At 45.5% G+C, this 90,596-nt stretch carries 93 protein-coding genes and 1 pseudogene; 52 read left to right on the top strand and 42 right to left on the bottom strand.

The window, feature by feature from the left end; genetic code table 11:
- Positions 1 to 195 precede the first annotated feature (195 nt).
- Positions 196 to 684, top strand: a complete 489-nt coding sequence (locus tag DRW07_RS18190) for a DUF4920 domain-containing protein (RefSeq protein ID WP_240630738.1) — start codon at positions 196 to 198, stop codon at positions 682 to 684.
- 6 nt (positions 685 to 690) lie between these two features.
- Here DRW07_RS18190 and DRW07_RS18185 read toward each other — a convergent pair whose 3' ends face one another.
- Positions 691 to 1,305, bottom strand: coding sequence for a Crp/Fnr family transcriptional regulator (locus tag DRW07_RS18185; RefSeq protein WP_165870550.1), 615 nt, complete (start codon positions 1,303 to 1,305; stop codon positions 691 to 693).
- A 126-nt stretch (positions 1,306 to 1,431) separates the two neighbouring features.
- Here DRW07_RS18185 and DRW07_RS18180 point away from each other — a divergent pair, with 126 nt between their 5' ends.
- Positions 1,432 to 2,250: a sterol desaturase family protein gene (locus DRW07_RS18180; RefSeq protein ID WP_124029377.1), complete on the top strand. Its 819-nt coding sequence runs from the start codon at positions 1,432 to 1,434 to the stop codon at positions 2,248 to 2,250.
- A gap of 2 nt (positions 2,251 to 2,252) precedes the next feature.
- Here DRW07_RS18180 and DRW07_RS18175 read toward each other — a convergent pair whose 3' ends face one another.
- The gene (locus DRW07_RS18175) at positions 2,253 to 5,309 is read right to left on the bottom strand and encodes an efflux RND transporter permease subunit (protein ID WP_124029376.1); all 3,057 of its coding nucleotides are present in this window, start codon (positions 5,307 to 5,309) and stop codon (positions 2,253 to 2,255) included.
- Positions 5,310 to 5,314: 5 nt separating this feature from the next.
- Positions 5,315 to 6,382 (bottom strand): efflux RND transporter periplasmic adaptor subunit, encoded by a 1,068-nt coding sequence (locus DRW07_RS18170; RefSeq protein ID WP_165870549.1) that lies wholly within the window; start codon positions 6,380 to 6,382, stop codon positions 5,315 to 5,317.
- Between the two features lie 183 nt (positions 6,383 to 6,565).
- On the opposite strand from DRW07_RS18170, the gene DRW07_RS18165 reads away from it, so the two are divergent.
- Together DRW07_RS18165 and phbB are read left to right on the top strand one after the other, a co-directional pair.
- On the top strand, positions 6,566 to 7,990 hold the full coding sequence (locus DRW07_RS18165; protein WP_124029374.1) for a YfcC family protein: 1,425 nt from the start codon (positions 6,566 to 6,568) through the stop codon (positions 7,988 to 7,990).
- Positions 7,991 to 8,387: 397 nt separating this feature from the next.
- Positions 8,388 to 9,110, top strand: a complete 723-nt coding sequence (phbB, locus tag DRW07_RS18160; protein ID WP_124029373.1) for an acetoacetyl-CoA reductase — start codon at positions 8,388 to 8,390, stop codon at positions 9,108 to 9,110.
- A gap of 36 nt (positions 9,111 to 9,146) precedes the next feature.
- Here the strand turns inward: phbB and DRW07_RS18155 are convergent, their stop codons facing one another.
- From DRW07_RS18155 to DRW07_RS18125, 7 genes are all read right to left on the bottom strand, one after another.
- The gene (locus DRW07_RS18155; protein WP_240630736.1) at positions 9,147 to 10,370 is read right to left on the bottom strand and encodes a polyhydroxyalkanoate depolymerase; all 1,224 of its coding nucleotides are present in this window, start codon (positions 10,368 to 10,370) and stop codon (positions 9,147 to 9,149) included.
- A gap of 74 nt (positions 10,371 to 10,444) precedes the next feature.
- A complete protein-coding gene (locus DRW07_RS18150) occupies positions 10,445 to 10,789 on the bottom strand; it encodes a phasin family protein (protein ID WP_124029372.1) in 345 nt (114 codons plus the stop codon).
- Between the two features lie 23 nt (positions 10,790 to 10,812).
- Positions 10,813 to 11,292 carry a phasin family protein gene (locus tag DRW07_RS18145; protein ID WP_124029371.1) on the bottom strand — a complete coding sequence of 160 codons (480 nt, stop codon included), beginning with the start codon at positions 11,290 to 11,292 and terminating at the stop codon, positions 10,813 to 10,815.
- Between the two features lie 169 nt (positions 11,293 to 11,461).
- Complete coding sequence (gene phaR, locus DRW07_RS18140; RefSeq protein WP_124029370.1) at positions 11,462 to 11,896, bottom strand: polyhydroxyalkanoate synthesis repressor PhaR; 435 nt, start codon at positions 11,894 to 11,896, stop codon at positions 11,462 to 11,464.
- A 43-nt stretch (positions 11,897 to 11,939) separates the two neighbouring features.
- On the bottom strand, positions 11,940 to 13,715 hold the full coding sequence (locus tag DRW07_RS18135) for a PHA/PHB synthase family protein (RefSeq protein ID WP_124029369.1): 1,776 nt from the start codon (positions 13,713 to 13,715) through the stop codon (positions 11,940 to 11,942).
- Positions 13,716 to 13,814: 99 nt separating this feature from the next.
- Positions 13,815 to 15,026 (bottom strand): hypothetical protein, encoded by a 1,212-nt coding sequence (locus tag DRW07_RS18130; protein ID WP_124029368.1) that lies wholly within the window; start codon positions 15,024 to 15,026, stop codon positions 13,815 to 13,817.
- 20 nt (positions 15,027 to 15,046) lie between these two features.
- Positions 15,047 to 15,682 carry a methylamine utilization protein gene (locus DRW07_RS18125; RefSeq protein ID WP_124029367.1) on the bottom strand — a complete coding sequence of 212 codons (636 nt, stop codon included), beginning with the start codon at positions 15,680 to 15,682 and terminating at the stop codon, positions 15,047 to 15,049.
- Between the two features lie 124 nt (positions 15,683 to 15,806).
- Here DRW07_RS18125 and DRW07_RS18120 point away from each other — a divergent pair, with 124 nt between their 5' ends.
- The 5 genes from DRW07_RS18120 (at position 15,807) to panP (ending at position 20,937) form a co-directional block, all read left to right on the top strand.
- A complete protein-coding gene (locus DRW07_RS18120; RefSeq protein WP_124029366.1) occupies positions 15,807 to 16,859 on the top strand; it encodes a CNNM domain-containing protein in 1,053 nt (350 codons plus the stop codon).
- Positions 16,860 to 16,955: 96 nt separating this feature from the next.
- The gene (locus tag DRW07_RS18115; protein WP_124029365.1) at positions 16,956 to 17,879 is read left to right on the top strand and encodes an ABC transporter ATP-binding protein; all 924 of its coding nucleotides are present in this window, start codon (positions 16,956 to 16,958) and stop codon (positions 17,877 to 17,879) included.
- A 2-nt stretch (positions 17,880 to 17,881) separates the two neighbouring features.
- The gene (locus tag DRW07_RS18110) at positions 17,882 to 18,655 is read left to right on the top strand and encodes an ABC transporter permease (protein WP_124029364.1); all 774 of its coding nucleotides are present in this window, start codon (positions 17,882 to 17,884) and stop codon (positions 18,653 to 18,655) included.
- Positions 18,656 to 18,664: 9 nt separating this feature from the next.
- Positions 18,665 to 19,324, top strand: coding sequence for a tRNA (guanine(46)-N(7))-methyltransferase TrmB (trmB, locus tag DRW07_RS18105; RefSeq protein ID WP_124029363.1), 660 nt, complete (start codon positions 18,665 to 18,667; stop codon positions 19,322 to 19,324).
- A complete protein-coding gene (panP, locus tag DRW07_RS18100; protein ID WP_124029362.1) occupies positions 19,321 to 20,937 on the top strand; it encodes a pyridoxal-dependent aspartate 1-decarboxylase PanP in 1,617 nt (538 codons plus the stop codon). Before trmB ends, panP begins: the two co-directional genes overlap by 4 nt.
- Here the strand turns inward: panP and panC are convergent.
- The 7 genes from panC to sfsA form a co-directional block, all read right to left on the bottom strand.
- Positions 20,912 to 21,775, bottom strand: a complete 864-nt coding sequence (gene panC, locus DRW07_RS18095) for a pantoate--beta-alanine ligase (RefSeq protein ID WP_124029361.1) — start codon at positions 21,773 to 21,775, stop codon at positions 20,912 to 20,914. The genes panP and panC overlap by 26 nt on opposite strands.
- A gap of 5 nt (positions 21,776 to 21,780) precedes the next feature.
- Entirely contained in the window at positions 21,781 to 22,575 is a 795-nt protein-coding gene (gene panB, locus DRW07_RS18090; protein WP_124029360.1) for a 3-methyl-2-oxobutanoate hydroxymethyltransferase, read from the bottom strand.
- A gap of 16 nt (positions 22,576 to 22,591) precedes the next feature.
- Positions 22,592 to 23,083 carry a 2-amino-4-hydroxy-6-hydroxymethyldihydropteridine diphosphokinase gene (gene folK / locus DRW07_RS18085; protein WP_124029359.1) on the bottom strand — a complete coding sequence of 164 codons (492 nt, stop codon included), beginning with the start codon at positions 23,081 to 23,083 and terminating at the stop codon, positions 22,592 to 22,594.
- On the bottom strand, positions 23,073 to 24,419 hold the full coding sequence (gene pcnB / locus DRW07_RS18080) for a polynucleotide adenylyltransferase PcnB (RefSeq protein WP_276310727.1): 1,347 nt from the start codon (positions 24,417 to 24,419) through the stop codon (positions 23,073 to 23,075). The genes folK and pcnB overlap by 11 nt, the downstream gene beginning before the upstream one ends.
- Before the next feature lie 84 nt (positions 24,420 to 24,503).
- Positions 24,504 to 25,349, bottom strand: coding sequence for a tRNA glutamyl-Q(34) synthetase GluQRS (gene gluQRS / locus DRW07_RS18075; protein ID WP_124029358.1), 846 nt, complete (start codon positions 25,347 to 25,349; stop codon positions 24,504 to 24,506).
- A 13-nt stretch (positions 25,350 to 25,362) separates the two neighbouring features.
- The gene (dksA, locus tag DRW07_RS18070) at positions 25,363 to 25,812 is read right to left on the bottom strand and encodes an RNA polymerase-binding protein DksA (RefSeq protein ID WP_124029357.1); all 450 of its coding nucleotides are present in this window, start codon (positions 25,810 to 25,812) and stop codon (positions 25,363 to 25,365) included.
- A 146-nt stretch (positions 25,813 to 25,958) separates the two neighbouring features.
- Positions 25,959 to 26,666, bottom strand: coding sequence for a DNA/RNA nuclease SfsA (gene sfsA, locus DRW07_RS18065; protein ID WP_124029356.1), 708 nt, complete (start codon positions 26,664 to 26,666; stop codon positions 25,959 to 25,961).
- A gap of 36 nt (positions 26,667 to 26,702) precedes the next feature.
- On the opposite strand from sfsA, the gene pepB reads away from it, so the two are divergent.
- Positions 26,703 to 27,980, top strand: a complete 1,278-nt coding sequence (pepB, locus tag DRW07_RS18060) for an aminopeptidase PepB (RefSeq protein WP_124029355.1) — start codon at positions 26,703 to 26,705, stop codon at positions 27,978 to 27,980.
- Here the strand turns inward: pepB and DRW07_RS18055 are convergent.
- Positions 27,966 to 28,148: a helix-turn-helix domain-containing protein gene (locus tag DRW07_RS18055; protein WP_124029354.1), complete on the bottom strand. Its 183-nt coding sequence runs from the start codon at positions 28,146 to 28,148 to the stop codon at positions 27,966 to 27,968. The two genes, pepB and DRW07_RS18055, sit on opposite strands and share 15 nt — an antisense overlap.
- Positions 28,149 to 28,255: 107 nt before the next feature.
- Here DRW07_RS18055 and DRW07_RS18050 point away from each other — a divergent pair, with 107 nt between their 5' ends.
- Positions 28,256 to 28,855, top strand: coding sequence for a YhgN family NAAT transporter (locus tag DRW07_RS18050; RefSeq protein WP_124029353.1), 600 nt, complete (start codon positions 28,256 to 28,258; stop codon positions 28,853 to 28,855).
- Between the two features lie 16 nt (positions 28,856 to 28,871).
- Positions 28,872 to 29,453: a YjaG family protein gene (locus DRW07_RS18045; protein ID WP_124029352.1), complete on the top strand. Its 582-nt coding sequence runs from the start codon at positions 28,872 to 28,874 to the stop codon at positions 29,451 to 29,453.
- Between the two features lie 9 nt (positions 29,454 to 29,462).
- On the opposite strand, the gene rsmD is transcribed toward DRW07_RS18045, so the two are convergent.
- Positions 29,463 to 30,044 carry a 16S rRNA (guanine(966)-N(2))-methyltransferase RsmD gene (rsmD, locus tag DRW07_RS18040; protein WP_124029351.1) on the bottom strand — a complete coding sequence of 194 codons (582 nt, stop codon included), beginning with the start codon at positions 30,042 to 30,044 and terminating at the stop codon, positions 29,463 to 29,465.
- Positions 30,045 to 30,347: 303 nt separating this feature from the next.
- Between rsmD and ftsY the strand changes: the two are divergent.
- The 3 genes and pseudogenes from ftsY to ftsX form a co-directional block, all read left to right on the top strand.
- A pseudogene (gene ftsY / locus DRW07_RS18035) lies at positions 30,348 to 31,289 on the top strand (signal recognition particle-docking protein FtsY); the annotation flags it as partial.
- A 5-nt stretch (positions 31,290 to 31,294) separates the two neighbouring features.
- Positions 31,295 to 31,981: a cell division ATP-binding protein FtsE gene (gene ftsE, locus DRW07_RS18030; protein ID WP_124029349.1), complete on the top strand. Its 687-nt coding sequence runs from the start codon at positions 31,295 to 31,297 to the stop codon at positions 31,979 to 31,981.
- Positions 31,978 to 32,958 (top strand): permease-like cell division protein FtsX, encoded by a 981-nt coding sequence (gene ftsX, locus DRW07_RS18025; RefSeq protein ID WP_124029348.1) that lies wholly within the window; start codon positions 31,978 to 31,980, stop codon positions 32,956 to 32,958. The genes ftsE and ftsX overlap by 4 nt, the downstream gene beginning before the upstream one ends.
- A 13-nt stretch (positions 32,959 to 32,971) precedes the next feature.
- On the opposite strand, the gene DRW07_RS18020 is transcribed toward ftsX, so the two are convergent.
- Together DRW07_RS18020 and DRW07_RS18015 are read right to left on the bottom strand one after the other, a co-directional pair.
- Positions 32,972 to 34,213, bottom strand: coding sequence for an EAL and HDOD domain-containing protein (locus DRW07_RS18020; protein ID WP_124029347.1), 1,242 nt, complete (start codon positions 34,211 to 34,213; stop codon positions 32,972 to 32,974).
- A 77-nt stretch (positions 34,214 to 34,290) separates the two neighbouring features.
- The gene (locus DRW07_RS18015) at positions 34,291 to 35,505 is read right to left on the bottom strand and encodes an EAL and HDOD domain-containing protein (protein ID WP_124029346.1); all 1,215 of its coding nucleotides are present in this window, start codon (positions 35,503 to 35,505) and stop codon (positions 34,291 to 34,293) included.
- Positions 35,506 to 35,721: 216 nt separating this feature from the next.
- On the opposite strand from DRW07_RS18015, the gene rpoH reads away from it, so the two are divergent.
- Positions 35,722 to 36,567 (top strand): RNA polymerase sigma factor RpoH, encoded by an 846-nt coding sequence (rpoH, locus tag DRW07_RS18010; RefSeq protein ID WP_124029345.1) that lies wholly within the window; start codon positions 35,722 to 35,724, stop codon positions 36,565 to 36,567.
- A 34-nt stretch (positions 36,568 to 36,601) separates the two neighbouring features.
- Here rpoH and DRW07_RS18005 read toward each other — a convergent pair whose 3' ends face one another.
- The 3 genes from DRW07_RS18005 to pip are packed head-to-tail and all read right to left on the bottom strand — an operon-like array spanning position 36,602 to position 38,953.
- Complete coding sequence (locus DRW07_RS18005; protein WP_124029344.1) at positions 36,602 to 37,522, bottom strand: bifunctional GNAT family N-acetyltransferase/hotdog fold thioesterase; 921 nt, start codon at positions 37,520 to 37,522, stop codon at positions 36,602 to 36,604.
- Between the two features lie 31 nt (positions 37,523 to 37,553).
- Positions 37,554 to 37,991 (bottom strand): D-aminoacyl-tRNA deacylase, encoded by a 438-nt coding sequence (dtd, locus tag DRW07_RS18000; protein ID WP_124029343.1) that lies wholly within the window; start codon positions 37,989 to 37,991, stop codon positions 37,554 to 37,556.
- Positions 37,988 to 38,953, bottom strand: a complete 966-nt coding sequence (gene pip, locus DRW07_RS17995; RefSeq protein WP_124029342.1) for a prolyl aminopeptidase — start codon at positions 38,951 to 38,953, stop codon at positions 37,988 to 37,990. The genes dtd and pip overlap by 4 nt, the downstream gene beginning before the upstream one ends.
- 66 nt (positions 38,954 to 39,019) lie before the next feature.
- Between pip and DRW07_RS17990 the strand changes: the two genes are divergently transcribed.
- Complete coding sequence (locus tag DRW07_RS17990) at positions 39,020 to 39,265, top strand: hypothetical protein (protein ID WP_124029341.1); 246 nt, start codon at positions 39,020 to 39,022, stop codon at positions 39,263 to 39,265.
- Positions 39,265 to 39,906, top strand: a complete 642-nt coding sequence (locus DRW07_RS17985) for a DUF2959 domain-containing protein (protein WP_124029340.1) — start codon at positions 39,265 to 39,267, stop codon at positions 39,904 to 39,906. Before DRW07_RS17990 ends, DRW07_RS17985 begins: the two co-directional genes overlap by 1 nt.
- Positions 39,907 to 39,927: 21 nt before the next feature.
- Here DRW07_RS17985 and DRW07_RS17980 read toward each other — a convergent pair whose 3' ends face one another.
- Positions 39,928 to 41,097, bottom strand: a complete 1,170-nt coding sequence (locus tag DRW07_RS17980) for a WD40/YVTN/BNR-like repeat-containing protein (protein ID WP_124029339.1) — start codon at positions 41,095 to 41,097, stop codon at positions 39,928 to 39,930.
- Positions 41,098 to 41,262: 165 nt separating this feature from the next.
- On the opposite strand from DRW07_RS17980, the gene DRW07_RS17975 reads away from it, so the two are divergent.
- Complete coding sequence (locus DRW07_RS17975; RefSeq protein WP_240630734.1) at positions 41,263 to 42,276, top strand: phospholipase A; 1,014 nt, start codon at positions 41,263 to 41,265, stop codon at positions 42,274 to 42,276.
- Positions 42,277 to 42,285: 9 nt separating this feature from the next.
- On the opposite strand, the gene DRW07_RS17970 is transcribed toward DRW07_RS17975, so the two are convergent.
- Positions 42,286 to 43,152 carry a virulence factor BrkB family protein gene (locus DRW07_RS17970; protein WP_124029337.1) on the bottom strand — a complete coding sequence of 289 codons (867 nt, stop codon included), beginning with the start codon at positions 43,150 to 43,152 and terminating at the stop codon, positions 42,286 to 42,288.
- A 54-nt stretch (positions 43,153 to 43,206) separates the two neighbouring features.
- Positions 43,207 to 44,097 (bottom strand): methylenetetrahydrofolate reductase, encoded by an 891-nt coding sequence (gene metF, locus DRW07_RS17965; protein WP_124029336.1) that lies wholly within the window; start codon positions 44,095 to 44,097, stop codon positions 43,207 to 43,209.
- Between the two features lie 160 nt (positions 44,098 to 44,257).
- On the opposite strand from metF, the gene metJ reads away from it, so the two are divergent.
- A complete protein-coding gene (gene metJ / locus DRW07_RS17960) occupies positions 44,258 to 44,581 on the top strand; it encodes a met regulon transcriptional regulator MetJ (RefSeq protein WP_124029335.1) in 324 nt (107 codons plus the stop codon).
- A 14-nt stretch (positions 44,582 to 44,595) separates the two neighbouring features.
- On the opposite strand, the gene DRW07_RS17955 is transcribed toward metJ, so the two are convergent.
- Both DRW07_RS17955 and rpmE read right to left on the bottom strand, forming a co-directional pair.
- Positions 44,596 to 45,834 carry a malic enzyme-like NAD(P)-binding protein gene (locus tag DRW07_RS17955; RefSeq protein WP_124029334.1) on the bottom strand — a complete coding sequence of 413 codons (1,239 nt, stop codon included), beginning with the start codon at positions 45,832 to 45,834 and terminating at the stop codon, positions 44,596 to 44,598.
- Positions 45,835 to 46,060: 226 nt separating this feature from the next.
- Entirely contained in the window at positions 46,061 to 46,273 is a 213-nt protein-coding gene (gene rpmE, locus DRW07_RS17950) for a 50S ribosomal protein L31 (protein ID WP_124029333.1), read from the bottom strand.
- Between the two features lie 182 nt (positions 46,274 to 46,455).
- Here rpmE and priA point away from each other — a divergent pair, with 182 nt between their 5' ends.
- The gene (priA, locus tag DRW07_RS17945) at positions 46,456 to 48,660 is read left to right on the top strand and encodes a primosomal protein N' (RefSeq protein WP_124029332.1); all 2,205 of its coding nucleotides are present in this window, start codon (positions 46,456 to 46,458) and stop codon (positions 48,658 to 48,660) included.
- A gap of 44 nt (positions 48,661 to 48,704) precedes the next feature.
- The gene (locus tag DRW07_RS17940) at positions 48,705 to 49,289 is read left to right on the top strand and encodes an SPOR domain-containing protein (protein ID WP_124029331.1); all 585 of its coding nucleotides are present in this window, start codon (positions 48,705 to 48,707) and stop codon (positions 49,287 to 49,289) included.
- A gap of 21 nt (positions 49,290 to 49,310) precedes the next feature.
- Here DRW07_RS17940 and DRW07_RS17935 read toward each other — a convergent pair whose 3' ends face one another.
- Positions 49,311 to 50,444 carry a GGDEF domain-containing protein gene (locus tag DRW07_RS17935; protein ID WP_124029330.1) on the bottom strand — a complete coding sequence of 378 codons (1,134 nt, stop codon included), beginning with the start codon at positions 50,442 to 50,444 and terminating at the stop codon, positions 49,311 to 49,313.
- A gap of 236 nt (positions 50,445 to 50,680) precedes the next feature.
- Here DRW07_RS17935 and hslV point away from each other — a divergent pair, with 236 nt between their 5' ends.
- The gene (gene hslV, locus DRW07_RS17930) at positions 50,681 to 51,205 is read left to right on the top strand and encodes an ATP-dependent protease subunit HslV (RefSeq protein WP_124029329.1); all 525 of its coding nucleotides are present in this window, start codon (positions 50,681 to 50,683) and stop codon (positions 51,203 to 51,205) included.
- Between the two features lie 46 nt (positions 51,206 to 51,251).
- On the top strand, positions 51,252 to 52,580 hold the full coding sequence (hslU, locus tag DRW07_RS17925; RefSeq protein ID WP_124029328.1) for an HslU--HslV peptidase ATPase subunit: 1,329 nt from the start codon (positions 51,252 to 51,254) through the stop codon (positions 52,578 to 52,580).
- A gap of 37 nt (positions 52,581 to 52,617) precedes the next feature.
- Here hslU and DRW07_RS17920 read toward each other — a convergent pair whose 3' ends face one another.
- From DRW07_RS17920 to DRW07_RS17900, 5 genes are all read right to left on the bottom strand, one after another.
- The gene (locus DRW07_RS17920; RefSeq protein WP_124029327.1) at positions 52,618 to 53,514 is read right to left on the bottom strand and encodes an ATP-grasp domain-containing protein; all 897 of its coding nucleotides are present in this window, start codon (positions 53,512 to 53,514) and stop codon (positions 52,618 to 52,620) included.
- A gap of 81 nt (positions 53,515 to 53,595) precedes the next feature.
- Complete coding sequence (locus tag DRW07_RS17915) at positions 53,596 to 53,784, bottom strand: hypothetical protein (protein ID WP_124029326.1); 189 nt, start codon at positions 53,782 to 53,784, stop codon at positions 53,596 to 53,598.
- Positions 53,785 to 53,860: 76 nt separating this feature from the next.
- A complete protein-coding gene (locus DRW07_RS17910) occupies positions 53,861 to 54,109 on the bottom strand; it encodes a helix-turn-helix domain-containing protein (RefSeq protein WP_124029325.1) in 249 nt (82 codons plus the stop codon).
- Positions 54,106 to 56,256 (bottom strand): peptidase domain-containing ABC transporter, encoded by a 2,151-nt coding sequence (locus DRW07_RS17905; protein WP_124029324.1) that lies wholly within the window; start codon positions 56,254 to 56,256, stop codon positions 54,106 to 54,108. The genes DRW07_RS17910 and DRW07_RS17905 overlap by 4 nt, the downstream gene beginning before the upstream one ends.
- Before the next feature lie 4 nt (positions 56,257 to 56,260).
- Complete coding sequence (locus DRW07_RS17900) at positions 56,261 to 57,526, bottom strand: HlyD family secretion protein (protein ID WP_165870548.1); 1,266 nt, start codon at positions 57,524 to 57,526, stop codon at positions 56,261 to 56,263.
- Positions 57,527 to 57,885: 359 nt separating this feature from the next.
- Here DRW07_RS17900 and DRW07_RS17895 point away from each other — a divergent pair, with 359 nt between their 5' ends.
- The gene (locus tag DRW07_RS17895; RefSeq protein WP_240630732.1) at positions 57,886 to 59,433 is read left to right on the top strand and encodes a hydroxymethylglutaryl-CoA reductase; all 1,548 of its coding nucleotides are present in this window, start codon (positions 57,886 to 57,888) and stop codon (positions 59,431 to 59,433) included.
- A 48-nt stretch (positions 59,434 to 59,481) separates the two neighbouring features.
- Here the strand turns inward: DRW07_RS17895 and DRW07_RS17890 are convergent, their stop codons facing one another.
- Complete coding sequence (locus DRW07_RS17890; protein ID WP_240630742.1) at positions 59,482 to 62,745, bottom strand: amidohydrolase family protein; 3,264 nt, start codon at positions 62,743 to 62,745, stop codon at positions 59,482 to 59,484.
- Between the two features lie 161 nt (positions 62,746 to 62,906).
- On the bottom strand, positions 62,907 to 64,256 hold the full coding sequence (gene gorA / locus DRW07_RS17885) for a glutathione-disulfide reductase (RefSeq protein ID WP_124029321.1): 1,350 nt from the start codon (positions 64,254 to 64,256) through the stop codon (positions 62,907 to 62,909).
- Between the two features lie 158 nt (positions 64,257 to 64,414).
- Between gorA and prlC the strand changes: the two genes are divergently transcribed.
- The 6 genes from prlC (at position 64,415) to cspE (ending at position 70,745) form a co-directional block, all read left to right on the top strand.
- Positions 64,415 to 66,424 carry an oligopeptidase A gene (gene prlC / locus DRW07_RS17880; RefSeq protein ID WP_124029320.1) on the top strand — a complete coding sequence of 670 codons (2,010 nt, stop codon included), beginning with the start codon at positions 64,415 to 64,417 and terminating at the stop codon, positions 66,422 to 66,424.
- Positions 66,421 to 67,116 carry a DNA-3-methyladenine glycosylase I gene (locus DRW07_RS17875; protein ID WP_240630730.1) on the top strand — a complete coding sequence of 232 codons (696 nt, stop codon included), beginning with the start codon at positions 66,421 to 66,423 and terminating at the stop codon, positions 67,114 to 67,116. The genes prlC and DRW07_RS17875 overlap by 4 nt, the downstream gene beginning before the upstream one ends.
- Before the next feature lie 107 nt (positions 67,117 to 67,223).
- Positions 67,224 to 67,991: a bifunctional demethylmenaquinone methyltransferase/2-methoxy-6-polyprenyl-1,4-benzoquinol methylase UbiE gene (ubiE, locus tag DRW07_RS17870; protein ID WP_124029319.1), complete on the top strand. Its 768-nt coding sequence runs from the start codon at positions 67,224 to 67,226 to the stop codon at positions 67,989 to 67,991.
- Positions 67,992 to 68,008: 17 nt separating this feature from the next.
- Entirely contained in the window at positions 68,009 to 68,626 is a 618-nt protein-coding gene (locus DRW07_RS17865; protein WP_165870547.1) for a ubiquinone biosynthesis accessory factor UbiJ, read from the top strand.
- Entirely contained in the window at positions 68,617 to 70,245 is a 1,629-nt protein-coding gene (gene ubiB / locus DRW07_RS17860) for a ubiquinone biosynthesis regulatory protein kinase UbiB (protein WP_124029317.1), read from the top strand. Before DRW07_RS17865 ends, ubiB begins: the two co-directional genes overlap by 10 nt.
- A gap of 290 nt (positions 70,246 to 70,535) precedes the next feature.
- Positions 70,536 to 70,745: a transcription antiterminator/RNA stability regulator CspE gene (cspE, locus tag DRW07_RS17855; protein WP_124029316.1), complete on the top strand. Its 210-nt coding sequence runs from the start codon at positions 70,536 to 70,538 to the stop codon at positions 70,743 to 70,745.
- Between the two features lie 55 nt (positions 70,746 to 70,800).
- Here cspE and DRW07_RS17850 read toward each other — a convergent pair whose 3' ends face one another.
- The 3 genes from DRW07_RS17850 to ubiD all read right to left on the bottom strand — a co-directional run bounded on the left by DRW07_RS17850 (position 70,801) and on the right by ubiD (position 74,079).
- Positions 70,801 to 71,790, bottom strand: coding sequence for a hypothetical protein (locus DRW07_RS17850; protein WP_124029315.1), 990 nt, complete (start codon positions 71,788 to 71,790; stop codon positions 70,801 to 70,803).
- An 88-nt stretch (positions 71,791 to 71,878) separates the two neighbouring features.
- On the bottom strand, positions 71,879 to 72,574 hold the full coding sequence (gene fre / locus DRW07_RS17845) for an NAD(P)H-flavin reductase (RefSeq protein ID WP_124029314.1): 696 nt from the start codon (positions 72,572 to 72,574) through the stop codon (positions 71,879 to 71,881).
- 23 nt (positions 72,575 to 72,597) lie between these two features.
- A complete protein-coding gene (ubiD, locus tag DRW07_RS17840; protein ID WP_124029313.1) occupies positions 72,598 to 74,079 on the bottom strand; it encodes a 4-hydroxy-3-polyprenylbenzoate decarboxylase in 1,482 nt (493 codons plus the stop codon).
- 196 nt (positions 74,080 to 74,275) lie between these two features.
- Between ubiD and DRW07_RS17835 the strand changes: the two genes are divergently transcribed.
- From DRW07_RS17835 to rlmB, 4 genes are all read left to right on the top strand, one after another.
- Entirely contained in the window at positions 74,276 to 74,518 is a 243-nt protein-coding gene (locus DRW07_RS17835; RefSeq protein WP_124029312.1) for a TIGR02647 family protein, read from the top strand.
- Positions 74,519 to 74,611: 93 nt separating this feature from the next.
- The gene (locus tag DRW07_RS17830) at positions 74,612 to 75,229 is read left to right on the top strand and encodes a tetratricopeptide repeat protein (protein ID WP_240630740.1); all 618 of its coding nucleotides are present in this window, start codon (positions 74,612 to 74,614) and stop codon (positions 75,227 to 75,229) included.
- A 77-nt stretch (positions 75,230 to 75,306) separates the two neighbouring features.
- Complete coding sequence (rnr, locus tag DRW07_RS17825) at positions 75,307 to 77,601, top strand: ribonuclease R (RefSeq protein ID WP_124029311.1); 2,295 nt, start codon at positions 75,307 to 75,309, stop codon at positions 77,599 to 77,601.
- On the top strand, positions 77,601 to 78,338 hold the full coding sequence (gene rlmB / locus DRW07_RS17820) for a 23S rRNA (guanosine(2251)-2'-O)-methyltransferase RlmB (RefSeq protein WP_124029310.1): 738 nt from the start codon (positions 77,601 to 77,603) through the stop codon (positions 78,336 to 78,338). Before rnr ends, rlmB begins: the two co-directional genes overlap by 1 nt.
- A 6-nt stretch (positions 78,339 to 78,344) precedes the next feature.
- Here rlmB and DRW07_RS17815 read toward each other — a convergent pair whose 3' ends face one another.
- On the bottom strand, positions 78,345 to 80,435 hold the full coding sequence (locus tag DRW07_RS17815; RefSeq protein ID WP_240630728.1) for a TonB-dependent receptor: 2,091 nt from the start codon (positions 80,433 to 80,435) through the stop codon (positions 78,345 to 78,347).
- 338 nt (positions 80,436 to 80,773) lie between these two features.
- Between DRW07_RS17815 and rplN the strand changes: the two genes are divergently transcribed.
- From rplN to rplQ, 17 genes are all read left to right on the top strand, one after another.
- Positions 80,774 to 81,142, top strand: a complete 369-nt coding sequence (gene rplN / locus DRW07_RS17810) for a 50S ribosomal protein L14 (RefSeq protein WP_124029309.1) — start codon at positions 80,774 to 80,776, stop codon at positions 81,140 to 81,142.
- Between the two features lie 12 nt (positions 81,143 to 81,154).
- Entirely contained in the window at positions 81,155 to 81,469 is a 315-nt protein-coding gene (gene rplX / locus DRW07_RS17805; RefSeq protein WP_124029308.1) for a 50S ribosomal protein L24, read from the top strand.
- Between the two features lie 14 nt (positions 81,470 to 81,483).
- Positions 81,484 to 82,023 (top strand): 50S ribosomal protein L5, encoded by a 540-nt coding sequence (rplE, locus tag DRW07_RS17800; RefSeq protein ID WP_124029307.1) that lies wholly within the window; start codon positions 81,484 to 81,486, stop codon positions 82,021 to 82,023.
- 11 nt (positions 82,024 to 82,034) lie between these two features.
- On the top strand, positions 82,035 to 82,340 hold the full coding sequence (gene rpsN / locus DRW07_RS17795; RefSeq protein WP_124029306.1) for a 30S ribosomal protein S14: 306 nt from the start codon (positions 82,035 to 82,037) through the stop codon (positions 82,338 to 82,340).
- 12 nt (positions 82,341 to 82,352) lie between these two features.
- The gene (gene rpsH / locus DRW07_RS17790) at positions 82,353 to 82,745 is read left to right on the top strand and encodes a 30S ribosomal protein S8 (protein ID WP_124029305.1); all 393 of its coding nucleotides are present in this window, start codon (positions 82,353 to 82,355) and stop codon (positions 82,743 to 82,745) included.
- Between the two features lie 13 nt (positions 82,746 to 82,758).
- Complete coding sequence (gene rplF / locus DRW07_RS17785) at positions 82,759 to 83,292, top strand: 50S ribosomal protein L6 (RefSeq protein WP_124029304.1); 534 nt, start codon at positions 82,759 to 82,761, stop codon at positions 83,290 to 83,292.
- A gap of 12 nt (positions 83,293 to 83,304) precedes the next feature.
- The gene (rplR, locus tag DRW07_RS17780; protein ID WP_124029303.1) at positions 83,305 to 83,658 is read left to right on the top strand and encodes a 50S ribosomal protein L18; all 354 of its coding nucleotides are present in this window, start codon (positions 83,305 to 83,307) and stop codon (positions 83,656 to 83,658) included.
- Between the two features lie 9 nt (positions 83,659 to 83,667).
- Positions 83,668 to 84,171, top strand: a complete 504-nt coding sequence (rpsE, locus tag DRW07_RS17775) for a 30S ribosomal protein S5 (protein ID WP_124029302.1) — start codon at positions 83,668 to 83,670, stop codon at positions 84,169 to 84,171.
- 6 nt (positions 84,172 to 84,177) lie between these two features.
- The gene (gene rpmD, locus DRW07_RS17770) at positions 84,178 to 84,357 is read left to right on the top strand and encodes a 50S ribosomal protein L30 (protein WP_124029301.1); all 180 of its coding nucleotides are present in this window, start codon (positions 84,178 to 84,180) and stop codon (positions 84,355 to 84,357) included.
- Positions 84,358 to 84,361: 4 nt separating this feature from the next.
- Positions 84,362 to 84,796: a 50S ribosomal protein L15 gene (gene rplO / locus DRW07_RS17765; protein ID WP_124029300.1), complete on the top strand. Its 435-nt coding sequence runs from the start codon at positions 84,362 to 84,364 to the stop codon at positions 84,794 to 84,796.
- A gap of 5 nt (positions 84,797 to 84,801) precedes the next feature.
- Positions 84,802 to 86,121 (top strand): preprotein translocase subunit SecY, encoded by a 1,320-nt coding sequence (gene secY, locus DRW07_RS17760; protein ID WP_124029299.1) that lies wholly within the window; start codon positions 84,802 to 84,804, stop codon positions 86,119 to 86,121.
- 23 nt (positions 86,122 to 86,144) lie between these two features.
- Entirely contained in the window at positions 86,145 to 86,261 is a 117-nt protein-coding gene (gene rpmJ / locus DRW07_RS17755) for a 50S ribosomal protein L36 (protein ID WP_124029298.1), read from the top strand.
- Positions 86,262 to 86,418: 157 nt separating this feature from the next.
- Positions 86,419 to 86,775 carry a 30S ribosomal protein S13 gene (gene rpsM, locus DRW07_RS17750; protein WP_124029297.1) on the top strand — a complete coding sequence of 119 codons (357 nt, stop codon included), beginning with the start codon at positions 86,419 to 86,421 and terminating at the stop codon, positions 86,773 to 86,775.
- A 16-nt stretch (positions 86,776 to 86,791) separates the two neighbouring features.
- Complete coding sequence (rpsK, locus tag DRW07_RS17745; protein WP_013786215.1) at positions 86,792 to 87,184, top strand: 30S ribosomal protein S11; 393 nt, start codon at positions 86,792 to 86,794, stop codon at positions 87,182 to 87,184.
- A 24-nt stretch (positions 87,185 to 87,208) separates the two neighbouring features.
- Positions 87,209 to 87,829, top strand: coding sequence for a 30S ribosomal protein S4 (rpsD, locus tag DRW07_RS17740; RefSeq protein WP_124029296.1), 621 nt, complete (start codon positions 87,209 to 87,211; stop codon positions 87,827 to 87,829).
- Positions 87,830 to 87,859: 30 nt separating this feature from the next.
- Positions 87,860 to 88,849 (top strand): DNA-directed RNA polymerase subunit alpha, encoded by a 990-nt coding sequence (locus DRW07_RS17735; RefSeq protein WP_124029295.1) that lies wholly within the window; start codon positions 87,860 to 87,862, stop codon positions 88,847 to 88,849.
- 19 nt (positions 88,850 to 88,868) lie between these two features.
- On the top strand, positions 88,869 to 89,270 hold the full coding sequence (gene rplQ / locus DRW07_RS17730; RefSeq protein WP_124029294.1) for a 50S ribosomal protein L17: 402 nt from the start codon (positions 88,869 to 88,871) through the stop codon (positions 89,268 to 89,270).
- A gap of 57 nt (positions 89,271 to 89,327) precedes the next feature.
- Here the strand turns inward: rplQ and DRW07_RS17725 are convergent, their stop codons facing one another.
- The gene (locus tag DRW07_RS17725) at positions 89,328 to 90,101 is read right to left on the bottom strand and encodes a hypothetical protein (RefSeq protein WP_165870546.1); all 774 of its coding nucleotides are present in this window, start codon (positions 90,099 to 90,101) and stop codon (positions 89,328 to 89,330) included.
- Positions 90,102 to 90,596: the final 495 nt, after the last annotated feature.

The following is a 90,596-nucleotide window of genomic DNA, read 5'->3' as shown; positions in this document are numbered from 1 at the left end:
GCTATCCGTGAAGGTGGCCGTACCGTAGGTGCGGGTGTTGTATCTAAAATCTTGGACTAAGATTTAGACACAGCTGCAAAGCATAAGAAAAACCCCGCTCTTTAGCGGGGTTTTTTGTTTGGGCTTGAAGCTTGCTTCATGTTGATGAATCATCTAGTGTGTTGGAAAACGTTTCATAACTATGGATGTATACAAGTGAAATTTCTTATTCATGTGCTTTTTATTAGTATCTCTCTCTTTATTCTGCCCGTCGCTAATGCTGATGTGAAACGGCTGTCTGACCCTGTCGCATCAGACGCGCAAACAGAAACCTTTGGAGAACTTTTTGATACTAATATCACAAGTACTTCACTCTCAGCATTAATGACGGAACCTGAAAAGAAAGAAGGTGAAGACGTAAGGATCACTACTCGGATTGCGAAAGTTTGCCAGAAAAAAGGGTGTTTTTTTATTGCTCAAGAAGGTGAGCACATTATTAGGGTGTCATTTAAAGACTATGGCTTTTTCATTCCCACTGATACGAGCGGAAAAACCGTAGAATTAATCGGGAAACTTGTAAAAAAGACCCTTTCTAATGAACAAGCCACACACTTTAATGAAGATTTAGGCGGAAACAACGTCATGAAGCCTGGTGATGTATTTGAATTGGTTGCATCAAGTGTCAAAATTCCAAAATCAGCCTAAGCATAGTTAAACAGCAGTAATTGAGGCTTGCTCTTCAGTCCAAGTCTCAATAGTTTCCAGAGACACGATATCAATATAGCCATAGCCAATGGTAATCAGGCCAATAGAAGTCAGTTTCTTCAAACTCTGATGAGCTGACAAAACTGTCACTCCTAATACATCAGATAACTCATTTTGTTTAATGATTACCCGCGTCATGTTGCTCTGTCTAGCTAAGGATAAAAGGGTTTTGGCGGCCCTTACATGAAGAGGTAAGCGTCGCACGTCATCGAGCATTTCCAAGCTGTCATGGAGCTTTACAGCAAGTGAACGTAACATCCACGCGGTTAACTCGGGGTGCTCCTTACAAAAAACGTCAAACAACGTTTTATCTAACTGAATGACTTCACTGTTTGAAGCAGCTTCCGCGTTGTGTGTTCTGGGGAGAGTAGCGAAAAGCGTGAATTCACCAAAGGTTTCGCCCGCATGTAGTAACCTGGTCATGCAATAACGTCCGTCTTTACCATAATTGCCCACTCGCACAGTACCGCTTTTGACAATCGACAAACCTGGTTTATGTTCTCCACGCACATGAATTACTTCGCCAGTTAAATAGTGAACGGTTGGCGCAAAAGTTTCCATAGCGTTTATTAAAGGCTGAGGAAGTCGATAAAGTGCAGAATGATGCATAAAACTATAAAAACATATTTTTCAGCATTAGAACAATTGGTAGATTAAAAATCAATCAGTGAACAGTGTGGATTACTTATGCATGAATATGTGGTGGTAACGCTAGTGTTAGTTGCCTTTGCGTTAGCCGAGGCGATCCGCGGCGGACTCCTTAACAAACGGGCGGAGGTTTCGGATGATATTAAGGTTGAGGCCGTTAGCACACTGGTCCTGTTTATTTTTACGCAGCCTGGTATTTTGTTGGCTACTTATGTCTTACTTCATCTTGCACTACCCGCTTATGAAGGAGCATTTGCGCACGTTCCCGTATATCTTCAAGTTCTTTGCTTTCTAGTATTTGATGATATGACACAGTACTGGTGGCATCGTCTCTCGCATAGTGTTCCTGCACTCTACAATCTTCATCGAGCACATCACAATGCAGGTTATATGAGTGTGAGAATAGTGTACCGCAATAACCTGTTTTACTACCTCATGATGCCCTCAATTTGGTGCTCAGGTGCCCTTATATATTTTGGTTTTGGAGACGTTTATGCTGGCTATCTCATTGTTAAACTCTCAGTGATAATCGGCGCGCATTCAGAATGGAAATGGGACAGCGCTTTATACAAATATCGCTGGTTACACATATCCGCTTGGATTATCGAACGCACCATATCAACACCCTCTACTCACTCCGCACATCACGGATTACGCAGTGATGATGACGTTACTCACTACAAAGGCAATTACGGAAACCTGCTCTTCCTTTGGGATGTGTTGTTTGGAACTGCGAAAATAACTCGACGTTATCCGAAAGAATATGGCGTATGGGGCATGCGTTATTCAAATTGGAAAGAGCAGCTTATCTGGCCTATTTATACTACGCCAAAAGATTCGCAAAAAGAGCCAGAATAATGCTATGAAGGAGCGGTTACTCGGTAAAAAATTGCGTACATCGCGGGAATAACAAGTAAAGTCATCACGGTTGAAAATAGTAGCCCAGCCATTATAGCGATTGCCATTGGCTCCCACATAGCACCGCCACCAAGATAGAGTGGTAACATGCCGAGTACTGTTGTCGCAGTCGTCAGAAGTATGGGACGCGCTCGCTGCTTTGCTGCGTGCACGATTGCGTCGCAGTGTTCAGCGCCTTGCTCAATTTCGAGCTCAATACGTTCAAGCAACACAATAGCATTATTGATGACGATCCCAGCTAAAGAAACTATGCCTAAAAAGGTCATGAAGCCAAAATATGACTGGCCTACCAATAGACCGAGAATAACGCCAATAAGCCCTAGAGGGATTGTGGCAAGCACAATACCTGCTTTGCGGAATGAATTAAACTGACCCACAAGTAGCACCAGGATAATCAGTCCTGCGATACCCAGTTTATCCCTGATGGATTGGTTTGCATCGCCGGAACTCTCACTCTCTCCACCTAACTCAAATCGCACCAAGCCCTCTGTTTGAACAACCATATCTTCGAGCCACGGCATAAGTTGATCGAACTTCTCTGCAGCAGTAACACTGCCCATCAATTGTGCACCAACCGCAACGGTTTTTAAGCCGTCCCGTCGTAAAATCTTCGCGTCATCCCACACAATATTAATATCGGCTACTTGCCTCAATGGAACTGATTTTCCTGAAGATTGTGCGTACACAGAGAGTGATTCAAGCTTACTTATTTCCCGCTCTGTGGCAACATTAGAGCGAAGTACAACGGGTATGATGTCTTCGTCTTGTCTAAACTCAGTGAGCTCCATCCCACTTAAGCTGGCCTGTAGTGAGATTGCGATGTCCTGGCTTGTTACACCAGCACGAAGTGCGCGAGCTTGGTCGATACGAATATCCAATTTTTTAATCCGTTGTCCCCAATTGTCAGAGATATTTTGCAACTGACCGATATCGAGCATTTTCGTTTTTAACTCACCGACTTGGTTAAACAACAGGGCCTTATCTTTGCTCATTAATCGCACTTCAACGGGGTTTTCTACAGCCGGCCCATTTTCAATCAGTCTAAGTTTAAGGTCTACATCGGGGTGCATTTCGAACGTGTAGCGTCTGAGACTCGTCATGAGTTCGCCAATAACTTGGTAGTCAGACACATTGATGATCATTGCAGCATAGTTGCTGTTATTGGGTTTAGGATTGTGAGACAACAAAAAGCGTGGCCCGGCATTGCCGATATAGCTTACCCAATTTGTCACGCCATCATCTTGCCGGGCCTCTTTTGTCAATTCATCTTCAATGTAAGCTTCGAGATCAGACACTATGCCTTGTGTCTTGTCTATGCTAGTGCCGCTAGGCAGCTCAATGATGGCCTTAAAGTACGGACGGTCAGAGGGTGGAAAAAATAGATTGGGCAAAAATTGCGATAAATTCATCACGCCAATAAACATTGCGATTGTTGCTAGTATTACAAGGTACTTATGCCGAATGAAGGTGGTAAGGACGTGGCCGTATTTATTGTATAAACTGGAGTTTAGCGGTGTGTTTGCTTCTTTTTTAACCTTCAAAAACGTAATGCAGAATAGAGGGATGAGGGTCATCGATAGTATCCATGAGCACAACAGTGTGATAGTGACGACGGTAAACAGGGCCGAGGTAAATTCGCCTACTGCAGATTCTGCGAGGTAAATAGGTAAAAACGCCGCAGATGTGGTGAGTGAGGCAACGAGCAGGGGAATTTTCATTTCATTTGCCGAACCGAGTGCTGCTGCCAGTGCATCTTCACCTTTTTCCATGCGCACCAAAATATTCTCAGACATAACAATGCCATTGTCGACCAGCATGCCCAGCGCAATAATCAGAGCGGCAAGAGAAATTTGATCAAGCCCAATGTGGAAAAACTGCATAACGATAAGTGAAAATAAAATAGCGGTAGGTATAAGTGCGGACACCACTAACCCAGTTCGGATACCGAGTGTCAGTAACATGACTGCTGTTACAATGGATACCGCTTGCACCAAACTGATCACGAAGTCTTTCACTTTGTTATCAACTTCTTTGGGGATAAAGTTCACAACATCAAATTCGATGCCATAAGGATAGGTTCGTGTAAACTCAACTAGCGCCTCACTCACTTGCGCGCCAAGGAGAATGTTATTACCGCCATCGCGCATAGAAACGGCAAATGCCAATGCAGGTGTGCCGCTGCTGTGAACAATTGATTCTATAGGGTCTACGTAGCCATAGGTAACCTTCGCAATGTCACGTAAATAGAGCGAATGTCCGTTGATTTGAATAATGGTTTTGCCAATATCTTCGAGGTTTTCAAAGTTACCACTGGGCTCCAGCGCAATACGTTCTTGTCCCAGTGTGAATTCACCGCCGGAAATAACGATATTACGGGACTGCAATATGTTGGCCAGTTGGTTGGGGGATATGCCTAGTTCAGCCAGCCGGGCATTATTATACTCAACAAATACACGTTGCTCCTGCTCACCAAAAATTTCGACTTTAGACGCTTCTGGCAACCGTAATAAGTCAGATTTTATCTCATCGGCAATGTCTTCCAATTCAGCAAAAGAAAACCCTTCACCAGTCATCGTCAGCACAATGCCATAAACATCCCCAAATTCGTCGTTCACGAAGGGCCCAATAACGCCGTCGGGTAAGTCGCCCTGCACATCCTCTATTTTTCGACGTAAGTCGTCCCAGATAGGACGCATTTCTTTATAACTTTCTTTGATATTGACGTTAACAATAGAGATGCCGGTTCTGGATTCGCTGGTGACAAAATCAAGCTCAGCGATGTCTTTCACTTTGTCTTCAATTTGGGATGACACAAGCTCTTCTATTCGTTCTGGACTCGCTCCTGGCAAGTGAGTAATTACTTGCGCTGTTCGTATTATAAATCCAGGATCGTATGCCCTTGGCATAGTGGTGAATGACAGATAGCCAAACACGATTATGGCGATAAAGAGTGCGACAGTAATTCGATTATTATCAATCGCTAACTTTGTCAGGTTCACTGTACTTACTCCTGTACCAAGCGAACTTCAAGCCCGTCATACATCTTGCTCATACCGGCAACAATAAGCCGTTCACCCGTTTCCAGTCCTGATACAATTTCCAGTCCCAGACTGTTAAGTGAACCGGTCACTACACTGCGACGTTCAACGTTTGCTTTACCTGGTGTAGTCGCTCTCGCAATAAATACATAACGGCCGTCGGTATCTTCCAATACAGCATGGGCGGGAACAAATATTGAGCTTGATGCAGTATTTCCCTGACCTACTTGCTGTGTTGCCCTTGCAGTCACAGACATGCCAGGCAATATGTTATACCCCTCTACTTTTGGCATACTCATAGTGACCTCATAAGTATTGGTCTCTTTATCTGCCTGCGTGGCGATTTCCTTCATAGTAAGCGGAAACATTTTATCGGGGATAGCGTCGAACATGGCCACAACATCTGGTCGTGTATCTTCACTGGTGAGGATCATGATGCTCTCTGGTATATCCACTTTTATGTCGATACTGGAGACATCCTGCAGTACAAAGATACTTTGCTTGGCCTGAACTTCTTCGAAGTTGTCGATATTACGTTTGGCAATGATGCCATCGAATGGGGCTTTGAGGGTTGTGTAGAGTATGTTTTGTTTGGTCGATTCTAACGTTGCTTCAGCGGCTGCCAGGGCAGACTCTAATTGATTGTATTCGGCTTGAGAAATCGTGCCATTCCCCACTAATGCCTGTCCGCGCGTAAAGTCTGCTTGTGCTTTGTTAAACGCCGCCTGCGCACTTTTCAGCTGAATGTTAATGTCCGCATCGTCTAGGCTTGCCAACAATTGCCCTTTGGTTACTGAATCGCCTTCCTTAACAGACAACTCAACCACTTTCCCTGCAATGCGAAATGACAGCTCAGCCTCTCTATTGGCCGCAACTACACCCGGCAATTCACGAAACAGGTTATTGCCTGCCTGGTTTACTTCGAGTGTACGAACATAGCGAAGTGGCGCTTCCTGGGAGGGTTGGTCAACCTGCTCGGTACAGCCAAGTAGGACACTAAAACTTGCCATACCGAGTAGAATTAACTGTCTCATTGTTCTCTCCATGACGATTGGGATGAGGTCAAAAAGAGTCTAGCGCATCAGCTGACAATAGCCCATGTAAAGCAGAAATTTATTCATCAGGTCATCAAAGGAAAGTAAAAAACTCCAGCAAAAAAAGTAAAGCCCTTGTAAAATTGCGCGGTATTTTGAAACAAGGCTGTTTATATCTTTATTATGAAATCTCTCTTAAAAGTACCTCATACGCTTATATTACTCTTGTCCATGATGCTGTTGGCGTTTGTCGCGACCTGGCTTGTGCCTCAAGGCTTTTTTGAAACGGTCACGCTTGAAAACGGTCGTCAAGCGGTAGTTCCAGGCACATTTGCATTAGCTGACGCACAAATCCGGTTAACACCTATGGACTTTTTTGTTGCTATCCCAAGGGCATTGGCAGCAGCGCAGGACGTTATATTCTTCGTGTTTATTGTTGGTGGCGTACTCGCGATAGCTCGGGCAACGGGCACGATTGATGCGCTTATTGGGCGGTTATTGGAGCGTTTTGGCAACAAGCCTCACATGCTCATATTTATGGTGGTGTTTACCTTTGCGATGGCGTCCGGTGCGATAGGTACAGCAGGAGAGTATATTCCTTTTGTGCTCATACTCGTTGGCTTATGTAAGGCAATGAAATTGGATGCTATGACAGCAGTCGGCATGGTAGTAGTGGGTTACGGCATTGGTTATGGGGTATCTGCGTTCAACCCTTTTACTGTAATGATTGCGCAGCAGGTAGCTGATGTTCCCTTGTATTCGGGCATTGAACTGCGCCTAGCAATCTTCTTGCCCTTTGTACTTATCGGTTTTCATCATGTATGGCGTTACGCAAAAAAGGTCGAGGCCGAACCCGGAAGCTCGCTTACCGTCGGTATCCCATGCCCCTTACAGGGCACAGAGCAGGCAGACTACCCCACGTTAAACATGCGCCATAAATCAATATTATTTGGGTTGGTCGCTACTGTTGTTATCGCAGTGTGGGGCATTTCTCAACAAGGCTGGTACTTGTATGAGCTAGGGGCCATGTTCATCATTTGGGGAATTTTTACTGCGGTAGTTGGACAACTCAATGCCAGTGACGCTGCAGAAAAGTTTATTGAAGGTGTAAAAGACTTAGCAACCACCGCGATGCTGGTGGGTGTGGCAAGAGGTATCGCGCTGATCATGGAAGACGGACAAATTTTACATACGTTAGTCTATGCCATGTCGTACCCTCTCTCCTACCTAGGGGCTGAAATTGCGTCTGTTGGCATGTTTATTATGCAAACCATTTTAAACTTGTTTATTCCTTCCGGCAGCGGGCAAGCATACGTGACCATGCCTCTCATGGCACCTGTAGGAGACATTATTGGCGTTAACAGGCAAATCGCGGTACTGGCTTATCAATTCGGTGATGGATTCTCAAATATGATAGTGCCAACTAATGCTGTACTCATGGGCATTATTGGCATGGCCGGTGTGCCTTATCATTTGTGGTTTCGGTTCTGCTTACCACTCATGTTGAAGCTTATGGCGGCGGCGTCTTTAGTATTAGTGCTGGCTGTGGTGTTTGACTATGGTGCTGAACACCAGCCTCAAGTAGCGATAGAAGCCGCACAGAATTAGCCTTAAAAATGCGCGTCGATTAGGTGTCTTCTGCGCGCATATACTCCAACGTGTAGGCTTCTTGTCTGACATCGAATCCCGTGTTGGCCTTTAAACGGTCAAGTACATAAACCTCGTCTACAGCATGCACATCTTCTTATATCAGGCCAAAATCAGATAGATAACTTTGTAACATAGATCGCTTCCTCCTGCTGCCAACGTTTTGATTACACAAAAACGTCATCGGTGATTCATATTTGTGCAATTGATCCAGGTCAACATACTTCACGCAACTGGTTGACCTCATACCAAGGTCTTATTTTTCTATTGCTTTGCATACTTTATAAACAAACTGTACGAATGTTAATCGCCGTTCTCATTCGAAGAAAATCTTTTAACGCAAATTTGGAGAAGACCAATGAGCAGATTGGCATTAGTGACGGGCGGGACCCGTGGGATTGGTGAGGCAATTAGTGTCAACCTGAAAGAAAAAGGCTATCAAGTTGTCGCGAACTACGGTGGTAATGACGCTGCGGCTCAGGCCTTTACAGAACGAACGGGGATCACTGCGTTAAAGTTTGACGTTTCTGATTATGACGCAGTCCAAAGCGCGGTTGCCCAGATAGAATCAGATTTTGGTGATATTGATGTGTTAGTGAACAATGCCGGTATCACACGTGATACCACTATGCATCGAATGAGTTTTGAGCAATGGGATCAAGTTATTCAAACAAACTTGGCATCTTGTTTTAATACCTGCAAAGCCGTGATTGAGAAGATGCGCCAAAATGGTTTTGGTCGCATTGTGAATGTGGGCTCAGTAAATGGACAGGCCGGTCAGTATGGCCAAGTGAATTACGCAGCTGCAAAATCTGGTATCCACGGTTTTACCAAAGCGTTGGCACTAGAAGGAGCGGGTAAAGGCATAACCGTCAATGCCATAGCCCCTGGGTATGTCGACACTGACATGGTACGCGCTGTGCCAGAAGACGTGTTGAAGAAAATTATCGCAACCATCCCGGTAGGGCGGCTTGGCAACCCCAATGATATCGCGCGTAGCGTCCTCTTTTTGGTCAGTGATGACGCGGGGTTTATTACTGGTTCAACCTTGTCCATAAATGGTGGGCAACACATGTATTAATGATGAATTTATTAAAAAGGCCCGTATAGGGCCTTTTTAAGATTCATGTTTATGTATGAAGTCGGTAATTAGTGGCCGAATGTGCTTTCTGAATTTTGACCCGCTAAAGATGCCATAATGTCCCGCACCTTGTTGAACATGATGTACACGCTTTGACTTAGGGATACTTTTACATATTGTGTGTGCGGCTTCAGTTTGGCCCAAACCACATATATCATCATTTGCGCCCTCTACGGTCAGTAGAGCCATATCGACAATCGAAGAAAAATCTACCGGTTCACCCTGGTAAGTGATCAGGCCTTTAGCAATCTCATTGCGCTTAAAGACTCGCTCAATGGTTTCTAGATAGAATTCAGCGGGCATGTCTAATACCGCCATATATTCATCGTAGAAGGCGCGAAATCTATCGGCATCTTCCTCTTCACCGTACAGTAAGTTCATGAAGAAATTAGAATATTTTTTTAAATGTGTTTCTTGGTTCATAGAAATGAAACCACCCAATTGCATAAAGCCGGGATACACTTCTCTGCCTGCCCCAGGGTAACCTAAGGGAACTTTTTGAATGGCAAAGCGTTTAAACCAAGACATAGGGTGCTTTTGCGAAAACTCATTCACTCGGGTTGGATTCTGGGATGGGTCTATTGGACCTGCCATTAATGTGAGTGAAGTAGGTGCACAAGGGTTCTTTTGCTGAGCCATGACTGCACTGGCAATCAGTGCTTGTACTGTAGGCTGGCAAATGGCGATAACACTGGTGTCAGGGCCTAAAAACTCCAGCATCTCAATTAGGTAAGACACATAGCAGTCGAAAGAGAATGGGCCCGCTTCAAGAGGCACTTCCCGGGCATCGAGCCAGTCGGTAATGTACACTTCATGGTCGGGTAACAGCGCTTCGACTGTGCCTTTAAGCAAGGTAGCGTGATGGCCAGACAGTGGGGCAACCAGAAGTACCTTGTGTTCGACTTCGTGACCTACTCTGTCAAAGTGAATCAAATCACAAAACGGCTTACTTAATGCCACTCTTTCCTGAACGACAAACTTTTTATTGCCCAGTGTAATTTCATTAATATTAAAGCCAAGCTTGTCATAGCGACGAGTAAGGCGCATGGCAGTTTCCAGGCTAGCTGAGGTGACTTTGCCAAACCAAGTATAGGAAAGCGGGTTTCCAGGATGCATGAGCATATCATTTAATAAGCTATAGCCATCATGCATTACATGACCACCGCGGGCCATAAAGTCATAGGCTTGATAGTTCATCATACCCATCTCCCCAAAGAAATTTTAAGAAAAATAAGATAGCGAAAACCGTCCATGGTTGCCTGTAAGAAGGGATATTACTTGTTCATGCTGGCGAATTTTTCGCTAACTTCTTCGCTCATTCCTTTGAAGATAACACCGGCACTTTTCTGTGTTTCTGAAATAACCGCGTAGGCATCCTGAGCAGCTGACGTGACTGTAGACTGCAATCCTTCAACGTAACTCTTTTGCATATCCATCAGGCCCATTACATCTTTTTGACCAGAGGCACTTTGCACGAATTCTACGCCGTCATTAAGAAGGGTTGTAAAAAGTGTATTCTGCTGTGTGGCCAAATCCTGCAGGGCCTTCATGTTCAAAGTAGCCAGTTCCGCTACTGGTTTCATACTTGCTTGTAGTTGCTCATTCATTTGATCAATCATGATGATCCTCCAGTTAGTAAAAATTACTCGTTCTCTGACTTCGTTTTGCTCGCCGCCGTTTTTCGCGGTGTCGCAGGTGTTGCCTTTGCCTTACCTGCTTCAGTTTTTGGCGCCACCTTTTTTACTGGTGTCGATTTTTTAGTTGGAGCTGCCTTCTTTGTTGGCGTCACTGCTGGTGCTGCTGGCTTAGCGTTTGCTTTGTTCGCCATGTCAGCCGTTAGCAGCTCCGTTGTTTTTTCTTTGGTCGAAGATAAGGTTGCATAGGACGCCTTCGCGGTCTTTAGCATTCTTGTGCGCACAGATTCAGTGTAGGCATGGCTTGCGTTCAACCAGCCTTTGTATTCGTTTTGCTTTGATAGAGAAGCTGCATAGCTTATGCTGTCGCTAATCAATCCGGTGAAAAGTTCAGTTTGTTGTTGTGAGAACTGCTCTAACGCGCCCGCGTTAATACTCAAAAGATCTTTCATCGACTTTTGCATGTTGTCTGAATATTGTTTCAGCATAGCTGGCTCCTGTTAAACTGATTGCTGCAGTGCAGCAAGATGGTTAAATAGTAGTCAGTATTTATATGGCTGTCAACAAGAAATGTTGCGATGCAGCAAATGTTTTTGTCAAGGTTAGAAATAAGTTTAGAAGTGCTAGTTGCGATTAATGTTGCAAAGCAGCAAAGTCTTAAGGTTTCTTTTTATCTTTGTCTGTCCAGGATGAGAAATTTTTCAGGCTGTCTTCCATCATTGCGCTGAACATATTGACCGGGTTGGCCTGTGTCATGTTGTTTAACATGCTCTGCATCTTCTCCTGTTGTTGCAAGAATGACAGTATGCTCTGTTCTAGGTACTGTCTGACAAAAACTTGCATGTCACTGTCATAGAATCGAATTAATTGTTTTAGCAAGACATCAGTCAACAACGACTGTTGATGATTAGATTCAGACTCTGTGATTATCTGTAAAAGTATGCTTTTAGTGAGGTCTTCACCACTTTTGGAATCAACAACTTCAAACTCTTTATGCCCTTTAATCAGTTCCCGTATATAGTCCAAGTTGACATATTTACTCTGAGACGTGTCGTATAAACGGCGATTGGGGTACTTTTTAATTGAGATCAAAATAACGGCCTAGTTGAATCTTAGTACCCCGAGTATAACAAGCTTACAAACGTTTTTTCACATACTCACCCGGAGCAGGATAAAGCGCAGGGTAGTCAGGGTGCTCGCCCACTTGCCAGGCGGCGCGTTTGCGACCGGATTGCCTCGACATCCACTGGTGCCAGTCAGGCCACCAGGAGCCTTCCACTTTTTGTGCGCCTTCAAACCACTCTTCGGCGTGTTCTGGTAATTCATCATTGATCCAATGCGGGTATTTACCGTCTTTGACCGGATTGATGACCCCAGCGAGATGGCCTGACCCGGCAAGAACAAACCTAGCCGGACCCGAAATGAGTTTAGTTCCGGTATATGCGCCGTCCCAAAGAACAATATGATCTGCAAGGGTTGTTAAGAAATAACAAGGCATATCCATATTCGCTAAATCTATTGCAATGTTATCAATCACGACTTTGCCGGGCTCTTGCAACTGATTTTCGATGTAAGTGAATTCCAGGTATTGTTTAAAACACGCGGCGGTTAGGTTAGTTGCATCACTATTCCAGTATAAAATATCAAAGGCAGCAGGATCTTCTCCCTTGAGGTAGTTCCTAATGAAAAATGACCAGAACAGGTTGTTCTCTCTGAGAAGACTGAAACTAAGGCCCAAAATTCGGCCGTCAAATATCCCTTTGATTGAAGCGCTTTGCTCAAGTAGCGGGAAGGTTTGTGCTGACATGTAGTTGCCGAGCTCTCCCGGCTTTGAAAAATCTAAAAGGGTTGTCAGTAAAGTAACAGAGTTAATCCTTTCGTCGCCCTTTGAGCGTAAGTAAGCACTTGCTAATGAAAGCAATGTTCCACCTACGCACCATCCAACCATATTTACCTTTTTGGCTTTGGTAATGCCTGTCACAACATCTAGGGCAGTCAGTGGACCGCCTTTCATGTAATCAACAAAATCTTTGTCGCGAAGACTGACATCAGGATTGACCCATGAAATGATGAAAACAGCGTAGCCTTCACTGAGCAACCACCGCACCATGGACTTACGCTCGTCCATATCGAGAATGTAGTATTTGTTGATAAACGGGGGAGTAATGAGTACAGGCGTTGCAAATTGCTTCTCGGTTACCGGCGTATAGTGAATTAATTCTATGAACGCATTCTTAAATATCACCTGACCAGGCGTGGCTGCCAAGTCTTTGCCTATTTCAAACGCATTGGCATCGGTTTGCGTAATTTTAAAGGCCTCAACGGGGCTTTTTTCAAGGTCGTCTATGAAGTTTTGCATACCCTTGAGTAAGTTTTGGCCATTGCTTTCCAGTATGGCTTCGCAGACTTCGGGGTTGGTAAATGCACTATTGGTGGGGGATACTGAATTTACATATTGTCGGGTGTAAAATCGTGCCTGCTCAGCTGCTTTAGCATCGGCAAACGTGAGTGCTTCCACGGTGTTTTTCATCAGTTCAGAATTGAGCAGATAAGACTGTTTGACGTAATTGAAGACGGGATTCTTCTGCCAGTCTTCATGCGAAAAACGTTTGTCGCCTCTCTCTTCTTCAACCACTGCGTGCATCTTTTCGCCCATCATGGCTTTACTGGCTTGCTCCCACAACGCAGTTTGCTTTTGCATGAATTGCATTTGGTTTTGCATGAGTTTGTTGGCGTCCACCTGAACCGCACTGGCTAAGAGCTGTTCATAGCCTTTAGGATCAAACATCAAGTCAGCAACGTTCAGTGCGCCTCTATTTTCCGCACTCAGTGTTTGATGAACCAATTCAGAAAAGGTTTTCGCATAGTGTTCGAGCATCGCTTCGAACCGTTCTTTGTCTTGCTGCTCCATGAATACACCGCCAGTATTTATCTGTGTGACTCGGCTAGTCTAGATCTATTCTGACAATGCTGGTGGGCTTTACTACCAAAGTCTAGTGAACTTTTTGCGTCAAAACCGATAGGTCATGGCAAGTTGACCCTGATAATCCCTCTGCTTGTCAGCAATTGCTAATGACGGTCTGTTTTCAAATCTGTGTTTTGTGTAGATGCCTTCGGCAGTAACTTGCCAGTTGTTGGAAAGTCTGTAGGTCCAGTTGATGGTCAGTGCATGTCCATGGCTATCATTGTAGTCTTTTGGGACTAGGTCATCTTCTTTAACGTCAAAAAGGTCAAGTCTCACTGAATATTTATGCGCCCCCTGGGTATAGCTAAATGCGCCATAGGCGGCGCGGAAATCAGCATAAACCAAACGGCTTCCCATTTCAGTTGCGCCGTCCATGAGGTGCAGTGAAAGCGTTAAATTGGGAGTCATCAGGTACCGCGTGGCAAGGGAATGAAATTTAGTGTGCCATGCATAAAGGCGCTGTTCATTGACTTTTAGCGGATTAGCTCGGTTGTCATAAATGAAATAGCGAATGTCCAATTTGCGCACATACTGGGCCTGAGCGCCCACATAAAAGCCAACTTTACCGTCTACTTCTGTAAATGGCTCAGTCCAACTTGGGGCATTAAAATAGTCGGGACTAATCACACTGGGTAGTGGGGCAAATTCTACCCTCTCGTGATGCAGTGTTTGACGGTCGTGAATGGCAAAACCACGCCAGGTGAGTAGCGTGCCCGTGGTGTCATTGCCTTTATAGGCACCCAAGTCAAACCGAAAAGACCAAGGACTTTTGGCTTTTCTTCCCGAACGATGAAGACTCAATTCGAGACCTGGCACCCGCAGCTCTTCGCCAATCCAGCTATTTAAGGCTGAAGAAGTAATAAAATGGTTGGCTAGCCAACCCACATCCGTGTTTTCTACCGATAAGCGAGGATAAAATAATCCGGCCCTAGAAGACCATCGAAAAACACCTGGAGACAACGGGCGATACTCAAGATAGGCCTGGGTTAGCCCCAACTGCTTGTCTCCGTCGCTGTAGGCATTGGCTACGCTGTGTAAAACCAGACTTTTGCCTACATCGACTTGTGTGGAGAGTATAGCCTGACTTAACAGAAGGTCGTTCCCGTCAGAGCGAAAAATGCCATTACCCTTATCAAAAAAGCTGGGTTGCGCATTGTTACTCACTGAACTTAAGCGAATAACACCTTCAACAGAAAAAGCAAACGAGACAGTGCTCTTGATTAAAAGTAAAAGGCCAATACTAAAGCGTAGAAACATGGGTATACCTTCCGAGAGCATTAATAGTCAGAAAAGCCAGATGAAAAATCAAACCCCTCTAGAAGTGGGTAAGATAATGCCAATGACACGGTTGTGTTGCCTTTTACCATGACTCTGTAATCTTTATTTCCCTCACGACGATCTAAATTTGGATGCCATATTCGAGCATTGTACTGTCCGTCGGGGAGTGTTAATGAAGCCATACCGTCTTCTTTTGTGGCGCCATAGAAGGGCGCGTCAGTAACGTAAATATAAGCAAGCATCCAGTCGTGAATGTTACAGCCAACTTCGACAATGCCCGTATTTTCAAATGTGACGGGGGTGCCATCAAAATCGTCATAGAGTTCTAGCTCAAATGTCTTGGCTTCAGAGAACGAGTAAACGTGATGTTTGATGTTGTCTCGGTTTGGAAATTCCACTTTGGTTCCCGGCGAGATGACGAGCACGTAGGGCATAAACTGCTCGTTGATTTGTGCCATCGTTTCTACGCTGTCTTTACTATGATGGCGGGTAGCAGGGGTATTTTCATCAGCTGGTGTGAGAGTAATTGCCGCGAAGGCCACTTTATTACCCGAATCGTCAACAACGTTTACACTCAGCTGCGACGCAGTAACAGAATGGCAAAACAACAGAAAGAGCAGACAATATCTAATCACGATAAGACAACATTAATCTTTTTACTAAAGACCAGCGTAGCAGACAAAAACGTTCACGCAATGCGGTAAAATTATATATCCTATGGTCTTTGCAACGGACAACGCCTTTCTTTTGGACTAATTTGTGACATTACTTTTCATTTATGTATTCATTGCTCTTGGATTTTCGTTTTTATGTTCTATTGCAGAGGCGGTTATCTTGAGTGTGTCACCGGCTTACATTTCGGTATTAGAAAAAGAGAATAAGCCCAGCGGAGCTTTACTTGCGTCCTTGAGCAAAGATATCAACAAACCTCTGGCCGCCATTCTCACCCTAAACACGATTGCACATACCATGGGGGCGGCTGGTGCGGGCGCACAAGCTGCCACTGTTTTTGGTGATGCTTACTTGGGGGTAATATCCGCCGTACTTACCCTTTTGATCCTGGTTTTTTCTGAAATTATTCCAAAAACATTGGGGGCAACGTATTGGCGTGCACTGGCTCCCTTAACGGCCTATTTTCTTAAGTATTTAGTGCTGATCCTTTATCCATTTGTACTCATGTCACAAAAGTTAACAAGTCGTATGACAGAAGAGAGTCCGCTAAGAGGTCTAAGTCGTCACGAGTTTCACGCAATCGCTGAGCTGTCAGCGCAAGAAGGGCAGCTCGCCGAGCATGAACACCGATTCTTACAAAGCCTGTTATCACTACATGATTTAAAAGTGCGTGATGCCATGACGCACAGAACCAAAGTGTTCTCAATCCCCGAAGATATGACGGTCGCTACATTTTTCAATGAGCATGCAGATATTCATTATTCGCGCATCCCTGTGTTTGAGAAAGATAACACTGAACACGTAAACGGCTTCGTGCTTCGTTCGGACCTTTTGGTTGCACAGGCCAGAGGCAATGGTGATGCACCGGTTTCCACTTTCCGTAAATCCATGGTGACCTTGTTAAACAGTATGCCTTTATCAGCGACTTTCGATCATTTTTTAAGTCGTCAAATCCATATGTTACTCGTCGTCGATGAATATGGTGGCTTGGAGGGCATACTCACTCTTGAAGATCTGTTAGAACGTCTGTTAGGTATCGATATTGTTGATGAAACAGATAACACGGTGGGAATGAAGCGCTTTGCCCGTCTGCTTGCTAATCGCAGAAAGCGAAATTGGTTGTCCAGACAAAAGAAATAACCCGGCCAGTGTGTCACGCAGAGTAACTTGTGGCAAAATACGCGATTACGCTTTTTCGAGCAGATAACTTATTCATAGAAGGTGCAAATAGACGTTATGCATGCGCTTAATATCAGTGGCCTGAAAAAGGTTTACAAAGGTGGCGTAGAGGCGCTTAAGGGCGTTGACCTGCAGGTGGAACAGGGCGATTTTTTTGCCTTATTGGGCCCCAATGGGGCAGGCAAATCTACCACAATCGGTATTATTAGTTCGTTGGTCAATGCAACACAGGGCAAGGTTAATGTATTTGATTTTGACCTCGACTCACAAAAAGCCGCAGCAAAAGCCTGTATTGGCCTGGTGCCACAAGAGTTTAACTTCAATCAATTCGAAACACTTCAGCAAATAGTGATTAATCAGGCCGGCTACTATGGTGTACCCCGAAGTGAAGCGAAACAGCGCGCCGAGAAGTATTTAAAACAACTTGAGCTTTGGGATAAACGCAATGCCAGAGCAAGAGAGTTGTCTGGAGGAATGAAGCGCAGGCTGATGATTGCCAGGGCATTAATGCATGAGCCGAAAATGCTTATCTTAGACGAACCCACCGCAGGTGTAGACATCGAGATTCGGCGTGCAATGTGGACATTTCTGCGTGAGATCAACGAGCAGGGGATCACCATTATACTCACTACGCATTACCTAGAAGAAGCAGAGATGCTATGCCGTCACATTGCCATTATTGATAAAGGGCGCATTGTTGAAAACACCAGTATGAAATCTTTGTTGGCGAAATTGAATGTAGAAACCTTTGTCCTCGACGTAAAGTGCTCTGGAGAGCCTGTGTTGGAAGGGTTTACTACTCGAATGACAGATGCCAATACACTGGAAGTTGATGTACCTAAAACGACCGGTTTGAATCCTGTCTTTTCACAATTGGATCAACAGGGTGTTCAGGTAATGAGCATGAGAAATAAGTCTAATCGACTGGAAGAGCTGTTTGTTCGTCTAGTTGAGTCAGGACGAGAAGAGGGGGCTGAATAACGATGGACTCGGGTTCTAATTTTACTGCATTGACAACCTTGTGGATAAAAGAGTGCACACGTTTTTTACGCATCTGGATTCAGACACTGGTGCCCCCTGCAATTACCATGACTTTGTATTTTGTCATTTTTGGAAGCCTGATCGGTGAGCGCATTGGTCAAATGGGTGGCTTTACGTACATGGAGTTTATTGTTCCCGGCCTTATTATGATGGCGATCATTACGAATTCTTATGCCAATGTTTCATCGTCATTCTTTAGTGCTAAATTTCAGCGCAATGTTGAAGAGTTATTGGTATCCCCCGTTCCTACATGGGCTATTATTCTCGGGTTTGTTGGCGGTGGTGTTGCTAGAGCCAGTCTCATTGGTATTATCGTTACCGCTGTCTCGTTATTCTTCGTTGATGTAAACATTCACAGTGTTGCGATTATTGTTGTGACGCTATTACTGACTTCTATTCTGTTCGCCACTGCCGGCCTAATAAACGGTATTTTCGCTAAAACATTCGATGATATCAGTGTTGTACCTACCTTTGTGCTGACACCTCTCACCTATCTCGGCGGCGTATTTTATTCATTAACATTACTCCCAGAGTTTTGGCAGTGGGTAAGCAAAGCGAATCCAATCGTGTATATGGTCAACGGCTTTCGCTATGGCTTTTTGGGTGTGAGTGATGTCAACGTTTTTGTCTCACTTGGGCTCTTGGTGGTTTTTAATCTTGTGTTGTTCAGCCTTGCCTATGTTCTTCTGCAGCGCGGCACGGGTATTCGCTCTTAAGCGCTCGGTATGCAGCAAGCCAGAACCATCACTACCCGCCAGACAGGGTTACACGATAAGCTTATCGAACGGGTAAATCGTTATCGCCTGTCTCGTAGTCGACGTCCTATAGCTGCGCATACGCAGCGTGCCTTTGAAGACGCACTTGCGTGGTTGGGGGACGGGGCTGGGGAAATTATTCTTGATTCTTGCTGTGGTGTGGGTGAGAGCACCGCTAAACTCGCTGAACGCTTTCCCGCGGCAAAAGTCATCGGCTTGGACAAGTCAGTTGCACGGTTAGACAAGCATCACGCTTATCAACACGAGGGGAGCAATTACCGCGTTATTCGCGCAGATGTGAATGATTTTTGGCGCCTTGCACACGACAATGCACTAACGTTTAACCGGCATTATCTATTGTACCCTAACCCTTATCCAAAACCCTCTCAATTGCAAAAGCGCTGGTATGCAAGTGATGTAATGCCTTCACTCATGGCCATTTCCAACACCTTAGAGGTGCGCAGCAACTGGTTACTTTACCTGCAGGAATTCGAACAGGCTGCAATGTGCTATGGTGTTAAGGGAAATATTCGCAACCTGGACGGTAGTAGCCCCATGACACCTTTTGAGCGGAAATACCGGCAAAGCGGGCAGCAATGCTTTGCATTACAGTTTGAGAATATGCAATGAAAGCACAAGTCAGTTTAAAACATCTTTTTCGCGTATTCACCAAGCCTGAGGACGAAGATTCTGCACTGACGCAGATTGAAAAACACTTGTCTGATGACATTCTCGACTTCCTTTCCCAGCATGTGGTTACTAGGCCTATATCACTGGAGGACATTGAAAAGGTATTCAGTGCCACTTCGGTACCCGAGTCACCAGAATTTGTATCAGACCTCGCTGAGCATTTAAGGGAAGACCTGGTTGCACATTCGGTCAATACGTACTCGCCAAAATTTATTGGACATATGACGTCGGCGTTACCGTATTTTCATTTATCGCTAGCTAAATTATTGGTTGGGTTGAACCAAAACCCAGTAAAAATAGAAACCTCTAAAGCTTTTACACCCTTGGAACGGCAAGTGTTGGGCATGCTTCATCATCTAATTTTTGACCAGCAGGATGCCTTTTACGATACTTATCTTCACAGCGCGAACCATGCATTAGGAGCGTTTTGCTCAGGCGGTACAGTCGCTAATATCACCGCTTTGTGGGTTGCCAGAAACCGTCGGCTAGGCCCCTCAGAAGGCTTCTCAGGCGTGGGTAGAGCGGGTTTGCATGCGGCATACCGTCATTACGGTATTCAAAATCTGGGGCTGCTAAGTTCAAGGCGTGGTCACTATTCATTAGGTAAAGCTATTGACTTGCTTGGTATTGGCCGTGAGCAAATGCTCACTCTGCCTTGCCCAGGACAAACGCTCGACCCAGAGATGGCGTTAAAAGCAGGAAAAGCCTATCAGGATGCAGGCAATGACCTGCTCGCGCTTGTTGGCGTGGCTGGTACGACAGAAACGGGACACATAGATCCACTCGACGAACTAGCAGATGTGGCAAAAGAACTTGGGTGTTGGTTTCATGTCGATGCTGCCTGGGGCGGCGCTACACTATTTTCAACGTCTTATCGCGATAAGCTTTCAGGTATTGAAAAGGCAGACTCAGTCACCATGGATGCACACAAGCAGATGTATGTTCCCATGGGGGCAGGCATGGTCTTATTTAAACAACCTGAATCTGCTAATGCAGTAAGGCATCATGCGCAATACATTCTTAGGCAAGGCTCGAAAGATTTAGGCTCTACCACACTTGAAGGTTCTCGTAACGGTATGGCCATGATGGTATACGCTTCTTTGCGCATATTCGGACGGCAAGGCTATCAGCTTCTCATTGATCAATGCATAGAAAAAGCGCAGCTATTTGCTGACATGATACAGCGCCACCCTGACTTTGAGCTAATCACGCAGCCTACCTTGTCTATTCTAACTTACCGGGTGATACCTGAAGCCGCTCAACAACGGATTGAAACGCTTTGTGAAGAAAGAAAAGTAAGAGCCAACGCACTGACTGATGTCTTGGTTCGTAAAGTGCAAAAAGCGCAACGTGAAGCGGGGCAATCATTTGTATCAAGAACCCGGCTAGAGGTAGCAAAATACGGCGATACGCCTATCACCGTATTTCGTGTCGTATTAGCCAATCCCATGACCAGTAATGCTGATCTGGCAGCAATTTTAGCTGAGCAGCGTCAGATTGCCGTGGCATTTGAGGAATGGGACGCTCTCAATACTCAGGATCAGGCAGACTAACTTGCAAGTTATCGATTAGCCGCGTTTTGCCCATGAAAGCTGCAGCCAAAATAACCAACTTGGTATCTTCATGACTGGGATGTAGTAGGTTTTCAGCGTCTCTGATTTCGAGGTAGTCAGTTTTAAACCCTGCCTCCATGAGCTGCTTTTTGTGCTCACCAATGAGTCGCCCAAAGTCTCGTCTTCCACCTTGAATTTCTGACGCAAGCGATTGTAGCGTGGAATACAACAAACTGGCCTGTTCCTGCTGACTTTCGCTGAGGTATCCATTGCGCGAACTCATTGCCAAACCATTGCTTTCTCGTTTTGTAGGGACACCAAAGATTTCTACATTCATAGACAAATCTTGCACCATGGCGCGAATGACCTGCAATTGTTGAAAGTCTTTTTCGCCAAAGTACGCTTTATTTGGCTGCACCATATTAAATAGTTTACAGACTATGGTTGCTACACCTCTAAAATGACCAGGACGGCTCGCACCGCAAATCATGTATGAAATACCCGGCACTTCTACAAATGTTTGTTGCTCAAGACCTCGGGGATAAATATCTGAAACAGAGGGTAAAAACAATACATCCACACCAAGGTTGTCTAGTTTTTGTTTATCCGCTTCTATGGTTCTGGGGTAAGCATCCAGGTCTTCATCTGGGCCAAATTGAAGCGGATTAACGAAGATAGACGCGACAACGACATCGGCATTCGCTTTTGCCGCGCGCACGAGGTCAAGATGACCTTCATGCAAGTTGCCCATAGTAGGCACAAAAGCGATACTCTGGCCGTTGATTTGCCATTTGCGGCGATGCTCTCTTAGCGTCATTATATTTTCGATGGTCTGCATTGAATCTACTCAAAGCTGTGTTCTGGACCGGGAAACTGCCCCTTGTGAACATCTTCGATGTATTGCATCACTGCTTTGCGAAGATCACCGGTTTCCACTAAGTAATTTTTAGAAAATTTCGGCATATAGTTGGCACTGACGCCAAACATATCGTGCATTACCAATATCTGACCATCCGTGTGAACGCCCGCGCCAATTCCAATAACGGGAATAGAAAGTGCCTGAGTAACCCGCTTGCCCAATTCTGTTGGTACGCATTCCAGCACCAACATTTGGATACCTGCTTGCTCGAGTGCTTTCGCCGACGCTAACAGTTTCTCAGCAGCACTGTCACTTCTGCCCTGCACCTTAAAACCGCCAAACACATGTACTGACTGAGGCGTTAAACCAAGATGCCCGCACACAGGAACGCCGCGCTGACGAAGCCCTGCGATTGTGTCAGCCAACCACTCATCACCCTCGACTTTCACCATGCTTGCACCGGCAGCCATGAGCTTTGCCGCATTTTGGTAGCTCGTCTGTGGTGTTGAATAGCTCATAAACGGCATGTCAGCAATAACAAAAGCCCTGTTAGTACCGCTTCTTACGCTTTTTGTGTGATAGGCAATATCATCAGTGGTGACCGCTAGTGTGTCATCTTGCCCATTAAGCACCATGCCAAGCGAATCACCTATTAGCATCACGTCTATGCCTTGCTCATCAAACAGTTTGGCAAAGCTGGCATCATATGCCGTTAACGCAGTGATTTTTTCTTGAGACTGCTTCTTTTTAAGTAGTGTCGACAAGGTCACTTTTTTCACATTCGCCTCCTGTTTGTTATCTCAACCGTCTCAGCCCATCTAGTGAGCATGCAGACACCCACTTCGCCAAAGGTTGACCGTTCGGCATGATAAGGCTAGGAACTAGTTCGAACAAGGGAACCAGTACAAATTCTCTGTCTGCTAAGCCTGCATGGGGAATTGTCAGATCAGGCGTATTCACGGCCTCTTCTCCAAATAACAAGATATCGACATCTAGAGTTCTGGGTCCCCAACGCTCATCAGGGTGCCGTTCTCTACCATATTGATTCTCTATGCGCTGACAAAGTGATAGCAATGCCTCTGGAGAATGGGTGGTGCTAATTTGGCAAACTGCATTTATATAATCGGGCTGATCTTGAGGGCCCATAGGAGCGCTTTGGTAAAATGAAGACAAGGCGACCAGATGTGTTTGCTCATCTGCGGTGAGTGAATCAACGGCTTCTTGTAGAGTGCGGACACTATTACCCATATTACTGCCAAGACCCAAAAATACGTGCTCATGCATCATGTTGTTGTCTCTTTGGCTTTCGTCTTCTGTGGTGACTTTTGCTGCCTTGATTTTTTAGTCCACTCAGCAGCTTCTTTTGCTTGGCAGGCGCGGCAGTTTGAAATTGCGTCCACCACTGTGCGAGTTCATATAGATCACCGCCCTCAATTTCTCCCCTGAATAGCAAAAAGTCGTATCCTGCACGGAACTTCGGATGTTCAAGTAACTGATAAGCACGCTTACCAAAACGTTTAGGTAAACGACGTTGCAGATGCCAAATGTCACGTATCACAGTGCTAAAGCGCTTAGGGATCATAATGCGTTGACATTGTCTGTGTAGTACCTCTCCCATTGCAATATTAAACGCATCATGCGCACTCAGACCGGCTTCCTGCATGAGTTTGTTGGAATGAGACTCTAATGGATACCAGAGAATCGCGGCGTAAAGAAACGCTGGTGTGACCCGTTGATTGTTATTAATTCGGGTGTCGGTATTGTGCAGTACCTTTTGCACAAACTGGCTTTCTCGCGACGTTTCATCGACTAAAAAAGGCTGCACCTGTGGAAACAATACCGCAAATAAACCATATTCTTGCAGCATGGCATAGGTGGCTTGTGCAGACCCGGCAAGCAACAGTTTGAGTACTTCTTCGTACAGGCGCGCAGGTGGAATGTTACTTAGCAGCCCGGCCATCTCATGGATAGGCCTGGCCGCCTCTTCAGCTATCTGCATATTTAATTTGGCAGCAAACCTGACGGCTCTTAACATGCGCACAGGGTCTTCCCGATAGCGCTTTTCAGCATCGCCAATCAATGAAAATGTGCCAGACTCGATAGCGGCTATGCCACCGGCAAAATCAATGACGTCGCCGCTATGAGGGTCGTAATACATGGCATTGATATTGAAATCACGGCGCTCAGCATCTTCTTCGATAGTGCCGTATACATTGTCGCGTAGAAGTTGCCCCTGTTCGTCTTGTTTGCTGCGGGCCAGCTTGCCTTGCGTTGACTCATCGTCGCCGTGGTGACCACGATAAGTGGCGACTTCGATGATCTCCCGACCGAATACTACATGGGCAAGTTTAAACCTTCGCCCAATCACGCGGCAATTGCGAAACGTTTCTTTTACCTGTTCAGGGGTAGCATTAGTGACAACATCAAAATCCTTTGGCGTAACGCCAAGGAATACGTCGCGCACGCAACCGCCGACAAGATAGGCATCAAACCCTGCTTTCTGCAGGCCTTGTGTGACTTTCAGCGCATTGGGGCTCATCATATTGTTGCGCACAGGGTGCATAGAAGAGGTGTAGACTTTTGCCGCTACACTCGATTGCGCCTCTTTATTGTCTGCAGACAACGCCCCTGCAATGCGTTTGAAAACCCGTTTAATGATGGTTACAGCCTCCTAAATTGACGCGATAGTTTATACGCAAAAGGCAGTTTAGCCTAGCAAATCGCACTTTTTACGCCACTCTTTCACTGCAATGTCTAAAATCTTTCCGGGTGAAGTGCACTGCTTCATGAACGTAGTAGACAATCCAAGAAAAGCACAGGCCTCTCGTAAATTCTGGTTTGCTGATTCAGTGCGCAGTGCTGGCGCGTGATTCTGTTTGCTTAGTTTATTCCCATTGGTGTCTTTTACTATCGGAATATGCAGGTACGTTGGCGGCGTGGCATTTAATGTGCGATATAGTGTCAGGTGTGCGGATGTGGTGTCGAGTAAATCTTCACCTCTGACGACATGTGTTACGTTTTGCGCGATGTCATCCACAACCACTGCGAGATTGTAGGAATATAAGCCGTCCCTGCGCCGAAGTACGGTATCCTCTAATGCATGTAGGTCTGATATAACGGTCTCACCTAAAAAGCGATCAGTAAACCGCTGCACCGGGGAGTCGTTGAGTAAACGAACAGCACCAGACCCAGTGCACAAATCCCGGCAATCTTTATTGTGCACGCCACCTTGCGCTTTTATTTGCTTTCTTGTGCACTCGCAAAAGTAGGCCATTTGATGAGATAACAGCCGTGAAACGCAATCATGGTAATCGGTTTGTCTGGCTGATTGTGCTGGCGTTTCAGTGTGCCACTGCATACCATGTGCATGCAATGTGTCGCGAATTAATGAGGGAGCGTCTTCCTGGCAACGCGGCATATCGACGTCTTCCATACGCAACAGCCACTGACCATTGTGAGCCCTAGCGTCTAGGTAGCTGGCAAGTGCCGCCACGAGTGAACCGAAGTGCAAGGGCCCAGTAGGTGACGGCGCAAATCGGCCAATGTATTCCATTTGCCCGTAGTGATTAGCCTAGCATTTGCTTTTCTTTAATTTCGGCAAGGGTTTTACAGTCAATGCAAAGATCAGCTGTTGGCCTTGCCTCAAGACGTCTAATTCCAATTTCGATGCCACAAGAGTCGCAGAAACCAAAATCATCTTCTTCAATGCGTTTGAGTGTTTTTTCGATCTTTTTAATCAACTTCCGCTCGCGATCTCGTGTACGTAGCTCAAGACTGAATTCTTCTTCTTGGGCTGCTCTGTCTACGGGGTCAGGAAAGTTGGCCGCTTCGTCTTTCATGTGACTTACGGTGCGGTCGACTTCTTCACGCAATTGATTACGCCAGGTTTTAAGCAACAAACGGAAGTGTTCCATTTGCGCTTCATTCATATACTCTTCGCCATCTTTCGGCTGGTAAGGGGATAACCCTGCTTGCGCGAGAAGGCCTTGTGATTTTTGTTCTTTTCCTGTTGGCATGTGCCACATCTCCTACACAACGACACGCTGTATTCAGTCGGGAATCGAATATCTATAGCAGAATAGACTCGTTCAGGCAATTCAGCGTGACTGCGAATCAGCGGCAAACAAATATGGAGACACTAGCGAAAAAATCAACTGATTTTTTAAACGATTACTGGTAGTGATTGATTTATAGTCATTTTTTCTTTGCTAATGGCACATCCCAATGCGTGAATACTCACCCCGCTTTCATAGGCATGAACCAATGCATTGGCATATTCTGGGTCAATATGAGCGGCGGGGCTAACACGTTTTATCCCAGTGTGTTGCACACAAAAAACCAGGCTGCATTTTATGCCTTGCTTAACCAGCTCAGTCATTTCAATACAATGGCGGGTTCCACGTGTGGTCTTGGCATCGGGGAAATAACCTTGGTCTTTTTCGAGCAGGGTGACTGATTTAACCTCTACAACGTGATATTCGTCAGATGATTCATTATGCAGAACAAAATCGAATCGCGAAGCACTCCCATTGAGGTGACGTTCGGACTTTATGGTATCAAAGTGGAAGGGAAACAGCGCTTTCTGATATGCCAGTGCCTCATTGACTAACTTGTTAGCATTGTGCGTATTAATTCCAATCCAGTGTCCTTGGTCGGTCACACAGAGTTCCCACGTATAGGCAAGTTTGCGTTTTGGGTTGGGGTCAAATCTGACATATACAGTCCAACCAGGCGTTGCACAATGCGTCATGGCGCCAGTGTTGGGGCAATGCGCAGTGATAACTTCACCTGACTCGAGTTCAATATCCGCCAGAAATCGTTTGTATCTTTTGATTAATTTGCCCTTGAGTAGTGGACAACTAAACTCCATATCGTTTACACCGGTAATTTTAAAAAAAGAAATCTTATGACTACCCTAACGATCAGTTTATCGACCCAGCCCTCTGACGGCGTATGGGGCAAAAAAACATCACTGTCTTTTTCTCACGACAGCGCAGTCATTCATATCGACCCTGACAACGAGCCGTTAAGAACGATTCAACAGGCTGCACGCAAGTTAGACGGCATGAGTATACCTCATGTGACATTGTCAGGTGAGTGGACTTGGCAGCAGCAGTGGGCATTTGCACTTAGCTTCACTCGCGCCAACCATACCAGTACCATTGTTTGGTGTGATAATGAGGATAAAGTCAAACTAACCAATGCTTATGCGTCTTTGGTGTTTACCCGTAGCCTGGTAAATGATACGCCGGAAAACATGTCGCCCGTTGTATTGGCATCCAAGGCGGCTGAGTGGCTGACCTCCCTGGCACCAGACAAAGTCAGCAGTGAAATTATTCAGGGTGAAGCCTTGATCGAAAACGGATGGCAGGGAATTTGGGAAGTTGGCCGCGGTAGTGAACGTCCACCAGCAATGTTGGTATTAGATTATAACCCTACCGCAAATAACGATGCGCCGATCGAAGCCGTTCTAGTGGGCAAAGGTATTACGTTTGACAGTGGCGGATACAGCATTAAATCATCTGAAGGTATGCTTGATATGAAAGCTGATATGGCGGGCGCGGCGACCGTGACAGGGTCTTTAGGCCTGGCCATAATGCAAGGGTTGAGTAAACGTGTGCAATTAATTTTGTGTTGTGCAGAAAACTTGATAAGCGGGCATGCCTACAAATTGGGCGACATTATTACCTACAAAAATGGTGTGACAGTAGAAGTCGTCAACACCGACGCAGAGGGTAGATTGGTATTAGCCGATGGTCTCATGGCGGCGTCAGAAACAGGCGCTCCTTTGGTCATTGATGCTGCAACGTTAACAGGTGCAGCAGTCAATGCAGTCGGTACAGACTACCACGCCGTCTTTACCAATGATCAGCCCGTTGCCAACAGGCTATTTTCTGTTGCCAATGAGCAGGCAGAACTGTTTTGGCAATTACCCCTTGCCAGCTGGCATACAGACAAGTGCCCATCGCACTTTGCGGACACGGCGAACAGTCGTCCAGTAAAAGGAGGCGGCGCGGGTGGCGCATCAAACGCTGCAGGTTTCCTTGCTCGGTTTGCGCCAGCTTCGGGATGGCTACATTTAGATTTGGCAGCGGCATATCACGGTAACCCAACCAGTGAAATGCCTGCTGGGGCAACAGGCAAAGGTATATTAACCCTTGCTGCTCTGCTAAATGCCGCCTAGGCGTTCTGCCAGAACTTTGTATTTTTCAACATCTTCACGGGCAAACAAAGGTTTGCCCTCTACATCCTTGTCTTTTGCTATCAACAAGCTTTCACGCTCTAATCGCTCTACGCGTATTTCTTGAACATCAAGGAAAGACGCCACTTCGCTTACCGTCATTAAACTCATCTTAGATTCCTCAGAGACCTAAAAGTAAAACTTATCTGTTAAAACTTAAGCGACAATGAGAGAATTTGCTACTGTTTTTGCAAACAAGTTACTAGGTTTTGGGCACTATGGATATTTGGTCGGCGGCTGTGATGTTGATTTTGATCATGGATCCACTGGGTAATTTGCCCATATTTATGTCGGTTCTCAAAAGTATTGAGCCGCGCAGACGACGGTTCATTTTGGTCAGGGAATTACTGCTGGCTCTGATCATTTTATTTATATTTTTGTACAGCGGACAAGCCGTGTTGGATTTCCTTAACGTGCGTCAGGAAAGTGTTAGCATCGCGGGTGGTATTATACTGTTTCTGATTGCGATCAGGATGATTTTCCCACAAGCTGGAAACCCGTCAGGCGTCGCTGTGGGTGAAGAGCCATTTATTGTGCCCTTGGCAATTCCTTTGATAGCGGGGCCATCAACATTGGCGGCCTTAATTCTGCTTTCAAATCAACACCCTGACAGAATGACTGACTGGGCAATTGCCCTAGGTGCGGCATGGGCAGTGAGTGCAGTTATATTGTTTTTCTCAGGGGCATTTCACCGGTTACTGGGAGAAAAAGGCTTGGCAGCGGTGGAAAGACTTATGGGTATGATACTCATTATGATAGCAATACAAATGCTGCTCGATGGTGTCGGCAATTACATAGCCACGACGACAGCCGGATAAATTAGACGTCAATGGGATAATAATGACAAAACTCACAACCTTTGCCCAAGTTCGGGAGTTGAAAGGCTGGCATGCTGAATGTTTTTGTGCGGCTTTGCTTAGTCGCATGGTACCAAATTATACCTTATTTGCAGAGCTCACAGAGCAAGAAAGCCCAACCCTCTTAAGCAATGTTCTGTCACTTATTTGGGAACGCTTGTCTTCGCCAAAGAGCAAAATAAACTTTTCACTACAACGTGAGAAAGTTGAGGAGGCTGCTCCCGATATCGCCGCGTTTGATATGTTTGGTGTGTATCCGGCGAATGACGCCTGTATGGCAATGGTGGCAGCGCTTAATTTAATTGCAGGAGACGATGATCAAGGTGCGGTAGTTGTTAGCAAGCTCTCTCAGGGCGGTGTCGAAGCCAGTTTGCTAATGAGTGAAAACCTTACGGAGGAAGAAATTAAAACGCATGCGTTGATGCAGTTTGAAATTGAGGTGCAGCAAGCTCTGCTCGCGTTGATTAAAGATGCTCCACCTAACAAAGATACGGCCAGAAAAGCGAGGGAGCTTGCTGGTGAAGCACAGATAACAAATATAGGTGTTGAGCTGGAATAATAGAAGCACTCACTGACTAGTTAAGTAATACAGCGCGTAGGTAAACTGTCCGGCTGTCTTTTCTCGGTGTTTGATCAATTCCGGCCAGTCAGGCACAGAAAGGCTGGACTCGTGCTCAATATATAGCCAGCCACCTTGTGCCAGTTTTCTCTCTGACAACACTTTTTCGACAAATGGAATAAGCAAACCCTTTCCAAAAGGCGGGTCAGCAAAAATGACGTCGAATTGCTCGTTAAAATTGCTTAGCAAGCTAAGCGCATCGCCTTGGAGCACCTTACTTGATATCGCGAGTGTTTGACAATTGTGCTTAATTTGTTTTGCTGTATTTTTATCAAACTCAATGAAGGTCAAACTCGCTGCACCACGTGATAAGGCCTCAAAACCAAGGCTCGCGCTACCAGCAAAAGCGTCCAGACATTGGGTTCCTCTAATATCATTCATGAGCCAGTTAAACAGGGTTTCTCTTGTGCGATCAGTTGTGGGGCGAAGGCCTTCGCTGTCTAAAACGGGCAATTTCCTACCGCGCCATTGACCACCGATAATACGTACTTGACCTGAGGCTCGATTCCTTGGACGGGACAATGTTATCATTCACTTTTGCATTAATTACTATTGCCTACTATATCAAGGTTCCCTGCGACTATGTCGAAACTTTTTAAATGGTTTAACAAAGAAAAATCTACCCAAACCACTGCCACTGAAGAACAGGCTGTTGAGCAACATACAGAAGACGCTGTCGAAACACAGGCTGAACACATGCCTGCCCCGAGTGAGGGGGAAGCTGGAACAGCTGAAGCGTCTCAAGAGGCCATTGTTGAGCCTGCAAAGGCAAAGGAGGCTGTGACCACGGGTGAGTCTTTATCACAAGAGGGTGAGGAGACAGGAAAGACATCATTCTTTGGGCGTTTAAAGGCTTCTTTGTCGCGCACTAAAACCTCAATCGGGAGCGGGTTTTCGTCCTTATTTCGTGGCAAAAAAATTGATGACGACCTGTATGAAGAGCTTGAAACGCAACTGCTCATTGCCGACGTAGGTATGGATACCACGCAAAAGATTATTCAACAGTTGATCGACAGCGTCAAAAGGGCCCAGCTGAAAGACGGTGATGCGCTGTTTACAGAGTTAAAACAGCAAATGGGAGATATGCTACACGAGGTGGAAAAGCCTTTGTGGACCCAAATTGAACAACACGACAGTCGCGCGAATGGGCCTTTTGTTATTCTTATGGTAGGCGTGAATGGCGTAGGGAAAACCACCACAATAGGCAAAATGGCGAAGCAATTTCAGGCTAGGGGCAAAAAAGTCATGCTGGCAGCGGGTGATACTTTCAGAGCGGCTGCGGTAGAACAACTGCAAGTGTGGGGCGAAAGAAATGATATACCTGTTATTGCCCAACACACTGGTGCAGACAGTGCGTCAGTACTGTTTGATGCGGTGGAAGCAGCCAAAGCTAGGCAGGCAGACATCCTTATTGCCGATACGGCAGGACGTTTGCAAAATAAGGAGCATTTAATGGAAGAATTACGCAAGGTCGTTCGCGTGATGAAGAAAATCCATCCTGATGCCCCCCATGAAATTATGTTAACAGTCGATGCAGGAACAGGCCAAAATGCAATTAGTCAGGCGAGTCTATTCAATGAGGCTGTTGGATTAACAGGCATTACCCTAACTAAATTAGACGGCACTGCGAAGGGGGGTGTTATTTTCGCAGTTGCTGATAAGATGCAGTTACCCATTCGATATATTGGTGTTGGTGAAGGGATTGATGACCTGCAAACCTTTAATAGTGAAGATTTTATTCACGCATTATTTAGCGAAAGTACCCAAGCTGAGTAGCACACGTGATCAGCTTTGAAGAGGTCAGTAAAACTTATCCTGGGGGCCAGCAGGCCCTGGTGAAAGTAAACTTTCACATCGCACCGGGAGAAATGGCCTTTTTGACAGGGCACTCGGGAGCAGGAAAAAGCACATTACTCAAGCTAATCAGTATTATGGAACGCCCCAGTGTTGGCAAAGTACTTATTAACGGCCACGACCTTAATACGATTACTCGTCGACAAATCGCCTATATTAGGCGAGATATCGGTATGATTTTTCAATCCCATCAGTTGTTGATGGATAAAACCGCATTCGACAATGTGGCGTTGCCTTTAGTGATAGAAGGCTATACACATAAAGAGATAAACAAACGCGTCATGGCCGCACTTGAAATGGTTGGGCTGCATGACAAAGCCAAGTATTTTCCTATGATGTTGTCTGGCGGTGAACAACAGCGAATTGGTATTGCCAGAGCTGTCGTCAATAAGCCCCCTATTTTACTGGCCGATGAGCCGACCGGTAATTTAGACCCCAAGCTTTCAATGGAAATAATTAAGCTATTTGAAGAGTTTAATCGAGCTGGTGTGTCTGTACTTATTGCAACCCACGACCTAGGGCTCATTGCCAGAATGCGCTATCGTACTCTTACGCTGCGCAGAGGCAGGATGATTACAGACGGACTGACCGAGTCTGAGGGCGATATGCTATGAGCATTCTTTTCTCACAGCGCAAACAGGCATCAGGTAGCCGCAAAGTCGGTTTAGTGCAGCGTGTGTTTATGTTTTTTGTGAGTCACGTTCGTCAGGCCGTGGGCAGCCTAGGTGAACTGTGGCGTCAACCTACAGCCAGTTTGATGACAGTGGCCGTGCTTGGGTTGAGTATCACGCTCCCAGGTACCCTGTATATCATGGTTAAAAATATCGAAAAGATGACGACAGGCTGGGACCAGGCGGCAGAGATCTCGCTATTCTTGAAGGATACAACCTCGGCTGTTGCTGCGCAGCAACTGGTTGCTCGTTTGAGTGCCTGGCCGGAGATAGACAGCGTGGTCTTTATTCCTGCTGATGATGCGCTAACGGAATTCAAAAGTTTGTCAGGTCTGGGTGATGCGTTGGCCTATTTACCTGATAACCCTCTACCAGACGTAGTGCTGGTGTCGCCTTCAGTTGAAGCCAGTGCTCCGGCACCTGCTAGAGAACTGTTAAATAAACTGACTTCGCAACGTGAAGTAGATGTTGGAAAGCTCGACGTAGAGTGGCTGGAGCGATTATATGCGGTGGTCAATATCGCCAGAGATCTGGTCATGCTTATCGGTGCACTATTGTTTGTTTCGGTTGTGTTGATTATTGGTAATACCATTCGGCTTAACATATTGAGCAAACGGGATGAGATTTTGGTCATGAAGCTGGTAGGGGCAACCGATGCTTTTATTCACCGTCCCTTTTTGTACACCGGGTTCTGGTATGGCTTTCTCGGTGGCATGTTAGCTTGGGTGGCCATTATTCTCATTTTGTGGTGGATGGACAACAGCATTCAACAATTTGCCAATTTGTATGAGAAGCAATTTCATATTACCGGTTTAACCAGCACGGCATTGTTTGTCTTATTGGGATTGTCGATACTGCTGGGCGTGATCGGCTCAGCAATATCTGTTCAAAGACATGTAAGAGAGATAGAGCCTAGTTAAAGGTAAGGCTCTCTCAGTCTTCTGTTTTACGTCGAGGGAAGTAAGCAGAGATGCTTTGTCGCACACCATTACCCCATACAATGGCCTGGTTGTACAGGCTGTGCAGCTCTTTTTGGTCAATCCCCAGCGCACGAGACTGCTTGATAATAGTTAGCCAAATTGCACTTTCAAAAGCTTTAGCCACAGATAAGTACGCATTGAACTCTTCATTTTTACCTTCTAAGGCATCTTTTACTTCGTCAATGAGTGGTATTTGCGCGAGAATATCTGTCATAGACTGGTCAAGCAGGGCCTCTAAAAGAGAAAACAGTCCAACCAGAAAACCCATAGGCGGATTTTGCGATTGCTTGCGTGTTTGTGATAGCAAATCAAAAAACTTCGCTCGGACCAATGACATGTGAATAAGCTCTATGGGCTTGTCATCACTTAAATTGGCCAAGGACAATAACGCAATAAACTTCTTAATTTCGACCTCACCCATGTAATTTAGGGCGTGTCTCAGTGATGTGATTTTATAGCGTTTATTAATCGTTGGGTTATTTATAAACTTAAGCAGTAAAAAGGACAGCGCTGCGTCGCGTTCAATAATTTGATTAATACGCTCAAGATTGAAGGTGGCATTCGAGCTTTCGCCCATCAGATCAACCAAATTCATTTTGGAAGCAGGAAGATGACGTTGTACGCGCTCTGTTGGTTCTGCGAAAAAATAGCCTTGGAAGAAATCAAACCCCAAATCGCGGCAGGTGACAAAGTCATCGTGAGAGCGAACATGCTCCGCAACCAGTTGCACTTTTGCGTCTAGGAATCGCGGTAGTGACTTATGAATTTGCTCGTAATTCGTTTTTGTAACATCCACTTTCACAATGTCGATGAGTGGAAAGATGGCATGTTGTGAGCTCATCAAAAGGGGATCATCGACAGCAATTTTGAAACCCAAATTTTTGATGTGCTTACAGGCGTCCATCAAACCAGAATCTGTCGCAGGGTTATCGGCCAATTCAATGATGACGGATTCAGGGTTAAGCGTACTAGGCAGCCCTTCAATCAAAGTCTTTGGGCTAAAGTTGATAAAGGAGGCTTTTTCACCACTAATATCATCCAGGCCAAGAGCATAGAACTTTTCGGCTATTTGTTGGCTGCGTTTAGGATTGTGCTCAGGGTAAGCACCACCATTACCGTCTCGGAAAAGAAGCTCGTAGGCAAAAACATCCTTTTCGCGATCTAAAATTGGCTCTCGAGCGATAAAAGCAAACATAAGTACAATAAATCAATTGAATCTACAATTAACCTTAGACTCTACGCTAATCAAACCCTTTGGTCCATGAATTCAGGTTAATCAGTTTGGCTCAGTGCGTTGGCCCATTTTACAGACTCTATATAAATAGCGTGCAGTTGTGTTTGTTTTATGGGGTAGGGTGACGCGATAGACTTCACTGAATTCCAGTGTGCGTTCTCAAAGGCTTTTACAAACATCAGGCAGTCCTTGAGTTCCCCATCTTCTCCGCATAGCGCATTTTTTACCGATTGGTCGATGGGAATTTTGCCGATAATTGTTGTCATTTCCTGGCCGGTAAGCGTGTCCATAAGAGACAACAAGCCAGTCAGAAAGCCCGCGATGGTATCTTCGCCCTGACTGACAAACTTCATAGTAATCTCACAAAACTTGGCTCTGACTAATGACATTACCATCAGCTCCTGAGGCTCCGATTCGCTTAAGTTAGCTAAAGCCAGTAATGCGATGAATTTTTTTAACTCAATTTCGCCCATGTAGTTAAAGGCGTGTCTTAATGACGTGATTTTATGGCTTTTATCAAATATGGGGTTATTGATGAAACGCAGTAATTTGTAAGTTAACGCAGCGTCTCTTTCAAAAATCCCATTTATTTTTTCAAAATTCAACGGTGAGACAGCGGTTTCCGACAATAAATCCATCATGGCTAATGTCGACGCGCCAATCTTCTTGTGCCTGATAATTTCAGGCCGAGCAAGAAAATACCCTTGGAAATAGTCAAAACCCATGGCTTTGTAACGTTCAAACTGTTCCATGGTTTCTACGCGTTCAATAACAAGTTGTGTGCGTTTGCTCTTAAGATCGCTAACCATGGATTCCATGAGTACATCGTCAAAAGCATCGACTTCAAATTTTATGATACTGGTAAACGGTAAGAAGGCGTCCCACTGGCCGCTACCGTCATAGTCATCCAGTGCTAATTTATAGCCCAAGCCTCTGATATGCTTACAGGCTTTTATCAATTCAGGGTCAACGTTGACAGTTTCAACGATTTCCACGATGGTGGTTTTAGGGTCAAGAGAGGTGGGGAATCGATAAAGTAACGTATTTTGGTGAAAATTAATAAACGCCAATTTTCCATTCGTTATTTCTTCTATGCCAAAAGACAAATGGCTATCAGCGATGATTTTTGAGGTAGCCTCATCGGGTTCAATATCCGGAAAACAATTGCTTTTCCCATCTCTGAACAGCAATTCGTAGGCGAACACTTCTTTATTTACATCAAAAATAGGCTGCCGCGCCACGTATGCGAACATTCGCTGAATATCTCCAGATTAGAAAACTACTTCATACTCTAAAACGTAGAAAGAGTTAATCGTTGTGTCAAACGAAAGTTTTTTTTCGTTGAGACGGTCTTGAAATAAGATAGGTGAATACCCATATCAACTCGATGTGAGCTATTCTAGTTTGAAATTCTCGAACTTTTAAAAGCAGTTTGCTATATTAAGCGACTTGCAATTTTGAGGTAAATTATGAGCAACACAGCAATGGCCCTTGCGGTACCACAAAGCGGAAGCTTGGAAACGTATATTCAAGCCGTCAGTGGTATCGAGATGTTGTCAGCCGAGGAAGAAAAGGCCTTGGCGGAGAAGCTTCGTGCCGAAGATGATATCGAGTCAGCACGAAAGCTGGTTATGTCGCATTTGCGATTCGTTGTCCATATAGCAAAGTCTTACAGCGGATATGGGCTACCCCAAGCAGACCTTATTCAAGAAGGTAACATTGGTCTGATGAAAGCCGTGAAGCGTTTCGACCCAACCGTAGGTGTACGTTTGGTCAGTTTTGCCGTGCATTGGATTAAAGCCGAAATACACGAATTCGTTCTTAAGAACTGGCGTATCGTTAAAGTGGCCACAACCAAAGCTCAACGCAAGCTGTTTTTTAATCTGCGCAAGGCGAAAAAGCGCCTTGGTTGGTTTACTCATGCTGAAGTACAAACGGTGGCCGAAGAACTGGGTGTAAGCACGAAAGAAGTGCTGCAAATGGAAGCGAGAATGAGTTCTCAGGATCAGGCTTTCGACCTGAGTGCCGATGATGACGAAAACGGAAGTTTTGCACCTGTTCAGTATTTAGAAGACAAATCAACAGACGTTGAGGCTGAAGTCATCAATAACGATTGGGACGCTGATGCGTCAAGACGTTTGTATTCAGCACTTAAAACATTAGACGAGAGAAGTCAGCACATTATCGAGACGCGTTGGTTAGCTGATGACAAAACCACGCTTCAGGATTTGGCTGATAAGTACAATGTCTCCGCTGAGCGCGTTCGTCAAATTGAAAAGAACGCCATGAAAAAGTTACAGGCTGCAATGCTGTAACAATGAAAGCAAATCACGAAAAGCCTAGGACTTCCTAGGCTTTTTTGTTTGTGTTCCGCTTGGGCGGTAAGATCCAGTATTGGCCGACAAATTCAGCCACAGGTTTCGTATCGTCAAGTACTTCTACGGTCAGTGTGAGTGGGCATTTTTTGCCTTTTTCAAGTTTGGTAAAGCTGCCTTCTAAAGAAGTGAGTTCAGCGACGGCAGAAGGTTTCAGCGTAACCGGCTTGTGGTAATGAATATTGCCGTCACCCAGTACTATTTCACCTTCTAGCTGCAGACGTTTTAACTGAAGAAATATGAGGCCCCAACCCGTCAGTGTTGCTAGAGAGAAGACACTTCCGGCAAACATGGTGCCATGGAGGTTTACGTTCTTGTTTAATGATGCAGCAACCTCAAGCCTGTAGCCAGTGTAACGTTTTAGCTTGATGCCCATGTGTTGACTAATCGGGATCGTATCTTCCCAGGTTTGCTGTAGCTCATTACACCAGTCTGGATGACGCAAAGGACTGTTTTTACCGTCGAAGCGTTTCACCATTTGCTGGCGGTTCAGTGAGCCGAGTTCTTTTGGCGCTTCTCGTTCAATTTCAAAGCCACAGGATTCAAAAAAGGCAATAGACGTTTCCCGGCTATTGGTCACCGCTCGAACAGCACCCAGATCCATCGCCACTTGCTCCAGTTCTGCTAGGATAGCTTGTCCATAACTTTGGCCACGGTATTCAGGTGCAACAGCTATGTGCCGGATCTGAGCCTCTTCCGATGTATTAAGATGCACTCTGCCACAGGCAATGATATGTTGCTCCTCATCAATAAGGATCCTGTGCTCACTCACTTGTTCATATTCGTCTTTTTCTGAACCTGGTGGAAAATTCCAAGGTTCCCTTAGATGTAACCAACGAAAGTAAAAGTAGGCTTCGAGAAGTTCAGGCGTATCTGGAGCTTTTGCTGTTATCACGTGTGTTTTTATCTCTTTTGTTTGCTGCTCGTTAGCAATCAATATTAAAAGTTACTGGACCATCGTTGACCAAAGTTACTTTCATATCGGCACCAAATCGGCCGGCTTGCACAGGTATAGAAAGCGCTGAAAGAGCATCCATAAAAGCGTGATACAACACTCTGCCCTGCTCGGGTGATGCGCCTTTGGAAAAGCCTGGGCGATTGCCTCGCTGGGTATCAGCAACCAGCGTAAATTGAGATACTACCAGAATTTCGCCCCCGTGTTGGCGAATATCCAAATTCATCTTTCCTGCCTGGTCATTGAAAAAACGGAACTGACTAATTTTTTTAGCTAGCTTATTTGCGGTGTCGTGTGAATCCTGTTTTTCAACGCCCAATAGAATAAGGCAGCCGGAACCAATTTCACTGATAACCTCATTGTCTACCGTGACACTGGCAGCGGATACTCTTTGAATTAATGATTTCATACCGTGTGCTTTAAAAACTTGGCGACTTGTCGCGTTGCTTGAACTAGAGCAGATGCAATACCCGGTTCTGCCGTACTGTGGCCGGCATTTGGGATGATATTTAACTGGCTGTTTGGCCATTGTTTGTGCAGTGCAAAAGCGCCTGCAGTGCTACATATAGCATCATATCTGCCATGCACAATAATACCAGGAATAGCGGCTATCTTATCTATGTTATTAAGAATGTAGCCTTCGTCAATAAAACACCGGTTGAGTATATAGTGGCATTCGAGCAGAGCCATGCTGGTCATTTCCTTCAGTGGTGTATGTTGAGCTGCACTGTAATTTGCTGGCAGTGTCAGGCGGCTAAGGCGCTCCTCCCATTGATACCAGGCACGGATGGCATTAGCCCTGCGTATCTCATTGGTATCTTTGAGTTGTTTATAAAATGCCACGCATACATCATGTGTATTAGCTTGTTTGCCAATCGGTTCAACAAAGTGTTCATAGTAATCGGGAAACAGTTGCGCAGCACCGCCATTGGGTGAAATAAACCAGTCAAAATCAAACTGACGCGCCAAAAAAGTTCCTCTTAGGACCACGGCTAATGTACTGGCAGGATCATCTATCGCTGTTAACAAGGCCATGGTGGCGCCCCATGAACCTCCAAACACGACCCATTTGTCAATGTTGAGGTGTTGTTTCAGCGCGGCAATATCATGTAACAAATCTGTAGTGGTATTGTTTTCCGTGCTTCCGAACGGGACGGAGCGACCACATCCTCGTTGGTCAAAGCCAATAACAAAATAGAGGTTGGGATCAAAAAAACGCTGATACCCTTTAGGTAAGGCGCCTCCAGGACCTCCGTGTATAAAAATGACAGGTATACCCTCGGGATTACCTGACAATTCAAAATACAAAGTATGGCCGCCTGATACAGGCAAAGTGTGCGTCGAATTCGGTTCAATATCTGGATAAAGCATATAAGCCGTTGTATCCCGACTGAAATTGTTCTAGTTTATTTCTCATAAACATTACGTGGAGTTTATATGTCGGGTCAAGGGTCAGGCGGAAATGTTATCGCCGCAGTTTGTAATATTTTTATCGTGGGTTTAGGTCAATTAGTGCAAGGCCGCTTTATGGCAGCCATTTTGTTCTTTATTGTCACTTACTCTCTCTATGCATTGGCTGCAACAGGTGCTGTGTTAATTGTCACTTGGATTTTCTGGCCGGTTGCTGCAATTTTTCATCTTTGGTCTATCATTAATGCCGCTAGGTATAAGGGTTCAGATTAATGAAAAAAAGCGCTCTGATAGTGGGCATGCTGCTACTGCTAATGGGCTGTCAGAGTGCCTATTATGCGGCGTGGGAAAAGTTAGGGGTCGAGAAGCGAGATATTCTTGTTGACCGTGTTGAAAATGCGAAAGAAAGCCAGGAAGAAGCTCAAGAACAATTTGCGTCTGCATTGGAGGAGCTCTCAGCATTGATTGCATTTGACGGCGGAGAGTTACAAGATATCTACGAGGCATTAAGCGACCAATATGAGGCGAGCCAGGCAGCAGCTGCAGACGTATCATCTCGCGTTGATAAGGTTGAAAGTGTTGCTGAAGCACTGTTCGCAGAGTGGGAGGATGAGCTTGAAGCCTTTTCCAATGCTACTTATAAACGTCAAAGTGCAGAGCAACTCAGACAAACTCAGCGACAGTACGCAAGTTTAATGCGATCCATGCGAAAAGTAGAAAAGAGCATGCAACCTGTTCTCATAACCCTTAATGACAATGTGCTTTACCTTAAGCACAATCTCAATGCGAGTGCGATAGGTGCGTTACAAGGTGAGTTGACCTCCATTCAACGCGATGTAAATTTGCTGATTAACGAGATGAACGCTGCGATTAAAGAGTCAAATGCATTTATTGAGTCTATGCAGACAGACTAATGTGAGCGGTAAGTTAATAAGTTAGTCATCGATTCTAACTGTAAATATACCCCCTCGGTAGGTACCAAGATGCAGTGTATTTGTATCTGTGTCTTTCCAGCTCATGCTCCATACGCCACCAAACACACCTTGTTCATTTTCTCCCTCCCAGATCAGGGTTTGCCAGGTTTTACCTGCATCTTTGGACACTTCAATAATAAGTGGCTGATGTGTGTCAAAGTTCTTCTTCCATCCAGCGGTCACCCAAAAGTTATGGTCGTCGGGGTGGATTAGCATGTCAAAGTAGAATCGATAGTCTTTATCACCTGAAAGCGATATCCAGCTTTCGCCATTGTCTTCTGTTTTAATGAATCCACCCTCACCAGTTGCCAAAAAATGTGTGTCTCCAGAAGGAAGCTTGAGCAGTTTTTCAACAACAGCTGGAGCGGGTAATAGATCCTGCGCCGACACATCGAATTGTATCGCCTCGCCGATTGAATAGGCGCCGTCATTCGCTTCTACCACATCAAAGCGAAACAGCAAAGGTTGTTCAATTGCCCCCTGGCCACCATAAAACAGGGTGTGCGAGGCAGTATCTTCAGGGCTTGAGCCAACAAATAGAATAGACGACATGCCCGTACCAAAACTGTCCCAGTTACCACTGAGTGCTTGCCAGGTTTGTCCGTGGTCCAACGACTCAGCTAGCACTGAGGTGCCTACCGCATACAAGCGACTGCCATCTGCATTTGTCGTCATGCGAAATAAAGGCTCTTGTGTGGCTTCAGAAAGCGCAGCATTGCTACCAAAATTATTGAGCTGGTTTTCCCAGTTCAAACCTCTGTCCACGCTTTTAGCTAGGTAGTTTATGCCTTTGCTTAGATAGCTAATCAGCCAGTAGTCCTCATTCACAGCAATAAAGTGCCTGATATGCCAGGTGTCAGGCGTTGACAGTAACCATTGACCCTCTTTGCGTAAATACAAACCACGTTCAGTGGTTGCAGCATAGTCAGGAGAATGGCGGCTGTCTTGATCATAACTCAAAGGTACGACTTGCTTTACTACCTGACCGTCAAGAGCTTGATCAGTGACCTCGATAGACAGGGTTTCCTCGGGAGGTGTTTCAGGTATCTCAATAGGCGGGAGGGCATTGTCGTTACATGCGCAAAGCAAACAAAGAGTGGCTGCACAACTAATTAAAGATGATGTTTTCATAGCGAAATTATCCATGTTGTTAAACATGCTCTATTTAAACGAAATAAAGAGGCTCATTTGTCAGCAAATTCGTAACGATTTGATAAATTATGTAATCGCCAAGATGGACTGTGATCATGTATTCTCCTTTTTATTCGCTTCTTTCGGCTCCTAATAACAATGAACGTGAAAACTAACTCTTGCTGCTTGTTTTTTCTCACTTTGCTGTCGTCTTTATCGTCAGGCGCATTCGCTGATACGCCGATTGAAGAGTGTGTGCTTGCTTATTTTTATGAAGGGAAGGCCACAATGACCCTAAAGGATGTGAGGGATGCATGCACTATTGAGAAGACTGAAAGGCAAACTACACAATCAACAACCAATAGTTCAGGCATTATTTCGAGAAGAATTAACAGCGAGCGTCAAACGCAACACGAGCCCTTTGTTATCACTCCTCATAAAATGAATTACTTCTTACCGGCTATTTCCACGACCGAAATAAACCGCACGGTCTATGAAGGGGTAAATGGTATTGCAGACAACCTAGAAGATTTGGAAGCAAAATATCAGCTAAGCTTAAAGGTGCCACTGAATGCAAGCTCAATACTTATCGACGGAGATGGTTTATATGCTGGATTTACATTACAAGCGTGGTGGCAGATATATGCAGATGACATCTCTAAACCGTTCAGAGAAACCAATTATCAACCCGAGTTATTTTATTTTGCGCCAGTAGGGTGGCAGCCGTTCGGGGGGAACACCAGTGTAATGGTGGGCATAGAGCATCAATCAAATGGCAGGCGTCAGGCCTTATCGAGAAGCTGGAATCGTGTTTACGCTAGTTTTTTGTATGAAAAAGACAATTTTGCAATGGCACTGCGTCCTTGGGTGAGATTATCTGAAGATCCCAAAACCTCTGAGTTTGATGCGGAAGGGGATGACAATCCTGATATTGATGACTTCATGGGGCACTATGAACTGGGCATGGTATACAATTGGAATTCGCTGGAGCTTAGTTTTACCGGCAGAAGAAACTTCAGCACTCATAAAGGTGCAGCTGAACTCGGCCTAACATTTCCGCTGTGGGGTAAAATCCACGGCTATGCGACTGTCTTTACCGGTTATGGTGAAAGTATGATCGACTATAACCACAAACAAACCCGGGTCGGTTTAGGAATAGCGCTCAATGGCGTATTGTAAATGCGTTTTTTATTTGTGCTCAGCGGCTGGATTTTCCCACACCTCTTCGAGGCTGCAGGTAAACTCAGCACCGACGAGTACGACTATCCAGGATAGGTAAACCCACACAAACAATATAGGCACAACGGCCAGTGCACCGTAGATGAGTTGATAGGAAGGAAAACTGGTCACGTATAGGGCAAAGCCTTTTTTAGACAATTCAAAAAGCAATGTGGCAAGTAGTGCCCCGATCAAGGCATAACGCGGTCTGACCCTTTTGTTCGGTACCATAGTGTAAAGAATGATAAATGCCAGCAAGGATGTAAAGACCGGTACAAGCTTTAAAATAAAAGTGCCAAGTCCTGGTGTGTACTCTTCAGCAAAGGTTGCCAAACCGGTTAAATAAGAGCTAACGGCGACGCTCGAGCCCATGAGTAACGGGCCAAGTGTAATAACCATCCAATAAACCGCAAACGTATATACGCGGGGTCTTTCACTAGGTGTGCGCCAAATGAGATTCAGCGTTTTATCAATATTTGAAATGAGTAGTAAGGCAACGGCAAGCAAAGAAAGAATACCCACAACACCCATCTCTGAGGCATTACCGACAAAATCACCAATATATTGTTGAACGGTATCTCCCGCTGCTGGAACAAAGTTGTTGAAGATGAAGTTCTCTAGTTGCGAGCGCACATCTTTGATTGCCGGGAATGCAGACAATATGGTGAAAAATACCATGATAAAAGGCACTAGAGACAGTAAGGTAACATAGGCGAGGTGGCCGGCAGAGACTGTTATCTTGTCGCGTTTGCAGCGATAGACAAAGCGCCTTAACAAAGCATCTAACTTCGCTTTGTTTATTACCTGACCGAGTGACTGAAGGCCGCTGTTCGGCATGATGTTATCCTATGTAGTACTTCAGTCACCAGTTTATCCTGATTGTGAGCAGGTTCAAGCTGTTGCGCGAACACCTAGCATATGACAAATTGCGTAACTCAGCTCGCTGCGGTTAAGTGTATAAAAATGAAAATGCTTTACGCCTTCTTTGGCCAACACTTTGACTAAGTCCATAGCAATATTTGCACCCAACAAATTACGAGTAGTCTGATCGGACTCGTCCAAACCCTCAAATTGCTTATGTAACCAACTGGGCACATGCACGTTAGTGAATCCGGCAAATCGCAACAAGGTCTGATAATTTGTGACCGGTAATATGCCTGGCACTATGTCCAGATCAATACCTGCGGCAGCGGCACGGTCACGGAAACGCAGAAATACACTAGCATCAAAGAAAAATTGAGAAATCGCCTCAGTGGCGCCTGCTTCAGCTTTGCGTTTTAAATTCAGCAAATCAAATTGGCTGTTTGGTGCCTCTGGGTGCTTTTCTGGGTAAGCTGCCACAGAGATATCAAAATCGGCCACGTCTCTTAATAGTTCCACCAAGTCACTGGCATACATAGCGGGTTTTTCGGTCGTGCCGGGAGGCAAATCACCGCGTAAGGCCACAATGCGGCGAATACCTGAGTCCCAATAATCCTTTGCAATGTTAACCAGTTCATCGCGGCTAGCATCAATGCAAGTAAGATGAGGAGCCGCAACAACGCCTGTTTGTTGTTGAATACGTTTTACAATCTCATGCGTACGATCCCGTTCACCGCTATTTGCACCATAGGTCACTGACATATACGCTGGCTTCAAAGGAGCTAGTCGCTCTACGGATTTCCAGAGCGTTGTTTCCATTGCCTCGGTTTTAGGCGGAAAGAACTCAAATGACACATCGATATCACGAAGCTCAGAAATTGACTGGTTGAGGGCGTCAATGCCCTGCGCATAGGAAACCATAAAATACCTCTAGACGTTTAGACGTCTAAATTAAGCGATATATGTCTAGACGTCAAGCAGTTCATACTGCTTAATTGACCTTTTGCAGGCATTGTTTACAATTTAGTCCTTTCGGGGTCACACCTAAAGTATAACGCACACAACAATAAGAGCTTTTTAAATGGCAGAATGGAACGGAAAGTATATTCATCCCTATGCGGAGCATGGGAAAAAAAGTGAGCAGGTCAAAAAAGTCACTGTCTCCATTCCAATTAATGTACTAAAAGTACTCACCGACGAACGAACGCGGCGACAAATCAATAATCTGCGTCACGCAACTAATTCAGAATTACTTTGTGAGGCGTTTTTACACGCGTTTACCGGTCAGCCCTTACCGAATGATGATGATCTTAAAAAGGACAACCCGCACAGAATCCCATCTGCAGCAAGAGAGATTATGGTGGAAATGGGCCTCGATCCCGAGAAGGATGCAGAGGGCGAATAAACGCCCTCTCGTTTTTAAGCGTAGTCTGGAGGGGTCTCAAGCCCCGCAACACCCGATTCAATCGCCGCTTTCGCTACCGCTGTTGCTATCCGGCTGCAAAGCCGAGGGTCCATGGGCTTGGGAATGATGTATTCTTTTCCAAATACTAGGGAATCAGACTTACTGGCCTTGAGTACCTCTTCTGGCACTGGTTCTTTCGATACGGCACGGATGGCTTCAACAGCCGCAACTTTCATCTCATCATTGATTTGCGACGCTCTCACATCTAAAGCACCGCGGAAAATAAAGGGGAAGCAAAGCACGTTATTGACTTGATTGGGGTAGTCTGAGCGCCCGGTTGCCATAATCAAATCATCGCGAATCTCATGTGCTAGCTCAGGTCTTATTTCAGGATCCGGGTTGGAACAGGCAAAGACAATCGGGTTGGGGGCCATTAATGCTAAGGTTTCAGGTGGTAACAAGTCGGGACCCGATACACCGACAAAGATATCTGCTCCCTCCATGACATCGTCCAGTGTGCGTTTGTCCGTATTGTTAGCGAATAGCATTTTATGCTCGGTCAGGTCGTCTCTACGAGTATGGATTACGCCCTTGCGATCTAGCATATAAATACGCTCGCGTTGCGCACCACACTTGATAAGAAGTTCCATACAGGCGACCGCAGCAGCACCTGCACCGAGGCATACAATTTTGGCATCTTCTAGGTTCTTACCCTGAATTTCCAGTGCATTCAACATACCCGCCGCTGTTACAATAGCGGTGCCGTGTTGATCATCATGAAACACGGGGACTTTACAACGCTCAACCAAGGCTCGCTCTATTTCAAAGCATTCTGGCGCTTTGATATCTTCCAAATTAATGCCGCCAAAGGTATCTGCAATATTCGCTACAGTGTTGATAAACTCTTCAGTCGTGCGATGTTTAACTTCGATATCTATGGCGTCTAGGCCAGCAAAACGTTTGAATAAAAAGGCCTTGCCTTCCATTACCGGCTTGGAAGCCAAAGGGCCAAGATTACCAAGCCCGAGTATAGCGGTACCGTTACTAATGACGGCAACTAAATTGCCCTTAGCGGTATATTGATAGGCCGCTGCGGGGTCATCCGCGATTTCTTTTACCGGCTCTGCTACGCCGGGGCTATAGGCAAGGGCTAGATCGTCTACACTCTCCGCGGGTTTAGACAACTCTACCCGGATTTTTCCAGGGGTGGGCTTTGCATGATAATCGAGCGCTCTTTGGCGTAAATCTGACATTGTCGACTTATCCTTTATATGTGTGTAGGGAACAGGGTTTCCGTCAGCTAATGCTTTTTTATTAGTATTATTATTGTTTTTTCAACACTCTATCACAGCCAATCCGGCAGTCCATATTTCCTTTTTATGTTGAATAGAAACAATCCTCATATAGGCTTTATTGCAGACATAAAAAAACCCATCACTGGGATGGGTTTTTGTGTTCGACTTGCACGCCTGTTTGTGCTTACTTCTTACCAAGCGCACCAAAACGCTTTTTGAAGCGGTCAACACGGCCACCGGTGTCAACGTTACGCTGTTTACCCGTGTAGAATGGGTGACACTGTGAGCAAACGTCCAGGTTAAGGTCTTTACCTACCGTTGAGCGAATTTTCATTACGTTACCGCAAGAACACGTTGCAGTAATTTCTTCATACTTAGGATGAATACCGTCTTTCATGGGATACCTCATATTAAGGCTGCATCGCTAACCTGCCCGAAGCAGGCCACCATACATAGCTAAATTATTGTGGCGAGGCTTATACATCAGCATAAGGCTTGCCGTAAAGAGGCGCGCATATTAATGTAAGCGGCTATTTGTTTCAAGCTTAACTTGCACGAAAATTCATCAGAAAAAGCATTATGTATCTTATTCAGGCTGCGGTGCCAGTACCTTTGCGCCAGCTTTTTACCTATACCCATGACAGTAGTCTTGAGCATGGTGTAAGAGTTGTTGTGCCTTTTGGCAAGCGCGAACTTGTTGGTATTGTGATGGAAAGTAAACCTGTCGGCAGTGATCAGGAAAAGGCAGCAACGGATGGTACGCTCAAAGCAGTACAATGCGTATTAGATACTAAACCGCTTATTCCCGACGAATTGTTGTCGCTGGGAAAATGGCTCTCTGACTATTATCTTCATCCCATTGGTGACACCTTGTTAACCATGCTTCCAAGTTGGCTGCGCAAAAACAAATCAGAGCAAGAGATAATGTCGTTGGTAAACCAGCAAGCCCTGAAAATTCTGCCAGAGGGAAAAGACGCGCTTTCAACAATTCCTGCCAATGCAAAGCAGCAAAAACGCTTATTGAATGCCTTAAGGGAGAAGTCGGCCTTGCTGAGTGATGTTAAACAGCGTTTCTCCAATGCGGTGATTAACGCATTGGTCGATAAACAATGGGCGGTGCAATATCAACAGAATCTAGAAGCAAAAGTAGACTGGCAAGACAAATTAACCCTTGGTAATAAGCCTATTGCCAGTCGTGAACAAGGGGCGGCAATTGGCGTCATAACCAGTCAGTTAACAACCTTTTCTGTCAGCCTACTTGATGGGGTGACAGGCAGCGGTAAAACAGAAGTGTATTTACAGGTCATAGAAACGGTACTTCTGCGTGGGAGGCAAGTGCTGGTTCTGGTACCAGAGATTGGCCTGACGCCACAAACCGTTGAACGGTTTGAACGACGCTTTGGTCATCCTGTTGGCGTGTTGCATTCAAAAGTCTCAGACAAAAAGCGCATGCAAATCTGGTTAGCAGCAAAATCTGGGAAACTCCCCCTGATTATAGGTACACGCAGCGCTATTTTTACTCCTTTTTATCAGCTAGGTCTGATTGTGGTCGATGAAGAACACGACGACTCTTTTAAGCAACAGGACGGATTGAGGTACCATGCCAGAGACTTGGCTGCAGTGCGTGCACAAAGGCTAGGCGTTCCCTTAGTACTAGGTAGCGCAACCCCTTCTTTAGAAACCCTTAACAATGCACTCAACGGGCGCTATCAGCATTTACATTTAAGTGCCAGAGCAGGGGGCGCTAATCCGGTTAGCCAGTACATTCAGGATATGCGAAACCATCCTGTTCAAGGAGGGATAGCTGAACACCTAATAGAAAAAATGCAGCAGCACATTCAAGCAGGAAATCAGGTACTGGTGTTTCTTAATCGTCGTGGGTTTTCTCCGGTTTTGCTTTGCCATGCTTGTGGGCACGTCGAGATGTGTCACCGTTGCGACCGGCCCATGACCTGGCACAAAGCCAAAAGACAGCTTAAATGCCATCATTGTGATGCACAGCGCGGTGTACCAAATCGATGTGATCATTGCCATAGTGACTCGCTGATTGCGGATGGTCTTGGTACTGAGCAGTTAGAGCAGGCGCTACAAGGATTATTTCCCAGTGTGTCTATTGCCAGAATAGATCGAGATGCCACTCGAACAAAAGATGCCCTAGAAAAAAGGTTTGATGAAATAAGGGCAGGCAAGCATCAGTTGCTGGTGGGCACACAAATAGTGGCCAAAGGACATCACTTTCCCGATGTGACTATGGTTGTGATTGTGGATGTGGATTCTGCACTTTTCAGTGCAGACCTGCGCGCTGCTGAAAAGCTGGCGCAACTGGTCACACAATTGGCTGGGCGTGCTGGCCGTGCTGAGAAGCCTGGCGAGATGTGGTTGCAAACCCATCACCCAGGGCATCCTATCGTGCAAGAACTCATTCACAACGGGTATGCGCACGTTGCTCGTGGTTTATTAGCTGAACGGCAATCTGCAAACGTTATTCCTTTTAGTGTACAAGCTATTGTAAAGGCTGAGTCACATGAACAATACAAAGTTCAGAAAGCATTGCAACTGGCAAGGTCTGCGCTACCCCCTGCGCATATTATTTCTGCAATTGGTCCGGTACAAACACTGATCGAAAAGAAACAAGGTCGCTATCGAATGATGTTAATTGTTCGAGCATCCTCGCGAAAAGCGCTCAATCTTGCTTTGCGTCATCTGTTGTCAGCCATGACTGCCAGCAAAGAAGCAAAACAAGTCAGATGGTCTTTGGATGTTGATGCAATCGATCTGACATAAGGTTACACTTCATTTCGAAGTAGTGATAAGAGAATAATACCACCATGACCCAACGCGATTATGTTTCTCGCGGACGAGCGCCAAAACCCAATCAGAAAAAGAATAAGCCTGCTGCTCGCAAAAAACACAATCAGAAGCAAGCGCCAGAAAATACCGTACCCGCTACGTTATGGGTACGCGTTGTTGTAGTGGTGCTTATCCTAATCGGCTTTGCTGCCTGGCTATGGTCTATTAAAGACAATGCACCTGCACCGGATAATCAAATTGAACAACCTCTTGTTATTCAGGATGAAGAAGGCTTACCTGAATTGCCTGAGGAAGACTGGCAATATATTAAATCGCTACCGGGATACGAAGTAGAGGTTGATGTAGAAGCCCATCAGGGGTCTGGCAGACGCTATTTAATGCAATGTGCTTCTTTTAGAACCCGCGCACAAGCGGAAGAAATGAAAGCTAAAATTGCTTTCCAGGGGCAGGAATCTCAAATTAGAAAAAGCACGGGTGAAAATGGTGATTGGTTTAGGGTGATTTTGGGTCCCTTTGATACAAAGCGGGATGCTGAACGTGCCAGACACTCACTAAGACGTGCGAGTATTACGACTTGTCAAATTTGGTTCTGGAATCTGTAAGTTGGCAAAGCTGGCCGAGTCTCAATTGGGCCCGGCCAACTCATCAAAAGCGACATATCTATTTCTGCCCATCTTTTTAGCTTCATAGAGTGCGCTATCAGCTTGTTTTATGACATCTGTCTTTTCAATGTCATGACTGGGTACTGCGCTGGCGCCACCAACAGAACACGTGACGGTTACCGGCTTTCCTTGATGGGTCAATGCCATACTTTCTACAGCTTTACGCAAACGTTCACCCAACGTCCTGGCTCCGCTTGCATCTGTATTAGGCAGTAGAGCCACAAATTCTTCACCACCATAGCGGGCGATACAATCGGTAGGTCGCTTTAGCTCATTAGAAATAAGGCTAGAAGCTTGCCTGAGTACTTCGTCGCCAAACAAATGCCCATAAGTATCGTTCAGTGATTTAAAATGATCAAAATCTAACATGATCACTGACATAGGCGATTTCAGGCGAAAACTGCGACTCCACTCTTGTTCAAATTCGGCATCAAAATACATGCGATTTTTAAGTTGAGTGAGCTGGTCGGTGGTACTCAATTTTTCTAATTCAGATGCCCGCTCTTCGGCAATAAGGTGATTTCTAATTGCCGACCAGTAGTTATCGCGTGAATATTTAGACGCAGCAATTACATAGGCGTAAGACAGGAGCATGCAAATGCCATATATGGTGCTCAAAGGATCGCGTTCGATAAAGAACACAAAAAAAGCAGGCGCGTACAATGCCAAAGGGTAAAAGTAGCGCACTGTATTGGAGATACTCAAAGCGCTAGCGCCACCCATCGCGAGTGCGGCCAGTACAATAAGGATAAATTGATAGGCATTGCTATCTTTAAACTCAATTAAGATAAACGCACTCATAACGCCCCAGTGCGATGCGGAAAGCAAAATGAAACCGATCAATAGTTGATAGAGGAAGTCGGTAGTGTACTTATTGGCGCGTTTTACATAGGCTAAGTGAATCAAACGCGCTACAAACATGAAAAGAATTAGTCCTGAGTTGACCATTACAAACATTGGGGAGTTCGCCCAAAAGTCAAAACCAACCACAAACACAACCCAAACAGCGAGGTAAATAAAAATGCCCGCTTTTGCACGCATGGTAAGATCAAACAGTGCTTGGAAATGTAACTGAGTGGTTTGCTCAGGGTGCATATCAGCCTCCTGTTTTTATTGTAATTAGGATCATAGTTGGGATCGTCAAAATATTCCTGCACAAGAGATAAATCAACATAAAAAAACTCAAACTAATTCAATCACAAGGCGTGAATTAGGCCAGTAGTGAAGCTTGATACTAGAACATAGAACGGGACATTTTCGTGTTAGCACCTTGAAATTTCCTACTTAGTGCATACCTTTGAAGCTAATGTAAGTGTGGATGAGGAATCCTAGTGACTACTATTGTATCTGTGCGCCGTGATAATCAAGTAGTGATTGCGGGAGACGGGCAAGTCTCTTTAGGCAATACGGTAATGAAAGGCAATGCGCGCAAAGTCAGAAGACTGTATCAGAACAAAGTACTGGCAGGTTTTGCAGGTGGAACTGCCGATGCCTTTACTTTATTTGAGCGATTTGAATCTAAACTTGAGCAACACCAAGGGCATTTGACTAAAGCCGCTGTTGAATTGGCGAAAGACTGGCGTACTGATCGTATGTTAAGACGTCTCGAAGCGCTGCTAGCCGTCGCTGATCATACTGCCTCTTTTATCATTACAGGGAATGGCGATGTTGTGCAGCCAGAAAATGATTTGATCGCAATTGGGTCCGGTGGCCCTTATGCCCAAGCTGCTGCCTCAGCATTGCTAGATAATACCAGTTTGTCGGCGCAGGAAATTGCAGAGAAGAGCCTGACTATTGCTGGTGATATTTGTGTGTTCACCAACCACAGTCAAACGGTTGAAACCTTAAGTTATTAATTGCGTTGGTTTAATAACCTGCGTAAAGCAATGGAAAAAATTAACTATGTCTGAAATGACGCCCAGAGAAATTGTACACGAGCTAGACCGTCATATAATCGGCCAGCAAGACGCCAAACGCGCAGTGTCTATTGCACTTAGGAATCGTTGGCGCCGCATGCAGCTGCCTGAAGAGTTAAGACAAGAAGTTACACCGAAAAATATACTCATGATCGGGCCCACAGGTGTTGGTAAAACTGAAATTGCGAGGCGTCTAGCGAAATTGGCCCATGCGCCCTTTATCAAGGTTGAAGCTACAAAATTCACCGAGGTAGGGTATGTAGGTAAAGAAGTCGAATCTATTATTCGGGATTTGGCTGATATCTCGGTAAAAATGACCAAAGAGCTAGAGATGGAAAAAGTGCGTTTTCGCGCGGAAGAAGCCGCAGAAGAACGCATTTTGGATGTTCTACTTCCAGGCGCTGAAAATGTATTTGGTGAAAAGGAAGAGGCACAGGACAGGGGGACGCGCCAAACGTTTCGTAAAAAGCTCAGAGAAGGCAAGCTAGACGACAAAGAAATCGATATCGACATAGCACAACCACAAGTTGGTGTTGAAATTATGGCGCCTCCAGGCATGGAAGAAATGACCAATCAACTACAAGGCATGTTCCAAAATTTGTCAGGCTCTCAAAAGAAGAAGAAGAAGCTGAGGATCAAAGAAGCGCTGAAGCTATTAGTAGAGGAAGAGGCTGCCAAGCTGGTTAATCAGGAAGATCTAAAACAAAAAGCTATTGATGCGGTAGAGCAAAATGGCATTGTTTTTATTGATGAAATTGACAAAATCTGTAAACGAGAAGGCACAGGAAGTGCCGATGTTTCTCGTGAAGGCGTACAGCGCGACTTGCTGCCTTTGGTTGAAGGCTCAACGGTATCTACCAAACACGGTATGATCAAAACTGACCACATATTGTTTGTTGCCTCAGGTGCATTCCAGATGGCTAAACCCTCTGACTTAATCCCGGAGCTACAAGGCCGCTTGCCCATTCGGGTAGAACTGTCAGCGCTTAAAGTTGAGGACTTCAAACGTATTCTTACAGAACCCAATGCGTCACTCACTGAACAGTACCGTGCGTTGTTGGCGACCGAGGGCGTGTCGGTAACGTTTGATGAAAGTGGTATCCAGCGCATCGCCGAGGCGGCCTGGCAAGTAAACGAAAAAACTGAAAATATCGGTGCGCGACGTCTGCACACGGTGCTTGAGCGTTTAATGGAAGAGATTTCTTTCGATGCGTCTGAAAAGTCAGGTGAGTCTATTACTATTGATGCCAACTATGTTAATAGTCACCTCGAGGCGCTAGTGGACAACGAAGACTTAAGTCGGTTTATTTTGTAATCGGCAACTACTTTAAGAGGGCGCGCCAGCGCCCTTTTTAATGCAATAACAGCCTTCCTAGTTCTTCACTTACAGGTAGCCCGGTTAATTGCTCAAATCGATAGAAGTGAGGACAGGGGTTGGCTTCCAAAAAGTAAAATTGTCCGTAGGCATCGATACGCCAGTCAATAGCACACCAAATCATGCCAAACCCTCTGCAAATCCTTCGAGCTAAATTAGCGATGTTATCTGGCAGCGTTACCACATGAACTTGCACATTGCTATCTTCTCTGAAGTCCAAATAGTCCGTTTTTAACTCTGCGCTCAGCAAAGTATTTCCCAGAACAAAAGTACGCACGTTGCTTGTGCCGACTTTTGCCTGCAGCGTAACAGGTGCCAAACGCAATGCGGATTGCAAGTGATCCATGTGACGTTGTTTATGACAAACTGGTTGCGTCAATGCACCACCTTGCACGGGCTTAAAAATACAAACACTGTGTTGGCGTAAAAAGTCCAACGCGCAGCGTGGGTTGTTGCCGATATAAGTAGGAGGTATTACTGCGCCAAGTCGGACTGCATGATTAAGTTGCCTAGGTTTGTTTTGATGGTATTGCAACGCTGAAATTGGGTTGATCCAACGAATGCTAAGACAATTCAAAAGAGGAGACAGTGCGCTTTGGACTTCCTTCTTTAGCCAGTTACCCGTTGTCGCTTGTTCAGACTGACAAGCCTGTGCTCTGTGCCAATAGACACTCTTTATGTCATTAAAACTAAAGCTCTCATTGTTTAGATGTAAGTAGCCTTGGCCGCAGTCAGGCTGCCAGCTAATGGCATTTTTAAGTGGAAAGTCTGAAAGTTGAAGGCAGCGCACCTCGCTGCCCATTTCACGTAACCTAACGGCAATGCAATGAATTTGGTATTCTTTTTCATCACCAACAATAAGTGTTACAGCCATACTGCGCCCTTGTATATTAAGACAAGTAGCCCAAATGCAATGCATTGCACTTGGGCATCGTTATGATTTTGGATTTATCGCCTATACAAAATCATCAATGGGAAGTTCTCCGCCATCTTCACCTAACGCAAACGTGATGAAAATGGGGGGAGGCAGAATGCCTGGTGTGTAAAATGAATCAGTGTTGATGTCATGAGCCGCAGAGGCGCTGCCGGCAGCTTGCTCACATTCTTGATTGGTTAATTCAGTTATTTCAAATGGATGTTGCATTATTGTCTTCCTTTCATAGTAATTAACGTCCTTGTTTGCTTAAAACAAACAAAGTGCTGTGTTTAGCGATTACACGCTAAATCTGGTTTTCCGCTCTGACAACGGGTTGATAAAGATGGCGAAAAAAATTCGCCATGAGGCCCGCTCTGTTGGGAATATCCAACTTGCGATAAATATTGGCACAATGGAACTTTACCGTCCTTTCACTGATAAACAGTTCTCGTGCAATAAGTTTATTTGGGGCGCCTTCCATAATTTTATGCGCCACCTGCAACTCGCGTTTAGAGAGCAGATTAAGTTTTTCATCGAGTGTTGTGGTAGTCATGGTGTTTCTCCTGTTGCTGTTTTAGTAAGGTGTTGAAGGGTGCCGTTATGCAGATGTAATACACGGTCTGCCATGGCGATGGTTTGGGGTCTGTGAGCGACAATAACTCTAGTGACTTTTTGCTTAGCAATGTTGTTGCCTACCGTCCTTTCTGTGGCTACATCTAAATTGGCAGTGGCTTCATCCATAAAGATAATTGAGGGTTGTTTGTAAAGTGCTCGAGCAATTAAAAGACGTTGTTGCTGCCCGCCAGAAAGACAACTTCCCATATCACCGATAAGTGTTTGATACTGCATTGGCATGTTGCTTATGTCCTGATGCAGACTTGCCACTTTTGACGCCTGAATGACTCGGTTCATGTCTGGAGCTGGATCGAAGCAAGTGATGTTGTCGATAATGTTGCCTGACAAGCATTGATCATCCTGCATCACAGCGGCAAAACGACCTCTTAGATGTGGTGAGGTACTTAACTGTTTGCCGCCAACTCTGATTTCGCCGTCAGTAGGAGTCAATAGTCCCATCAAACAATGCAAAAGAGTTGTTTTACCACATCCACTTTTTCCCGTGATGGCAACACATTCACCCGGCTTGATTGAAAAAGTTAGGTTGGTAAAGGTATTTGGAGAGTGTTTGCTGTAGCTGTGTGTTATTTGCTCAACATCTATTCCAAGAGGGGCTGAAGAGGTATTGTCATGATGGTATGAATCGTCGGTGAGTTTATCCCGCTCTGTGAAAACAATATCACTGAGACGTTCAAAATGGACATTAAGCAACCTGAGCTCGATAAAAGTAGTAATGATGCTGTCAATAGCACCGATAAACCGTGTTTTGTATGCCATAAACGCGTATACCATTCCCACACTCATCACCCCTGCCATTATAGATGTAGCCGCAAAGTAAATAATGATGAGATTTTCGGCACCGAAGAGTAACTTTTGTATGGCCTGAGCTGTGATATGCCAGCGTCCGATTGCTATATCCTTATTTAGTAATTCGACTAACTTATGTTGCCAACTGTTTTCTCTGTTTGCTTCTTGATTGAATAATTTTATGGTTTTTATGGCTCGCGCTGATTCCATGAAGTGGGTGTTTTCATTCGCACGTGCCGCTATTTGCTCTGCACTTATTCTGTGCATGGGGACAAAAATAATGCGCTTTATCGTGAAGTAAAGCGTTACAACAGTCAGCGTGACAAGTGTCAACTGAAAGTTATAAATACACATGACCAGCAGTGTGACTATGGCCAAAAAACCGTCCAAAATAGCGCCAATGATGCCTTGTGTTAGCATTTCTCTCACTGGTCCTAGCGACTGGAATCGGGAAACTACATCGCCCAGATGCCGTTTGGCAAAATAGCTATAAGGTAACCTGATAAGGTGCTGAAAAACGCGACAACTCATTTGCAGATTAAGCCTACTGCTCAGTGCTAGGACAATGCACTGTCGAAAGCTGAGGGTACCTACTTCAATTAGCAGTAACAGAGAGAAACCAAGTGCCAGAACACTAAGCAGTGCAGTATCATGCCTAGCAATGACATCGTCGATGACTATTTGCATGTAGTAGGGTGAGAGCACAGCAAAAAGTTGTAGCAACATCGACAATGTAAGCAGCACAACAAACTGCCTTTTTAGTCCGGTTGTATTTTTGATAAAGTGCGAGAGTGTAAGAGCCGTTCGACGTCGTTTCTGAGTGAAGTCCCCTGTAGGAGAGAGTTCAAGTGCGATACCAGTAAAATGCTCAGACACTTGCCCAATGGACAGGGTTCGCTTGCCTATTGCAGGATCAAGAATGGTTGCTGAGCGCTTGGAAACAGACGAGAGTACAACAAAATGATTCATGTCCCAATGCAGAATACAAGGCAAAGACAACTGCTCTAAATGGCTCAACTCTAGTTTTAACGCCCTAGCAGACATCCCCCAGTCAGCGGCAATTTTTATTATCTGATTTAAGTTGGCTCCCTGGCTGGGAATAGCATATTTGGCGCGCATGGATACCATATCCGGCGTTTGTCCATAGAAACCACCAATCATTGCCAGGCAGGCAAGTCCACATTCGCTGCTCTCAGCCTGAAGTACCAGTGGCGTGGATTTCTTCCATAGATTGAGCGATGGCTTGAAGGTGGTCGCTGTAAATGTGTCCGTTGTCATTGTGCTATACCCTTCCTTTCAGTGATAAGAGGGGTTCAAATAGCCATTCCAGGATTGAGCGATGACCAGTAGTAATTTGAGTGCTTAACGTCATGCCAGCTTTTAGGCGAATTGACTTTCCATACGCAGTGATGCTGTCTCGATTGAGCTCTGCACGCACAAGATAAAACGGCTCATTGATCGCAACAGTCGTCCGATAGAGCTCGTTGGGTAGAAGAACACTTTCTGATATTGACGTCACCGTTCCGTTAAACAAACCGAACTTTTCATGTGGAAAGGCATCGTATCTAATCTTCAGGGCTTGACCAGTCTGTACAAAACCTGCCGCGTTTACTGGCAGAAGAATGGTAGCCTCCATCTTTTTGTCGTTACTCATTATTGAAAGTAATGGCTTACTTACATTAAGCCTCTGGCCTGGTATAGCTAACACTTCTGTTATATGACCGCTAGTTTTTGCCAGTATGACTTCCTGACGCTCGGCATTGAGCTGTATCAAGCGTTGTTCGTTTTCTCTTTTCTGTCTTTCCAAGTTGGCAACATAATTTTGTTGTTGTGTTGGGAGCTGATTTAACTGAAAGCGTAATGCACTAATTTGCTCCTCCAGTTTGATAAGCTCACGTCCCATTTGAAGTCTTTGTGTTTGAGCACGCAATGCACCTTGTTTAGCGTGATCCAAATCTGATCCATTCACCCACCCCTCACGATGTAGTTTCTCAACTTTTTTCAGGTTTTCTGACGACAGGTCCGCCTGCTGGCTAACTGAGGAATATATTCGCCTTAAATGCTCGGAATCACGCTTTAGATGGTTTAGCTGGCTGCGCTTCTCGGCAAGCTGCATGTCAAACTCTTCGCTTGCCCGAGTGATCTGACGCTCTAAGTCAGCTCTTAACCAATACAACTGGTCCAAAATTAGTTCTGCGACGGGCTTTCCGGTGCTGGTATAGGATTCAGTTTCAATCCGCATCAGTACCTGATCTTTTTCAACCCACTCTCCGGCTGAAACTTGCACTGATTTGACAGTGCCCGATGTGCGAGAGGCGAAATGTTGTACTACCCCATTTTTTGGCTCTATCCATCCGGTGGCACTCACCTGCCGAGCATAACTACCAGTGAGCAGCCAATAAATACCAGAGATTAACCAGACCAATAAGATACTCACCACTAGATAGGTAGGCATCTGAGGTGTCACGATCACCTTTCCAAATAATGACTGGCCTTGCCTGTCAATGACTTGTCTGCGAAACAACCCTGTCCTCATTTGCTCAACCATGATCCTTAGCACACTCCTTGTTGTGGATAATGAAAAGTCAGCCCATCCCTGGGCACATATAAATTCCATGTAAACGGGCTGAAAAACCTAGTGTCCCTACTTTGTCCGTCTCCTTGGCACCGGTTCCATGGCACCTCCGTGACGAGGTTAATGCTCCCGACCCGAAAGAGAATACGAGGCGTGACTAACGCTCGCTTGCCAGAGTGAGAAAAGGCCTTTTTTTCCAGTTTGGAAGGTCTAAATGTCCCAATAACTATGTAATTTGTCTCATTAACAAAACTAGAAAAAAGCTGGAAATTAAAAAGGTAAGGGTTAAATATAGAATTGAGAATAATAATCGACACCTACCTAGGAGAGTCATGATGTTTGTGCCAAGTATGTTATTAAAGCAGCTGTACACCAGAGCCAGCTTAACAAAGCGAAATAAAACAGTGAGCTTTATGCTCAAAAACCGTCTAAAAGACGCGACCATTGAAGAGTTACTGTTTGTTACGTTGGACGGAAAAGAAATTGACCCAAGTAAAATTAGCTTGCAGATAGGTGCGCATAAAATTCTCTCCATGGCAGAAGTTAATCAGGACGGTAATATTCCTTTCCCTTTGCGGGACGCAGTCACTGTACTGATGGACATTGATGAACCTATAAGCCCCGAAAAACGCAAGTTGGGGATTTCTTTTCGAGCAGCCCCATTTGGCAAGCTCAAGTTTGAAGTGGAAGACAACATTTCATCAGATGACAAACCTGTCACAGGGATCCCACGTGATCCTCATGATGACTACGGGCAGGCAATTATAAAAACGCGGCAACAGGCATTCGAAAACTTTTCGGGCGCCAAACTCGACCATGTCGGTAAATATTCAATCGACCCACAAACATTAAAGGGCAACATAGAACATTTTATCGGCGTTGCTCAGGTCCCAATGGGGGTGGCTGGGCCAGTCGTAGTCAACGGTGAGCATGCACAGGGGGAGTTCATGATCCCCATGGCTACAACAGAGGGTACCTTGGTTGCTTCATACAACCGCGGAATGAAATTACTCAACGCCAGTGGCGGTATCACGGCCACTGTGATTGACGATGCTATGCAACGTGCGCCAGTTTTTGTATTTGAAAATGCCCGCGGCGCAAGAGACTTTGTGAAATGGGTCAATGAAAATATGGGGCCGATTCGTGAGCATGCGGAATCTACCTCTTCTGTTGCTAAGCTCACTTATATTGATAATTTTCTGTCTAACAAATTTGCGTTTTTGCGTTTTAACTACAAAACGGGAGACGCGGCAGGCCAGAATATGGTGGGGCGTGCCACGTTTGCTGCCTGTGGCTGGATTCTTGACCACTATGAAGGCATTAAAGACTTCTATTTAGAATCGAACTTTGCCACTGACAAAAAAGCCTCGCAAATAAATATCATGCGAACTCGTGGCAAGCGGGTGGTAGCAGAAGCGACAATCAAGCGAGAGCACTTGTTGGATGTGATGCGGGTGGATCCCAAGCAAATCGATTATCACGCCAGAGTATCCGCTGTGGGGTCATTTTTGTCGGGGGTGAACAACACAGGGTTGCACTCCCCCAATGGGATTACCGCTATGTTCATCGCAACTGGGCAAGACGTAGCAAACGTATCAGAATCCTCTGCGGCGATAATGTATTCGGAGCTAACCGAAGAAGGGGACTTGTATCTTTCATTGACAATACCATCACTCATAGTGGCCACATATGGCGGTGGCACGGGTATTGGTACTCAAAAGGAATGTTTACAGATGATGGATTGTTACGGTCGCGACCGCTGCTATAAATTTGCTGAAATAGTGGGTGCAGTAGCTTTAGCTGGAGAGGTATCTCTTGCCTCTGCAATTTCGTCTTCTGATTGGGTGTCTTCTCACGAGCAATATGGAAGAAACCGCTGATACAGCGAAAAAGCATGTTGCCAGACTGGCAACATGCTCCCTGCTCACTTAGTGTTTCCAGTGGTACATATGAGATTTGTTGTGAATTTCTAGTGACGTTGCCATCGGCATAAAGGCATCGTTATCGCCTTCGAAGAAAAACTCAGCACGTTTTTCTTTACTGCCCACTTCGTTCATCGTCGCTGATTCATAAATACGGCCATTTAGTACGGTGTATGTCACATATTCACTACGACGCATATCGTTAAGGACATCGCCCTCTATAACCACAATATCTGCCAGTTTGCCGACCTCCAGTGTGCCTATGTCTTTGTCCATGCCCAAATGAATAGCTCCATCATAGGTTGCACCACGCAGCGCTTCCCATGGCGTAAAGCCGCCCTGGTGTAGAATAAACATCTCCCAATGTGTGCCCAGTCCTTCACGCTGGCCGTGTGGGCCCAGTACAACCCTCACGCCATTGTCTCGCAGAGTTTTGGCGTATGCCGCAACATCGATATGATTGTAATACCCATCGGGTGCAGCAGGACGACGAATAGCACGACTGTCGACTAAATAAGAGGGGGTATAGCGAAGCAAGCGCGGGTTTTTCCATACTTCTCTGCGGTCATAGAAATATTCTTCGCCCATCATGCCGCCATAGGCAACCAGCAAGGTGGGATTATAGGCGTATTCAGTGGCTGCCCAAAGCTGAGTGAGATCGCTATAACCGTATGCAATCGGAATAGCGTGTTCGTTAACAGTGTGGCCGTCTACCATCATGGAAACATTTTGCTGGAATTTACCGCCACCTTCAGGCATTACCATCATACCCAACTCTTTTGCGGCAGAAATAACCTGCTGACGTTGGTCACGACGGGGCTGGTTGTAACTTTTCACTGAGATTGCACCCGTGTCCTTCAAACGCTGAACATGAAAGTAGGCGTCTTCTCTATTGTTAATAATAGCTTTATACCCCATGGACTCCGCGCCATACAAAATGGTGCCGGTAGAATAGATACGTGGAGAGATTCGCTTTCCGGCACGTTGTAACTCAGCAGCGGAGAAAATTTCAGTGGTATCATTCGATGGGTCATGGATAGTGGTAACACCAAATGCCACATTAGAAAATTGGGCCCAATTTTGCTCTGGGATAATTTCATTGCGGCCATGTGGTCCATGGGAGTGAGCGTCAATCAGGCCTGGCAATACAGTATGACCCGAGACATCAACGACCATGGCGTCATCTGGAATTACCACGTCACCTTTTGCACCGACAGCAGTAATTCGATTGCCTTCGAAAACAACCACACCATCCTGGATAATTTCCTGCGTATTATCTGCATCGCGCATGGTAACAACTGTTCCCCCTACTAAAGCCTTGATACCTTGCGGTATATCTGCAGCTTGTTTAAAGGAAAGATCAAGACCCTCAGCAATCGGTTCGGGTAATGCCTCAGGCGCGCCAGCGAGGAAATCAAAGGCATCGTTGAGGTCACGATTGAAGTAAAACGGGCCATGGTGCCAACCTACATTTCGACTGTCCGCACTCCACACTAAATATTCGCCGGCTCGCGATGACAGCTTTTTAACCGGCATAGATTTCATCGTTGGACTTAGCTTACGTTTTTTACCGTTTTCGGCATACCGGGCAACGTAAGTATTAAATTGATGAACAAAGGCGACATACTTGCCATCAGGTGAAAGACGGTACTCACTGACTTTGTCTGCACCGTACAAATGTGTACGTCTGTCTTTGCCATCCAAATTGACGCTGGATAGCTGGGTTTCAGGATAGGGTTTACCTGCTACAGACTCGGTAAAATAGACTCTGTCATTGCTGCCGGCGAAGTGCGGGCGCATGCCTCGATTATTGACTCTTTTTGTGGTGCCATCATCAATATGCGTGACATAAATACCGGGGTTGAGAGAGTATGCTGGGTCAAGTAAGTAACCGCCGGTAAATTTGCGGTATGTTACATATTCATCATCAATAGAAAAGCTGGGTTCAATAAAATGGCCCGGCTCTGTACTGACTACTTTTCCTTTTCCACCTCGGGCCGATACGATACGCACCGCACCCAGGTCCTTATCGCTCCATGTGGTGTAAACAATGTGCTTACCATCATGTGAATATCTGGGGTAATACTCATCATGTTCATCTTGTTTTGTCAGACGTCTAAGCTTGCCGCTTTTAATATCGCGCAGATAAAGTTTGCCCAATGCCTGAAATAGGATGGATTTACCATCAGGTGAGGCTTGTGACCAACGTATCATTTTGACATCAAATTCATCTGGCGCGACTTCCACGGGGAAACGCAGGTTCTGAGCAACGTTCACGGTGGCGTTAACTGACACAGGGATGATACTGGATGCTTTGTTCGCTATATTGAGTTTATGAAACTTACCGCCGGTCCAGTAAACAATAGATTCACTGTCTGGCGTCCAGTCAAAATAAGCAAAGTACCCCTCGGTACCGAACCCTTCCTGCATGTCTCGTTCAAGCTCTCTAGTGAGCAGGGTTTCTTTTCCCGAAGTCAGGTCTTTGATGAATAATGCAGTGTCATTTTTGACTCTGCGTACAAATGCTAGGTATTTCCCGTCTGGTGAAGGTGTGGGCACAATGGCACCGCCCGTACCACTAATTAGGCGGGTTTCTTCACCCGTCTCTCTGTCATACCTGGTAATAGCAAAAATGCCTTCAAGCGGGTCGCGATTGTACTCAAACTGGCTACCAGGGACTGTGTTTTGTGTGTAATAGATGTATGTGCCGTCATGTGAAAATGCAGGATCTGCAATGTTGTTTTGCTCCCGCTTGCCATTCACTCTTTCTTTAATGGCGATCCCATCGCCACCTGACTTGTGATACAACCAAATTTCACCTGCTGGAATACTGCGGCTCGACATGATGCCTTTTGTCGCCACAATAAATTCACCATCAGGGCTCCATTTAGGCGAATGAATGAGGTTTTTCTTTTCTTGACTAACTTGACGCAAACCTGTGCCGTCTGTATTCATCACCCATATATTTGATAGACCACCACGATCTGAGATGAATGCAATCTGTTTTCCATCAGGAGAGATTGAGGGGTGAATATTCCAGGCGAACTCTTGAGTAAGCGCAGTTGCTTCGCCCCCCTCAGTGCTCACTTTGTAAATATCCCCCAACATATCAAACACCATAAACGACCCATCAGGTGAGATATCTAGGCTAGACCAGGTTGTTTCATCAGTTTGTATTTGTACAGGTTTGGTTTCATATGGCGGGTTTAGTACGTCCCACTTCGGTTGTTCTTCCTCTGCCAAGCACAAGGAAGAAAAAGCGGCCAACATTAAGGTTGTTAGTAACCTGGATGTGTTTGTCATGGTGTTCCTGTCGCATTGTTTTATTGTTTGCACGGAGTATACGATTGGACGTGTGCAAAAGTGAATTTTTTGTAAAAAAAAGGCAATTACACACGTTATGAGCAATTGCCAGAAGTGTGCGAATACATTTATGTCATAGTGACATATTCTTCAGCGCTGGTAGGATGAATTGCGACACAAGCGTCGAAATCAGCTTTTGTTGCGCCCATTTTCATTGCAACGGCAAAGCCCTGCAATATTTCATCCATGGCAAACCCTATGCCATGGATCCCAACCACCTTTTGCTCAGGGCCGGCACAAATCAGTTTCATCTTTGTGGTTTGTCGATGTGCGGTTACTGCCGTGTACATGGCAGCAAAACTTGAATTGTAGACTTGAATATTATTGTCACCATACTTAGCTACCGCCTCTGGCTCTGTGAGTCCCATTGTGCCAATAGGCGGATGACTGAAAACAACCGTGGGAATGAGATCGTAATCCATATGCGCATCAGGTTGGTTGTTGAATAAACGTTCTGACAATAATCGTCCTGCCTTCACAGCAACCGGTGTTAAATCAACCTTACCAATACAGTCGCCCACTGCATAAATGCTTTTGGCATTGGTGTTTTGAAATTTATCAACTTCAATGAAGCCTTTTTCGTTAAGTGTAACGTCGGTGTTTTCTAGTCCCAGATTATCAACTGCGGGACTTCTGCCAATGGCCCATATAAGGCAATCTGCTTCAATTCTCTCACCGCTTGTCATGATGACGCACAAACTACCATCAGCCATTTTTTCAACTTCCTTGATGATGTGATGTGTATGTAATGTGGGCCCGTCGGTACGGATCATGTCTGTCAGGGTCTCACTCAGCATGGGGTCAAAGTTACGCAGTGGTGCATTATTACGCACCAGTAGGTGGGTCTCACTGCCCAGGCTATGCATTACACCCGCCAGTTCTACGGCGATGTAGCCCGCACCGGCTACAACCACACGTTTAGGTTGTGCCTGTAGCTCAAAAAAAACATCTGAGGTTATGCCGAGTTCCGCACCAGGTACGTTATCTACATTTGGGCGCCCGCCGGTAGCAATCAAAATGTGGTCAGCCGTGTAAGTTTTCCCGTTTACCTCCACGGTATTGTTGTTAACAAACGTCGCATAGCCTTCTATAACAGTCACTTTATTGTTACCCAACACTCTGTCATAAGAGGCATGAATACGCTCTATGTAGGCATTTCTACTTTTGACGAGTGTGGACCAGTCAAAATCGTTGACGGTGATGTCAAAACCATAGTCCTTTGCATAGAGATTGAGTGCTTCAGCGACTTGCGCACCGTGCCACATGACTTTTTTAGGGACACAACCCACATTGACGCATGTGCCTCCCATCGCCTTGGCTTCAATGATGGCGACTTTCTTTCCATATTTAGCCGCGCGATTAGCTGAAGCGATACCGCCGCTCCCGCCACCTATACATATATAATCGAAATGGGACATGCCAACCCTTATTTTACTAGTATCTACGTTAACCTTGTCACAGTATGACCGAGACAAAGTCCTATTCATTTCCTAAAGCATAACGAAATCTATTGAAAAATGGTGCAACTGTCCCAAACTTCTTTTCTAGATTAGGACCAAATACAACGGACAGCACTATGAGCCTGCCACTTTTTACACAAATTAAAACTGACACTATAGTCGATGATATCAGCAAGGCAATTGCCCACAGCAAAGCAGTGATTGATGAGGTGGTACAAAGCGGAGCCACAAGTTATGAAGCACTGGTACTACCCATCGAAGAGGCTGATGACTTGTTGAGTCAGTTATGGTCACCGGTGTCGCATATGAACTCAGTAGTTAGTTCAGATAAACTGCGCGAAGCTCACGATGCGTGCCTGCCTTTACTTTCAGAATACGGTACTTGGGTTGGTCAGCATCAGGGCCTGTATCAGGCTTACCAGAATCTTCACGACAGTGAGTCATTTTCTGAATTAGACCAAGCGCAACAAAAGTTAATCACCAATGCGTTGCGCGACTTCACGTTGTCCGGTGTAGCACTACCAGATGATAAAAAGAAAACGTATGCAACCTTGCAGGCCAAACTTTCAGAACTTGGTTCATCGTTCAGTAATAACCTGCTTGATGCCACAATGGGATGGTATAAGCATATTGAAGATGAAGCGTTGTTAGACGGCATTCCTGAGTCGGCAAAAGCAGCTGCAAAACAGGCGGCAAAAAATAAAGAAAAGACTGGTTGGGTATTTACTTTGGATATTCCGAGCTACCTGCCAGTTATGTTGCACGCTAAAAACCGTGATTTACGAGAAGAAATGTATCGCGCTTACGTAACCCGCGCGTCAGAACAGGGTGTGAATGGCGGAAAGTGGGATAACACTATTATCATTGACGAAACTCTCAAGCTACGGCAGCAGGTCGCACAGCTGCTTGGTTTCGATAATTATGCGGAACGCTCACTGGCGAGCAAAATGGCAGAGTCAGTTGAACAGGTACAAGGATTTTTAGCTGATTTGGCCAAGAAGTCAAAGCCTCAGGCGCAAAAGGAACTTGAAGAAATTGCGCAGTTTGCCGCAGAAAGTGGGCATAAAGATGAGCTTCAGGCGTGGGATATTCCATATTTCAGTGAGCGATTAAAAGAGGCAAAATTCAGTATAACTGACGAAGAATTGAAGCCTTATTTTCCAGAGCAACGCGTGCTCAGCGGGCTGTTTCATGTGGTTTCAACCTTATACGGATTGTCGGTTGAAGAGCAAACCGATGTTGATGTGTGGCATAAAGATGTTCGCTTCTTTACGCTGAAAGACGAGCAGGGCGATATAAGGGGCAGCTTTTATTTGGACTTATATGCCCGAGAGAATAAACGGGGAGGGGCGTGGATGGACGAATGCCGTGTACGCCGTGTAAAAGCTGATGGCAGTTTACAACATCCGGTTGCCTACCTAACGTGTAATTTTAGCGGGCCTGTGGGTGACAAACCTGCATTATTTACTCACGATGAAGTGGTAACCTTATTCCACGAATTTGGGCATGGCATACACCATATGCTTACAAAAATGATCGTTGCAGGTGTATCAGGGATAAATGGTGTGCCATGGGATGCGGTTGAATTACCCAGCCAATTTTTGGAAAACTGGTGCTGGCAGGAAGAGGCATTGGCATATATTTCAGGTCATTATGAAACGGGAGAGCCCTTACCCAAAGACAAGCTTGATAAAATGTTGTCGGCAAGAGATTTTCAGTCAGCCATGCAAATGCTGCGTCAACTGGAATTCAGTCTTTTTGATATGAATATACACCAAGCAAACACTGGTCGTGTAGATGTGCAGGCTGAGCTGGACAAAGTGCGTGAAGCCATTGCCGTCGTTACGCCACCGTCGTTTAATCGTTTTCAACATAGCTTCGGACACATTTTTGCGGGTGGCTACGCCGCAGGCTATTACAGCTATAAATGGGCCGAAGTGTTGTCAAGTGATGCCTTTAGCCGGTTTGAAGAAGAGGGTATTTTTAATCAGCAAACGGGTAGGGACTTTTTACACAACATTCTCGAAGTAGGCGGAAGTGTGGAACCTATGGATGCGTTTGTTGCATTCAGAGGCCGCGAGCCTAGTGTAGATGCCTTGTTAAGGCACAACGGTATTGCGGCGTGAGTGCTGAGTCATTCGACGCTATTTTGCACAGGGCGGCAACGCGAAAAGGAGGGCGGCACCGCCTGATGCAAATGGTATCGACGCCACTCGATACAGAGCAAATCCTGACTATTACCGATGACAGGTTCTTATCGGCCTTTACCAAAAAGGTTTTTCAGTCCGGATTCGTGTGGCGTGTTGTAGAGCAAAAGTGGCCGGCGTTTGAAGATGAATTCTTTGGTTTCAATATAGAAAAGATCCTCCTGATGCCAGACGAAATGCTAGAAAAAAAAGCTTCCAATCCGGCGATCATAAGAAACTACCGCAAAGTTGCAGCTATTCGCGACAATGCGCTCATGATCAATGATATGAGCCGACAACACGGCAGCTTTGCTAGCTTTGTTATTTCCTATCTTGGCGGTAACATCATTGATTTGTGGACCTATCTGAAAAAGCATGGCGTACGGCTGGGTGGTAACACTGGGCCATACGCATTAAGAGCCTTGGGAATAGACACTTTCTTATTGTCGCGGGATGTGGAAGGTTACTTTCGCCAACACAAACTCATAGAAGGCGGCCTGACGAGTAAACGCAATTTAACCATCATCAATGCACAATTTAATCAGTGGCGTCTGGAATCCGGTTTGCCGTTGCAAAGTATTAGTCAAATAGTGTCTCTGAGTTGTGGTGACAACAGTCGGCAAATCGAATAGATATCTCACGATGGCAGCCACTGCTGCCATATCACGTTAATGCAACTCTTTTACTGACACTGCAAACTTAGGTACACTCCGGTGCAAAATGGATAAAGAGCTTTTTCATGAGCGAACAAGAAAACCCAAACTCATCGAATACCACGCATTTTGGTTATAAGCAGGTTGCAGCAGACCAGAAAGAAGGGCTGGTGGCTGATGTTTTTCATTCGGTAGCTGCTAAGTATGATGTGATGAATGATTTAATGTCACTGGGCATCCATCGCTTGTGGAAACGCTACACGGTTGACTGCAGCGGTGTACGCAGTGGGCAGAAAGTGCTTGATCTGGCAGGCGGAACCGGTGATTTGGCCTCTACATTTTCACGACTAGTAGGCTCGTCTGGACAGGTAGTGCTAGCTGATATCAACTATTCCATGCTCAGTGTAGGCAGAGACAAGCTGCGTAACCAGGGCCGAGTGGGGAATATTGAGTATGTGCAGGCTAACGCTGAGGCTCTGCCTTTTCCAGATAACCACTTTGATTTAGTCACCATGGCATTTGGGCTGCGAAATGTGACTAACAAAGACAATGCGTTAGCGTCAATCTTTCGTGTACTCAAACCCGGTGGCAGGCTGTTAGTGCTGGAGTTTTCTAAACCTGTTCTGCCTGCACTGAGTAAAGTCTACGATGCCTATTCGTTTCATGTTTTGCCTGTTATGGGGCAGTTGGTCGCTAACGACAGAGAAAGCTATCAGTACTTGGCAGAATCAATTCGAATGCACCCTGATCAAGAAACCCTCAAAGGTATGTTTGAAAGTGCAGGCTTCGAACATTGTCGTTTTGATAACCTGACGGGCGGCATTGTGGCCCTGCATTGTGGGTACAAATTCTAATGCCTTTGGGTGCCTTTTTGAGTGCAACAATAGAAACCGCAATCAATGCGGCGTTGGCTTCACAGCCTCGAACGACAGAGCAGTTGGCCTCCTTACACGGCAAGCGTTTGATTCTTTTTTTGGATGTACTTCCACAGGGCATCACTCTAGTATTCAGTGACAAGATTGATGTGCTTAGCGGCCCCGCCACCTTTTCTGACGCGAAAGCGAGTGTCGACAGTGACACCTGTATTATTCAGACACAAGCAGCGTCTCTGGACAAATTGAAAGATACCAGTCAGTTAACACAGTTAATTCAAAACAAGTCCCTTTCCATCATTGGCGACATTACCATCGCTCAACAAATCGGAGACATGGCGAAGTCAGTGAACATTGACATTGAAGAATGGTTGGCGAAAAACACCACAGATGTATTTGCACACAGTGTTGTATCTGTCGCCAAAAGCACCCATGCCATGTTACTGAATAAGGTAAGCTTATTCTCTGCACAAATGGCTGATGTTGTGCTTGAGGAGAAACCCATAGCAGCACGTAAACAAGCCATAGACAGTTTTTGTATTGAAGTGGCAAAACTCAGAGACGATACAGCTAGGATTGAAGCAAGACTCAAGCGTTTGGAACAGCAATGCGACTAGGCCGTTTATATAAAATCCAAAAGGTTGTATTAGAGCATGGCCTAGATGAAATGGTGCCGCGTGCCTGGTTGCCTTGGTATGTGAGATATTTGCGCCACACATTATTTTGGTTAAGGAATAAGCACAAGCATGCTACACCAGGGGCTAGGGCAAGGCTGGCCCTGCAAGCACTGGGACCGGTGTTTGTAAAGTTCGGCCAAATGTTATCTACACGTCGCGATTTGTTGCCTGATGAAATTGCCAATGAATTGGCGAAACTGCAAGATCAGGTACCGCCTTTCGATACTCAGGCGTCTATTAAAATCATCAAGCAAGCACTTGAACTGGACGATTTGGAGTCTGTGTTCAGTGAGTTCGACGCCACGCCTTTAGCTTCGGCGTCCATCGCTCAGGTTCATGCAGCTAAGTTAAAAGAAAGTGGTGAAAGCGTTGTAGTTAAAGTCTTACGTCCGGATATTCGTAAAACGATTAACGATGATATGCGTCTGCTAACGTCCATCGCCCATGTCGTTGAGCGCGGTCTGCCTGACGGTAAACGGCTCCGCCCTGTAGAAGTGGTGATGGAGTATGAGAAGACCGTTGTTGACGAGTTAGACTTGCTCAGAGAATCAGCCAATGGGATTCAGCTTAGACGGAATTTTGAAGGTTCAGATTCGTTGTATGTACCCAAAATCTACAGTGATTTATGCCGAAAAAACGTGTTGGTGATGGAGCGTATTTACGGTATTCCTATCTCTGATGTCGACGCTTTACTGAAACAAAATACCAATATGAAGCGCTTGGCAGAAAAAGGCGTAGAGGTGTTTTTTACCCAAGTCTTTAGGGACAGTTTTTTTCATGCCGATATGCATCCTGGAAATATTTTTGTATCACGTGAAAACCCGCACGACCCCAAATATATTGGTATAGACTTTGGGATCGTAGGCACATTGAATAGTGAAGATAAACGGTATTTGGCTGAAAACTTCATTGCTTTTTTCAATCGTGATTATCGCAAAGTTGCACAATTGCATGCTGACTCTGGGTGGGTTCCTTATGACACCAATATCGATGAGTTCGAGGTGGCGATCAGAACCGTATGCGAGCCTATTTTCCAAAAACCGTTAGCCGAGATTTCCTTTGGTAATGTACTCATTCAACTTTTTAATACTGCCCGTAGGTTCAACATGGTGGTACAGCCTCAACTGGTCTTGTTACAAAAAACACTTCTCTATGTTGAGGGTCTTGGTAGACAGCTGTATCCCCAATTAGACCTTTGGCAAACTGCTAAACCTTTTCTTGAGCGATGGATGAAACAACAAATCGGATTCAATGCAATGGCAAGCAAAATCAAAGACAATCTGCCCTTCTGGTCGGAAAAATTGCCTGAAATGCCAGATTTAGTGCACGACACACTGAAACAACTCAAAACAATGCCTGCAAGACAGGAAAAAGAAGCATTACTGCAACAAGCGGCAAACAGAAAACAGCGTAAGATGCTGTTTTGTCTGCTTTCTGGCATGTTAACCATTATTTCAACCAGTGCATTATCACTCAGCCTTCAGGCCCCCTCTATTTTGTATATCGGTTTAGCTATAACCCTGTTTTTATGGAGTTTATCGTTTAGGTATTTAAACTAGCGGTTAAAAACTGTGCAGTTATTATGAAGATTTTGTGATTCTTCTTACAATTCTCATAAATTTTATATCAATTCTGTGTTTTATTGGTATAGTGAAAATGTCATTGTTAGGCGTAGCCTTGTGTGATTATTGCTACATTAAACCTCTGAAGTTACGATGTGATTTGCTGTAAGACGTTTTACCCGACTTGTTTTAAGTCATCTGTAAGTGTTAAACACAGGATACGTTAAGCCATGACATGGAACACACTTGTCCCTTGTGGGCACATTTATTAAAACACTGAGGTATACATGTCTAAAGTTACAGGCACAGTAAAATGGTTTAATGCAGAAAAAGGGTATGGCTTTCTTACCCAAGACAATGGTGAAAAGGATGTGTTTGTACACTTCCGTGCCATCGTAGCAGAAGGTTACAAAACCTTGCTAGAAGGTCAGCGCGTTGAATTTGAAATCGAAGAAGGCCAAAAAGGTCTTCAAGCTGCTAACGTTAATCCAATTTAATTGGCATATTAACGCAAGCAGGTAAGGCTCCCATGTGGAGCCTTTTTTGTGTGTGCTACCAATTGCGCATTATCTGCTTATAACGAGCTTCGTCTAAAAAGCTTTCCCTAGGAGTGTAAGACTTTTTAGTTACGGCATCTAGTGCCTCATCAAACCTATCAAAAGCCTGTCCATCTACATAAAAACGTGGCGTCTCTGGCACCACACTGTTGTCTATAGCCAAGGCATGTCGCAGGGCAGACATATCCAGCTCATTATGGTGAACAGACGCGCTCGTGATAAACTCGGCAAAGCCATCGCCATCGATATCTTTGGTGATCCAAGGCAAAGCCATTAGTAGATTGTAGGTTCCATCTCGTTGCATGTTAGCTATATGGCTATTAAAACTTTCAAGTATAGTTTCTGCACCTTGAATATCGCGACGAAGTGATAGGCGCATAGACGATTTCACGAGCGGCACTGGCGATAAGAAAAGCGGGGTGCGGTTTGAGCGATGAAGCAACAGATTGAATTCCTGCAACAGTAATTTATCAGCCAGAATGTACTGGGCTCTCTCATCGCCAATTTGTTTGAAGACATCATAACTTGCCGGGTTGCGAGACCACTTTACGTCTTTTTCGACCCGAAGCGTTGCTGTATTTGCAAAGCGGTTCTCGGTGGCGACTCTGGCGCCTTCAATATGGTAGAAAGCGCCTACCTCTGTTACATCGTTATGTCGGCTTGCTAAATATAAGTTCACAGGCGCATAGGGCGTAGAATACAAAAAGTCGCTGTCTTTCTCATTCATGTCCAGAAACATTAACTCGCCATCAACCCGTTTTCCTGTCAGCGCACTACCCACAAAGGCGGGTCGGGTAACATCGATAGAGAGTGGCGTGTCCATACGTCGGAATGCTTCTATGATTAATGCTTCATAGCGTGAGACATCTCCTTTTCTGTCTACCATTGTGGGGTATTCAGTACCTATCAGGGTAGTGGCATGAACGTGTATACACGCAAGCAAAAGACTAAGAAAAAATGGAGAAATAACCTTGAGTTTACGCATGTGATTCCCTGTTGTTCTTTGTAGTTAATACGCAAAAATCAGGCAAATGGCTTATTGTCAGGCATGCTCACTAAAAGGTTATTGCGCGTTAGATAAATGCATAGGCATCGCCATACAATGCCTCTTCCGTTAAGCCTTTAGCAAAAAAGTCATCGCGTGCAGTTTTTGCCATTTCGAATCGCCCTGCAATATATACATGGTAGCCTGAGAGCGATGGAAAATCAGCGAGTACCGCTTTGTGAACCCACCCTGTTCTGCCTTTCCAGCTATCGTCTGCATGTTCAACAACGGGCACAAACGTAAAATGACGATGCTCACTTTCTAACTTTCTAAGTGTATCGAGAAAGTAAAAATCGCTTTGCTGTCTGCTGCCCCAATATAGCGTAATGTCAGCCGAAGGGTTGTCGTGTAGGGCTTGTTTTAAAATTGCGTAGGTGTAGGAAAACCCTGTTCCTCCCGCAACCAAAATACTCGGTCTTTCTGTAGTTCTCAGATAGGCTTCACCAAACCCGCCACTGATCTCAACGTTATCGCGCTGTTGCAGTAACTCTAACACTTCAAACGCGTATTTGTTCGATTTGTCTGCACCAATATGAAGTTCTATTTCATCATTTTCATACACGGCCGACGCAATCGAAAAGGGGCGCTTGTCCTCGTCACCCATATGCACAAGAAGATACTGTCCCGCCTGAAAAGTAATCGGGGACTGCGGCTTTAACCGCACTTGATATACCACAGGTGTTACGGGGGTGATGTCGAGAATATCGCAGCAAGTTTGCGTCATAATAGCTGTACTTCGTTTTCAATCTATTTCGTGTCTGGCGACATGATACCAAGTTCGTCCCATATTGCATCAACCCTTTGCTTAACCGCCTCGTCCATAACAATAGGCTCGCCCCATTCTCTGTCTGTTTCACCTGGCATTTTGTTGGTGGCGTCCATTCCCATTTTCGAACCAAGTCCAGATACAGGTGAAGCAAAATCCAAGTAGTCTATGGGCGTATTGTCAATGAGCGTAGTGTCTCTAGTCGGGTCCATTCTCGTCGTGATGGCCCAAATAACATCTTCCCAGTTTCTTGCATCCACGTCATCGTCACAGACAATGACAAACTTGGTGTACATAAACTGCCGGAGGAAAGACCATACCCCCATCATGACGCGTTTCGCGTGACCGGGATATTGCTTTTTCATTGTAACGATGGCCATGCGATAAGAGCACCCTTCAGGCGGCAAGTAAAAGTCTACTATTTCGGGAAATTGCTTTTGAAGGATCGGCACGAACACTTCATTTAAAGCGACACCGAGAATAGCCGGTTCATCGGGTGGCCTTCCGGTATAGGTAGAGTGATAGATGGGATCTTTTCTATGTGTAATATGCGTAACCGTGAACACAGGAAAGTCATCAACTTCATTATAGTAGCCTGTGTGATCACCATATGGCCCTTCCGGGGCGGTTTCGTCTTGTGCAATATAACCTTCGAGCACAATTTCCGCGCTGGCGGGTACCTGTAGATCGTTGCTAATACTCTTGACTACCTCTGTTTTAGAACCTCGCAATAAGCCTGCGAACGCATATTCGGATAACGTATCTGGTACAGGGGTGACTGCACCCAGAATAGTGGCAGGGTCAGCACCTAGGGCCACTGAAACAGGGTAAGGTTCGCCTGGATGAGTCTGGCACCATTCCCTAAAATCCAATGCACCACCTCTGTGAGAGAGCCACCGCATGATCAGTTTATTTTTGCCAATCAGCTGTTGTCTGTAAATCCCGAGGTTTTGTCTTTTTTTGTGTGGCCCTTTTGTCACTGTGAGGCCCCATGTGACTAGTGGTGCAGCATCACCAGGCCAACAGCGTTGAATAGGAAGTTTGGTTAAGTCAACGTCGTCACCCGTTAATACAACCTGCTGGCACTCAGCTTTCTTCACTGTTTTTGCGGGCATGTTGAGCACTTGCTTGAAAACCGGAATTTTTTCCCACAAGTCCTTGATACCTTTTGGAGGCTCAGGCTCTTTTAGATATGCTAGAAGCTTTCCTACTTCACGTAATGCTTCAACAGACGATTGACCCATGCCCATTGCTACTCGCTCTGGTGTACCGAATAAATTTGCTAGCACGGGCACAGTGTGTCCCTTGGGGTTTTCAAACAAGAGCGCGGGACCGCCAGCGCGTAACGTTCGGTCGGCAATTTCAGTCATTTCCAGCTCGGTAGAGACCTCCTGCGTTATCCGTTTTAGCTTTCCTTGTTTTTCGAGTTTTTCTATGAAGTCTCGGAGATCTTTATATTGCATATCTGCGCGCTACGCTCTCATTTAACGATTAGTACCCGAATTATACCCACAAACGTTTGCATTTGATCACGGTGTTTATTCAGTATCTCGCACAAGCAAAGTATTGTGAGCAACGCGTAATTGGCGCATGATACATATAGAAACAAAGACGCGTTGTCTTTGGACACATTCAAAGGCCTGCCTAAGGGGTAAAACCATGGTTTTTTCAAGCGACATGATTGAAGAGCTTAACCTGATTCTCAAGTTTCCCACACAGAGTCTAATGCAAGGACTTAAAATTCATCACGATGCCAGTTCAGAAGTTAGGGAAGCTGCGGAGAGGCTTTACGCGAAAGGTGTCATTACTCAGCCCGATGGGGGCTATCTTACCGACTTGGGCCATGACCTTTCAGAGCTCGCCCAAAGGTTGCAATCAGCATTGAGTCCGCGTTTGAATTAATCGGGTTCAAGCTGCACCGAAAGGCGCCGATAATATAAAAGAGTTAACGTGTGAAGCAGGCTGATGAAGATGAAACTTAGCATTACCCGATTGATGTCAATAATGATTTTGACGGTGAGTGCACTTTTGTTGCCTCTGAAAGGGTATGCTCAGGAAATCAAAGCCGTGCAGCTGTACTCACAGGATGAACTCATTAAGTTGATCAACACAAATGCGCACTTGGACCGTGTCGTACTAGACCGCTGCCAGCTCAACCAGGACATTGAAGCCCGTGCCGAGGTTCTCAAGGTCCCTGCTTATCAGTTTTTATGGGGAGACATGCTTGCGTGGGGCGTGTGTGTAGATGCCAATCCTGAAAGGGGGGTTAGGTTTATGCGTGACGCTGCTGCACAAGGGCTACCCGCAGCATTGGAACAATTGGGCCGTTATCACGCAAATGGCACACTGGTTCAGGAAGATAAAAAACGCGCGGTTGTTTACTTACGTGAAGCATCGGCTTTGGGCAATTTAAACGCGCAGCTGCAGCTGGCAAAGCTCTTTATTGATGGGCACGGTAGTCCTTATGATTATGAATATGCTTATCACTGGTTGTACAACGCTATTACTGATGACAAAGATGTTCACGCCCAAATTGCTTTGTATTTGCAAAACCTAGAAAAGCTTATGCACCCCAAAGCTGTTCGCGCTGCACGTAGGCCATTAGAGGGTTAACCACAAAACCTTCATGCACGTCAACGATGATAGCTGTTATACTTGCGCACATAATCATCCATCTACTTTAGGTTCGCATGAGCGACGACCCACACTTCGAAAGAGAAAAAGCTAAATATGACAACCCAGTTGCCAGTCGAGAACACTTGCTAGACTTGTTGGCAAAAGAAGGTAAACCGCTGTCTTTTGTCGATATTTGCTTGCTGGCTAATGCCAATGATGAGAACGCAAAAATTGGCATTCAACGCCGCCTACGCGCCATGGAAAGGGAAGGTCAGGTTCAATTTACCAAGCAAAAACGTTACGCCATCGTCAAACAAGAGCAGCTCATCAAAGGTCGTATTCTCGGACACAGAGACGGCTTTGGTTTTTTAAGGCCTGAAGGCGGTGGTGAAGACCTTTTCATCAGTAAAGGGCAAATGCAGTTGTTCATGCATGGTGATATTGTCGAAGCTCGCGAGTCTGGTGTAGACCGAAGAGGACGAAAAGAAGCGTATATCACTCAGGTCATTCAGCCACGCGAGGAGCTAATTGTCGGTCGTTTCTTTACCGAGCAAGGATTTGCAATGGTGGTGCCGGACGATAGTCGCTTGCAGCACGATATCGTTATCCCTCCCGAACATGAAAAGGGAGCACGGCAAGGGCAGGTGGTTGTTGTAGAGTTGACGCAAAGGCCAAGGCGTCGTGTGAGTCCGGTAGGAAGGGTCATAGAAGTGCTTGGGGAGCATATGGCGCCTGGCATGGAAATTCAGATGGCTCTGCGTACCTTTGACATACCGCATAACTGGCCAAAAGCGGTGGGCAAAGAAATGGAGAGTGTGGGTGAGTTTGTGCCGGAAGAAGCCAAAACCGGCAGAATTGACCTGAGACAACTCCCATTAGTGACCATTGATGGCGAAGACGCGAGAGATTTCGACGATGCCGTATTTTGCGAACCGTTAGACAATGGCGGCTGGCAGCTCTGGGTAGCTATAGCGGATGTAAGTTACTACGTGAGACCAGGTAGTGCACTCGATAAAGAAGCCACTGAGCGCGGCAATTCTGTGTATTTTCCAGAGAATGTTATACCCATGCTGCCTGAGGCCCTCTCCAATGGCTTGTGCTCACTAAATCCAGACGTGGACCGCCTGTGTATGGTGTGCGAGATGAGTATATCTGAGCAAGGAAAGATAGAGGATTATCAGTTTTACGAAGCGGTTATGCGGTCACATGCCAGACTCACTTATAATAAGGTGTGGGGTATTTTGCAGGGTGACAAAGATCTCTACCAAAGATACGACCAACATGTACCGCATTTACGCGATCTCTACAGCCTCTTCAAAGTGTTAAAAAAAGTGCGAAGTAACAGAGGTGCTATTGAATTTGAAACTCAAGAAAGTAAGTTTGTGTTCAATGCTCAAAGGAAGATAGACACCATAGTGCCGCTGGTGCGAAATGACGCCCATAAAATCATCGAAGAGTGCATGATCCTTGCGAATGTATGTGCTGCACGTTTCATTGAAGAAAATAAGGCTGACTGCCTTTTCCGGGTGCATGACAAACCAGACCAGGACCGCCTGAATACCCTTACTGCGTATTTAGGCGAAATTGGTATTCCGCACAAAATAAGTGAGGATGCGAGCCCGTTTGATTTCGCGGCAGTTGTCAGTAAAACGAGCAATCGTCCAGACAGTGAACTGATTCAAACTATGCTACTGCGCTCGATGAAACAAGCGATTTATGATGGTGACAACATTGGCCATTTTGGATTGGCTCTCTCTGCCTATACCCACTTTACCTCACCGATTCGTCGCTATCCTGATCTGGTAGTTCATCGAACCATCAAGTCTTTGTTAAAAAAGCAAAAACAAGCGGTAAGTGGATCTAAAGCGTACAACGAAGAAGAGATCTCTCAATTGGGAGAACAGTGCTCTATGACCGAGCGCAGGGCTGATGATGCAACGAGAGATGTGGCTGACTGGCTAAAGTGCGAGTTTATGCTGGATCATGTAGGCGACACCTTTGACGGCGTAGTGGCATCTGTAACAGGCTTCGGGCTTTTTGTCCGTATCGGGGAATATCACATTGACGGTCTGGTGCACATCACCTCGCTGGAGAAAGACTTTTATCAGTATGATGAGGTTCGTCAATGTCTTATTGGTGAAGCAACGGGCCAAATGTTTCGTTTGGGAGATACGGTGTCCGTTCAGGTTGCCTCGGTGAATCTAGATGAAAGAAAGATAGACCTGATCATTGACCCGTCTACGTTGAAGACAAGAAAGGGAAAACGGGTAAAGGTAAGCAGTAAAAAAACGGCACCACCGCGCGCTGGTAAAGCAGGAAAAAGAACTAAAACGTCCAAAAAGCCAACCGCAAAGAAAAGAGGTAAGTAATGGCGCAACAAGAATGGCTTTATGGTTTGCATGCTGTCACCGCTGTGCTGGAAAAAGAACCTGCGCGTATTATGGAGGTCTGGGCGCTAAAAGGGCGTGATGATGAACGTCTTATCAAAGTGATCACCATGTCTCGTCAACATGGCGTAAGTGTGCAGTTTTGTAATAGGTCGACGCTTGATAATAAAGTCAATGGTGAACGTCACCAGGGCGTTGTCGCCAGAGCTAGACCTGCCAGAGTACTGGATGAAAACGATTTAGATGAATTGTTAGAGCAAACAACGACACCCTTGTTTTTGGTGTTAGACGGCATAACCGATCCCCACAATTTGGGGGCGTGTTTGCGAACTGCCGATGCCGCGGGTGTGACCGCGGTGATTGTACCCAAGGATAAGTCGGTATCAATTACGGCGACAGTGAGAAAAGTGGCCTGTGGTGCCGCAGAAGTCATGCCGCTAATTCAAGTGACAAATCTGGCGAGAACATTAAAGCATTTGCAAGATAAGCGTGTTTGGGTAGTAGGGACGGCTGGAGAGGCAGACAAATTATTGTACGATATTTCACTCACAGGGCCGTTGGCATTGGTGATGGGCGCTGAAGGCAAGGGCATGCGTCGTCTTACGCGGGAGACCTGTGATGAGTTGGCGAAGTTGCCGATGGCGGGTGAAGTATCTAGCTTAAATGTGTCAGTGGCAACTGGCGTATGCTTGTATGAGTGCGTACGCCAGCGCCAATAGTAGAGCTTAGAACGACCCTACAACTTTAAGTGTGGCATTAATCGGAGCCGCTACAGTTGCCTGATGGTTTGAGTGTGAATTTGGGAAATACAACTCATCCGTCAGGTTTTCAATGTGTAGCTGCACGCGAAGGTCATCAGAAACACTGTAATAGGCCGCAGCATCTACACGTGTATAGCTGGGTAATACGCGGGTATTGCCATTATCGATAAAGCTTTCGTCCTGATAAGTAACACCCACACCTACACCAAACGTGTCACTAAACTGATACGAGGTCCACAATGAATAGGTTTGCTCCGGTAATTCACGTGGTGTCAGTCCAGTTGGCCCTGAACGGGTAACACGTTCACCGTCCAAATTACTGTAATTTGCATTAACAAACCACTCATCGGTAATGTAGCCAGTGAGCTGCAATTCAAAACCTGATATCTCGGAGTCTATTACATCCAGAGTTTCAGGATCGTTGTCAGATACCTGTGGTGAACTTTGCTCGTTTTCAAAAATGGCAGCAGTGAAACTCATACTGTCAGCAAAATCCCACTTGATGCCAATTTCTTGGTTAGCAAAAGTATTTGGGTCTAAGCTATTGTCGCTTACGTTGGCATATTGCTCGCCGCTTCGGGGAAGAAATGACTCACTATAGCTAGCGTATAGAGAAACGTTTTCTTGAGGCTTGTATATAAGGCCTGCACGAGGCGAAACTTCTTGATCGGAGCGCTGTTGACGAGTAAACGAAGTGGCGTCAAAAGCAACCACCTTAATACTGTCAAAACGTGCACCCAATACGATATCTAGGTGTTCAGACAATTCTATTTCATCCTGAACATACAAAGAGTACACATCAAGATCTACGCGTGTATCGTCATTCAAATCGTCAAAGCGAACGGTAAAAGCCTCGCCCGCACTATTAACACCGGCCATATTACGGATGTTAAGTGGACGCTGCGCGGTAAAGCTCTCTTTATCATTGCCTGTGGTTGAAAATACAGGGTTGAATCTGTCTTGGTCAGAGTCAGTAAGTATGTATTCAGCGCCGAAAATCAGTGTATGACCAATACTGCCCGTATCAAATTCACTGACCACGTTTCCTGAGAGAATAATGCTTTCTCTGACAGTATTGTCAATATACCCGTCGAGGGTCACAATTTGTACTTCTGGGTTGTAATCCGAGGCATAAAAGTTGGCATAAACCTTATCGTAGTCACCGTAAAAGGCACTAAAGTTTCCTTTGGTAGCGTCTGAAAACTGGTGTTGCAGGTTCGCTCTGAAAACATTAGCTTCCAATGTGTGGTAATTGTTATCCGGATCGCCAAAGACAATATCTTCAAAAGCTTCAACTGGTCTACCGTCGGCGCCAGTAGGAATACCCCGATCGATAAAACGCTCATGGTCGATATATTCATAAGATATGTCCAGCACGCTTTTATCGCCTAGTTCAAAGCGGGCAGTAGGATTAAAGCCATAGCGAGTGCCGTCATAAAAATCGCGGTGGTTATCCAACTCATCAATCATAGCGTTAACGCGGACAGCTGAATTATCACCCGTCTCAAAATTGGTATCCACAGTACCACTGTAACCGCCAAAGGTATTTAATGATGCGGTGTAGCCGGTAAACGCTTCACCCACCGACGCTTTTTTGGATACGCGATTCAAGATGCCGCCTGTACCGCCCCGTCCAAACAACAATGCATTAGGCCCGCGTAAAATTTCAACCTGCTCAATGTTGTACAGCGCGCGATAATATTGCACGTCATCACGGTTACCATCAATGTAAAAGTCGGCGGTAGAGCGTACACCTCGGAAAACCACTGCGTCACGATGTCCTTCACCCTGAGAGGTATTAACGCCAGGTGTGTAATCGATTATTTGGCCGATAGTAGTGATACCGCGTTGTGTCATTTCTTCAGCGGTAAGTATGGTGAGGCTCTGCGGTACATCAATAATCGGTGTAGGTGTTTTCACCGAGTTAGACTCGCTCACTGAAAGATACTGTCCAGTCACAGTAATCTTTTCAACTTCCTTCATATATTCTGCGTTTGCTGAATGGGTTATCAAAAGCGCAGCAGCGATGCTAGTCAGCTTAAATTTCACGTCCATTATCTCCAAATGAGTGGGTGCTTGTAGTGTAGTGATTGCGCAGGCGCCTTCTAGGTGAGGTTTGACTGCGGTATCAAAGTGCGCACATATTAATGGTAATAAGAATGGTTATCAATAGCATGTGCAATAAAACTTGTTCCCTATCTTAATTTCCACTCGCTATCGGAAGAGCAGACATTGCCTAAAATTAATTCAATTTTGAGGTATCGCTTCTAAATCTTTTCTGTTATCATTTCGCGCCCTTTTTATGGGGGTATGGCTAAGAATTAAGCGGAAACGCTTATTTTTAGAGCTTTAAGGGCCTGTTGTAGGCCGTAATTTAACAGCGGAGCACTCACATGATCCAAATGCAAACTAACCTGGATGTTGCCGACAACAGCGGCGCTCGCAGGGTTCAGTGTATTAAGGTTCTAGGTGGCTCGCATCGCCGTTATGCACATATCGGTGACATCATCAAAGTTACCGTCAAGGAAGCAATTCCTCGCGGTAAAGTTAAAAAAGGTGACGTACTGAATGCAGTGGTGGTGCGTACTAGGAAAGGCGTTCGTCGCGCAGATGGTTCAACCATTCGTTTCGATAACAACGCAGCTGTTTTGCTTAACGCAAACAAGCAACCTATTGGCACGCGTATCTTTGGCCCGGTCACTCGCGAGCTTCGTGGAGATAACTTCATGAAGATCATCTCGTTGGCCCCAGAGGTACTATAAGGAGTCACGATAATGGCTAGAAAAATTCGTCGTGATGATGAAGTAGTCGTATTAGCGGGTAAAGACAAAGGCAAGCAAGGCAAAGTTTTGCGTGTACTTACGTCTGAAGACCGTGTAGTGGTAGAAGGCATCAATATCATCAAGAAGCACACCAAACCTAACCCTCAGTTGGGCGAAGCAGGTGGCATTATTGAGAAAGAAGCATCTATCCACGTTTCAAATGTCGCTTTGGTAAACCCGGCTACGGGCAAAGCTGACCGTGTTGGTTTCCGTGTTGAAGACGGCAAGAAAGTGCGTGTCTTCAAATCAAACGGTGAACTGGTTTAAATTAGGAGAGTACGATGGCGAAACTGCATGATTTCTATAAAGAAACAGTAGTAGCTGAACTTGCGAAGCAGTTCGGATACAAAAGCGTCATGCAAGTCCCTCGGATAGAGAAAATCACTCTAAACATGGGTTTAGGTGAAGCAGTAGCTGACAAAAAAGTGCTGGAAGCAGCACAATCAGACATGGCGGCGATCGCCGGTCAAAAACCAGTTGTCACTGTTGCCAGAAAATCTGTTGCGGGTTTTAAAATCCGTGAAGGTTATCCGATTGGCTGTAAAGTAACCCTACGTGGTGAACGCATGTGGGAATTCCTTGAGCGTTTAATCTCAATTGCAATTCCTCGTATCCGTGACTTCCGTGGTCTGAATGCAAAGTCGTTTGACGGCCGTGGAAATTACAGCATGGGTGTACGTGAGCAAATCATCTTCCCTGAAATCGATTTCGATAAAGTGGATAAGGTTCGCGGTATGGATATTACTATCACTACCAGTGCGAATTCTGATGACGAAGCACGTGCGTTGTTGACTGCGTTCAACTTCCCGTTCAAAAAGTAAGGTGTAGGGTTATGGCAAAAGAATCAATGAAAGCGCGCGAAGTGAAACGTACTAAGCTTGTAGCTAAGTACGCAGAAAAACGCGCAGCACTTAAAGCGATTATCAGCGATGTCAACGCCTCTGAAGAAGAGCGTTGGGATGCTGTACTCAAGCTACAACAACTACCACGTGATTCTTCCAAGTCACGCCAGCAAAACCGCTGCCGTGTTACTGGTCGTCCACATGGTTACCTACGCAAATTTGGCCTAAGCCGTATCAAGTTGCGCGAAGCAGCGATGCGCGGTGAAGTCCCTGGCTTGAAAAAAGCCAGCTGGTAAGGAGTAGCAGATATGAGTATGCAAGATCCTATCGCGGATATGTTTACCCGCATCCGTAACGGCCAGATGGCACAGAAAGTATCGGTAGCGATGCCTTCTTCCAAATTGCGTATTGCGATTGCCGGCGTTCTTAAGGACGAAGGTTATATCAGCGATTTCGCAGTGTCTGGTGACGTTAAGCCTTCTTTAGAAGTGACGTTAAAGTACTTCGAAGGCAAAAAAGTAATCGATACTATCGAGCGTGTTAGCCGTCCTGGTCTGCGCATCTATAAGAAAAAAGATGAGCTTCCAAAAGTACTAGGCGGACTTGGCATTGCTATCGTTTCCACGTCTAAAGGTGTGATGACTGACCGTGCTGCGCGTAAAGCAGGCATGGGCGGTGAGATCATCGGTTATGTAGCATAACGGAGGATTAGACATGTCACGAGTAGCAAAAGCCCCAGTTTCTTTAGCATCAGGTGTTGAAATTTCTATCAACGGCCAAGATGTTACAGTTAAGGGTAAAAACGGCACGTTAAGCCGAGCTTTCAATCCTGCGGTTGAAGTAGTACAAGAAGACGCACAAATCAAAGTAGCACCTCGTGAAGGTTTTGCTGATGGTTGGGCACAAGCTGGTACTGCACGCGCATTGTTGAACGCAATGGTTATCGGTGTATCAGAAGGTTTTGAAAAGAAGCTTCAACTGAATGGTGTTGGTTATCGTGCACAAGCACAAGGTAAGAAACTTAATCTTACTCTTGGCTTCTCGCACCCTGTAGTGGTTGAAATGCCAGAAGGCATCACTGTAGAAACGCCAAGCCAAACTGAAATCGTCGTTAAAGGCGCCGATAAGCAGGCAGTTGGTCAAATCGCGGCAAACATTCGCGCATGGCGTCCACCAGAGCCTTATAAAGGTAAGGGTGTACGTTACGCTGACGAACAAGTTCGTCGTAAAGAAGCTAAGAAAAAGTAGGTGGGTGATACGATGGATAAGAAATCAGCTCGTATTCGTCGCGCAACGCGCGCACGTAAAAAAATTGCCGAACTTGAAGCGCATCGCCTGGTTGTAAACCGTACACCTCGCCACATTTATGCTCAGCTAATCGCACCTAGCGGTTCTGAAGTATTGGCAGCAGCGTCTACTGTTGAAGCAGATATCAAGAAAGATCTGAAAGCAACAGGTAATGCAGAAGCGGCCGCTATTGTGGGTAAAGCAATTGCAGAGCGTGCGATTGAGAAAGGCATTAAAGAAGTGGCTTTCGATCGCAGCGGTTTTAAATACCACGGTCGCGTAAAAGCATTAGCTGATGCAGCTCGCGAAGCTGGCCTTCAGTTCTAGGAGTAGATCATGGCTAAACAAGAAGTTCAACAACAAGGTGACTTGTTAGAAAAGCTAATCGCTGTAAACCGTGTATCGAAAGTAGTTAAAGGTGGACGTATCTTCAGCTTTACTGCATTAACGGTTGTAGGTGATGGCAGTGGTCGTGTCGGTTTTGGTTATGGTAAAGCACGTGAAGTGCCTGCTGCTATCCAAAAAGCGATGGAAAAAGCGCGTCGCAACATGGTTGACGTTGACTTAAACGGTCACACGCTACAGCACCCAATCAAAGGTCGTCATTCTGGCTCAAAAGTATATATGCAGCCTGCATCTGAAGGTACTGGTATTATTGCCGGTGGTGCGATGCGTGCAGTACTTGAAGTCGCTGGCGTACAAAACGTACTTTCAAAATGCTACGGCTCAACAAACCCAATCAACGTTGTACGTGCAACTATCGATGCACTTACTGCGATGAACTCTCCAGCACAAGTTGCTGCGAAGCGTGGTTTGCCTGTAGATGAAATTTTGGGGTAAGCAGACATGGCAACTATTAAAGTCAAACAAACTAAAAGTGCGATTGGCCGTTTACCAAAGCACAAAGCCACACTAACTGGCTTGGGTCTTGGTAAAATTGGTCGTGTCCGTGAATTAGAAGATACCCCAGCCGTTCGCGGCATGATCAACCGTGTTAATTACATGGTTGAGATTGTAGAGGAGTAAGAAGATGCGTTTAAACACGATTGCTCCTGCACCGGGAGCGAAAAATTCTGGTAAGCGTCTTGGCCGTGGTATCGGTTCAGGTCTTGGAAAAACCGGTGGTCGTGGCCATAAAGGTCAAAAGAGCCGTTCTGGTGGATCTGTGAAGCCTGGATTCGAAGGTGGTCAGATGCCAATTCAGCGCCGTCTGCCAAAATTTGGTTTTACTTCGCGTAAGAGCTTTGTGACTGATGAAGTGACATTGACAGAAATCGCGAAAGTAAACGGTGATACTGTTTCTCTTGAAACCTTAAAAGCAGCAAATCTTGTTAAGAAAGACGTGTTGTTTGTAAAAGTAATCAAGAGTGGCGAAGTATCACGTGCAGTGACGGTTAGCGGGTTGAAGGTAACTAAAGGCGCGCGTGAAGCGATTGAAGCTGCCGGCGGTAAAGTAGAGGAATAAGCTAGATGGCTAAACCAGGATTGGATTCGGGCGCTAAAGGCGGCTTGGGTGAGCTTAAATCAAGATTGTTGTTCGTACTGGGTGCGATTATCGTATTTCGCCTAGGCTCTTATGTGCCTATCCCAGGAATCGATCCAGTCGTCTTGTCTGAGCTGTTCGAGCAGCAAAAAGGCACCATTGTAGAAATGTTTAACATGTTCTCAGGTGGTGCACTTGAGCGAGCGTCAGTTCTGGCTTTAGGGATTATGCCTTACATCACTGCGTCCATCATAATGCAGCTATTGTCGGTGGTACATCCACCGATGATGGAGCTTAAGAAGGAAGGTGAAGCGGGTCGTCGCAAAATTAGCCAGTACACGCGTTATTTAACGCTTGTTTTGGCGACATTCCAATCTATTGGGATTGCGACAGGCCTACCGAACTTAATAAACGGTTTGGTGCTTAATCCTGGCTTTGGATTTTATTTTACAGCGGTAGTCAGCTTAGTCACGGGAACTATGTTCTTAATGTGGTTAGGTGAGCAAATTACGGAAAGAGGCATCGGAAACGGTATTTCTATCCTTATCTTTGCAGGTATTGTAGCCGGGCTGCCAACAGCGCTCGGCCAAACAGCTGAGCAAGCACGACAGGGTGAAATCAACTTGTTGTTCTTGTTTATGATTGGTGCAATCGTCATTGCTCTAACGTATTTGGTGGTATTTGTTGAACGTGCTCAGCGTCGCATCGTTGTGAACTATGCGAAGCGTCAGCAAGGCCGTAAGGTGTTTGCTGCGCAGAGCTCTCACTTACCACTGAAGGTCAATATGGCGGGCGTTATTCCACCAATTTTTGCTTCGAGTATTATTCTGTTTCCAGGTACAATAGCTGGCTGGTTTGGACAGAATGAATCGACTGCATGGTTGCAGGACGTAGCGTTATTGCTTTCTCCTGGCCAACCTTTGTATGTGATGTTGTATGCTACGGCAATTATCTTTTTCTGTTTCTTCTATACTGCGTTGGTATTTAACCCACGTGATACAGCAGATAACCTGAAGAAGTCCGGTGCATTTATTCCTGGGATTCGCCCTGGGGAGCAGACCTCTCGCTACATTGATAAAGTAATGACTCGCCTTACCTTGGCTGGCGCGCTTTATATAACCTTTGTATGTTTAGTGCCTGAGTTTATGTTGATTGCTTGGAATGTGCCGTTCTACTTCGGTGGTACGTCTCTTCTGATTATTGTAGTGGTCATCATGGATTTCATGGCGCAGGTGCAGACCCATTTGATGTCGAGTCAATATGAGTCTGTTCTGAAGAAAGCGAATCTTAAAGGCTACGGCCGCTAAGATTGGCAAATAGGAGTGATGTTATGAAAGTTCGTGCATCAGTTAAAAAGATTTGCCGTAGCTGTAAAGTTATTAAGCGCAACGGTGTTGTGCGTGTAATTTGCAGCTCAGACCCTAAGCATAAGCAAAGGCAAGGCTAATCTTATAAAGTGGTAACTGCTTTGTTGATACCGGTACCGCATACTTGGTACCGGTATTGTCGTAACAAACAATTACCTTTATTTGCAATTTTGTTGATGGATAAGTATCCTAACGGGCTTTTTAGGCTGTCAACATATAATTAGAGGAGTGCTGTTAATGGCCCGTATCGCTGGCATTAACATCCCTGAACACAAGCACACCGTGATCGCTATTCAATCGATCTTCGGTATCGGCGCTACTCGTGCGAAAAGCATCTGTGCCGCAGCTGGTGTTGCAGAATCAACCAAGATTAAAGATCTTGACGAAGCGACGATTGATAAGCTTCGTGACGAAGTAGCCAAGTTCACTGTTGAAGGTGACTTGCGCCGTGAAGTTTCAATGAGCATCAAACGTTTGATGGACCTGGGTTGCTTCCGTGGTATACGCCACCGTCGTAGCTTGCCTCTACGTGGTCAGCGCACTAAGACTAATGCGCGTACCCGTAAAGGTCCTCGTAAGCCAATTAAGAAGTAAGCGGGGAGAATAAGTTATGGCAAAAGCACCAGCTCGTAGCACGCGTAAGCGCGCTAAACGTCAGGTTGCAGACGGTATGGCTCATATCCATGCCTCTTTCAACAACACTATTGTGACTATCACAGACCGTCAAGGCAATGCGTTAGCATGGGCGACATCTGGTGGTTCAGGTTTCCGTGGTTCGCGTAAATCAACACCATTTGCTGCACAGGTTGCTGCTGAGCGTGCAGGCGTAGCCGCACAAGAGTACGGTCTGAAAAACCTAGAAGTGTTCGTTAAAGGTCCCGGTCCAGGTCGTGAATCGGCTATCCGTGCTCTTAACGCTACTGGTTACAAGATCACAAACATTACCGATGTGACGCCTATTCCTCACAACGGTTGTCGTCCACCGAAAAAACGTCGCGTTTAATCGACGGACTGTTGGAGAAAGATCATGGCAAGATATTTGGGTCCAAAACTCAAACTTAGCCGTCGTGAAGGAACTGATTTGTTCCTTAAGAGCGGCGTTCGCGCAATCGATTCAAAATGTAAAATTGAAACTGCGCCTGGTCAACATGGAGCCCGTCGTGGCCGTTTGTCTGACTACGGTGTTCAGTTGCGTGAAAAGCAAAAAGTACGTCGTATGTATGGCGTATTGGAAAAGCAATTCCGTAACTACTATAAAGAAGCGGCTCGCCTTAAAGGCAATACAGGTGAAAACTTGTTGCAATTGCTTGAGCAGCGTCTAGATAACGTAGTTTATCGTATGGGATTTGCTAGTACACGTGCGGAAGCGCGCCAGCTAGTAAGCCACAAAGCTATTATGGTAAATGGTCAAGTGGTTAACATTCCATCATTTAATGTTACTGCCGAAGACGTGGTTTCTGTCCGTGAAAAAGCTAAAAAGCAAGCGCGTATTGTTGCTGCTTTGGAACTAGCTGACCAGCGTGAGAAGCCAACCTGGATTGAAGTAGACAGCAACAAAATGGAAGGCACATTCAAGCGTGTTCCTGAGAGAACTGACTTGTCTGCCGAAATTAACGAACAGTTGATCGTCGAACTTTACTCCAAGTAATTGAGAGTAATAGTTAACTAAAGAGGAAGCATTGTGGGTTCTGTGACTGAATTCCTAAAACCGAGATTGGTTGAAATCGAAAACGTTTCTCCTACTCGTGCAAAAGTAACCCTTGAGCCACTAGAACGCGGCTTTGGTCATACATTGGGTAATGCCCTACGTCGTATCTTACTTTCGTCTATGCCTGGATGTGCAGTGACTGAAGTAGAGATTGATGGCGTATTGCACGAATACAGCACTAAAGAAGGTGTGCAAGAAGACGTAATCGATATCCTACTAAATCTAAAAGGTTTGGCCGTTAAGCTTGAAGGCAAAAACGAGACTACCTTAACACTGGTTAAATCAGGCGCGGGTCCGGTTACTGCTGGTGATATTCAACATGATGGTGATGTTGAAATTGTAAACCCCGACCATGTTATTTGTACTTTGACCGGCGAAGCTGAGCTCAGCATGCGCATTAAAGTAGAAATGGGTCGTGGTTACGTACCAGCTGCGACGCGCCGTTCCTCTGAAGAAGATGATCGACCCATTGGTCGTTTACTGGTTGATGCTTCATACAGCCCAGTTGAACGTATTGCTTATTCTGTTGAGTCTGCGCGTGTTGAACAACGTACAGATTTAGACAAATTGATCATAGATATGGAAACTAACGGCACCTTGGATCCTGAAGAGGCCATTCGTCGTTCTGCCACTATCTTGGCTGAGCAACTAGACGCATTCGTTGAATTGCGTGATATCTCAGTACCTGAACAGAAAGAAGAGAAGCCGGAGTTCGATCCAATTCTACTTCGTCCTGTTGATGATCTTGAGCTTACGGTACGTTCTGCCAACTGTTTGAAAGCGGAAGCTATCCAGTACATTGGTGATTTGGTTCAGCGCACTGAGGTTGAGTTGTTAAAGACACCTAACCTTGGTAAGAAGTCGCTGACAGAAATTAAAGACGTGCTTGCTTCACGTGGTCTATCACTAGGCATGCGCCTAGAAAACTGGCCACCTGAAAGCATCGCTGACAGAGATTAATCTTTAGAAGGATAAGACTATGCGCCATCGTAAGAGTGGTCGTCAGTTGAATCGCAACAGCAGTCACCGTACCGCTATGTTTAAAAACATGGCTGGTTCTTTGGTAAAGCATGAAGTGATCAAAACTACGCTACCTAAAGCAAAAGAATTACGTCGCGTAATTGAGCCTCTTATCACACTGGCTAAAAAAGATAGCGTAGCTAACCGTCGTTTAGCTATGGCTCGTACAGGTGATAAAGAAGTAGTAGGTAAATTGTTCAACGAACTTGGTCCGCGTTATGAAACTCGCCCAGGTGGTTATATTCGCATTTTGAAATGCGGATTCCGCACAGGTGACAACGCGCCTATGGCATTTGTTGAATTAGTTGACCGCCCTGTTGTTGAAGATGTCGAAGAGACGGAAGAAGCAACAGAAGAGTAAGCAAAAGCTTATAATAAAAAACCCGGCAAAAGCCGGGTTTTTTTGTTGTTGAAACTGTTAATTATTTTTATGAACTAAAGCCTTGGCGATTTGTTCGTCAGTCGCGCCAGCCTGCAAAGCAAACTGCGTCAAATCAGCTTCAGTTACCCCGGCATTTTGTGCCGCTTCTATAATACGCTCTATTTGATTATTGTGAACGAGTGATTCTCTGACCGCCGTCGTAACAACATCTTCGGCTTCGTTTGGAAAAATGGCTAAAAGTGCATCTACCATGTATTCTCCAACAAAGGGCACACTTTTCATGGCCGTAGATAAAATATCTACCATTTTATTGGGGTGTTCACGTGCTAATGTCTGCACGATCCGATCTGCCGAATCGGGTTCGGTTATTACTGCTACACGAACGATTTCATCGAGCTCTTCAGGGGTAGACTCGGCTGCCGCATGAACGACAAAGTCAACATAACTTGGCTCTGCCTTTATGGCCAGTTCTACGATACTTGGACAAGAGCTGACATTTTTGTTTATGGCAATTTGTACAATCTCTTTCGTCGCCTGAGGCTGTGCTGATATAGCTGCAAATATAATTTCTCTGTATTTTGCCGGATAAATGTCTAACGCAATATCTACAAAGATGACGGTTTCTTGGGGATAGTGGCTGGCTATAGATCTTATGGCGCGACCAACAGACATGGTTTGATCAACCTGCCTCTCAAGGAAAGCTTGTTTCTTTTCGAAATCTTCGGCTTTTACTGAATTGGAATCAGCATGGCAAAGTGCTGAAAACAAAAGGCTGCTGCAAAAAACCGTTAAAGCAAACTTCTTACGCATACTTACACTCTATTGTTGTAATAAAACGATAAGACTTTATTCCTTTATCAAAAATGACGAATCCTTTTTATTATCCCAACTAGACTACATTAATTACAAAATAGTTCAAAATGTTAATAAATATTTAATGGATGGGTGTTTTGTAACCATTTGAAACATTCTCATCAAAAATAACCTTAAAAGAGGTTGACCCCAGCCAAAAAGAAACTACAATGCGCGTCCGCTTCGAGGGGTAATTAAGAACGCTTAGAAGGGTAGCAACACCGCAGTGACATAAAGTTGAAATAAACTGTTGACACTGACGACGAAACGCGTAGAATGCGCGTCCCGCTTGGGGAGGAAAGCTCACCAGGCTGTTATGCAAAGCATAACATTTGTTCTTTAAAAATTAGATACAAGACAATCTGTGTGGGCACTCGTTAAGAGTGTCACAACGACAATTTATTTAGCTTTACTTTATTAATTTAAAGTCAAGTATTTCGATTTTAATTGAAG

Origin of the sequence: Paralteromonas sediminis, from assembly GCF_003820355.1 — a bacterium.
GTDB classification, from domain to species: domain Bacteria; phylum Pseudomonadota; class Gammaproteobacteria; order Enterobacterales; family Alteromonadaceae; genus Alteromonas_F; species Alteromonas_F sediminis.
Note: the sequence above shows the minus strand (reverse complement) of the source record. Positions and strands in the feature narration are given on the sequence as shown.

Bases quoted from the DNA above. Each gene is read 5' to 3' on its own strand.
- DRW07_RS18185 (WP_165870550.1), bottom strand. From the start codon at position 1,305: ATGGAAACTTTTGCGCCAACCGTTCACTATTTAACTGGCGAAGTAATT.
- DRW07_RS18180 (WP_124029377.1), top strand. From the start codon at position 1,432: ATGCATGAATATGTGGTGGTAACGCTAGTGTTAGTTGCCTTTGCGTTA.
- DRW07_RS18170 (WP_165870549.1), bottom strand. From the start codon at position 6,382: ATGAGACAGTTAATTCTACTCGGTATGGCAAGTTTTAGTGTCCTACTT.
- DRW07_RS18165 (WP_124029374.1), top strand. From the start codon at position 6,566: ATGAAATCTCTCTTAAAAGTACCTCATACGCTTATATTACTCTTGTCC.
- phbB (WP_124029373.1), top strand. From the start codon at position 8,388: ATGAGCAGATTGGCATTAGTGACGGGCGGGACCCGTGGGATTGGTGAG.
- DRW07_RS18155 (WP_240630736.1), bottom strand. From the start codon at position 10,370: ATGATGAACTATCAAGCCTATGACTTTATGGCCCGCGGTGGTCATGTA.
- DRW07_RS18150 (WP_124029372.1), bottom strand. From the start codon at position 10,789: ATGATTGATCAAATGAATGAGCAACTACAAGCAAGTATGAAACCAGTA.
- DRW07_RS18145 (WP_124029371.1), bottom strand. From the start codon at position 11,292: ATGCTGAAACAATATTCAGACAACATGCAAAAGTCGATGAAAGATCTT.
- DRW07_RS18135 (WP_124029369.1), bottom strand. From the start codon at position 13,715: ATGGAGCAGCAAGACAAAGAACGGTTCGAAGCGATGCTCGAACACTAT.
- DRW07_RS18130 (WP_124029368.1), bottom strand. From the start codon at position 15,026: ATGTTTCTACGCTTTAGTATTGGCCTTTTACTTTTAATCAAGAGCACT.
- DRW07_RS18115 (WP_124029365.1), top strand. From the start codon at position 16,956: ATGCATGCGCTTAATATCAGTGGCCTGAAAAAGGTTTACAAAGGTGGC.
- DRW07_RS18110 (WP_124029364.1), top strand. From the start codon at position 17,882: ATGGACTCGGGTTCTAATTTTACTGCATTGACAACCTTGTGGATAAAA.
- trmB (WP_124029363.1), top strand. From the start codon at position 18,665: ATGCAGCAAGCCAGAACCATCACTACCCGCCAGACAGGGTTACACGAT.
- panP (WP_124029362.1), top strand. From the start codon at position 19,321: ATGAAAGCACAAGTCAGTTTAAAACATCTTTTTCGCGTATTCACCAAG.
- panC (WP_124029361.1), bottom strand. From the start codon at position 21,775: ATGCAGACCATCGAAAATATAATGACGCTAAGAGAGCATCGCCGCAAA.
- folK (WP_124029359.1), bottom strand. From the start codon at position 23,083: ATGATGCATGAGCACGTATTTTTGGGTCTTGGCAGTAATATGGGTAAT.
- gluQRS (WP_124029358.1), bottom strand. From the start codon at position 25,349: ATGGAATACATTGGCCGATTTGCGCCGTCACCTACTGGGCCCTTGCAC.
- dksA (WP_124029357.1), bottom strand. From the start codon at position 25,812: ATGCCAACAGGAAAAGAACAAAAATCACAAGGCCTTCTCGCGCAAGCA.
- sfsA (WP_124029356.1), bottom strand. From the start codon at position 26,666: ATGGAGTTTAGTTGTCCACTACTCAAGGGCAAATTAATCAAAAGATAC.
- pepB (WP_124029355.1), top strand. From the start codon at position 26,703: ATGACTACCCTAACGATCAGTTTATCGACCCAGCCCTCTGACGGCGTA.
- DRW07_RS18055 (WP_124029354.1), bottom strand. From the start codon at position 28,148: ATGAGTTTAATGACGGTAAGCGAAGTGGCGTCTTTCCTTGATGTTCAA.
- DRW07_RS18050 (WP_124029353.1), top strand. From the start codon at position 28,256: ATGGATATTTGGTCGGCGGCTGTGATGTTGATTTTGATCATGGATCCA.
- rsmD (WP_124029351.1), bottom strand. From the start codon at position 30,044: ATGATAACATTGTCCCGTCCAAGGAATCGAGCCTCAGGTCAAGTACGT.
- ftsX (WP_124029348.1), top strand. From the start codon at position 31,978: ATGAGCATTCTTTTCTCACAGCGCAAACAGGCATCAGGTAGCCGCAAA.
- DRW07_RS18020 (WP_124029347.1), bottom strand. From the start codon at position 34,213: ATGTTTGCTTTTATCGCTCGAGAGCCAATTTTAGATCGCGAAAAGGAT.
- DRW07_RS18015 (WP_124029346.1), bottom strand. From the start codon at position 35,505: ATGTTCGCATACGTGGCGCGGCAGCCTATTTTTGATGTAAATAAAGAA.
- rpoH (WP_124029345.1), top strand. From the start codon at position 35,722: ATGAGCAACACAGCAATGGCCCTTGCGGTACCACAAAGCGGAAGCTTG.
- dtd (WP_124029343.1), bottom strand. From the start codon at position 37,991: ATGAAATCATTAATTCAAAGAGTATCCGCTGCCAGTGTCACGGTAGAC.
- pip (WP_124029342.1), bottom strand. From the start codon at position 38,953: ATGCTTTATCCAGATATTGAACCGAATTCGACGCACACTTTGCCTGTA.
- DRW07_RS17990 (WP_124029341.1), top strand. From the start codon at position 39,020: ATGTCGGGTCAAGGGTCAGGCGGAAATGTTATCGCCGCAGTTTGTAAT.
- DRW07_RS17985 (WP_124029340.1), top strand. From the start codon at position 39,265: ATGAAAAAAAGCGCTCTGATAGTGGGCATGCTGCTACTGCTAATGGGC.
- DRW07_RS17980 (WP_124029339.1), bottom strand. From the start codon at position 41,097: ATGAAAACATCATCTTTAATTAGTTGTGCAGCCACTCTTTGTTTGCTT.
- DRW07_RS17970 (WP_124029337.1), bottom strand. From the start codon at position 43,152: ATGCCGAACAGCGGCCTTCAGTCACTCGGTCAGGTAATAAACAAAGCG.
- metF (WP_124029336.1), bottom strand. From the start codon at position 44,097: ATGGTTTCCTATGCGCAGGGCATTGACGCCCTCAACCAGTCAATTTCT.
- metJ (WP_124029335.1), top strand. From the start codon at position 44,258: ATGGCAGAATGGAACGGAAAGTATATTCATCCCTATGCGGAGCATGGG.
- DRW07_RS17955 (WP_124029334.1), bottom strand. From the start codon at position 45,834: ATGTCAGATTTACGCCAAAGAGCGCTCGATTATCATGCAAAGCCCACC.
- rpmE (WP_124029333.1), bottom strand. From the start codon at position 46,273: ATGAAAGACGGTATTCATCCTAAGTATGAAGAAATTACTGCAACGTGT.
- priA (WP_124029332.1), top strand. From the start codon at position 46,456: ATGTATCTTATTCAGGCTGCGGTGCCAGTACCTTTGCGCCAGCTTTTT.
- DRW07_RS17940 (WP_124029331.1), top strand. From the start codon at position 48,705: ATGACCCAACGCGATTATGTTTCTCGCGGACGAGCGCCAAAACCCAAT.
- DRW07_RS17935 (WP_124029330.1), bottom strand. From the start codon at position 50,444: ATGCACCCTGAGCAAACCACTCAGTTACATTTCCAAGCACTGTTTGAT.
- hslU (WP_124029328.1), top strand. From the start codon at position 51,252: ATGTCTGAAATGACGCCCAGAGAAATTGTACACGAGCTAGACCGTCAT.
- DRW07_RS17920 (WP_124029327.1), bottom strand. From the start codon at position 53,514: ATGGCTGTAACACTTATTGTTGGTGATGAAAAAGAATACCAAATTCAT.
- DRW07_RS17915 (WP_124029326.1), bottom strand. From the start codon at position 53,784: ATGCAACATCCATTTGAAATAACTGAATTAACCAATCAAGAATGTGAG.
- DRW07_RS17910 (WP_124029325.1), bottom strand. From the start codon at position 54,109: ATGACTACCACAACACTCGATGAAAAACTTAATCTGCTCTCTAAACGC.
- DRW07_RS17905 (WP_124029324.1), bottom strand. From the start codon at position 56,256: ATGACAACGGACACATTTACAGCGACCACCTTCAAGCCATCGCTCAAT.
- DRW07_RS17900 (WP_165870548.1), bottom strand. From the start codon at position 57,526: ATGGTTGAGCAAATGAGGACAGGGTTGTTTCGCAGACAAGTCATTGAC.
- DRW07_RS17895 (WP_240630732.1), top strand. From the start codon at position 57,886: ATGATGTTTGTGCCAAGTATGTTATTAAAGCAGCTGTACACCAGAGCC.
- DRW07_RS17890 (WP_240630742.1), bottom strand. From the start codon at position 62,745: ATGTTGGCCGCTTTTTCTTCCTTGTGCTTGGCAGAGGAAGAACAACCG.
- gorA (WP_124029321.1), bottom strand. From the start codon at position 64,256: ATGTCCCATTTCGATTATATATGTATAGGTGGCGGGAGCGGCGGTATC.
- prlC (WP_124029320.1), top strand. From the start codon at position 64,415: ATGAGCCTGCCACTTTTTACACAAATTAAAACTGACACTATAGTCGAT.
- ubiE (WP_124029319.1), top strand. From the start codon at position 67,224: ATGAGCGAACAAGAAAACCCAAACTCATCGAATACCACGCATTTTGGT.
- ubiB (WP_124029317.1), top strand. From the start codon at position 68,617: ATGCGACTAGGCCGTTTATATAAAATCCAAAAGGTTGTATTAGAGCAT.
- cspE (WP_124029316.1), top strand. From the start codon at position 70,536: ATGTCTAAAGTTACAGGCACAGTAAAATGGTTTAATGCAGAAAAAGGG.
- DRW07_RS17850 (WP_124029315.1), bottom strand. From the start codon at position 71,790: ATGCGTAAACTCAAGGTTATTTCTCCATTTTTTCTTAGTCTTTTGCTT.
- fre (WP_124029314.1), bottom strand. From the start codon at position 72,574: ATGACGCAAACTTGCTGCGATATTCTCGACATCACCCCCGTAACACCT.
- ubiD (WP_124029313.1), bottom strand. From the start codon at position 74,079: ATGCAATATAAAGATCTCCGAGACTTCATAGAAAAACTCGAAAAACAA.
- DRW07_RS17835 (WP_124029312.1), top strand. From the start codon at position 74,276: ATGGTTTTTTCAAGCGACATGATTGAAGAGCTTAACCTGATTCTCAAG.
- DRW07_RS17830 (WP_240630740.1), top strand. From the start codon at position 74,612: ATGTCAATAATGATTTTGACGGTGAGTGCACTTTTGTTGCCTCTGAAA.
- rnr (WP_124029311.1), top strand. From the start codon at position 75,307: ATGAGCGACGACCCACACTTCGAAAGAGAAAAAGCTAAATATGACAAC.
- rlmB (WP_124029310.1), top strand. From the start codon at position 77,601: ATGGCGCAACAAGAATGGCTTTATGGTTTGCATGCTGTCACCGCTGTG.
- DRW07_RS17815 (WP_240630728.1), bottom strand. From the start codon at position 80,435: ATGGACGTGAAATTTAAGCTGACTAGCATCGCTGCTGCGCTTTTGATA.
- rplN (WP_124029309.1), top strand. From the start codon at position 80,774: ATGATCCAAATGCAAACTAACCTGGATGTTGCCGACAACAGCGGCGCT.
- rplX (WP_124029308.1), top strand. From the start codon at position 81,155: ATGGCTAGAAAAATTCGTCGTGATGATGAAGTAGTCGTATTAGCGGGT.
- rplE (WP_124029307.1), top strand. From the start codon at position 81,484: ATGGCGAAACTGCATGATTTCTATAAAGAAACAGTAGTAGCTGAACTT.
- rpsN (WP_124029306.1), top strand. From the start codon at position 82,035: ATGGCAAAAGAATCAATGAAAGCGCGCGAAGTGAAACGTACTAAGCTT.
- rpsH (WP_124029305.1), top strand. From the start codon at position 82,353: ATGAGTATGCAAGATCCTATCGCGGATATGTTTACCCGCATCCGTAAC.
- rplF (WP_124029304.1), top strand. From the start codon at position 82,759: ATGTCACGAGTAGCAAAAGCCCCAGTTTCTTTAGCATCAGGTGTTGAA.
- rplR (WP_124029303.1), top strand. From the start codon at position 83,305: ATGGATAAGAAATCAGCTCGTATTCGTCGCGCAACGCGCGCACGTAAA.
- rpsE (WP_124029302.1), top strand. From the start codon at position 83,668: ATGGCTAAACAAGAAGTTCAACAACAAGGTGACTTGTTAGAAAAGCTA.
- rpmD (WP_124029301.1), top strand. From the start codon at position 84,178: ATGGCAACTATTAAAGTCAAACAAACTAAAAGTGCGATTGGCCGTTTA.
- rplO (WP_124029300.1), top strand. From the start codon at position 84,362: ATGCGTTTAAACACGATTGCTCCTGCACCGGGAGCGAAAAATTCTGGT.
- secY (WP_124029299.1), top strand. From the start codon at position 84,802: ATGGCTAAACCAGGATTGGATTCGGGCGCTAAAGGCGGCTTGGGTGAG.
- rpmJ (WP_124029298.1), top strand. From the start codon at position 86,145: ATGAAAGTTCGTGCATCAGTTAAAAAGATTTGCCGTAGCTGTAAAGTT.
- rpsM (WP_124029297.1), top strand. From the start codon at position 86,419: ATGGCCCGTATCGCTGGCATTAACATCCCTGAACACAAGCACACCGTG.
- rpsK (WP_013786215.1), top strand. From the start codon at position 86,792: ATGGCAAAAGCACCAGCTCGTAGCACGCGTAAGCGCGCTAAACGTCAG.
- rpsD (WP_124029296.1), top strand. From the start codon at position 87,209: ATGGCAAGATATTTGGGTCCAAAACTCAAACTTAGCCGTCGTGAAGGA.
- rplQ (WP_124029294.1), top strand. From the start codon at position 88,869: ATGCGCCATCGTAAGAGTGGTCGTCAGTTGAATCGCAACAGCAGTCAC.
- DRW07_RS17725 (WP_165870546.1), bottom strand. From the start codon at position 90,101: ATGCGTAAGAAGTTTGCTTTAACGGTTTTTTGCAGCAGCCTTTTGTTT.